107 protein-coding genes, 6 tRNA genes and 1 pseudogene (2 of these 114 running past the window's edge) are annotated in these 113,244 nt (G+C 63.0%); 60 read left to right on the top strand and 54 right to left on the bottom strand.

The window, feature by feature from the left end:
* The 5 genes from Clow_RS01060 to Clow_RS01040 form a co-directional block, all read right to left on the bottom strand.
* On the bottom strand, positions 1-1,461 hold the 5' portion of the coding sequence (locus Clow_RS01060) for an MMPL family transporter (RefSeq protein WP_055175090.1). 1,065 nt of this gene lie to the left of the window's left edge; the window shows 1,461 of its 2,526 coding nt (coding positions 1-1,461); its start codon is at positions 1,459-1,461; its stop codon lies beyond the left edge, outside the window.
* 478 nt (positions 1,462-1,939) lie between these two features.
* Positions 1,940-2,030, bottom strand: a tRNA-Ser gene (locus Clow_RS01055).
* Positions 2,031-2,078: 48 nt separating this feature from the next.
* A complete protein-coding gene (locus tag Clow_RS01050; protein WP_055175086.1) occupies positions 2,079-2,279 on the bottom strand; it encodes a CsbD family protein in 201 nt (66 codons plus the stop codon).
* Positions 2,280-2,511: 232 nt separating this feature from the next.
* A complete protein-coding gene (locus tag Clow_RS01045; protein ID WP_055176202.1) occupies positions 2,512-2,943 on the bottom strand; it encodes a nucleoside deaminase in 432 nt (143 codons plus the stop codon).
* 41 nt (positions 2,944-2,984) lie between these two features.
* Complete coding sequence (locus tag Clow_RS01040) at positions 2,985-3,470, bottom strand: tRNA adenosine deaminase-associated protein (protein ID WP_055175083.1); 486 nt, start codon at positions 3,468-3,470, stop codon at positions 2,985-2,987.
* A 38-nt stretch (positions 3,471-3,508) separates the two neighbouring features.
* Here Clow_RS01040 and Clow_RS01035 point away from each other — a divergent pair, with 38 nt between their 5' ends.
* A complete protein-coding gene (locus Clow_RS01035) occupies positions 3,509-4,519 on the top strand; it encodes a prephenate dehydrogenase (protein WP_055175081.1) in 1,011 nt (336 codons plus the stop codon).
* A gap of 211 nt (positions 4,520-4,730) precedes the next feature.
* Here the strand turns inward: Clow_RS01035 and Clow_RS01030 are convergent, their stop codons facing one another.
* The 6 genes from Clow_RS01030 to Clow_RS01005 all read right to left on the bottom strand — a co-directional run bounded on the left by Clow_RS01030 (position 4,731) and on the right by Clow_RS01005 (position 9,585).
* Positions 4,731-5,615 carry an arginase family protein gene (locus Clow_RS01030; RefSeq protein WP_055175078.1) on the bottom strand — a complete coding sequence of 295 codons (885 nt, stop codon included), beginning with the start codon at positions 5,613-5,615 and terminating at the stop codon, positions 4,731-4,733.
* Between the two features lie 78 nt (positions 5,616-5,693).
* Entirely contained in the window at positions 5,694-7,475 is a 1,782-nt protein-coding gene (locus Clow_RS01025) for a bifunctional metallophosphatase/5'-nucleotidase (protein ID WP_055175075.1), read from the bottom strand.
* 387 nt (positions 7,476-7,862) lie between these two features.
* Positions 7,863-7,935 (bottom strand) — tRNA-Arg (locus Clow_RS01020).
* 64 nt (positions 7,936-7,999) lie between these two features.
* Positions 8,000-9,337 (bottom strand): magnesium transporter, encoded by a 1,338-nt coding sequence (gene mgtE, locus Clow_RS01015; RefSeq protein ID WP_055175071.1) that lies wholly within the window; start codon positions 9,335-9,337, stop codon positions 8,000-8,002.
* A 79-nt stretch (positions 9,338-9,416) separates the two neighbouring features.
* Positions 9,417-9,492: transfer RNA gene (locus Clow_RS01010), tRNA-Arg, on the bottom strand.
* A 1-nt stretch (position 9,493) separates the two neighbouring features.
* Positions 9,494-9,585, bottom strand: a tRNA-Ser gene (locus Clow_RS01005).
* A 69-nt stretch (positions 9,586-9,654) separates the two neighbouring features.
* Between Clow_RS01005 and Clow_RS01000 the strand changes: the two genes are divergently transcribed.
* Positions 9,655-10,692 (top strand): pyridoxal phosphate-dependent aminotransferase, encoded by a 1,038-nt coding sequence (locus Clow_RS01000; protein ID WP_055175068.1) that lies wholly within the window; start codon positions 9,655-9,657, stop codon positions 10,690-10,692.
* A 159-nt stretch (positions 10,693-10,851) separates the two neighbouring features.
* Here the strand turns inward: Clow_RS01000 and Clow_RS00995 are convergent.
* A tRNA-Ser gene (locus Clow_RS00995) sits at positions 10,852-10,936 on the bottom strand.
* A gap of 61 nt (positions 10,937-10,997) precedes the next feature.
* Positions 10,998-12,197, bottom strand: coding sequence for an aminotransferase class V-fold PLP-dependent enzyme (locus Clow_RS00990; RefSeq protein ID WP_055175066.1), 1,200 nt, complete (start codon positions 12,195-12,197; stop codon positions 10,998-11,000).
* Between the two features lie 122 nt (positions 12,198-12,319).
* Here Clow_RS00990 and wzm point away from each other — a divergent pair, with 122 nt between their 5' ends.
* From wzm to glfT1, 4 genes are all read left to right on the top strand, one after another.
* On the top strand, positions 12,320-13,198 hold the full coding sequence (gene wzm, locus Clow_RS00985) for a galactan export ABC transporter permease subunit Wzm/RfbD (protein WP_055175064.1): 879 nt from the start codon (positions 12,320-12,322) through the stop codon (positions 13,196-13,198).
* Between the two features lie 25 nt (positions 13,199-13,223).
* On the top strand, positions 13,224-14,009 hold the full coding sequence (wzt, locus tag Clow_RS00980) for a galactan export ABC transporter ATP-binding subunit Wzt/RfbE (protein ID WP_055175062.1): 786 nt from the start codon (positions 13,224-13,226) through the stop codon (positions 14,007-14,009).
* Between the two features lie 359 nt (positions 14,010-14,368).
* On the top strand, positions 14,369-15,352 hold the full coding sequence (locus tag Clow_RS00975; RefSeq protein WP_082418440.1) for a type IV toxin-antitoxin system AbiEi family antitoxin domain-containing protein: 984 nt from the start codon (positions 14,369-14,371) through the stop codon (positions 15,350-15,352).
* On the top strand, positions 15,327-16,235 hold the full coding sequence (gene glfT1 / locus Clow_RS00970; protein ID WP_055175056.1) for a galactofuranosyltransferase GlfT1: 909 nt from the start codon (positions 15,327-15,329) through the stop codon (positions 16,233-16,235). The genes Clow_RS00975 and glfT1 overlap by 26 nt, the downstream gene beginning before the upstream one ends.
* Positions 16,236-16,351: 116 nt before the next feature.
* Here the strand turns inward: glfT1 and Clow_RS00965 are convergent, their stop codons facing one another.
* Genes Clow_RS00965 through Clow_RS00950 form a run of 4 tightly spaced genes read right to left on the bottom strand, consistent with a single transcriptional unit; the run spans position 16,352 to position 18,472 of the window.
* Positions 16,352-16,759, bottom strand: a complete 408-nt coding sequence (locus Clow_RS00965) for a GtrA family protein (RefSeq protein WP_055175053.1) — start codon at positions 16,757-16,759, stop codon at positions 16,352-16,354.
* 6 nt (positions 16,760-16,765) lie between these two features.
* On the bottom strand, positions 16,766-17,611 hold the full coding sequence (locus Clow_RS00960) for a hypothetical protein (RefSeq protein ID WP_055175051.1): 846 nt from the start codon (positions 17,609-17,611) through the stop codon (positions 16,766-16,768).
* The gene (locus Clow_RS00955) at positions 17,601-18,050 is read right to left on the bottom strand and encodes a hypothetical protein (RefSeq protein WP_055175049.1); all 450 of its coding nucleotides are present in this window, start codon (positions 18,048-18,050) and stop codon (positions 17,601-17,603) included. The genes Clow_RS00960 and Clow_RS00955 overlap by 11 nt, the downstream gene beginning before the upstream one ends.
* The gene (locus Clow_RS00950) at positions 18,047-18,472 is read right to left on the bottom strand and encodes a hypothetical protein (protein ID WP_156334513.1); all 426 of its coding nucleotides are present in this window, start codon (positions 18,470-18,472) and stop codon (positions 18,047-18,049) included. Before Clow_RS00950 ends, Clow_RS00955 begins: the two co-directional genes overlap by 4 nt.
* 29 nt (positions 18,473-18,501) lie before the next feature.
* Here Clow_RS00950 and Clow_RS00945 point away from each other — a divergent pair, with 29 nt between their 5' ends.
* From Clow_RS00945 to Clow_RS00925, 5 genes are all read left to right on the top strand, one after another.
* Complete coding sequence (locus tag Clow_RS00945; RefSeq protein ID WP_055175045.1) at positions 18,502-18,720, top strand: hypothetical protein; 219 nt, start codon at positions 18,502-18,504, stop codon at positions 18,718-18,720.
* 102 nt (positions 18,721-18,822) lie between these two features.
* Entirely contained in the window at positions 18,823-20,238 is a 1,416-nt protein-coding gene (dprE1, locus tag Clow_RS00940; protein ID WP_055175043.1) for a decaprenylphosphoryl-beta-D-ribose oxidase, read from the top strand.
* Positions 20,239-20,250: 12 nt separating this feature from the next.
* Positions 20,251-21,012, top strand: coding sequence for a decaprenylphospho-beta-D-erythro-pentofuranosid-2-ulose 2-reductase (gene dprE2 / locus Clow_RS00935; protein WP_055175040.1), 762 nt, complete (start codon positions 20,251-20,253; stop codon positions 21,010-21,012).
* Positions 21,013-21,402: 390 nt separating this feature from the next.
* Positions 21,403-23,364, top strand: coding sequence for a galactan 5-O-arabinofuranosyltransferase (locus Clow_RS00930; RefSeq protein ID WP_055175037.1), 1,962 nt, complete (start codon positions 21,403-21,405; stop codon positions 23,362-23,364).
* A 6-nt stretch (positions 23,365-23,370) separates the two neighbouring features.
* Complete coding sequence (locus Clow_RS00925) at positions 23,371-26,784, top strand: arabinosyltransferase domain-containing protein (RefSeq protein WP_082418438.1); 3,414 nt, start codon at positions 23,371-23,373, stop codon at positions 26,782-26,784.
* Positions 26,785-27,169: 385 nt separating this feature from the next.
* Here Clow_RS00925 and Clow_RS00920 read toward each other — a convergent pair whose 3' ends face one another.
* Complete coding sequence (locus tag Clow_RS00920; protein WP_055175034.1) at positions 27,170-28,102, bottom strand: MaoC family dehydratase; 933 nt, start codon at positions 28,100-28,102, stop codon at positions 27,170-27,172.
* A 2-nt stretch (positions 28,103-28,104) separates the two neighbouring features.
* Complete coding sequence (locus tag Clow_RS00915) at positions 28,105-29,487, bottom strand: 3-oxoacyl-ACP reductase (protein ID WP_169786556.1); 1,383 nt, start codon at positions 29,485-29,487, stop codon at positions 28,105-28,107.
* Between the two features lie 112 nt (positions 29,488-29,599).
* On the opposite strand from Clow_RS00915, the gene Clow_RS00910 reads away from it, so the two are divergent.
* From Clow_RS00910 to ybaK, 3 genes are all read left to right on the top strand, one after another.
* Positions 29,600-30,895, top strand: coding sequence for an acetyl-CoA C-acetyltransferase (locus tag Clow_RS00910; RefSeq protein ID WP_055175028.1), 1,296 nt, complete (start codon positions 29,600-29,602; stop codon positions 30,893-30,895).
* A gap of 24 nt (positions 30,896-30,919) precedes the next feature.
* Positions 30,920-32,977: an acyl-CoA dehydrogenase family protein gene (locus tag Clow_RS00905; RefSeq protein ID WP_055175025.1), complete on the top strand. Its 2,058-nt coding sequence runs from the start codon at positions 30,920-30,922 to the stop codon at positions 32,975-32,977.
* A 289-nt stretch (positions 32,978-33,266) separates the two neighbouring features.
* Positions 33,267-33,749 (top strand): Cys-tRNA(Pro) deacylase, encoded by a 483-nt coding sequence (gene ybaK / locus Clow_RS00900; RefSeq protein WP_055175022.1) that lies wholly within the window; start codon positions 33,267-33,269, stop codon positions 33,747-33,749.
* Here the strand turns inward: ybaK and Clow_RS00895 are convergent.
* The gene (locus Clow_RS00895; protein WP_069724544.1) at positions 33,709-34,581 is read right to left on the bottom strand and encodes a PrsW family intramembrane metalloprotease; all 873 of its coding nucleotides are present in this window, start codon (positions 34,579-34,581) and stop codon (positions 33,709-33,711) included. The two genes, ybaK and Clow_RS00895, sit on opposite strands and share 41 nt — an antisense overlap.
* Positions 34,578-35,084, bottom strand: a complete 507-nt coding sequence (locus Clow_RS00890) for a hypothetical protein (protein ID WP_156334511.1) — start codon at positions 35,082-35,084, stop codon at positions 34,578-34,580. Before Clow_RS00890 ends, Clow_RS00895 begins: the two co-directional genes overlap by 4 nt.
* A gap of 23 nt (positions 35,085-35,107) precedes the next feature.
* On the opposite strand from Clow_RS00890, the gene Clow_RS00885 reads away from it, so the two are divergent.
* Both Clow_RS00885 and Clow_RS00880 read left to right on the top strand, forming a co-directional pair.
* A complete protein-coding gene (locus tag Clow_RS00885; RefSeq protein ID WP_055176196.1) occupies positions 35,108-37,057 on the top strand; it encodes a M13 family metallopeptidase in 1,950 nt (649 codons plus the stop codon).
* A gap of 22 nt (positions 37,058-37,079) precedes the next feature.
* The gene (locus tag Clow_RS00880; RefSeq protein ID WP_055176193.1) at positions 37,080-37,973 is read left to right on the top strand and encodes an alpha/beta hydrolase; all 894 of its coding nucleotides are present in this window, start codon (positions 37,080-37,082) and stop codon (positions 37,971-37,973) included.
* A gap of 236 nt (positions 37,974-38,209) precedes the next feature.
* Here Clow_RS00880 and Clow_RS00875 read toward each other — a convergent pair whose 3' ends face one another.
* The 5 genes from Clow_RS00875 to Clow_RS00855 form a co-directional block, all read right to left on the bottom strand.
* On the bottom strand, positions 38,210-38,953 hold the full coding sequence (locus tag Clow_RS00875; RefSeq protein WP_211256905.1) for a hypothetical protein: 744 nt from the start codon (positions 38,951-38,953) through the stop codon (positions 38,210-38,212).
* Between the two features lie 175 nt (positions 38,954-39,128).
* Positions 39,129-39,947, bottom strand: a complete 819-nt coding sequence (locus Clow_RS00870) for a VOC family protein (protein ID WP_055175015.1) — start codon at positions 39,945-39,947, stop codon at positions 39,129-39,131.
* On the bottom strand, positions 39,947-40,240 hold the full coding sequence (locus tag Clow_RS00865) for an RNA-binding S4 domain-containing protein (RefSeq protein WP_082418494.1): 294 nt from the start codon (positions 40,238-40,240) through the stop codon (positions 39,947-39,949). The genes Clow_RS00870 and Clow_RS00865 overlap by 1 nt, the downstream gene beginning before the upstream one ends.
* Positions 40,241-40,531: 291 nt before the next feature.
* Complete coding sequence (locus tag Clow_RS00860; RefSeq protein ID WP_055175009.1) at positions 40,532-41,179, bottom strand: LysE family translocator; 648 nt, start codon at positions 41,177-41,179, stop codon at positions 40,532-40,534.
* Positions 41,176-41,925, bottom strand: a complete 750-nt coding sequence (locus Clow_RS00855) for an SDR family oxidoreductase (protein WP_055175007.1) — start codon at positions 41,923-41,925, stop codon at positions 41,176-41,178. Before Clow_RS00855 ends, Clow_RS00860 begins: the two co-directional genes overlap by 4 nt.
* A 33-nt stretch (positions 41,926-41,958) precedes the next feature.
* Here Clow_RS00855 and Clow_RS00850 point away from each other — a divergent pair, with 33 nt between their 5' ends.
* The gene (locus Clow_RS00850; protein ID WP_055175004.1) at positions 41,959-42,570 is read left to right on the top strand and encodes a sugar O-acetyltransferase; all 612 of its coding nucleotides are present in this window, start codon (positions 41,959-41,961) and stop codon (positions 42,568-42,570) included.
* Positions 42,567-44,924 (top strand): ATP-dependent RNA helicase, encoded by a 2,358-nt coding sequence (locus Clow_RS00845; RefSeq protein WP_055175002.1) that lies wholly within the window; start codon positions 42,567-42,569, stop codon positions 44,922-44,924. Before Clow_RS00850 ends, Clow_RS00845 begins: the two co-directional genes overlap by 4 nt.
* 6 nt (positions 44,925-44,930) lie before the next feature.
* Here Clow_RS00845 and Clow_RS00840 read toward each other — a convergent pair whose 3' ends face one another.
* Together Clow_RS00840 and Clow_RS00835 are read right to left on the bottom strand one after the other, a co-directional pair.
* Positions 44,931-45,227: a hypothetical protein gene (locus Clow_RS00840; RefSeq protein WP_055174999.1), complete on the bottom strand. Its 297-nt coding sequence runs from the start codon at positions 45,225-45,227 to the stop codon at positions 44,931-44,933.
* 31 nt (positions 45,228-45,258) lie between these two features.
* Entirely contained in the window at positions 45,259-46,041 is a 783-nt protein-coding gene (locus tag Clow_RS00835) for a TSUP family transporter (protein ID WP_055174995.1), read from the bottom strand.
* 25 nt (positions 46,042-46,066) lie between these two features.
* Here Clow_RS00835 and Clow_RS00830 point away from each other — a divergent pair, with 25 nt between their 5' ends.
* The gene (locus Clow_RS00830; RefSeq protein ID WP_055174993.1) at positions 46,067-47,143 is read left to right on the top strand and encodes an AbrB family transcriptional regulator; all 1,077 of its coding nucleotides are present in this window, start codon (positions 46,067-46,069) and stop codon (positions 47,141-47,143) included.
* 210 nt (positions 47,144-47,353) lie between these two features.
* Here Clow_RS00830 and Clow_RS00825 read toward each other — a convergent pair whose 3' ends face one another.
* Positions 47,354-49,039, bottom strand: a complete 1,686-nt coding sequence (locus Clow_RS00825) for a DUF885 domain-containing protein (protein ID WP_055174990.1) — start codon at positions 49,037-49,039, stop codon at positions 47,354-47,356.
* 111 nt (positions 49,040-49,150) lie between these two features.
* Positions 49,151-49,855: a C39 family peptidase gene (locus Clow_RS00820; RefSeq protein WP_055174987.1), complete on the bottom strand. Its 705-nt coding sequence runs from the start codon at positions 49,853-49,855 to the stop codon at positions 49,151-49,153.
* 151 nt (positions 49,856-50,006) lie between these two features.
* Between Clow_RS00820 and Clow_RS00815 the strand changes: the two genes are divergently transcribed.
* Positions 50,007-51,371, top strand: coding sequence for a CitMHS family transporter (locus Clow_RS00815; protein ID WP_055174984.1), 1,365 nt, complete (start codon positions 50,007-50,009; stop codon positions 51,369-51,371).
* 79 nt (positions 51,372-51,450) lie between these two features.
* Entirely contained in the window at positions 51,451-52,554 is a 1,104-nt protein-coding gene (locus tag Clow_RS00810; protein ID WP_055174981.1) for an ROK family transcriptional regulator, read from the top strand.
* On the opposite strand, the gene Clow_RS00805 is transcribed toward Clow_RS00810, so the two are convergent.
* On the bottom strand, positions 52,551-53,150 hold the full coding sequence (locus Clow_RS00805) for an HAD family hydrolase (protein ID WP_055174979.1): 600 nt from the start codon (positions 53,148-53,150) through the stop codon (positions 52,551-52,553). The genes Clow_RS00810 and Clow_RS00805 overlap by 4 nt on opposite strands.
* A gap of 192 nt (positions 53,151-53,342) precedes the next feature.
* Here Clow_RS00805 and Clow_RS00800 point away from each other — a divergent pair, with 192 nt between their 5' ends.
* The 7 genes from Clow_RS00800 (at position 53,343) to Clow_RS00770 (ending at position 59,599) form a co-directional block, all read left to right on the top strand.
* Positions 53,343-54,680, top strand: a complete 1,338-nt coding sequence (locus tag Clow_RS00800; protein ID WP_055174976.1) for a dicarboxylate/amino acid:cation symporter — start codon at positions 53,343-53,345, stop codon at positions 54,678-54,680.
* 10 nt (positions 54,681-54,690) lie between these two features.
* On the top strand, positions 54,691-55,224 hold the full coding sequence (locus Clow_RS00795; RefSeq protein WP_169786555.1) for a GNAT family N-acetyltransferase: 534 nt from the start codon (positions 54,691-54,693) through the stop codon (positions 55,222-55,224).
* Entirely contained in the window at positions 55,221-55,619 is a 399-nt protein-coding gene (locus Clow_RS00790; protein WP_055174972.1) for a phage holin family protein, read from the top strand. Before Clow_RS00795 ends, Clow_RS00790 begins: the two co-directional genes overlap by 4 nt.
* Positions 55,620-55,652: 33 nt before the next feature.
* The gene (locus Clow_RS00785) at positions 55,653-56,246 is read left to right on the top strand and encodes a DNA-3-methyladenine glycosylase (RefSeq protein WP_055174970.1); all 594 of its coding nucleotides are present in this window, start codon (positions 55,653-55,655) and stop codon (positions 56,244-56,246) included.
* Positions 56,247-56,738: 492 nt separating this feature from the next.
* Positions 56,739-58,037 carry an MFS transporter gene (locus Clow_RS00780; RefSeq protein WP_055174968.1) on the top strand — a complete coding sequence of 433 codons (1,299 nt, stop codon included), beginning with the start codon at positions 56,739-56,741 and terminating at the stop codon, positions 58,035-58,037.
* 14 nt (positions 58,038-58,051) lie between these two features.
* Complete coding sequence (locus Clow_RS00775) at positions 58,052-58,723, top strand: endonuclease III domain-containing protein (protein ID WP_055174965.1); 672 nt, start codon at positions 58,052-58,054, stop codon at positions 58,721-58,723.
* 45 nt (positions 58,724-58,768) lie between these two features.
* On the top strand, positions 58,769-59,599 hold the full coding sequence (locus Clow_RS00770; RefSeq protein ID WP_245625656.1) for a helix-turn-helix domain-containing protein: 831 nt from the start codon (positions 58,769-58,771) through the stop codon (positions 59,597-59,599).
* Here Clow_RS00770 and Clow_RS00765 read toward each other — a convergent pair.
* Both Clow_RS00765 and Clow_RS00755 read right to left on the bottom strand, forming a co-directional pair.
* Positions 59,585-60,784, bottom strand: a complete 1,200-nt coding sequence (locus Clow_RS00765) for a DUF4411 family protein (RefSeq protein WP_156334509.1) — start codon at positions 60,782-60,784, stop codon at positions 59,585-59,587. The two genes, Clow_RS00770 and Clow_RS00765, sit on opposite strands and share 15 nt — an antisense overlap.
* An 888-nt stretch (positions 60,785-61,672) precedes the next feature.
* On the bottom strand, positions 61,673-62,971 hold the full coding sequence (locus tag Clow_RS00755) for an MFS transporter (RefSeq protein ID WP_055174954.1): 1,299 nt from the start codon (positions 62,969-62,971) through the stop codon (positions 61,673-61,675).
* Positions 62,972-63,216: 245 nt separating this feature from the next.
* On the opposite strand from Clow_RS00755, the pseudogene Clow_RS12195 reads away from it, so the two are divergent.
* The 4 genes and pseudogenes from Clow_RS12195 to Clow_RS00740 form a co-directional block, all read left to right on the top strand.
* Positions 63,217-63,669 (top strand): annotated as a pseudogene (locus Clow_RS12195) (ATP-binding cassette domain-containing protein); the annotation flags it as partial.
* A 366-nt stretch (positions 63,670-64,035) separates the two neighbouring features.
* Positions 64,036-64,818, top strand: a complete 783-nt coding sequence (locus Clow_RS12190) for an ATP-binding cassette domain-containing protein (protein ID WP_425388403.1) — start codon at positions 64,036-64,038, stop codon at positions 64,816-64,818.
* 115 nt (positions 64,819-64,933) lie between these two features.
* Complete coding sequence (locus Clow_RS00745) at positions 64,934-65,266, top strand: hypothetical protein (protein WP_156334507.1); 333 nt, start codon at positions 64,934-64,936, stop codon at positions 65,264-65,266.
* Positions 65,263-65,649, top strand: a complete 387-nt coding sequence (locus Clow_RS00740) for a hypothetical protein (RefSeq protein ID WP_055174948.1) — start codon at positions 65,263-65,265, stop codon at positions 65,647-65,649. The genes Clow_RS00745 and Clow_RS00740 overlap by 4 nt, the downstream gene beginning before the upstream one ends.
* 7 nt (positions 65,650-65,656) lie before the next feature.
* Here Clow_RS00740 and Clow_RS00735 read toward each other — a convergent pair whose 3' ends face one another.
* Together Clow_RS00735 and Clow_RS00730 are read right to left on the bottom strand one after the other, a co-directional pair.
* Positions 65,657-66,748, bottom strand: a complete 1,092-nt coding sequence (locus tag Clow_RS00735) for a Fic family protein (RefSeq protein WP_055174946.1) — start codon at positions 66,746-66,748, stop codon at positions 65,657-65,659.
* 133 nt (positions 66,749-66,881) lie between these two features.
* A complete protein-coding gene (locus tag Clow_RS00730; protein WP_055174942.1) occupies positions 66,882-68,219 on the bottom strand; it encodes a M20 family metallopeptidase in 1,338 nt (445 codons plus the stop codon).
* Positions 68,220-68,451: 232 nt separating this feature from the next.
* On the opposite strand from Clow_RS00730, the gene Clow_RS00725 reads away from it, so the two are divergent.
* Genes Clow_RS00725 through Clow_RS00705 form a run of 5 tightly spaced genes read left to right on the top strand, consistent with a single transcriptional unit; the run spans position 68,452 to position 74,404 of the window.
* Complete coding sequence (locus Clow_RS00725) at positions 68,452-69,522, top strand: extracellular solute-binding protein (RefSeq protein ID WP_055174938.1); 1,071 nt, start codon at positions 68,452-68,454, stop codon at positions 69,520-69,522.
* Between the two features lie 21 nt (positions 69,523-69,543).
* Positions 69,544-70,605, top strand: a complete 1,062-nt coding sequence (locus tag Clow_RS00720) for an ABC transporter ATP-binding protein (protein ID WP_211256904.1) — start codon at positions 69,544-69,546, stop codon at positions 70,603-70,605.
* A gap of 12 nt (positions 70,606-70,617) precedes the next feature.
* Positions 70,618-72,378, top strand: coding sequence for an ABC transporter permease (locus tag Clow_RS00715; RefSeq protein ID WP_055174932.1), 1,761 nt, complete (start codon positions 70,618-70,620; stop codon positions 72,376-72,378).
* Positions 72,371-73,312 carry a glycerophosphodiester phosphodiesterase family protein gene (locus tag Clow_RS00710; RefSeq protein WP_055174929.1) on the top strand — a complete coding sequence of 314 codons (942 nt, stop codon included), beginning with the start codon at positions 72,371-72,373 and terminating at the stop codon, positions 73,310-73,312. Before Clow_RS00715 ends, Clow_RS00710 begins: the two co-directional genes overlap by 8 nt.
* 48 nt (positions 73,313-73,360) lie before the next feature.
* The gene (locus Clow_RS00705) at positions 73,361-74,404 is read left to right on the top strand and encodes a LacI family DNA-binding transcriptional regulator (RefSeq protein WP_055174926.1); all 1,044 of its coding nucleotides are present in this window, start codon (positions 73,361-73,363) and stop codon (positions 74,402-74,404) included.
* A 6-nt stretch (positions 74,405-74,410) separates the two neighbouring features.
* Here the strand turns inward: Clow_RS00705 and Clow_RS00700 are convergent, their stop codons facing one another.
* On the bottom strand, positions 74,411-76,030 hold the full coding sequence (locus Clow_RS00700; protein ID WP_082418434.1) for an AbgT family transporter: 1,620 nt from the start codon (positions 76,028-76,030) through the stop codon (positions 74,411-74,413).
* A gap of 108 nt (positions 76,031-76,138) precedes the next feature.
* Positions 76,139-76,912 (bottom strand): enoyl-CoA hydratase, encoded by a 774-nt coding sequence (locus Clow_RS00695; RefSeq protein WP_055174923.1) that lies wholly within the window; start codon positions 76,910-76,912, stop codon positions 76,139-76,141.
* A 365-nt stretch (positions 76,913-77,277) separates the two neighbouring features.
* Here Clow_RS00695 and Clow_RS00690 point away from each other — a divergent pair, with 365 nt between their 5' ends.
* Together Clow_RS00690 and Clow_RS11600 are read left to right on the top strand one after the other, a co-directional pair.
* Positions 77,278-77,664, top strand: a complete 387-nt coding sequence (locus tag Clow_RS00690) for a hypothetical protein (protein ID WP_156334505.1) — start codon at positions 77,278-77,280, stop codon at positions 77,662-77,664.
* A gap of 46 nt (positions 77,665-77,710) precedes the next feature.
* Complete coding sequence (locus Clow_RS11600; protein WP_156334503.1) at positions 77,711-77,887, top strand: hypothetical protein; 177 nt, start codon at positions 77,711-77,713, stop codon at positions 77,885-77,887.
* Positions 77,888-77,975: 88 nt separating this feature from the next.
* On the opposite strand, the gene amn is transcribed toward Clow_RS11600, so the two are convergent.
* Positions 77,976-79,370 carry an AMP nucleosidase gene (gene amn / locus Clow_RS00685; protein WP_055174915.1) on the bottom strand — a complete coding sequence of 465 codons (1,395 nt, stop codon included), beginning with the start codon at positions 79,368-79,370 and terminating at the stop codon, positions 77,976-77,978.
* 104 nt (positions 79,371-79,474) lie between these two features.
* Between amn and Clow_RS00680 the strand changes: the two genes are divergently transcribed.
* Positions 79,475-80,980, top strand: a complete 1,506-nt coding sequence (locus tag Clow_RS00680) for a peptide MFS transporter (protein WP_055174913.1) — start codon at positions 79,475-79,477, stop codon at positions 80,978-80,980.
* Here the strand turns inward: Clow_RS00680 and Clow_RS00675 are convergent.
* Entirely contained in the window at positions 80,977-81,423 is a 447-nt protein-coding gene (locus Clow_RS00675; protein ID WP_055174910.1) for a hypothetical protein, read from the bottom strand. The genes Clow_RS00680 and Clow_RS00675 overlap by 4 nt on opposite strands.
* Before the next feature lie 140 nt (positions 81,424-81,563).
* On the opposite strand from Clow_RS00675, the gene Clow_RS11595 reads away from it, so the two are divergent.
* Positions 81,564-81,941, top strand: a complete 378-nt coding sequence (locus tag Clow_RS11595; protein WP_156334501.1) for a hypothetical protein — start codon at positions 81,564-81,566, stop codon at positions 81,939-81,941.
* Here Clow_RS11595 and Clow_RS00670 read toward each other — a convergent pair.
* A complete protein-coding gene (locus Clow_RS00670) occupies positions 81,938-82,306 on the bottom strand; it encodes a PH domain-containing protein (protein ID WP_055174907.1) in 369 nt (122 codons plus the stop codon). The two genes, Clow_RS11595 and Clow_RS00670, sit on opposite strands and share 4 nt — an antisense overlap.
* A 68-nt stretch (positions 82,307-82,374) precedes the next feature.
* Between Clow_RS00670 and Clow_RS00665 the strand changes: the two genes are divergently transcribed.
* From Clow_RS00665 to Clow_RS00650, 4 genes are all read left to right on the top strand, one after another.
* Entirely contained in the window at positions 82,375-83,697 is a 1,323-nt protein-coding gene (locus Clow_RS00665; protein WP_211256903.1) for a M20/M25/M40 family metallo-hydrolase, read from the top strand.
* A 104-nt stretch (positions 83,698-83,801) separates the two neighbouring features.
* Positions 83,802-84,338 carry a hypothetical protein gene (locus Clow_RS00660; protein WP_055174902.1) on the top strand — a complete coding sequence of 179 codons (537 nt, stop codon included), beginning with the start codon at positions 83,802-83,804 and terminating at the stop codon, positions 84,336-84,338.
* A 70-nt stretch (positions 84,339-84,408) separates the two neighbouring features.
* The gene (locus Clow_RS00655) at positions 84,409-86,145 is read left to right on the top strand and encodes a DUF5635 domain-containing protein (RefSeq protein ID WP_055174899.1); all 1,737 of its coding nucleotides are present in this window, start codon (positions 84,409-84,411) and stop codon (positions 86,143-86,145) included.
* 9 nt (positions 86,146-86,154) lie between these two features.
* Positions 86,155-86,742, top strand: coding sequence for a GNAT family N-acetyltransferase (locus Clow_RS00650; RefSeq protein ID WP_055174897.1), 588 nt, complete (start codon positions 86,155-86,157; stop codon positions 86,740-86,742).
* Between the two features lie 35 nt (positions 86,743-86,777).
* Here the strand turns inward: Clow_RS00650 and Clow_RS11250 are convergent, their stop codons facing one another.
* The 3 genes from Clow_RS11250 to Clow_RS00640 all read right to left on the bottom strand — a co-directional run bounded on the left by Clow_RS11250 (position 86,778) and on the right by Clow_RS00640 (position 87,783).
* Positions 86,778-87,101, bottom strand: a complete 324-nt coding sequence (locus Clow_RS11250; RefSeq protein WP_307303293.1) for a CHY zinc finger protein — start codon at positions 87,099-87,101, stop codon at positions 86,778-86,780.
* On the bottom strand, positions 87,101-87,517 hold the full coding sequence (locus tag Clow_RS00645) for a hypothetical protein (RefSeq protein WP_055174894.1): 417 nt from the start codon (positions 87,515-87,517) through the stop codon (positions 87,101-87,103). The genes Clow_RS11250 and Clow_RS00645 overlap by 1 nt, the downstream gene beginning before the upstream one ends.
* A 181-nt stretch (positions 87,518-87,698) precedes the next feature.
* Positions 87,699-87,783: transfer RNA gene (locus Clow_RS00640), tRNA-Leu, on the bottom strand.
* 328 nt (positions 87,784-88,111) lie between these two features.
* Between Clow_RS00640 and Clow_RS00635 the strand changes: the two genes are divergently transcribed.
* The 8 genes from Clow_RS00635 (at position 88,112) to crgA (ending at position 97,951) form a co-directional block, all read left to right on the top strand.
* Positions 88,112-89,029 (top strand): FHA domain-containing protein, encoded by a 918-nt coding sequence (locus Clow_RS00635; RefSeq protein WP_370871896.1) that lies wholly within the window; start codon positions 88,112-88,114, stop codon positions 89,027-89,029.
* 19 nt (positions 89,030-89,048) lie between these two features.
* Entirely contained in the window at positions 89,049-89,510 is a 462-nt protein-coding gene (locus tag Clow_RS00630) for an FHA domain-containing protein FhaB/FipA (protein ID WP_055174890.1), read from the top strand.
* Positions 89,507-91,042: a PP2C family protein-serine/threonine phosphatase gene (locus Clow_RS00625; protein ID WP_055174887.1), complete on the top strand. Its 1,536-nt coding sequence runs from the start codon at positions 89,507-89,509 to the stop codon at positions 91,040-91,042. Before Clow_RS00630 ends, Clow_RS00625 begins: the two co-directional genes overlap by 4 nt.
* 76 nt (positions 91,043-91,118) lie before the next feature.
* Positions 91,119-92,453, top strand: coding sequence for an FtsW/RodA/SpoVE family cell cycle protein (locus tag Clow_RS00620; RefSeq protein ID WP_245625679.1), 1,335 nt, complete (start codon positions 91,119-91,121; stop codon positions 92,451-92,453).
* Entirely contained in the window at positions 92,454-93,890 is a 1,437-nt protein-coding gene (locus Clow_RS00615) for a penicillin-binding transpeptidase domain-containing protein (protein WP_055174881.1), read from the top strand.
* Positions 93,891-93,981: 91 nt separating this feature from the next.
* The gene (locus Clow_RS00610; RefSeq protein WP_082418492.1) at positions 93,982-95,538 is read left to right on the top strand and encodes a serine/threonine-protein kinase; all 1,557 of its coding nucleotides are present in this window, start codon (positions 93,982-93,984) and stop codon (positions 95,536-95,538) included.
* The gene (pknB, locus tag Clow_RS00605) at positions 95,535-97,568 is read left to right on the top strand and encodes a Stk1 family PASTA domain-containing Ser/Thr kinase (protein WP_055174875.1); all 2,034 of its coding nucleotides are present in this window, start codon (positions 95,535-95,537) and stop codon (positions 97,566-97,568) included. Before Clow_RS00610 ends, pknB begins: the two co-directional genes overlap by 4 nt.
* 110 nt (positions 97,569-97,678) lie before the next feature.
* Positions 97,679-97,951: a cell division protein CrgA gene (gene crgA, locus Clow_RS00600; protein ID WP_055174872.1), complete on the top strand. Its 273-nt coding sequence runs from the start codon at positions 97,679-97,681 to the stop codon at positions 97,949-97,951.
* Between the two features lie 500 nt (positions 97,952-98,451).
* On the opposite strand, the gene Clow_RS00595 is transcribed toward crgA, so the two are convergent.
* Positions 98,452-99,111 (bottom strand): rhomboid family intramembrane serine protease, encoded by a 660-nt coding sequence (locus Clow_RS00595; RefSeq protein WP_069724542.1) that lies wholly within the window; start codon positions 99,109-99,111, stop codon positions 98,452-98,454.
* Positions 99,112-99,188: 77 nt separating this feature from the next.
* Positions 99,189-99,713: a peptidylprolyl isomerase gene (locus Clow_RS00590; protein WP_055174867.1), complete on the bottom strand. Its 525-nt coding sequence runs from the start codon at positions 99,711-99,713 to the stop codon at positions 99,189-99,191.
* A gap of 59 nt (positions 99,714-99,772) precedes the next feature.
* On the opposite strand from Clow_RS00590, the gene Clow_RS00585 reads away from it, so the two are divergent.
* Positions 99,773-100,459 (top strand): hypothetical protein, encoded by a 687-nt coding sequence (locus Clow_RS00585; protein ID WP_055174864.1) that lies wholly within the window; start codon positions 99,773-99,775, stop codon positions 100,457-100,459.
* Here Clow_RS00585 and Clow_RS00580 read toward each other — a convergent pair.
* The 3 genes from Clow_RS00580 to Clow_RS00570 are packed head-to-tail and all read right to left on the bottom strand — an operon-like array spanning position 100,456 to position 103,273.
* The gene (locus Clow_RS00580; protein ID WP_055174861.1) at positions 100,456-101,187 is read right to left on the bottom strand and encodes an ATP-binding cassette domain-containing protein; all 732 of its coding nucleotides are present in this window, start codon (positions 101,185-101,187) and stop codon (positions 100,456-100,458) included. The two genes, Clow_RS00585 and Clow_RS00580, sit on opposite strands and share 4 nt — an antisense overlap.
* Positions 101,184-102,287: an ABC transporter permease gene (locus tag Clow_RS00575; protein ID WP_370871886.1), complete on the bottom strand. Its 1,104-nt coding sequence runs from the start codon at positions 102,285-102,287 to the stop codon at positions 101,184-101,186. Before Clow_RS00575 ends, Clow_RS00580 begins: the two co-directional genes overlap by 4 nt.
* Positions 102,284-103,273 (bottom strand): substrate-binding domain-containing protein, encoded by a 990-nt coding sequence (locus Clow_RS00570; RefSeq protein WP_370871897.1) that lies wholly within the window; start codon positions 103,271-103,273, stop codon positions 102,284-102,286. The genes Clow_RS00575 and Clow_RS00570 overlap by 4 nt, the downstream gene beginning before the upstream one ends.
* A 109-nt stretch (positions 103,274-103,382) precedes the next feature.
* On the opposite strand from Clow_RS00570, the gene Clow_RS00565 reads away from it, so the two are divergent.
* A complete protein-coding gene (locus tag Clow_RS00565; protein WP_055174856.1) occupies positions 103,383-103,967 on the top strand; it encodes a CPBP family intramembrane glutamic endopeptidase in 585 nt (194 codons plus the stop codon).
* 6 nt (positions 103,968-103,973) lie between these two features.
* Here the strand turns inward: Clow_RS00565 and Clow_RS00560 are convergent, their stop codons facing one another.
* The gene (locus Clow_RS00560) at positions 103,974-104,771 is read right to left on the bottom strand and encodes an SDR family oxidoreductase (protein ID WP_055174853.1); all 798 of its coding nucleotides are present in this window, start codon (positions 104,769-104,771) and stop codon (positions 103,974-103,976) included.
* An 81-nt stretch (positions 104,772-104,852) separates the two neighbouring features.
* Positions 104,853-105,389: a TetR/AcrR family transcriptional regulator gene (locus Clow_RS00555; RefSeq protein WP_169786554.1), complete on the bottom strand. Its 537-nt coding sequence runs from the start codon at positions 105,387-105,389 to the stop codon at positions 104,853-104,855.
* Positions 105,390-105,485: 96 nt separating this feature from the next.
* On the opposite strand from Clow_RS00555, the gene Clow_RS00550 reads away from it, so the two are divergent.
* On the top strand, positions 105,486-106,469 hold the full coding sequence (locus tag Clow_RS00550) for an ABC transporter permease (protein ID WP_055174848.1): 984 nt from the start codon (positions 105,486-105,488) through the stop codon (positions 106,467-106,469).
* 116 nt (positions 106,470-106,585) lie between these two features.
* On the top strand, positions 106,586-107,950 hold the full coding sequence (locus Clow_RS00545) for a DUF3500 domain-containing protein (protein ID WP_055174846.1): 1,365 nt from the start codon (positions 106,586-106,588) through the stop codon (positions 107,948-107,950).
* A gap of 29 nt (positions 107,951-107,979) precedes the next feature.
* Here the strand turns inward: Clow_RS00545 and Clow_RS00540 are convergent, their stop codons facing one another.
* From Clow_RS00540 to Clow_RS11590, 4 genes are all read right to left on the bottom strand, one after another.
* Complete coding sequence (locus tag Clow_RS00540) at positions 107,980-108,777, bottom strand: SDR family oxidoreductase (protein ID WP_055174843.1); 798 nt, start codon at positions 108,775-108,777, stop codon at positions 107,980-107,982.
* A gap of 1,849 nt (positions 108,778-110,626) precedes the next feature.
* Complete coding sequence (locus Clow_RS00535; protein ID WP_082418431.1) at positions 110,627-110,929, bottom strand: tyrosine-type recombinase/integrase; 303 nt, start codon at positions 110,927-110,929, stop codon at positions 110,627-110,629.
* 18 nt (positions 110,930-110,947) lie between these two features.
* Positions 110,948-111,814 (bottom strand): tyrosine-type recombinase/integrase, encoded by an 867-nt coding sequence (locus Clow_RS00530; RefSeq protein ID WP_055174835.1) that lies wholly within the window; start codon positions 111,812-111,814, stop codon positions 110,948-110,950.
* Complete coding sequence (locus Clow_RS11590) at positions 111,807-112,466, bottom strand: helix-turn-helix domain-containing protein (RefSeq protein WP_156334497.1); 660 nt, start codon at positions 112,464-112,466, stop codon at positions 111,807-111,809. Before Clow_RS11590 ends, Clow_RS00530 begins: the two co-directional genes overlap by 8 nt.
* Positions 112,467-112,579: 113 nt before the next feature.
* Here Clow_RS11590 and Clow_RS00525 point away from each other — a divergent pair, with 113 nt between their 5' ends.
* The 3 genes from Clow_RS00525 to Clow_RS00515 form a co-directional block, all read left to right on the top strand.
* A complete protein-coding gene (locus tag Clow_RS00525; RefSeq protein ID WP_055174832.1) occupies positions 112,580-112,786 on the top strand; it encodes a helix-turn-helix transcriptional regulator in 207 nt (68 codons plus the stop codon).
* A 94-nt stretch (positions 112,787-112,880) separates the two neighbouring features.
* On the top strand, positions 112,881-113,153 hold the full coding sequence (locus tag Clow_RS00520; RefSeq protein WP_055174828.1) for a hypothetical protein: 273 nt from the start codon (positions 112,881-112,883) through the stop codon (positions 113,151-113,153).
* A 39-nt stretch (positions 113,154-113,192) separates the two neighbouring features.
* Positions 113,193-113,244, top strand: partial view of a hypothetical protein gene (locus Clow_RS00515; RefSeq protein WP_156334495.1) — the 5' end (the start) only. Its footprint extends 119 nt past the window's final position; 52 of the gene's 171 nt are visible here — the first part of the coding sequence; it begins with the start codon at positions 113,193-113,195; the stop codon falls past the right edge of the window.

The raw sequence follows: 113,244 nt of genomic DNA, 5'->3' as shown, positions 1-113,244 counted from the left end.
CTCCAGATTCGAGGTGGAATCCGAGGGCAGGGCCATCTCCAACTGCGTCACCGGGTACGTCAGCGCGCCCAGGCCCAGCACCACCACGGCGATGGTCAGGCCCGGCACCTTGTGGACGAAACGAACCCAGCGGCGGCCGAGGGAGTTGGCTGTGTTTTCTGTTCTTTCTGCTTCCTCGGTGCGGAGGCGGTGGCGGCCCTGGCCGCTGGCTTCCGACGCTCCCGTGAGGGTGGGGTTTACTTGGCCGGCATCGACTTGGGCAGTATTGGCTTGGGCGGCGCGGCGTCGGCCGTGAGGGGTGCCAGTGCGGGCTCGTTTATTCCCCGCCACCCCCGGAATGGCACCCGCAAAGGCCTTGTTCCCCACGATTCCCAGAAGCGCGGGCACGAGGGTGAGCGCCACCAAGAGCGCGGCGAAAACGGTAAAGGCCGCCAGCAAGCCCATCGCCGTGAGGAAGCCGATATTGGCCACAGCCAGGGCGGCGAGCGCCACGATCACGGTCACCGCTGCGAACACCACCGCGGTTCCCGCCGTCCCCACGGCCATACCGGCGGCCTCCTCGGGTTCCAGGCGGGCGCGTTCCGCGCGGTAACGCGCCAAGATAAAGAGCGCATAATCAATGCCCACCGCCAGGCCGATCATCACCGCCAAGGTGGGGGTGATGTTATTGAGTTCCACAAAGCGCGTGGTCAGCAGGATTCCCAGCACGCCAATGCCCACGCCGATCACGGCGGTAATCAGGGGCAGCCCGGCCGCCACCAGGGAACCGAAGGTGAAGATCAGCACCACAAAGGCCACGATGAGGCCGATCATTTCGCTGGAGGTCTTAATAGCGATGGGATCGCCAAAGCCCGCGCCACCGGCCTCTACTTGGAGACCCGCGGCGCGGCCCTTCTCCATCGCGGCCGTCACGGCATCGCGCTGCTCCTGGGTGACGTCCATCGAGGTTTCCACGTCCAGGGCAAAGGTGGTGTAGCCGATTTTTTCATCGGCGGAGAGCAGACTCAGATTCTCGGCATCTTTTTGGGCGCTTTCCTCCGGCAGGCCGGAATCCACGGAGGTCTGAATCACCTGTTCTTCCAGCTCTTTTGTTTTGGTCACGGGGTTACCAAAACGCTGGGTATCGGTGATGAGGTCGCCCAGGCCCTCGTCCAGGGAGGCGATCACACCGTCGATGGCCTTGGTGTTCTGTGGATCGGTGAGCTTCTGCCCCTCCGGCGCCTTAAATACCACGTTGATGGAGGCCGCGGTCACCGGATTTCCCTGTTCAGGGAAGTTTTCCACCAGCATGCGCGTGGCCTCAATCGAGGGCGAATTATTAATGGAGAACTGATTAGTAAAAGGGCGCATGAAGGACAGCGCCGCACCCGCCATCGCCACCAACACCAGCAGCCACGTGCACAGCACCCACCACTTCTTGCGAAACGACCAGCGGCCCAGCGAGTACAACAGTTCAGCCACGAACCTACGTTCCCTCCATCGATTAAAAGACTCCCCAAGTGTACTGAAGGGGTGCCACTTCGGCCCCGCCCGGCTTATCGACGCCCCGGTGGCACCCCTTGGCGCTGGGGTCCATGCGGGGTTCGTGCGGAATGGGCTCTCTCTGGGTGGGTTCCGGTGGATATGAAGTAGCGGGGTTCCGCCCAGGGGGCTGGCGCGCCTCCATCGGCGCTCACCTCTCCTCACCACGCCCGCCCCAACCCTAAGGGGTGCCAGTGGGAGGGGAAGCGGCGTCGATAAGCGGGCAGTGGCACCCCTTGGCGCTGCGACGCACCACCCACTCGGCCTCCCCGGCCTCAAGGGGTGCCACCTCCCCCGCAGCGGCCCTTCCCACCCCGTCAATGTCACCCCTTAGCGCAGGCGGAAAACCCCAGAAAGCCCGGAAACACTAAGAAACCCGCCCCCACGCAATCGCTTGCACGGGGGCGGGTTTCTTTTTTGGCGGTGGCGGCGGGATTTGAACCCGCGGTTGGGGGTTACCCAACACTCGCTTTCGAGGCGAGCACCTTCGGCCGCTCGGACACGCCACCGCGAGATAGGTTATCCGAGGCGATGGGCTAGCCCCAAATCAGGAGGTCTTAGTCCTTCTTAAAGGAACCCAGAACCTCGTTGGCCTTATCCTTGATGGCCTCGCCAGCCTCGGTGACCTTTTCCTTGATGTCGGACTTCACCTGGTCGGCCTTGCCCTCGTTCTCAAGGTCCTTGTTATCGGTGACGTCGCCTACGGTCTCCTTGGCCTTGCCAGCCAGGTCCTCTGCCTTATCCTGAAAATCGCTCATTACTTCTGCTCCTCTACTTTGTCCTTGGCCTCGGAGGCTGCATCGGCAGCCTTATCCTTAGCCTCGTTCAGCTTGTCTTTAGCATCATCTAGAAAACCCATTGTTCTCTCCTTTCGCTCCCTACCGAGCATAGGAGCGAATCATCTCGCTTCGCCACCATTGTTATCACTTTGTGATGGAAATTTTATTCGGCGCAGCCGCGCTGCTCAGCGTCACGGCTCAGCATCTCTGCTCAGCGCTGCTCCTCAAAAAACCGCGCCAGCATCTCCGCACACTCCTCTTCCAAGACCCCGCCGCGCACCTCGGGATGGTGCAATATCCCCCGGTCACGCACCACATCGAACACGGAACCACAGGCCCCGGTCTTGGGTTCATAGGCGCCAAAGATTAAGCGGCCCACCCGAGCCCCCAGCAGCGCGCCCGCGCACATGGTGCAGGGCTCCAAAGTAACCACGAGGGTGCAGTCGGTGAGTCGCCAGCCGTCGCCAAGCAGGCCAGCGGCCTGGCGGATCGCCAGCACCTCGGCGTGGGCGGTGGGGTCCCCATCCGCCTCGCGGCGGTTGGTGGCGGTAGAAAGTTCGTGGCCGTCGGGTCCAAGGATCACCGCGCCCACGGGAACGTCGCCGGGCGGGGTCGAATGCGCCACATCAAGGGCGCGGCACATCGCTTCTTCGGCGCCCAGCACGCCCACCGGAACTGGGAGGATCAACCTTCGAGGTCCACGGCGTCGATAAGCTCCGAGTCAAAGTCCAGCTCTTCGGCGATGCGGATGAGTTGTTCGGAGGCCCAGGCCTCGTCGTCGTCCGCAATCACGCCCATGACCTGCTCGGAGAGGCCGAGGTCGGCAAGGATGTCAAAGTCGCCGTCGGCCCAGGCGTCATCCTCGGCGGCGTCGTAAGGGATTTCGGCATCCATCTCGTCGAGCACGGAGGCGGCGAAGTCATCCTCGGTGGCGGCCACGGCGTCGGAAATGAGCAATTTCACGCGCTGGGGGGTGGGGCGCACGATCACAAAGTAATCGTCCTCCACGCAGAGCAGCGCGAAGGCCGGCCCCTCGCTGCGCAGGGATCGCACGGCGGTCACGGCGGCTGAGATGGTTTCAAAGTCGTCGTCGTATTCGCGCACCTGCCACTGGCCGCCCATGCGGGTGACCGTCACAGCAAAGCTCTCGCCGTAATCCTCGGATTCCATACTCCGTAACGGTAGTCGGAATGTGCCACACTTGTCAGGTGACCTCCACCATAATTTCTCGTCCCGTCTGCATCCTCGGCATCGGCCTCATCGGGGGCTCCCTCCTGCGCGACCTCCACGCCGCCGGGCACCCCGTGTACGGCTATAACCGCTCCCCCTCCGGCGCGCGCACCGCCACCAAGGAGGGCTTCGACGTGAGCGCCAACCTCCTCGACACGCTGCACCGCGCCAACGAAGAAGGCGCGCTCATCGTGCTCGCCACGCCGCTGCCCTCCTTCGGGGAAATCCTCGACGCCCTCAACGCCCACGCCCCGCGCTGCGGCTTCACCGACGTCGCCTCCGTGAAGTCGCGGGTCTATGAAATGGTGCGCGACCGCGGCATGGAAAGCCGCTACGTGGGCGGGCACCCGATGGCCGGCACCGCCCAATCCGGCTGGAAGGCCTCCCACGAGGGACTTTTCCGCTCCGCCGCGTGGGTTATCACCTTCGATCACGCCTGCGACGCCACCCCCACCCCCGAATGGGTGGAACTGTGGACCGACGTGGCCCGCATGATCGCCGCCGTGGGCGCCGAGGCCATCCCCGCGCGCGTGAGCAGCCACGACGCCGCCGTGGGCCGCGCCACCATCTCCCGCGGCTCCTTGGCCACCCTGGCGATCACCGGCGATAACGGCGGCGCGCTCGCCCTCTCGCTCGCGGCGGGCAGCTTCCGCGACGGCACCCGCGTGGCCGGCACCGCCCCCTCCCTGGTGCGCGCCATGTGCGAGACGAACTCCGAGGCCCTGGTAGACGCCCTCGACGAGGCACTGACCCTCCTCAACGACGCCCGCGCCCAACTCACCGGCGCCCACCCTCACATCCAGGAGCTTACCGACGCCGGTCACCGCTCCCGCGTGCGCTTCGAGGCCCGCTCCGGAGCCCTCAAAGACTCCGTGAGCCCCATCCGCATCTCCGCCCGCCCGGTGCTGCGCGTGCACCCCGGCGGGCCGGATTGGGAGCGCCAACTCATCCAGGCCGAATCCCTCGGGGCGCGGATCGAGGTGTTCTGAGCTGCTGGGGTTGCTGCGGCTGTGGCTGCGCTAAGGGGTGCCAGTAGGGGCTTATCGACGCCCCCACACCCCGAGGTGGCACCTCTTGGGGTTGAGGTCGGCGCAGATTTTTACAGCCCCCTCACTCTGGGCAGGGCCGCATGGCTCCGAGCAACGCCAAAGGGTGCCAGCGGGGGCGTCGAGAAGCGACAACCCCGGCCAGTGGCACCCCTTAGCGCTGGGTCAGCTCCCCCACGAACTGCTGCACCTCCAGCACCTCGCGGGGAATGAACTCCGCGATGGTCAGGCCCACCACGTCGGCGTTTTCTTGGAGGTCTTGGATGATCCGGTTCACTTGGTCCTTGGTCAGCCCGTCGGGAACCCGGCCCAGGCCCCAGGCGGCCTCGCGGCTGTCTATCACGTCCACATCCAGGTGGATCGCCACTTTGGTCGCACCGGTATGCGCCAGCCACTCCAGTAACTGAGCCGAGGTCTCGCGCAGGTGCTCGGGAGAAAAGGCGCGCAACCCCCACCGCGCCACGTTCTCGTAGGCGTCCGGTTCCCAATCGTGGAGGCCCACCAGAGCCACCTTCTGCGCGTCCACGGTGGCCGGCAGCGATTCCGCGATGCTCGGATCGCCGTGGCCGGTGAGCATGGACACCGCCATCGCGTGATAGCCGTTGTAAGCGGTGTCCTGGGTATCGGTATCCGGGTGCGCGTCCAGCCACACCACGGCCAGGTCATCCCCGTAACGCTGAGCCAGGGCGGCAAAGGGTGCCACACTCACCGAGCATTCCCCGCCCAAGGTGAGCACCCGATCCACCGCGCCCGCGCGCAGCGGTTCCAGCTTCTCCACGGCGTCGGAAAGCGCCCGCGTGATCTCCGCGCGCGATTCCACCCCCTCCGTCACCCCGGATTCCTCGGCGCTGACGCTCACCGTCGCCGTCGGGCCTTGGTGTGGCGGGAGAATCGCCTCCAGAACCCGGCTGCCCACCGCGTAGCCGCGGCGCCCGTATTCCATCGGAATCTCCGGCAGCAGCGCCGCCACGTTGTCCCGGCCGGCGCCTTGCCATTGCGGATATATCAGTCGAAGGGTTCGCTCATCATGCAGACTCATGGCACCCCAGCATAAGGGGTGCCACTGGCCAGGGTGTGAGCTTATCGACGCCCCCACTGGCACCCCTTGGAGCCTGCGCTACAACGTCACCGGAAGAGAAATGCGCGTTCCTGCGTCGGTGGTGATGGTGAGGTGCTGCTCTCCACGGAGGTTGGCCGGGATGGAGAGCTCCACGGTGGCCTTGCCGGCCTCACCGAAGTCGGGGTGCCCGAAATCCGGGTCGATGGGCGCGGTGACCTGGGAATCCCCGAGTTGCGCGGTGACGGTGGTGGCGGTTTCACCCTGGGAATAAATGAGCGAGGCCAGATCCAAGGTGACGGTGCTTCCCGGCTTCCACTCCCCGCGCGGGGTGACGGCCACGTTGGATTGCCCGGCGCGCGGCTTCAATCCGGGGTGGCTGCGCAGGTACTCGATGAAGGATTCCACGTCGATATAGCCCGTGGGCGCGAGGTCGGTGCCGCGAGTGAGCGCTTCAAACCCATCTCCGCCGCCGAGCAAGAAGGTAGAGCCCGCCACCACGTAGTCGCGGGCGGGGTCCAGGGGCGCGCCGTCGATAGTGATGGAAGTGACGCGGTCGCCGATGGGGCGGGCAGGATCGTAGGTGTAGCTCACGTTATCGCTCAGACCCAGGGAGAGGGCCGGGCGGGATTCCTGGGTCTGCCACTGCTGTTCCAGGGCCTCCTTGAAGTCCGCGCCCTTGAGGGTGGTGTAGGTGTTTTCGTTGCCGAAGGGCTGCACGGCAAAGGCGTCCGCGTAGGTGACCTCGCCGGCCTCTAGGTCGGCGCGCACACCGCCCGCATTCATCACGCCGATGTCGGCGGTGACATCGGTGTTCTTGGTGATTCCCTCGCGGGCCACCTCGGCCAGGAGGTTGTTCAGCTGGGATTCCACCGCACGGTTTTTACCTCGGTAGAAGGCGGTATCCACGGTGCTCACCACCTCTTTACCTTCCTCTGCTGCTTGGAGCTCGGCGGCGGATACCGTGGCGGCGATCTCGGGATTCGGCTGGTCGCAGGCCCGGATGGCATCGCGGTCGAGGAGATTCACGGCGTCGATATGCACCTGCTTGGTGGCCCTGTTCACGCTGAGGTCCACGTCCACCAGGTTGCGCCCGTACTGCCCGGCCTGAACGATGAGCGGGCCTTCTGCCGGGTCGTTGGGTTCTACCACCTGGTGCGTGTGACCGGGGAACACGATGTCCACGTTCTTAGACCACTGCTCGCCACCCTGCACACCCTCGTGGAGGAGAGCCACCACCACATCGGCTTGGCCCTCGTTGACCAGGGTGTCGGCGGTGAGGTTCACGGCGGCCACGGGATCGGCAAAGCTCACCCCATCCACGCCGTCGCCCGCCACCAACTGCGGGGTATCGGCCGTGACGGCACCGATGAGCGCCACGCGCACGCCGTCGATCTCACGGATGAGGAAGGGATCGAGCTGCTTCTTGGGTTCCTCGGCAGTGACATTGGCGCCGAGCACGGCGAACTCAGCGTTGGGGATCACCCGATCGGTCAGGTCCGCGTAGCCCTTATCGAACTCGTGATTGCCCACGGCGGTGGCGTCCAGACCCATCTGGTTAAGCACCTCGATGGTGGGTTCATCGCGCAGAATCGCGGAATTAAAAGGAGAGCCGCCGATATTATCCCCGGAGGACGTGAGCACGCGCGCCCCTCCCTCCGCCGCCCTATCCAGGGCGCAGGAGAGACGAGCGGCCCCGGGATCGTCCTTGGTCTCGGAAAAGTGCCCGTGGAAATCAGTAATATTCTGCACACTCAATCGCACCGGCTCATCCGCCCAGGCCGGCACGACGGGTGCCACCATGAGCGTGGAGGCCACAACAGCCACGACTTTATTTTTCATGCCCTCACCCTAAGCCACAGTCCAGGCAGTACGCAGGCGTGCCGGGATAAATTAACCGGGGTTTTACCTTCTGTTCGCTTTAGGGGTGCCAGTTCCGGGTGGTTGCTTATCGACGCCCCGCCAGCGTCACCCTTTAGCGCCGCGGGGTGTTGTTGATGGCGGCGCACCACCCCAAGGGGGTGCCAGTAGAAGAGGAAGGGGCGTCGATAAGCGGGAAGTGGCACCCCAAAGCGCCGCCACCGTGCTGCACCAACCCCAAGGGGTGACACCTCCACACCACCAGGCCACACCAACCCAGCAGTGGCACCCCTAAGTGCTGTCGCGCCGCCACCCACCCCCGCGCAAAAACCGCCAGCCCCCCGAGGGGAACCGGCGGCTAATAAAAAGTGCGCCCGGAGGGATTCGAACCCCCAACCTTCTGATCCGTAGTCAGATGCTCTATCCGTTGAGCCACGGGCGCGCAAGCATTATCTGCTCTGCTCAGGAACAGTACTCCACCCCCACACCCCCAACAAATCACCTGGTCACAGGCCAAGAATGGCCTTGGCGATGCAGAAGTAAACGATGAGGCCGGTGGCGTCGCAGAAGGTGGAGATGAAGGGGTTGGAAAACACGGCGGGGTCGGCGCCCACGGCCTTGGCGATGATCGGCATGGCCCCGCCCACGGTGGCGGACATGGTGCACACCGCCAGCATGGTCAGGCCAATGACCATGCCGATATTGAGTCCATACGCCACGGTGGCCAGCGCAAAACCGAGAGAGCCCAGCAGCGCCCCCAATATGAGCCCCACGCGCAGTTCCCGCCACATCACCTGGGCGACGTCGCGCTTGCGCACGTCACCGAGCGCCAGGGAACGGGTAACCGTGGTGGCGGCCTGGTTGCCGGTATTGCCGCCGGTGCCGGTGAGCAGCGGAATGAAGAGGGAGAGCACCACTGCCTGCGAGAGCGTGGCCTCGAAGGTGTCAAGAACCTTCACGGTGAGCAACGCGGATACCGCAAGCACCAGGAGCCACACCACTCGGGAACGCACCAGCTTGAGCAGCGGGGTGGAAAGATAGGGCTGTTGGAGGGGTTCGGCGCCACCAGCGCGGGCGGAGTCCTCGGATTCGGCCTCCTCCGCGATGTCGGCGGCGTCGTCGAAGGTGAGGATACCCACCAGGCGGGTGGAATCGTCCACAATGGGAATGGCCAGGTAGTCCAGGGGGAGGAACCAGCGGGCGGTCTCCTCGGCGTCGTCGTGCGCATTGGCGTACACCGGCTCCACCATGATCTGCTCGATGCGCGTATCCGGGGCGGCGGTGAATACCTCGCGCAAGGTGCACACGCCCACGAGGGTGCGATCGTGGTTGGTAATGGGGATGAGGTAGATCGTCTCTACCTCATCAGCCTGGCGGCGCAGCTCGTCCAGGGCCTGCTCGGCGGTCATGTCCGCGTAGATGGTGGGCACCTCCGGGGACATACGACGCCCCACCGAGCGCTTCGGGTAGCCGAGCACCACGCCAGTGATGTCGCGCTCGGTCTTATCGAGATTGCGCAGAAGTTGCTCCGCGATCTCGGCGGGCAACTCGTCGAGGAGAGACACGCGATCGTCGGGGTCCATGTCCTCGAAGAACTCGTAGGTCTCCTTGCTCTGGAGAGCGCCGATGAGATCGGCCTGCTGCGCGGGGTCGAGGGCGTCAAAGACGTCGATAGCCCGGCTGCGGGAGAGCAACCGCAAAATGAGGGCGGCGCGGGCGGCGGAGCTGCGCTCCACCAGCTCGATGACCTCCTGGATGGGAGCCTCGGCTAATTCGTGGGCGAGCTGCGGGGCGCGAGCGGGATCGAGCTTTGAGCGGGTGAGGATCGTCTTTTCTGTGGCCATAGGAACTCCAGAATCGCCGTAGAAAGTTCAAAAAAGCCCTGTTTCCACCTAGTACCTAGCAGAAACAGGGCCTTCAACCTGGTGCGCCCGGAGGGATTCGAACCCCCAACCTTCTGATCCGTAGTCAGATGCTCTATCCGTTGAGCCACGGGCGCGTGGCGGAGACGAGAGGATTTGAACCTCCGGTCCCCCGTTAAGAGGACAACTCATTAGCAGTGAGCCCCATTCGGCCGCTCTGGCACGTCTCCAAAACCGTCTGAAATGCTACCCGGTGGAGCATTGTCATGACAAACCAGCACCAAGATAGACTAACCGCTATGATTCGCCCCGACCTCGATTCCATCCCTGTGTACATTCCCGGCGAGAACCTTGAGCAGGCCATCAAGATCTCCTCGAACGAACTCTCCACCCCGCCGCTGCCCTCCGTGGCCGAGGCCATGAGCCAGGCCGCCGCCGGGGCGAACCGCTACCCGGACATGGGCGTCAATTCCCTGCGCCGCGCCCTGGCCGCGCACCTCGACCTCCCCGTGGAGCAGGTGGCCGTGGGCTGCGGTTCCTCTGCCCTGTGCCAGCAGCTTGTGCAGATCACCAGCGGTCCCGAGGACGAGGTGATTTTCCCCTGGCGCAGCTTCGAGGCCTACCCCATCTTCGCGCTGGTGGTGGGCGCCAAGCCCGTGATGGTTCCCCTCGACGACCACGGCCGCCACGACCTCGACGCCATGATCGAGGCGATCACCGAGCGCACCACCCTCATCTTCCTCTGCAACCCCAATAACCCCACCGGCTCCACCATCACCCAGGCGGAGTTCGATTCCTTCATGGAGCGCGTACCCTCCCACGTCACCGTGGCCCTCGACGAAGCCTACTACGAGTTCAACCGCGCCGCCGACACCCCCGAGGGCACCGTGGAGGTGGGCCGCTGGCCCAACCTCGTGGCCCTGCGCACCTTCTCCAAGGCCTACGGGCTCGCCGGGGCTCGCGTGGGCTACGCCTTCGGCCCCGCCAACTACATCGAGGCGCTGAACAAGGTGTGTATCCCCTTCTCCATCTCCTCCGTGGCCCAGGCCGGCGCGCTAGCCTCCCTGGAAGCGCACGAGGAACTCCTAGAGCGCACCGAAGAAATCGTGGAGCAGCGCGATCGCCTGGCTCAGGAACTGGGCACGCTCCCCTCCGAGGGCAACTTCGTCTGGCTCCCCACGCCCGCCGACGATCCCGAGTACCCCACCCGCATCTCCGACGCCCTGGCCAGCCGCAATATCCTCGTGCGCGCCTTTCCCGACGGCGTGCGCATCAGCGTGACCACGCACAACGAGGTGGATCAGGTGCTCGCCGCCTGGCGCGAACTCGGGTTGTAGAACGCTGCGGAGGCCGCAACAGCGCTAAGGGGTGGCACTAGCCAGGCCGGCGGGGCCGCGGGGGTCGGGGCGTCGATAAGCCCCGGCGTTTGGGGTGCCACCGGGCGAGGTAGGCGCACCTCAACCCCCGAGATGGCACCCCAAAAAAGCGAAAAAGAGCGGAGACGAGGGGATTTGAACCCCTGGGGTTGTGACACCCGCCGGTTTTCAAGACCGGTGCATTCGGCCGCTCTGCCACGTCTCCTTGCCGCAATCGCGGCACCAAAGCACTCTACCCCACCGCCAAGGGGCACAGCGGCATCCCCCTAGCCCAAGGAAGCCACCACGCGGGTGAGGTGGTCAATGTCGTAGCCCTGGTTGAAGGGGGCCAACGATACGGTGATCGCGCCGCCGATCTCGGAGAGCCCCATCGTGTCCAGCAGCGGGGTGTGAGGGGTGAGAGTGGGATAGAGGTCGTTATCCACGAGGCGCTGGTACACCGTCCGGGCCGGAACATCGCACACGGCAAAGGAAATGCGCGGCACTCGGTCCACTCGGGCCTCGGCCGCGGCCTCGCCGGAAACACCAATGATGTGCACGCTGGGCAGGGAACCGAGGAAGAAAACGAGGTCGCGGCCCAGGTCACTGAGGTAATAGTCCAGGTGGTCCATGCTGTAGCGCAGGCGCTCGCGGCGATTGCCCGTGGCGCCCTCAACCAGGGAGGCGCAGTGGTCCACCAGGGCCGGAACGCCGCCCGCCAGGCCCGCGGAAATGGGGTCCTCCAAGGTTTCGGGGTGATCGAGGCGCTGCAACATGCGCTCATCGCGGAATATCAGGGCGCCCAGTTGCGGGCCGCCCAGGGCCGCGAGGTCGAGGGCGATGATGTCCGCATCCCACTCATTGACGTCAATGAGCCGGTAGGGGGCATAGGCCGAGGCATCTACCAAAACCCACAGCCGGGAGAGCTGGTGAGCCGTCTCCACGATCTCCTTGACCGGCGTGACCACACCCAGCAGGTCGTGCGCGGCGGGCACGGTGGCCAGCCTGGTGCTGCGATCCACGAGGTTGTTGTACTGGTACGCGGGCAGTTCACCCGTGGCGAGGTCGGGCTGTGCCCAGCGGACATCGGGGACGGCGTCGATAAGCACCTGGGAAAGCTCCGGGCGGTCCAGGCGCGAGGCCACCACCGAGGAACCATGGCGCAACATGGGCTTCATGCAACGCAGCAGGTTGCGGTAGAGGGTTTGCACGCTGCTGCCCAGCACCACCCGCTCGGGGGTAGCGCCCACGAGGTCGGCCACCGCCACCCGCGCGGCCTGAATGTGCAGGTCACCCTCAAGGCGGGCGGCGTGACCGTGTTTGGCTGAGGTATCGCCGGGGATCGGCGTGGGAGCGGTGCGGAAAGCCCGCGCCACACCGGCCATCACCCGCTCGGGGATCTGCGGTTGTTCGTGTGCATTGAGGTAGGTCCAACCGTCACCGAGCGCGCTGTACAGCCCCCGGACCCCCGCCACGTCGTAGCCCATATCCTCCTCTTTCTCACTACATCACCCCAGAGTGTATTGCTAACCCGTGGCGAACTGCTACATCTGCACGTCAGCGCCCTGATCGCCGCCGCACCACCCGCCCTCGATTAGGCTGGAGGACCATGCAATCCCTCAGAGCAGACATCGCCCGGATGACGGAGGCTACTGGCGACGCCGCCCCCGCCTCCCAGTCCCGGACCTTCCGGGCCGCCTGGGCTGACCTGGTGCGCGGATTCGGCCAGCGGGAACTGTGGCTGCAACTAGGCTGGCAGGACATCAAGCAACGCTATCGACGCTCCGTGCTCGGCCCCCTGTGGATCACGATAGCCACCGGCGTGATGGCCCTGGCCCTGGGCTTTTTGTATTCGGTGCTCTTTAAGATTCCGCTGGCGGAGTTTTTGCCGCACGTGACTGTGGGCCTGATTATCTGGGGATTCATCTCCGGCTGCATTAAAGAGGGCGCGGATATTTTCATTGACAACGAAGGCTTGATTAAACAACTCCCCTCCGCGCTTTCCGTCCACGTGTATCGCCTGGTGTGGAAACAGACCCTTTTCCTGGCTCATAACCTGGTGATCTGGGTAATCCTCATGCTGATTTTTCCCCGGAGTCTCGGCTGGGAAGTACTGCTGATGATCCCGGCCTTTGCGCTCCTTATTCTCAATGGCGTGTGGGTGGCAATGTTCTTCGGCATCATCGCCACCAGATACCGCGATGTATCCCCGCTTCTCGACGCCGGCACCCAACTGCTCTTCTACGTCACCCCTATCGTGTGGATGACCTCCACCCTGCGCGAAAACATCGACGGCGCCGATCACCGCGCCCAACTCGCCCAGCTCAATCCCCTGTACCACTACCTCGAAATCGTGCGCGCACCCATGATCGGGGCCCCGCTGCCCGCCTATCACTGGTGGATCGTGCTGGGTCTTACCGCCGGAGGGCTCTGCCTGGCTCTGCTGGCCATGCGCCAATGGCGCTTCCGCGTGAGTTACTGGGTCTAGGGCACCGGGTATAGAAAGGTTCATTATGGTCTCTATTGATACCCACAACGCCTGCGTGGACTTCCCCATCTTTGATGCCAAATCACGCTCCATGAAAAAGGCATTCCTGGGGGCCGCGGGCGGAGCCATCGGCCGCAATACCGAAAACACCGTAGTGGTTGAGGCCCTGCGCGACATCAACCTACACCTGCGCGAGGGCGATCGCGTGGGCCTCGTGGGCCACAATGGCGCCGGAAAGTCCACCCTTTTGCGCCTGCTCTCCGGCATTTATGAACCCACCCGAGGCTCCGCCGTGGTGCGCGGGCGCGTGGCCCCGGTTTTTGACCTCGGCGTGGGCATGGATCCCGAAATCTCCGGCTACGAAAACATCATCATCCGCGGTCTTTTCCTGGGACAAACCCGCCGCTCCATGCGCAAAAAAATGGATGATATTGCCGAGTTCTCCGAACTAGGCGAATACCTCAATATGCCGCTGCGCACCTATTCCACCGGCATGCGCGTGCGCCTGGCCCTGGGCGTGGTCACCTCCATCGAACCAGAGATCCTCCTCCTCGACGAAGGCATCGGAGCCGTAGACGCCGCCTTCATGGCCAAAGCCCGCGTGCGACTCCAAGAGATGGTCAAACGTTCCGGCATCCTGGTTTTTGCCTCCCACTCCAACGACTTTTTGGCCCAACTGTGCAACACCGCCCTCTGGGTGGATCACGGCACCATCCGCCAGGCCGGGCTGGTAGACGAGGTGGTGGAGGCCTACGAAGGGCCCGATGCCGCCAAGCGCATGCGCGAGATGATTAAGGAGTTTCAGGGGTAGGGGGTTGTTGAGGGTGGCTTGGGGTGTTGGGGGCGGCTTGGGGTGGTGACCGGCGCTTTGGGGTGCCATTGCGGGGGTTAGGGGGCGCTTTATCTCAGTGATGGCACCCCAAAGGGTTGCGGCCACCGCATCGGCGTTGGTGTTCCTCACCGCACCCCCTCCCAAGGGGTGCCACTAACCACCCCGCCCGCTTATCGACGCCCCCACTGGCACCCCTAAGCACCGACACCCCGCCACCAAGTTATCCACAGCCACCCTCCCGCTCAAAGAGTTATCCACAACCCTTCATCTTTTCGAACACGCTTGCCCCACCCCTCGTCTAGAGTCGTCCAAAACGAGAAAAATCACCACGAGGGGGAATGATGGTTCGAATGGGAATCGGTGGCATCTTGGTCACCTCCACCGCTGAATTAAAACGCACAGGAGAAACCCGCTACTCCATAGCGCGCAGGCTCAAAGAGGGCACCTTGCACCGCATCATGCGCGGCCTCTACTCCGATCAACACCTCACACCCATGCAGCTCTGCGAAACTTTTTCCCTGCTCAAACCACACCTCGCCTTCACAGGAGTCACGGCCATACAACTTTTTCTAGGCCAACCGGTTACCCTGCCGCTTCACGCCGTAGTGCCCCGCGGCAAATCGGATAAGGGCGGCAAATCTCTCCGCATTACGCGGCGTCGATGTATCCCCACTACACGGATTCATGGCATCACAGTTCTATGTGCCGCCGCAGTGGTACGCGATCTTTCTTTATTATCACCCCGAAATCTCGTCAATACCCTCAAACCCATTCGCCGCCGCCTGCGTGATAGCACCCAAGATGTCCTCACCCGCGTATTGGAACAGCATTACGCTCGAAGAACAGGCCCGGCCGCCCTAGAAAAGGACACTGCCAGGCTGGGAACCGCTTGCCGAACAGGACTCACCGCGCTACTAGGCCGCGCCTCCATCGGCGCGGATAGCGAAACGGAGCGCAAGGTTTTTCGCAAGCTCAAAATCAAGGGGTGGAAAATAAAACAAAACGTCAAGGTAGGCAGCCACTTCTGGGATGGCCTAGTGCAAGGGAAGAAAAAGGTCGTGGTGGATATTGATGGCACTGCTTTTCACAATAGTCACGCCGCATTCGTAAAAGACCGCTGGAAAAATAATGACGCAATAAGCCAGGGCTACTACGCACTGCGTTATACCTCGACCTGCGTGGATCATCACGTGGAGGAGGTGGTCAAGGATATTATCGAGATCGCCAGCGGGCAACGTTCCCCGTTTAGCGATTATCCCGTGTGGCGGTGGCATCGGGGCGTGGCAGAATGTAGGCATGATTCCGCCGCTGAACAGGTCTGATTCCGTTGCCGCCGTCATTGTTACCCACAAACGGGTGGAGCAACTTCGCGCCTCCCTAGAACAGGTATGCTCGCAGACCCGGCCCGTGGAATGGGTCATCGTGGTTGATAACGCAGCCGAGGATTCCGTCAAGGAACTCCTCCTAGAAGTCGCCGGTGAACGCGGCGTCTACCTTCCCAGCCGCACAAACTTAGGTGGGGCCGGCGGATTCGCCTACGGCTTCCTCACTGCCTTGGCCCTGGGTGCCCAGGCCGTGTGGTGCGCCGACGACGATGGCCGCCCCCGCGACCAGCACGTCCTGGCCACGCTTATCGACGCCGCCGAACGTCACCGCCTCCACGAGGTCTCCCCCGTGGTCTGCAATATAGATAGCCCCGACCACCTGGCTTTCCCGCTGCGTCAAGGATTGACGTGGAAGCGAACCCTCGCTGAATTAGAAGGGGATTTCATTCCAGGAATCGCCAGCCTCTTTAATGGTGCGCTCATTTCCTCCCGCGCTATGGAAATCATCGGGGTACCGGACTATCGCCTCTTTATTCGTGGCGATGAGGTGGAGTACCACCGCAGGTTGATGCGCTCGGGTCTGAGTTTCGGCACCGCTTTGACCACCGCGTATCTCCACCCCGATGGCTCGGAGGAGTTCAAACCCATTCTCGGTGGCAAGATGCACACCCAATACCCCAGCAGCGAGTCCAAGCGCTTTTTCACCTATCGCAATCGTGGCTACCTCATGAGCCAACCGGGTATGCGCAAACTCCTCCCCCAGGAATATGCGCGTTTTGCCTGGTTCTTCCTAGTACAACAACGTGATCCCGCGGGCTTCAAGGAATGGCTGACGTTGCACCGATTGGGGCGTCGAGAGCAATTTCAGCGCCCCTCCTGAGTATTCCTCAGCACTAAGGGGTGCCACTACGCCCCACGACATCCCGATCCACCCCGCAATGGCACCCCTTGGGGGCCAAAGCACAGCCCCCCCCCAAAAAAAAACACCCCCACACATCACCGCGCGCGGAAGATAAACACCCGCTGCATCACGAAGTTAATCACCGTGGCCGTGCCCTGGGAGAGGACGAAGGCCACGAGGAGGGCGAGGGTGTGGTTCCAGCCCCAGTCTTGGAAAAGTCGCTGGCAGAGGGTTTGGCCGCCCACGTTGATGCCGTAGGTCACGGCGTAGAGGGCCATCACGGCGATAAAGCGCCGCCAGGAGGGTTCGGCGCGGAAGGTCCAGCGGCGGTTAATCATGTAGGCCGTAAGGGTGCCAAAGATGAAGCCGATGGTGCGTGAGGCCGGGATTGTCCAGCCCAGCGCCACGTTGCATATCCAGGTCAGGCCCAGGTCCACCACGGCGGAGATACCGCCGCTAATCAGGAATCGGATGCCCTGGCTTTTCAACTGATCGTCGCGCACAAGGGGTTAGCCTACTTGAGCCGGAATCAGAACCGCGACGTTGCCGCGCAGTACCTCCCGGTAGATCTCCAGGCGGTCCACCGGGGGCAATTGTTCCGGCCCGTAACCGCCCACGGAGGCCAACACCGCGAGGGAATCCGCGCATAGGGCGCGCACCTGCGAACCACTCAATGAGCCATGCCCCAGGGCCGCCATCGCGGAGGTCACCACCTCATCGGTGAGGGTCTCCTCGGAGAAGCAGGCCAGCCCCAGCATCACGCACCAAAAGGCGTCCACTTGCACGGGGCTCTGCTCCACAGGAAGATCACCCAAAGCCGCCACCACGGAGCGCTCCAAAGAGGGCACAGCCGCGAGGTCAAGGGCCTGGAGGAGCGGCACGAAGTCAAAGAGCTCGGAGCGCTCAATAATGCTACGCGCTCCCGGGGCCACCTGTTGAAGCACAGCGCGAATGGTTACCTGCCCGGTGAGCGCGGTGTTAATGGCCGGCAGGTCAAAGGTGGTGTGGCGGAAACTCCCCGAGCCTCCCACGCACAGCGCCCACGGGGTGTGGGCATCGCGCGGAAAGGTTCCCACGGCGCTCAGGTCCACCTGCCACAGGCCCCAGTGGTAAGTCAGGTGATCGTCGATCACACTTAAAATGCGGTCGCCGGCGTCCACGTCCTCCCCACCCGCGCTGAAGTGCCAGGAGCGGGCGCTGGCGGGGTCGTCGATAAGCCCGAAGCAGGTGTCCAGCACGCGGTGCAGGTCTTTGAGGTGCAGGGAACCGTCGATGCCGATGTGCCGGTAAACCTCCACGTCGCCGTGCAGGCTGACGGCTTGGAGCAACACGGTAACCGGGTTCTCAGGGGGCATGGTGAATCAGCGGCAGCGGCCGAATCTCCTTCCCAAAAACTTCTTGGAGGTGCTTGCGGGAGCGGCGCTGCGTTTCCAGCGTGTGCCACTGCTGCACCAGCTGTGCCAGCGCGGTGGCCGTCACCCAGGCTCGCTGAGCCATCGGCTCGCCCTGGTAGGTATCTGCCAGAACGTCCAGGTCAGGCACCACGAGGGGGTCCAGGCGCAGGCCCTTGATCGCCTCGGAGGCGGCCTCGCGCACCCGCTCACGCTCGGCGGCGATCGCCTCGGCCAGCTCCTCCACGGCCTTAGGCCCGGGGCTCACCTGCACGGCGTCCACCAGCAGATCGGTGGGGTCCTCTACGATCCACGCCCCGGACATCACCGCCGTGTCCCCCACGGTGGTCTGCACGTGCCACACCACCGTGGCGTCGGATTGCTTATCGACGACCGCGATCATCGCCGCGCCTGCGCTTCGGAGAGACCGAAAACCACCACGGCGGCCGCCACCCCCAGGGCGGTGTGGGGGCGCTTGAGGCCGCGGCGTCGTAAGTGGCGCACGAGCCCGGCGCGCACCTTCTCCCCCATGCGCGCGGTGAGCACGCCGCCCAGCAGCCCACCGCCGAGGATCGCCCAGGTTTGCTTGGGGCTGAGATCCACCTCGCTGAGCAGGGCGCTGGGATGGTTGTTGGGGTCCTCGTCCACACTGTTGAGGTAGGCCACCAGGCTCACGCCGCCGCTGAGCAGCAGGGCCTTGAGGGCGCGGCGTGCCAGGGGTGAGGACACGTAATCCGGCAGGGCCTCCCAGATTCCCGCAAAGGCTGCCTGGGTGAGGCGCCCGGCGCGGGTGTCGTCCAGGCTGTAGTAATCCGTCTGCGTCATGCCCACCACCCTAGCTATCCTTGGGAGCCATGTTCGGAAGAAAAGGTCAACCGGAGCAACACGAGGCTGCTCAGCGCACCAATCTGCCCCTGGATGACTTCATGACTCGCCTCATGGCCCAGGAGCTTCCCCTGCTCGATTCCACCAGCCGGGTGCTGGTGTACGAGGAGCTGCGCGCCTACGACGGCCCGGTGATTACCTCGCAGGCGGAGTTGCCGGGGCGGATTCGGGAACTGATGGATCTCTAGGAGTTCTCTGTGATCCGCACCTCCGCGGGGTAGTGCGGACACGGGGTGCCGCTAAGGTGGGTGCAGTATCTAGTACGCCTTTTCGGAAAGATTCCTTACATCATGGCATTCCAGACCAAGGAACAGTCCCTCTACGGGTGGGGCCGCACCGCGCCGTCGACGGCCCACGTGCTCTCCACCCCGGACGTGGAAACCATCATCGAGGCCGTGGCCCAGGTGGCCGACGAAAACTCCTCGAAGCCCGAGTACGCCCGCCGCGGCGTGATCGCCCGCGGCATGGGCCGCTCCTATGGCGACCCCGCCCAAAACGGCGGCGGCCTGGTCATTGACATGCAGGCGCTCAACCGCATCCACTCCATCGACCCCGACACCGCCCTGGTGGACGTGGACGCCGGTGTGACCCTCGACCAACTGATGAAGGCCGCTCTGCCCTATGGCCTGTGGGTTCCGGTGCTGCCCGGCACTCGCCAGGTGACCATCGGCGGGGCCATCGGCCCGGATATTCACGGCAAGAATCACCACTCCGCCGGTTCCTTTGGCAACCACGTGGTGTCCATGGAACTCCTCGTGGCCGATGGCCGCGTGCTTCACCTCGAACCCGAGGGCAGCGCGGACGATCCCAACGGCGAACTCTTCTGGGCCACCGTGGGCGGCATGGGCCTGACCGGCATTATCCTGCGCGCCGTGATCCGCATGACCAAGACGGAAACCGCCTTCTTCATCGCGGATACCGACCGCACCGACACCCTCGAAGAGACCATCGAGTTCCACTCCGATGGCTCCGAGGTGAACTACACCTACTCCTCCGCGTGGTTCGACGCCATCTCGCCCGCCCCCAAACTGGGCCGCGCCACCATCTCCCGCGGCTCCCTGGCCACCCTGGACCAGCTCAAGGAACTGGCCCCCAAACTGGCCAAGGACCCGCTGAAGTTCCACGCCCCGCAGCTGATGACCGTCCCCGATGTATTCCCCTCCTGGACGCTCAACAAGCTCACCCTCTCCGCCGTGGGCCAGGCTTACTACATCATGGGGGCGCCCGCGCGGAACCAGGTGAAAAACCTCACGCAGTTCTACCAGCCCCTCGATCTCATCGGGGAGTGGAACCGCGGCTACGGCTCGCGCGGCTTCTTGCAGTATCAGTTCGTGGTTCCGGTGGAGGCGGTGGAGCCCTTCAAGGAGATCATCAAGCAGATCCAGGCCTCCGGCCACTACTCGGCGCTCAACGTGTTCAAGCTCTTCGGCCCCGGCAACAAAGCCCCGCTCTCCTACCCCATGCCGGGTTGGAACGTGTGCGTGGACTTCCCCATTCGCCCCGGCCTGGGCGCCCTCCTCGACGACCTCGACCGTCAGGTCATGGAGTTCGGTGGCCGCCTCTACCTGGCCAAGGAATCCCGCACCTCCGCCGAAAACTTCCACCAGATGTACCCCGGCCTGGAGGGGTGGCTGGCCACCCGCAACGCCATCGACCCCACCGGCGTATTCGCCTCCGATATGTCCCGCCGACTCGAACTGCACTAATAAGGAGCACACATGTTAAACGCAGTGGGCCAAGCCCAGAACATCCTTCTCCTCGGCGGCACCTCGGAAATCGGGCTCGCCATCGTCTCCGAGTTCCTCTCCCGCGGCCCCGCCCGCGTCACCCTGGCCGCCCGCGCCAACAGCCCGCGTATCGACGCCGCCGTGGCCCAACTAGAGCAGGCCGGTGCCAGCGTGGTGGAGGTGCTCGACTTCGACGCCACCGCCTTTGATACCCACCCCGAGGTCATTTCCCAGGCCTTCTCCGCCGGTGACGTGGACGTAGCCATCGTGGCCTTTGGCACCCTGGGCGACCAGGAAGAACTCTGGCAGAACCAGGCCGCCGCCGTGGCCTCTGCACAGGTCAATTACACCGGCCCCGTCTCCGTGGGCGTGCTGCTGAGCGAGCAGATGAAAAAGCAGGGCCACGGCACCATCGTGGCGCTTTCCTCCGTGGCCGGGGTGCGAGTACGACGCTCCAACTTCGTCTACGGCGCCGCCAAGGCCGGCCTGGACGGCTTCTACACCCAACTGGGCGAGGCCCTGCGCGGTTCCGGAGTGAACGTGCTGGTGGTACGGCCCGGCCAGGTGCGCACCAAGATGTCCGCCGGCGTGAAGGAGGCCCCCCTGACCGTATCCGCCGAGCACGTAGCCAAGGACACCGTGGAAGCCGTGGTGAATAAGAAGGACATCATCTTTGTCCACCCGGCCTTCCAGCTGGTGACCGCCGCCTTCAACTTCATTCCGCGGCAGATTTTCCGGCACCTGCCTTTCTAGGCTTGTGATTCCTTTGTGGCCCCTGCCCTGGTGGTGGGGGCTGTTTTTTTGTTGTGCGCCTCCTCGGCGCCTCTCCAACCCCAAGGGGTGCCATTGGAGAGGTTGGCCGCCCCACCAACCCCGTGCTGGCACCCCTTGGTGCTGGGGCGCGGGAGGGGAGGGAGGGGCGGCGTCGATAAGCGGGGCGGGCACCACTCGAAGGGGTGCCGTTAGCGCCTGGCGGCGACCCCCGCACCTCCCCAGTGGCACCCCTTGGTGCTAGGGGCCACCCCCACGCGGAGTAACCGGCACACCGCCAACACCAAGGGGTGCCATCTCACCCGAGAAACCCTCCCCACACCCCGCAGTGGCACCCCAAAGCGCGCACCCACCTATGGGAAACTAAGGCCCATGAGTTCTACAGATCGGTTGGGGCGGCGCGGCACCCTCGCGGCGATGGCGCTGGCCCCCGTAGCGGGAGCCGTTTTTACTCTGGTGTTTTGGTTCCTGGCCAAGCAGGTTTCGCTGCCTGCTTTTAGCACCTCGATGGTCACGCGGGCGCTCGCCACGGCGGGCAGTGCGGCGGTGCTTGTGGTGGTGGGCGTGTTGCTGGCCTGGTGGATGCGCGGGGGCGCGATTCCGCACTGGCGCCGCGCGCTCACCTATACCGCGGCGTACCTCTCCCCGGCGGCGCTGGTGTTTAGCACCACGGGCATGCCGCTTTCGGCCACGCGCCTCTACATTGATGGCCTCCAGGTGGATCAGGCTTTTCGCACGCAGTTCCTCAGCCGCATGGCGCAGACCACCTCGCTATCGGACATGAACTACATTGACATGCCCACCTATTACCCACCCACGTGGTTCTGGCTGGGCGGCCGTCTGGCCAATCTGCTGGGCATGCCGGGGTGGGAGGTGTATCAGCCGTGGGCGCTCGTTTCGATTTCTGCGGCCGCCTGCCTGCTGGTGCCGGTGTGGCAGCGCCTGCTCGGTTCCCTGCCCGCCGCCACGGCGATTGCTCTGGTGAGCACCTGTCTGATGCTGCAATTGGGGCCGCAGGAGCCCTATGCGATCATCGTGGCCCTGGGTGTACCCGCGGTGTCGGTGATCGCGCGCCGCGCGCTGGGCGGTTCGTGGTTTGCCACGGCGGGGGTGGCCATATTCCTGGGTGTTTCGGCCACGATATACACGCTGTTTACGGCCCTGGCGGCGGGTTCGGTGGTGGTGATGGCCCTGGTTCTGGCCGCCGCGAGCAAAAACTGGCGGCCCATCGCACACCTGGTGGCGGCGGGCACGGGTTCGGTGCTCATCGCCCTGATTACCTGGGGCCCGTATCTGTGGGCCACCGCCCAGAATCGGGAGCGTTCGGGGGCCACGGCCATGCACTATCTGCCCGGCGAGGGCGCGGAGTTCCCGGTGCCCTTCCTGGCGGCCTCCATCGTGGGAGTGTTGTGCATGGTGGGGCTGGTGTATCTGGTGATTCACTGGCGACGCCCCGCCGAGGGCGCCCTGCTGCTCGTGTTGCTGTGTCAGTATGCGTGGTGCCTGGCCTCGATGGTGTTCACCGTGGGGGGAGTCACGCTGCTGGGGTTCCGCATCGAGATGGTGGTGGCCCTGCAATTGGCCACGGCGGGCGTGATGGGTTTTGCCTGGATTCGCCGCGAGGGGCTGCGCACCCTATACCCGGATCGCTTTTCCGCCCGTGCCCAGCAGGCCGTCACGGTGGCTTTGGTGGTGGTGCTCTCCTTTGCCGGGGTGAAGTACGCGCAGGATATTCCCACCCATAATCAGGAAAACATCGACTACGCCTATTCGGATACCGATGGTTATGGCGAGCGCGCGGATCGCTTTGCCCCCAACGCCACCCAGTATTACGCGCAGATCGACCAGGAGATTCAACGCCACGGCCATAATCCCGCCGATACCGTGGTGCTGGCCGATGAGACGCGCTTTATGAGCTTCCACCCCTATTACGGATTCCAGGCCTTTACCAGCCATTATGCCAATCCCTTGGGTGAGTTTGATCGCCGCAATGCCGCCATCGAGGATTGGGCCACGCGCTCCTGGGATGAACTTGCGGACCCCACCACCTTCGACGCCGCCCTCCACGAACCGGCGTGGCGCGCCCCAGATGTGTTCATTTTCCGCGGGGATTTGGAGGCGGAGCGCGATGCCGCCACGGAGACCAAAACCGGCTTCAAGCTCCACCTGGCGGAAGATATTTATCCCAATCACCCCAACGTGCGCTTCAAGGGTGTGTTCTTCAATCCCGATTCCTTTGCCGATGAGAAGTTGTGGGATCTCACGCAGATCGGCCCCTTCGTGGTGGTCACGCGAGTCTCGGGGGAGGCCGGTCCCGGCCGTGTCGTAGACTAATGGCCTGTGTCTGTTACCTCCGAAGCGTCCCCCGCGCCACCACACGCTCCCACGCAGCAGGCCCCAGGTTGGCTGAAAAATCTGGCCATCGTCACCGGCTTGCTCGGCTTCCTGCTCTTTGTGGCCACTCCCTTCCTTCCGGTCAATCAGGTGCAATCCAGCCTGGATTGGCCGCAAAAGGGCAACGTGAACTCGGTCAATGCGCCCTTGATCTCGTATGCACCGCAGAAGATGGAGGCGCAGATTCCCGTCTCCGCCATCGCGGATCTGCGCGAGGGTGAGTCGTTGCTTCTGGGCACCTTGCCCGCCGATTCTACGGATGCAGCCCACCGCGGGCTCTTCGTGCGTTCTTACGACGGCGCGCTCAACGTCTCCGTGCGCGGCGAGGCCTTCTTTGATCTCAGCGCCGAGGAGGTCCGCGGCCTCCCCGACCAGGCCATGCTCTCCCTGGCTTCCACGGAGGAAGAAACCAAGGCCTGGGTCGAGGGCACCGGCTACTCCTCCACCCCCGACGCCACCTCCAAAGACGACGTGCGCCCGCAGGTCACCGGCCTCTACACCGAGCTAGAGGGCAATGCTGCGGCAAAGCTTATCGACGCCGGGCTCAACGTCCACGTAGAGATCAACTCTCGCTTCACTTCCTCGGCCACCGCCCTCAAACAAGGCGCGATCGTGCTCGGCCTCATCATGTTGGTGGCCTCTCTGTGGTGCCTGCGTCGCCTGGACTCCTTGGACAGCCAGGGCCACCTCTCCAGTCCCTTACCTGCCGGGTGGTGGAAACCCCGCCCGCTCGATGGTTTGGTGGTCTCCAGCCTCGCGCTGTGGCACGTCATAGGTGCCAATACCGCCGACGACGGTTATATCCTCTCGATGGCCCGTCTGGCCGAGGATTCCGGCTACATGGCCAACTATTACCGCTGGTTCGGTGTACCCGAAGCCCCCTTCGGCTGGCCCTATTACGACATTCTGGGCCTCATGACGCAGGTCTCCACCGCCTCGGTGTGGATGCGTCTGCCCGCCCTCCTTTCCGGGCTCATCATCTGGTTCACGCTCTCACGCTATCTACTGCCACGCCTGGGTGATAAGGTCGGTGGCCGCCGCCTGGCCCAGTGGACCGCCGCCCTGATTTTCCTGGCCTTCTGGCTGCCCTATAACAACGGCACACGCCCGGAGCCCATCATCGCTATGGGTTCCATTCTGGCCTGGGCCTCCTTCGAGCGTGCCATCGAAACCCGCCGCATCTTCCCCGGTGCCGTCGGCGTGCTGCTGGCCGCGCTTTCCTTGGCCACCGGGCCTACGGGTCTGATGGCGGTGGCCGCTCTCCTGGCCGCCCTTTCTCCCCTGCTGCGCCTGGTCTACGAGCGCCTGCCGCTGCTCGGTGGGGGCGAGAGGGCGTCGATAAGCGCCAACTTAGTGGCCGCCCTGGCGATGTTGGCTCCGGTGCTGGCCACGGGCACAGCGGTGCTGGTGGGTATGTTTGGGGATCAGACGCTAGCGAGCGTTCTAGAGGCCACCCGGGTGCGCTCGGAGATCGGCCCGGCGCTGCCCTGGCACGAGGAGTTCGCACGCTATCAATCGCTGTTTTCTACCTCCTCGGTGGACGGCTCCTTTACCCGCCGCTTCCCCATGTTCATGTTCTTCGCCTCGCTGGCCATCGTGGCCATCGCACTGCTGCGCAACAAGAAGATCGCGGGCGCGGCCTCCGGGCCCACCACGCGGCTCATCATCATCGTGATCGGCACCTTCTTCTTCCTCATGTTCACGCCTACCAAGTGGACCCACCACTTCGGCGCCAATGCCGGCACCGCCGCCGCGCTCGCCGCCGTGGCCGCCGTGGCGCTGAGCGCAATGGTGGTGCGCTCGGCGCGCGCCCGCGCCATGACCATCGGCGGCTTCCTGCTGCTCTTCGCCCTCGCTCTGGCCGGATGGAACGGCTGGTGGTACGTGTCCAGCTTCCACGTTCCGTGGTGGGATAAGCCCGTGCAGCTGCGCGGCATCGAGGCCTCCTCGGTGGTGCTCTACCTCGCCCTGGCGATCCTGGTGATCGGCGTGGTGCTCTCCTTCATCGGGGACATGCGCCGCACCCGCGCCGAGGCCCTGGGCACCCTCGATACCGTGCTCGCTCAACGACGCCGCGCCAACGCCTCCTCCCGCTGGGCGGGGCTGGCGGCCGCCCCCATCGCGGTACTCAGCGCGGTGGTGCTGGCCTTCTCCCTGCTCAGCTTCGGCAAGGCCTTCGCCAGCCAATACCCAGCCTACACCGTGGGCCTGGGCAACCTGCGCAACTTCGGCGGCAACAGCTGCGGCCTGGCCAGCGACGCCCTGGTGGAGACCAACACCAACGCCTCCTTCCTCACCCCCACCGATGGCATCTCTCTGAGCGAATCTCTGGAGGCCGGGGAAAACCGCGGCTTCGGCCCTAATAACCTACCCGGCAGCGTGGAGGACGACGCCTCCAGCACCTCTGGACCCGGCGCGACCATTGCCGACCAGGTGGACTCCGATAACGTCGACGGCTCCTCCGATTCCGGCCAGGACAACGGCAATTCCGGTGGCTCGCGCGGCTCCTCCCAAGAGGGCGTCAACGGCTCCACCCACGAGCTGCCCTTTGACCTCGATTACACCGTGGTACCCGTTTTGGGTTCCTACCAGGAGGACGAACAACTCCCCGCCAAGGTCACGACCGCCTGGTACGAGCTTCCCGACGCCCCCGACGCCGACGCCCCCCTCGTGGTGGTCTCCGCCTTTGGCAAGATCAACCACCACGACATCAACGGCGTGGAACAAGAAGGCCAAAAGCTGGTGCTCGAATACGGCACTCGCCAAGCCGATGGCTCCGTGAGCGATACCGGCTCCGTGGAGATGTACGATGCTGGACCCACCCCCAACTGGCGCAACCTGCGCTACCCCCTTGCCGACCTCCCCGAGGCCGCCAACGTGGTGCGCATTAAAGCCGAGGACATCAACCTCAATGAGGACGAATGGCTGGGAATCACCCCGCCGCGCGTGCCCACCCTGGACAGCCTGAACAACGTGATCGGCTCCGAACAACCCGGCCTGCTCGACTGGACCGTGCCACTGCAATTCCCCTGCCAGCGCACCTTCAACCACTACGTCGGTGTGACCGAGATTCCGCGCTACCGCATCTCCCCCGATTACCCCGGTAAATCCACCCTCACCCCGGTGCAGAACTACACCGGCGGCGGCCCGATGGGCACCGTGGAGGCCGTCAATGACTCTTACGAGCTGCCCAGTTACCTCCGCGACGACTGGGGCCGCGACTGGGGTTCCATAGAAATCTACGAGCCGCGCACCAACTCCGCCGGCCAATCCCCCGACACCGCCGAGATCACGGTGGAAGAAATCACGCGCTCCGGGCTGTGGAACCCAGGCGAAATGAACATCGACACCAAGAATTAATTGACGAAGGGATTGAATTCTTGGTGGGGTGGCTGGGCTAGGTATGCGGCGCTGACTGCTGCCTCCCCCTCTCCGACGCTAAGGGGTGCCACTGCGGCGGGTGGGTTCACTTTCCACCCCGCAGTGGCACCCCTTGGGGTTGGGGACCGGGGTTGTCACCGGGGCCGGTGCGAACTACTCGCTGAGGCCATCCGGCGGGCGCCCCAAACCCAACCCGTCACGCTCTCACGTTCCCCCATTCGATCACGCCCCACTCCCACGCCTCAAACACGCCGAAGGGGTGCCACTAGAGGCGGCATCTCCCTCGCCGCCCGCCTAGTGGCACCCCTTAGTGTCGCTGCTGCCGCAGCCACTACGTACTGACGCTAAGCACTCACGCTATAACTCAGATCTGCTCCAACCGCGCCACCGCGTGCAGCGTCGTGGGCTTGGAGGCCTTGCGCAGTTGGAGATCCCAACCCGCGCCGGACTCACCAGAGCCAGCCTCACCAACACCACCTTCACCACGGCGCTCGGCATAGAAGCCCACGCGCGTGGGCAGAACCACGGGCTTGGCAAACTCCACGCTGTAGCGTGCAGACTCGGGCACGTATCCCTCCACGCCCGCCAGCATGGCGGCGGCGGACCACATGCCGTGCGCAATCGTGGCGGGGAACCCGAAGGCCTTGGCCCCCAGGGAGGAGACGTGGATGGGGTTTTTATCACCAGAGGCCTGGGCATAGGCCTTGATCTCTGCCGGGGTCACCCGCCAGGAGGCGGTGGGCACACCCTCGGGGAGTGCGGGCTGTTCTTCAAAGAGCGAGCCGCTATCTTCCGGCGCAAAGGAGGTGCCAGACATCTTGGCGCCCTTGGCGAGGAATCCGGAGGTCTGCTTCCACACCAGTTCTCCGGCTATCTCGACCTCCGTCACCATGTCAATGAGCAGGCCCTTGCGGTGCGGCCGCAGATTTTCTGCGTGCACCTTAATATCCAGGGACTCGGTGATCTCGATGGCCCGATACTGCTCGATCACGTTGGTCAGGTGCACCGCCCCCACAGCGTTGAAGGGGAAGTCCGGGGCGCCCATCACCTTGATCGCCAGGGGGAAGGAGAGCACGTAGGGGTAGGTCACCGGCAACGTGCTACCCAGGCGCAGCCCGGTGGCCTGGGCATAGGCCGCCAGGTGGGCGGCGTCGATAGTCACCCCGCGCACGCCATAGGAGGTGCTGGGGTCACCGGTGGCACGCCGCTTGGTACCCACCACGGGGAGGAGATCACGCGCGGCGTTGCCGTATTCGCGCATGAGGTCGGGGATTGCGGGGAGTTCGTGGTGAGTCATGGTTAGGCTCCCAGGAGGTTCTGGCCGCATACGCGAACGGTGTTGCCGGTGACCGCGCCGGAGGCGTTACCGGCAAAGTACGCGATGGTTTCCGCGACGTCGATAGTTTGGCCGCCCTGGGACAGCGAGTTCAGGCGGCGTCCCACCTCGCGGGTGCCGAAGGGGATGGCGGCGGTCATGGCGGTCTCGATGAAGCCGGGGGCCACGGCGTTGACGGTGATGCCGCGGGAGGCCAGCTCCTCGGAGAAAGTGTCCACGAGGCCGATGACGCCTGCCTTGGTGGTGGCGTAGTTGGTCTGGCCGCGGTTACCCGCGATACCGGCCATAGAGGAAACGCCCACCACGCGGCCGCCGTCAGCCAGGCCGCCGTTAGCCAGCAGCCCCTCGGTGATGCGGATGGGAGCCACCAGGTTGATGTTTTGCACCATCGCCCACTGGCCCTCGTTCATGTTTGCAAAGAGCTTGTCCCTGGTCACACCGGCATTGTGGACGATGATGTCGATGGGTCCGCCGTGGCGGTCGGCGGCGTGCTTCTGGAGCTGATCGGCGGCGTCGGCGGCGGTGACGTCGAGAGGCAGTGCGGTGCCCTTGACGCGGTTGGCGGTCTTGGTCAGGCCCTCGCCAGCCTGGGGGATGTCCACGCAGATGACCTTCGCGCCGTCGCGGGCCAGCACCTCAGCGATGGTGGCTCCGATGCCGCGCGCGGCACCGGTGACCACGGCCACCTTACCGTCGAGGGGGCGCTCCCAATCGGCGGTGCCGGTGGCCTCGGCGGTCACGCGGATCACCTGGGCGTCCACGAAGGCGGACTTGCCGGAAAGCAGGAAGCGCAGGGTGGATTCGGCGGCCTTGAGCTCCGCCTCCGGGGCCACGTACACCAGCTGCGCGGTGGCTCCGCGGCGCAGCTCCTTAGCCAGGGAGCGGGTGAATCCCTCCAGGGCGCGCTGGCAGATGTGCTCGTCGCGGTCGGTCACCAGTTCCGGGGTGCTGCCCAGCACCACCACGCGGGCGCAGGGGGCCAGCTTGCGCATCTGGGGGTGGAGGAAGTCGTAGATCTCGTGAAGGTCCTCGGCGCGGGTGATGCCGGTGGCGTCAAAAACGATGGCGCCGCGCTTGGTGTCGGCCTCGGGGTTGAGGTACTGGTAGTCGCCGCCGAGGAGGTCCTTCAACCCGGAGGTGAAGCGGCTGCCGGAGGCGCCGCCGATGACCACGGGGGCGTCGAGAAGCGGCTCGCCGGGCTTGTAGCGGCGCAGCGGCTCACCCTGCGGCACCCCCGCTTTTCCGGCAAGCGGGGAGTTAATCAGTTGCTCTAGCAGGCCTTTTTTAGAGGAGGACAAGGGTTCTTCTCCTAACGTCGTGGGGATGGCGCTTTTCTTACGCCACATCTTTGTCTACCGTAGCAGGCGGATCAGTGATTCACATTATAGATTTTTGAACGCTATGCCTTGAATCACGTTAGACTGTCATGCAGAGATCACCGATTAGGACGGAGCACAGATGACTACCCCCCGCAAGGTCGCAATCCTCGGCGGAAACCGTATCCCCTTTGCACGCTCCAACAAGGAGTACGCAAACGCCTCTAACCAGGACATGCTCACCGCCGCCATCGACGGTGCCGTGGCCCGCTACGGGCTCCAGGACGAAACCCTGGGCCTCGTGGCCGCCGGCGCGGTGCTCAAGCATTCCCGCGACTTCAACCTCACCCGCGAGTGCGTGCTCGGCTCCGCGCTGGGCTCGCGCACCCCGGCCTTTGACCTCCAGCACGCCTGCGGCACGGGCCTGACCAGCGCCATCCAGGTGGCCGACGCCATCGCCCTGGAACGCATCGAGTCCGGCCTGGCCGGTGGCGTGGACACCACGTCCGACGCCCCCCTGGCCGTGGGCGATGACCTGCGCCGCACGCTCATCAAGCTCTCCACGGCGCGCACCGCCGCCGATCGCCTCAAGCTCATCGGTTCCATTCGCCCCGCTCAGCTGGCTCCCGAGCAGCCCCGCAACGGCGAACCACGCACCGGCCTTTCCATGGGCGAGCACGCGGCGATTACCGCCCGCGAATTCGGCATCAGCCGCGCCGACCAGGACGAGCTGGCCGTGAAGTCCCACCAGAACCTGGCCGCCGCCTACGAGGCCGGCTTCTTCTCCGACCTCATCACCCCCTTCCTGGGCGTGCAGCGCGATACCAACCTGCGCCCCGATTCCTCCCTGGAAAAGCTCGCCAAGCTCAAGCCCGTTTTTGGCAAGAAGGATGCCGAGCAGCACGGAGCCCAGGCCACCATGACCGCGGGCAACTCCACCCCGCTGACCGACGGCGCCTCCGTAGCCCTGCTCTCCTCCGAGGAATGGGCCGCCCAGCACAACATCCCCGTGCGCGCCTACCTGGTGGATTCCGAGACCGCCTCCGTGGACTTCGTGCACGGTGGCGACGGCCTGCTCATGGCCCCCACCTATGCGGTTCCGCGCCTGCTGGCCCGCAACGGTCTGAGCCTCCAGGACTTTGATTTCTACGAGATTCACGAGGCCTTCGCCTCCCAGGTTCTCGCCACGCTGGCCGCCTGGGAATCCGAGTCCTACTGCCGCGACCGCCTCGGCCTCGACGCCCCGCTGGGCGCCATCGACCGCAGCAAGCTCAACGTCAAGGGCTCCTCCCTTGCCGCTGGTCACCCCTTCGCCGCCACCGGCGGGCGCATCATCGCCACCGCAGCCAAGACCCTGGAAGAAAACGGCGGCGGACGCACCCTCGTGAGCATCTGCGCCGCAGGTGGTCAGGGCGTCGTCGCCATCATCGAGCGTTAATCACTTCAATAGGAGTTTCCCACCATGACTGACAAGAACCGCGCCACCCCGGAACCCGGTAGCCCGCGCACCCTCCCCACCACCCCCGACCCCACCGCAGCCAAGGATCTCCAGCTGCTTCTCGACGGTCGCTGGGCCAGCGCCCGCGAGACCTTCCGCGAGGCTTTCAGCAAGGCCGACTTGCTCCCCGACCCCTCCCAGACCCTGGAAGAGGCCCGCGAGTCCATGCTCGGCAACCTGGAGCAGATCCGCGCCACCGGCCTCCAGCGCGGCGTGTTCTCCTCTAAGAACGGCGGCAGCGGCGATCTCGGCTCCACGCTCACCGGCATGGAAATGCTCGGCTACGCCGACCTCTCCACGATGGTCAAGGGCGGCGTGCAGTGGGGCCTGTGGGGTGGCGCCGTGGACGCCCTGGGTACCGAGCGCCACCGCAAGTACATCGAGGACATCATCGAGCTGCGCCTCCTCGGATGCTTCGGCATGACCGAGCGCGGCCACGGTTCCGATGTGCAGCACCTCGAAACCACCGCCACCTACGACCCTGAGACCAAGGAGTTCGTGGTTCACTCCCCGAGCTTCTCGGCGCAGAAGGTTTACATCGGCAACGCCGCCCGCCACGGCCGCATGGCCGCGGTATTCGCGCAGCTCCACACCCCGGATTCCAAGGAATCCCACGGCGTGCACTGCCTGCTGGTACCCATCCGCGACGAAGAGGGCAACCCCATGCCCGGCGTGACCATCGGGGACCACGGCTACAAGGGCGGCCTGCGCGGCGTGGACAACGGCACCCTCCTCTTTGACAACGTGCGCGTGCCCCGCGAGGCCCTGCTCAACCGCTTTGGCGACGTCTCCGAGGACGGCACCTACACCTCACCCATCGACTCCCACAACCGCCGCTTCTTCACCATGCTGGGCACCCTGGTGCGCGGCCGCGTCTCCGTGGGCGCCGCCGGTGGCGCCGCTACCCGCGCCTCCCTGACCATCGCGCTGCGCTACGCCATGCGCCGCCGTCAGTTCGAGGGCCTGCCGGGCAAGGAGAAGCGCCTGATCGACCACCGCGCACACCGTCTGCGCCTGCTCCCCCGCCTGGCGCGTTCCTACGCCCTGGCGCTGCTGCAAAACCAGGTCATCGAGAACCTGCACGACCAAACCACCGCCATCGAGCGCGGCCAGTGGGACGTAGCCAAGCCCAATGACGAGCAACTGCGCAAGCAGCGCGAGATGGAATCCCGCGCCTCCGCCGTGAAGGTGGCCGCCACCGCGCACGCCACCGAGACCATCCAGGAGTGCCGCGAGGCCTGCGGAGGCGCCGGTTACATGACGGAAAACCGCCTGACCACCTTCAAGGCCGATTCCGATGTGTTCACCACCTTCGAGGGCGATAACACCGTGCTCGTACAGATGGTGGGCAAGGAACTCATCACCGCCTACGCCCGCGACCTCTCCGATCTCTCCCCCATCGACATGGTGAAGTTCGGTGTGGAAAGCATTGGCGACGCCCTGCGCCAGCGCACCGCCATTCCGCTGGCCGTTCAGAGCCTCATCGACCGCGTGAGCGACCGCGATGAGACCTCCCTCTTCGACGCAGGCTACCAGGTGAAGATCCTCCAAGAGCGCGAGCATAGCCTGCTGAAGTCCCTGGCTAACCGCCTCAAGGACGCCAAGAAGATGGAGCCCGCCGACGCCGTGGACCTCGTGGACAAGGCCCAGGACCACCTCATCGACCTCGCTTGGGCCCGCATCGACGCCATGCTCATCGAGGCCCTGGTGGAAGCCGAGGCCGAGCTGCCCGATGACTCCCCCGCCCACCCCGTGCTGGAGCAGATCCGCGATCTCTTCGCCCTCTCCACCATCCTGAAGCACGCTGGCTGGTACCAGGAGCAGAACATCCTCTCCGGCAACCGCACCAAGGCGGCCCGCGCGGCGGTCAACGACCTCGTGGATTCCATCGCGCCGTGGTCCGAGGTACTCGTGGATGCCTTCGGTATCCCGGACGCCCTGGTAGACGTGCCCATGCTCAACGATTCCGGTGTGGATCCCCTGCCCTCCGAGGAAGAGGAGAAGGAAAAGGAATCCGCTTAAAACGGGATTGCCACGTAACGGCTAAGTAAAAGGTGCCGGTGCTCGTAAGAAGCGCACCGGCACCTTTTTTGCGTTATGGGGCGGTGTGGCTTGTGCGGCTCGTATTGAGCCGCGCTTAGGGGTGCCAGTGGGGGCGTCGATAAGCGGGCGGCTTGGTCAGTGGCACCCCTAAGTGTTGGGCGCTCCCGCCGCACCCCCAAGGGGTGCCAGCACCGGGTGGAAAAGAGCCCCACCGCACGAGATGGCACCCCTAAGCGCGCAAAAGAACACCGCGCCTACACTGGCGGCCATGTCCAAGAAAGCCACTCCGGCCACCCTCGCCCTGGAAAAAGCGGGCCTGCCCTTTGAGGTGGTGGCCTTTGAGCATGATCCCTCGGTCCAGAATTACGGCGAGGAGGCGGCTGCGGCCCTGGATACTCCGGCGGAGCGGATCGCTAAGACGCTGCTCGTGGAGTCGGATAAGGGCCTGGCGGTAGGGGTGGTGCCGGTGACGGGCCTACTTAATCTCAAGGCGATGGCCGCAGCGCTGGGGGCCAAGAAGGCCACGATGTGTGATCCCAAGGTGGCGGAGCGGGTCACGGGTTACGTGGTGGGCGGGATTAGCCCCTTTGGGCAGAAAAAGCGCCTGCCCACGGTGGTGGATTCCTCGTTGGAAAGCCATGAGGACGTGCTGGTTTCCGGGGGCCGGCGCGGTTTTGATCTGCGAGTGAGCCCGCAGGTGTTGGTGCAGGCTACTGGGGCAGTTTTTGCGGAGATAGCTCGGCCACGCTGAGTAGCGGCTTGGGGGTCAGCGCGTAGGTGTCGTCCCGGCGCGCTTGGCGCCAGGCGCGCACAAGCAGCCAAACAAACGTGGGGTACATCACCAGTCCCACGCCGATCATGTTCAGGATTTGGGCCACGTCATTGCCCGGCGAGAGGTTCCAGCAGAAATGGAAGCAGAAGGCCACCAGGAACCAACCCAGCGCGCTCCCCACGCGCCGCCACGGGGACATTTCCGCAGTATAAAGCGCCACGCCTATCCCCCAACCGGCGATGGAGGTGAAAACGATGTGTAGGCAGGGGCCTACAATCAGGCGCAGCGCCCAGAGTTGGAGGGCGCCGATGGCATCGTCGTTGGGGTCGAGGATGGCCCCATTGATTCCGTAAAGCAGATTTTCCATCGTCTCGAAGCCCAGACCCACCACGGCTCCCGCGAGGAGGCCGTGCCAGGGGCGATTGAGGCGTCGGAAGCTGAGCAGGATTATCACCACGCCCAGGGCCTTGAGGAACTCCTCGGGGTAGGCGCCACCCAGGGAGGCCAGCACGAGGTCCCAACCCAGTTTCTCGGGAATGTCCATCACGGGGGTGGCGAGCACCCCCACGAGGCTCAGACACACGCCGCCGCCCCAGATCAAGGCGGGCAACACCCAGAGATACGCGCGCTGGGGCCACAGGGGAGTCAACCACAGCAAAAACACCACGATGACCACATACGCCGCACCGAGAAGCAGGCCGATGGCCAGGGCTTCCGGGCTGACGATGAGGCCGCCGGCCAGGTTAAAGAAGAGCGCAAAGAGGCCCGCCACGGTGGCGAGGCCGAGGGTGATGGGGAAAAGGCGGTTCATCGCTGCCGGGCCTCCTCGTCAAGGGCATCCAGGATTTTATCGAGTATTCCCTGTTGGGGGCCGTCGAGGACCACGCCGAGGTACTGGTCGTCCGGGCCCTCGTGCAGGAGGGCGAGGCGGGCGTCGTCGATAAGCATGGGGGTGCCCTCGTGCTCGGTGAAGCTGGCTTCCTCGCTGGGTTCCTCCAGCGCGGCGGCGTGGATGAGGCGGTGCAGCGTGCGCTCCGGGTCGTCTACGCCCTGCATGATGGTGGCGGTGACTAGGGTGTCGCCGCACACCCAGTCCTCGGTGAGCGAGAAGCCGCCGCTGCGGCAGTTCAAGCCTTCCACGGGGATTTCCCAGTCGCCGCTGGTGGCGCCGAATACCACCTCGTCGGCGGTGGCGGAGCGCTCGGGGATCGCGGCGTTGATCGCCGTGGGCGCGCCAAAGTACACGACCACGGCGGCGAGCAGCCCCCACCACAGGAGCACGGGTTTGCTCGGTTGGAGACGGTATTTTGGCATGCCACCACAGTACAGTGGGGCCCATGCAAAACCTCTACGAGTTTGTCAATGGTCCCTGGCTCGCCTCACACACTATCCCCGCCGATCGCGGGGTAGACGGCATCTTCCACGCGCTGCGCGACGCCGCCGAGGCCGACGTCCACCGCATCGTCCAGGCCGATACCGGCCGCGCCGGAGCCCTCTACGCCGCCTTCATGGACACCGAGGCGCTGACCGACGCCGGGGTGGAACCGCTGCGGCCCGAATTAGAGCGCGTCCGCGCCGCCCAGACGCCCGAGGAGCTGGCCCGCGTGCTCGGTGAACTCGACCGTGAGGGCGTGGGTGCCCCCGTGGGGTTCTGGGTGGCCAAGGATTCCGAGGGCGACAATAACGTGGCCTACCTGGTGCAATCCGGGCTGGGGCTGCCCGATGAGGCCTATTACCGCGCCGAGGAGCACGCGGAGACGTTGGCTGCGTACAAGGAGCACGTGGCGCGGATGTGGGGGTTCCTGGCTGCCGACACTGCCGACGCCCCCGCCGCCGGGCAGGACCCCCAGGAAGCCGCCGAGCGCGTCGTGGCCCTGGAAACCCGCCTCGCCCAGGGCCATTGGGACGTGGTAGCCAGCCGCGACGCTATCAAGACCAATAACCCCACCGAGTTCGCCGCCCTACCCACCATCGTGCAAACCCTACTGCGCGGCGCGCGGCTGCCGGAGCACCGCCTCATCGTGCGCGAACCCTCCTACGTGGAGCACCTGGCCGGCCTCCTCACCGAGGAGCACCTAGAGGATTGGAAGCTCTGGGCCACCTGGCACATCCTCAGCTCGCGCGCGGGCGTGCTCAGCCCCGAGATTTCCGCCGCGAACTTTGATTTCTTTGGCCGCCGCCTCTCCGGGGCCACCGAGCAGCGCGAGCGCTGGAAGCGCGCCGTGGGCCTGGCGGAGTCGCTGGTGGGCTTCGAGATCGGGCGGGCCTATGTGGAGCAGCACTTCCCGGCCAGCTCCAAGGAACAGATGCTCACGCTGGTGGATTACCTCACCGCCGCCTACCGCGAGCGCATCGAGGCCCTGGATTGGATGACGCAGACCACCAAGGAGCGCGCCCTGGAGAAGTTGAGCCTCTTCCAGGCCAAGATCGGCTACCCCGCCACCTGGCGTTCCTACGAGGGTCTTTCCTTTTCCTCCCAGGGCGCGGATTTGGTGGCCAATACCCGCGCGGGCTCGGCCTTCCTCCACGATTACGAGCTTTCCAAGGTGGGCCAGCCCACCGATCGCGCCGAGTGGGTGAGCACCCCGCAGACCGTGAACGCCTTTTATAACCCCACGGTCAATGACATCACCTTCCCCGCCGCCATCTTGCAGCCGCCCTTCTTTGACCCGCAGGCCGACGCCGCCGTGAACTTCGGCGCCATCGGCGCGGTGATCGGCCACGAAATCGGCCACGGCTTTGACGACCAGGGCTCGCAGTACGACGGCCACGGCAACCTGCACAGTTGGTGGAGCGAGGAGGACCGCGCGGCTTTTACCGAGCTCACCGCCAAACTGGTCACGCAATTCGACGGCCTGGTGCCCACCGTGCTGCGCGAGGCCGGCGTCGAGGGCGTGGGCGTGAATGGCTCCTTTACCCTGGGTGAAAACATCGGTGACCTGGGCGGCCTGGGCATCGCCGTGGTGGCCTATAAGAAGTGGCTGGCCGATCACGACCAGACCGGCGCCGAGACCGCTCCCTTTTCCGCGCCCGATACCTCGCCCGCACTAGCCGAGGGCGAGTTTACCGGCTTCCAGCGCCTCTTCCTCTCCTGGGCGCTGGTGTGGCGCACCGCGATCCGCCCGGAGATGGCCAGCCAGTACCTCGCCATCGACCCCCACTCCCCGGCCGAGTTCCGCTGCAACGTGATTGCCGCCAACGTGGCCGAGTTCTACGAGGCCTTCCCCGAGATCACCGCCGATTCCCCCATGTGGGTGGCCCCAGAGGATCGGGTGCGCATCTGGTAGAGCGCTGATTAACCTGGTGGGCATGACTGAGGATCGTGAACGCCAGGACTTCCAGATCGGCGGCGTGGACCGCGAGTTCACCGAAGAGCAGCAGTTAGAGCAACTGGGCACCTACATCGACGCCCACTATCCTCTGCCCGCCTTCACCCCGCCGTGGGCCGGGGGCGCGGGCGATCCGCTGCCCGCCGATCGGTGGTCCGCCCTCCTGCCCGACCGCCTCACCCACGCCGCCATGCTCATGCTCGGAGCGGGCCTCGATCACTCCATGCCCGGCGTGGCCTTCGGCGCGTCGGTTTCCGCCCGCGACGTGCCGGAGGTGGCGGGCCGCGTGTTTGAGCCGCCGCAGCCCACGGGTGCTTGGGCCATTTCGCTGCACTCGGGCGGCTGGTGGCGCGGTTCCGGCGACGCCCTAGAACACCAATGGCGCCCCGAGGTGGCCGCCGCCGCAGCCCTTTCCGGCACCACGATCCTCGACCTCGACTACCCCCTCGCCCCCGCCCACGCCCTCAGCGAAATCACCGAGGCCGTGCGGCGGGGCGCCGACTACGCCCGCAACCACGGAGCCACTCACCTCACGGGCTGGGGGTACTCCTCCGGTGGCGCGCTCGCGACACTCACCGCGTCGCTTTTCGACGCCCTTGTCCTCACCTTCCCCGACCTCAACTCCATCACCAACCTCCCGCCTGAGATTCGTGGAGAGGCCGCCCTGCCCCCGGCAACCCAATGGGCGCCGACCCTCGTGCAGATTGCCCGCCAAGACGAGATCGCCGCGCGCCCCGAGGGCATCTCTGGCCTGGAGCACGTGCGCGTGGAGGAGTTCACCGCCCGGCACCGCATCTCCACCCCCGAGGTGGCGCGGGCCAAGATTCGCAGCGTGGCGGAGTTCTTGCGGGGTGTGGCGGGGCGGCGGCGCTAAGGGGTGCCACTTCGGGGGTTTTGAGCTGTGGGCGGGGCGCGGTGGCACCCCTTAGGGTTGCGCTGCGGCCCCAAAGGGTGACACTAGGGGCTTATCGACGCCCCCATAGGTGCCGGCGGCACCCCTTGGGGTTGAAGCGGTAACAAGTAGGCCCCCACCACCCCACAACACGAAGGGGTGCCACCAGCGGGAGGGGCGGCGTCGAAAAGCAAGAAACGGCACCCCTTAGCGCTGTACTAGCAGCCCGGCAGTAGCCCCACGCAGAGAGCTGGCGCCGTGCTGGTTTCGGCGGGCGCGGTGGGAAGAGCATCGGGGATCACGGCACCTTGGACGTCCTCGGTAAGTTGGGAGGCCGGGCCGTAGGTGCTGGCCGCCACGCTGAAGCCGGGGCCGAAGGAGGCCGTGGCGTGCATGCTGTGGTCGTCGGCCCAGCCGAACTTGGTGCCCAGCACGCCGGGCAGCAGTGCGGTGCCGTAATCCTGGGCGTAACCATCGGCGGCCACCGGGGCGGCGGTGCGCATGCCCTCGAAGAGGGGCCGGGCCACGGGGTCGTTGCTGGTGGCGTTGAGGAAGGTGGTGACGTCGTTCGTGCTGGTGGTGGTGTTGCCCCAGAAGCCGTTGTAGTGGGTGCTCACCAGGTTGAATTGGGCGATAACCTCGGGGATTGCCTGCCGGTAACGGGCGTCCAGGGTAGAAGCCGTGTGATCCTCGGAGTAGCGGATCATGTTTTCCACCCGCGCGGCGTCCTCGGGCGCACCGTGGGCCAGCACCCAATACCCCAGGTAGAGCTTGGAAAGGGAGAGCGCCGGGCGCGATTCGGCGGCATTCGCGGTGGCAATGGTGGGGCCGCCCTGAATGTTCAGCGTCATTTGCGTGCGCTCGGGCACGAAGGCGGGGTCGATGGTCAGCGCTTGCGCCGTGGGCGCGAGCATGAGCACGGCGCCAGAGAAAGCCACGGCGCGGGAAAGAAAAGTACGCACATTTAAGTACTATCACCCCTCACACTGGGCATAGCGCCAAAGGGTGACACTAGGGGCTTATCGACGCCCCCACAGGTACAGGTGGCACCCCTTGGAGTTGGCCCCCACCACCCCACAACACGAAGGGGTGCCACTAGCGGGAGGGGCGGCGTCGAAAAGCAAGAAGTGGCACCCCTTAGCGCTGCTGCCCCAGCTGCGCCTCCACGGCGGCGAAAATATCGTCGCCCTCCTGAATATCAGGTTCGGTATAGGGATCTACCTGGCACAACGTGAGGGTGGCTCCGGTGGAATCCGCAATGATCGCCATGCGGCCAAAGGGGCTATCCCAGGGGGCGCGAATGACCTCGCCGGCCAATTCCGGGACCTGGGCCACGGCGGCATCAATATCGGCGACACCCAGGTAGCTCTGCCAGAAGCTCGGTACCTGGGCGGGGAACTGCCCCTGGGCGTCGGCCAAACCGGCGAAGGCCGCGCCGTCGGCAAGTACTGTGGTGTAGCCGTTCTCCGTGATGAGGTCCCAGCCCAAAAGACCCTGGTAGAACGCGGTGGCGGCGGCGTGGTTGGTGGCGGCGGTGAGTTCGTGCCACACGGGGGTACCCGGCTCGCCCGCCGCCACGAAGGCCTGGCCCGCCGGGGGTTCGATGAGGCCGAAGAGCGCCCCGGCGGCGTCCACCAGCACCGCCAGGCGCCCCACCTGCGCGGCGGTGGGCTCGGCCAGCACGCGGCCGCCGAGTTCCGGGGCCTGGGCCACCTGGGCGTCGAGGTCGCGAGCAAGAAAGGAGGTCACCCAGGTATCCGGCAGTGGGGAGTCGGGGGCTTGGGGGAGTAGCCCGGCCACCGGCAGGCCGTCCTTGCGGGCAATGCGCTGGCCGCCGCCCACCTCGGTGAACTCCCAGCCCAGGAGCTCGCCGTAAAAGTGTTCGCTGCGGCGCGGGTCGGAGGTGTTGAGGTCAATCCAGTACGGCATGCCCGGCTGGGCGTGAAAGGCGGGCATTACATGTTCCTCCACTTTTCGGGGTCGAAGTCATCGTCGGCGGTGGCTTCGTCGAAGTAGTCGTCCTCTTCTTCCGCCGCGCCCGCCACGCGCGCGCAAGCCTCCCCCACGCACACCACGTCGCCCAGGTGCAGCGCGGCGCCGCGCTGCTGCGTCACCTCACCGTTGATGGTCACCAACCCCTGCCCGATGGCCTCCTTGGCCTCCCCGCCCGTGGCCACCAGGCTGGCCAGCTTGATGAACTGCCCAACCTTGATGCTCTGCCCTTGAATCGCAACGTCGTGTACCTGCATGCGCACCAGTCTAAGGGGTGCCATTGGCGGGGCGATCGGGCCACGCGTGGTTGCGGTGGCACCCGTTGGGGTTGCTGCGCGTAGGGGTGCCGTTTCGTGCTTTTCGACGCCGTCCCTTCCGCTAGTGGCACCCCTTCGTGTTGTGGGGTGGTGGGGGCCTACTCCAAGGGGTGCCGCCTGTACCTGTGGGGGCGTCGATAAGCCCCTAGTGTCACCCCTTGGGCCACAGCGCAACCCTAAGGGGTGCCACCTCGCCCCGCCCACAACCCAAAACCCCCGCCACGGCACCCCTTAGAGCAACGTCCGCAGGCCTTCCACCACCATGAACGCGGCGAGCAGCAAAAACACGCCGCCAGTCACGATGTCGATGGTCGCGGCGCCCCGAGCGATCCGGGCCGAAAGGGCCTGAACGGCCAGGGCGAAGCCCACGAACCACGCCAGGCCCACCACGATGAGGGCCACAGCCACGAGCACGGCCCACTGCATACCCATGTCGGGACAGATGAACTGGGCAAAGACCGCTCCGAAGAACACCACGGCTTTGGGGTTGGCGAGGTTGGTGGCCAGGCCGCCTCGCCAGGCGGCGGCGTCGCTCAGCCTCCCGGTCACGGCACCCGCCTCCTCCAGCGGCCCCGAGCCCGAAGAACCCCGCGCCGCCAGTCCGCCGCGCAGCGCTTTCCACCCAAGAAAGCCCAGGTAGGACCCGCCGAGGAGTTGCAGCCAACCCAAAATGGCGGGGTAGGCCGTAATCAGGGCGGAGAGCCCGGCGAGTGAGGCGATGATCCACAGGGCGTTGCCGGTCATGATGCCCACGGCGCACCACACCCCGGCGCGGCGGCTGCGCGCACCCATACGGGTGATCTGCACGATGTCGGGGCCGGGGCTGACGATGGCGGCCACCCAGATGGCGAGCAGCGCGCCGAAGGAACTCAGGCTCATGCTTGGTCCCTCGGCATCATGTGGAGGTGGTCGATGTTCACGTGGGCAGGCAGCGAGGCCACCCAGCGCACGGATTCGGCCACGTCCTCGGCGGTGAGGCTGAGCACATCCTCGTACACGGCAGCGGCGCGCTCGGCGTCTCCGTCAAAGCGGTTGAGGGAAAACTCCTCGGTATGCACGCGGCCGGGGTCGATTTGGGTAACGCGCAGGTGAGCGCCCTCGGCGGCTTCTTCCAGGCGCTGCACGCGGGTGAGGGCGCGCAGTCCGAACTTGGCGGCGTTGTATCCGGCCCCGCCGGGGTAGGCGGTCATGGAGGCCATCGAGCCGATGTTGATGAGCAGGCCGCCGCATTCCAGCAGGTGAGGGCGCAGGGCATTGCTCACGCGCAGGGTGCCCAGCACGTTGACCTCGTACATCCAGCGCCACTTCTCCTCGTCGGCCTCGCGCACGGGTTCGAGGCCGCGGGCGCCACCAGCATTGTTCACCAGCACATCGACGCCCCCGAGTTCCGCCACGCGGGCCGCGAGGGCGTCCACGGAGTCCTGCTTGGTGACGTCCAGGCGCAGGGCCTCGCCGCCGATCTCCTCGGCCAGGGCGGCCACACGCTCGAAGCGACGGGCGGCGGCGATTACGTACCAACCGTCGCCTGCTAAGGCGCGGGCGCTGGCGGCGCCGATACCGGAGGAGGCACCGGTGACCACAGCTATCTTTCCAGGATGTGCAGTAGGTTGTGAGGTAGCACTCATGCCACCCCACTATATGCCCCCATAATGGAGTGCATGGATCAGCACCATACTTCTCTGGACCAGATGGCCTCGGGGCGCTGGCACATGCCGGGCAGCACCGAACTCACCGCCGAGCAGATGCGCAGCGCGCAGGTTCTGCGCCGCCTCAACGAGCTGGGCAATACGCAGCCCGACGCCGCCCGCGAGCTCGTCCGCGAACTCACCGGAGCCGAGCACGCGGAGGCCACCATCATCGCCCCCGCGATGGTGGAATACGGCCGCCACCTGCACCTGGGCGAAGGGGTGTTCATCAACGCCGGGGTAACCATTCTCAGCAGCGCGCACGTGCACATTGGGGACCACACCATGATCGGGCCGAATTGCCAGCTCCTCACGGTGGGCCACCCGGTCGATGACGTGGATATGCGCAGGGAGGGCTGGGAGAAGGCCGAATCCATCACCATCGGGCGCGATACGTGGATTGGGGCCGGGGTGGTGGTGTTGCCGGGAATCACCATTGGGGATCGGGTGACCATCGGGGCGGGTTCCCTAGTCACCCGCGATATTCCCAGCGATAGCGTGGCAGTGGGCCACCCGGCGCGGGTGGTGCGACAGCGCAGCCCGGAGCGCGCGGCCGCGGAACGAGCAGAACTGACTCAAGAGTGAACCGCCCCTTCGATCTCGCCCGCATCGGCCAAGGTCTCCCCTTCGCTGCGGCCCTGCCCGAGTTAGAAGCGGCCTGCCGCGAGCATGGCCGCGCCGTGGTGCAGGCCCCGCCGGGCACGGGTAAGACCACGCTGGTGCCCCCGGCGCTGGCCAACTGGCGCAACGAGCACCACACCAAAGTATTAGTGTGCGCCCCGCGCCGCGTGGCCGTGCGCTCGGCGGCGCAGCGCCTGGCGTCCCTCGACGGTTCCGCCCTGGGCGAGCGCGTGGGTCATCGCATGCGTGGTCATAGCCTGCGCGGCAGCGCGGTGGAGTTCGTGACCCCTGGGGTGCTGCTGCGCATGGTGTTGGCCGATCCTTCCTTGGACGGCATCGGCGCGGTGGTGGTGGACGAGGTTCACGAGCGCCACCTGGATACCGATGTGCTGCTGGGCATGCTCATCGAGGTAACCCAGTTGCGCGAGGATCTGGTGTTGGTGGCGATGTCCGCCACGGTGCAGGCCCAGCGCTACGCAGACCTCATGGGAGGGGCGCCCATCGTGGATAGCCCGGCCATCATTCACCCGCTCGCCGTCTCCTATTCCCCGCATCCCGGCCGCCTCACCGGCACTCCGGAGTTCTACGAGCACCTGGCTGATCTGGCGCGCAGGGACGTGCGCGAGCACGGTGAGTCCGCGCTAGTTTTTGTACCCGGCGTGCGCGAGGTGGAGCGGGTGGTAGGCCACCTGGGCGACCTCGGCGTGCCGCTGCACGGGCGGCTACCCACCCATAAGGCCGAGGCCGCCCTGCGTGCCACGGGCAAGCCGAGGGTGATCGTGGCGACGTCGATAGCCGAATCCTCGCTCACCGTGCCGGGGGTGCGCGCGGTGATTGATTCGGGGCTGTCCCGCGAACCCCGGCGCGACACCGCGCGTCAGATGAACGGCCTGGTCACGGTCTCGGAGGCGCGGGCCACCGCCGAGCAGCGCGCGGGGCGCGCCGGGCGTGAGGGGCCGGGCCGGGTGATTCGCGCCTTCAGCGAGCAGGAGTTTGCGCACCTCAACCCCACGATCACCCCGGAAATCGCGGTGAGCGACCTCACCCAGGCCGCCCTCTGGCTGGCCTGCTGGGGCACTCCGCGCGGGGAGGGCCTGCCGCTTATCGACGCCCCGCCAGCCCCCGCCCTGCGCGCCGCCGAGGAGACGCTGCGCGGCCTGGGTGCGGTGGACGAGAAGGGGGCCATCACCGAGGAAGGCCGGGCGCTGGCCGCTCTGCCTCTCGACCCGCGCCTGGGGCGCACGCTGCTGGTGCTTGGCCCCGCGGCCGCGGAGACCGTGGCGGTGCTGGCCGATTCCCCCAGCGGCGATATTGCCGCGCTCCAAGCACCCAAACGAGAAGTAGACCGGCTGCGAAGCCTGGCCCCTGCTGCCACCAACACGCGCACAGCAAGCCCCGGAGTGGTCACCGCCCTGGCCTATCCGAACCTGGTGGCGCGCCGGGAGGGGGAGGAATACCTGCTGGCCTCGGGCACGCGGGCGCACCTGCCCGCCGCGCTGAGCTCCACGCTCAAGGGAGCGCCGTGGTTGGCGGTGGCGGAGGTTTCGCGCGCAGGAAATCGCGCGGTGATTCGGGCGGCCGCCCGCCTGAACGAGGCCGAGGCCCTGGACGCCGTGGGGGTCACCGAAGAGTACCGCGCCGAGGTGCATGGCGGGCGGGTTCGTGGCCGCCTGTTGCGCCGCGCTGGGGCCATTGAGCTTTCCGCCACCCCGGTTCAGGTGCCCGCCGATCAGGCCACCACGGCGCTGGCCGCCACCGTGCGGGCCGAGGGCCTGGGGATATTCACCTTCTCCGAGGCCGCCCGGCACCTCTACGAGCGATTGGTCTTCCTGCGCGAACGGATAGGCGAGCCCTGGCCGGATATTGCCGCCGCCGACCCCGAGGTGTGGCTGCTCCCGGAATTGCGGCAACTCGCCACCGGAACCCCAGTGAATAAGATCGACCTCTCCCCCGCCTTACAGCGCCTACTGCCCTGGCCGGAGGCCGCCCGCATGGAGGAACTGGCCCCGGAGCGCCTGCCCGTGCCCAGCGGCTCGAAGCCCCGCGTGGACTACTCGGAGGGCCGCCCCGTGGTGCGGGTGAAACTCCAGGAGTGCTTTGGGTTGGCGGCCTCCCCCACCTGTGCTGGGGTGCCGGTGCAGTTCCGGTTGCTCTCGCCTGCGGGCCGCGACCTGGCGATTACCGAGGATCTCACTAGTTTCTGGGCCGGGCCCTACGCCCAGGTGCGCGCGGAGATGCGCGGGCGCTACCCCAAGCACCCCTGGCCGGAGGACCCGTGGAGCGCGCCCGCCACGGCCAAGACGAAGAAGCGGATGTAGAGGGGTTTACACCTCCACCAACCCCCGCACTCTGCCGAGGCGCAGGAGGAAGGGGGCGTCGATAAGCACGCTGTGTTGCTCTGTGAATACGGCGCAGGCGCCGCGCTGGCAGAGTTGGAAGCCGCTGGGGAGTTCGGCGCTATGGGCGGCGGCGTGAATGGCGAGGTCGGGGAGGTCATCGGCGGTAGCCACGAGGTGAATGTGCTCCATGCCCATCAGGTGAGCGGCGCGGCAGGCCCCGCGTATTAGGGCTTCTCCGTGCTCGTGCGCCCAGCCAGCGGGGATAGCAACGAGGAGGTTCATGCTGCCCAAGGCTAGGTCGGCAACCTTGTTTCTAGCTGCTAAGGAACTGCTGGTATCCCAGGTATGCGCTCATCACCACCACGAGCGCGAGCAGCGCGTAACGCACCAGCTGGGTGCCGCCGCCGAGCACGGTGCGCGCACCTATTTGCGCCCCGCAGATATTGGCGGCGGCCAGCGCCAGACCAAAGCCCCACCACACGTGCCCGCCCACGAGGAATACACACAGCGCACCGAGGTTGGTGGCGGTATTGACCACCTTGGACATCGCGGCGGATTCCAGGAAGTTGCGCCCCAGAATCGCGGTGAAGGCCATGATGAGGAACATTCCGGTGCCGGGGCCAAAGAAGCCGTCGTAGGCGGCAATGAGCCCCACCGCCGCGAGCACCGCCGCCGCGCGCCAACCCTTCCACGCCTTCGGTTGCACGGTGGACCCGAAGGAGGGGTTGAGCGCCACAAAAATCCCCACCGAGACCAGCAGCACGATGGTCACCGGCCTCATCACCGCGCTATCCAGGCTGGTAGCCAGCAGCGCGCCGCCGATCGCGCACAGCAGCGCCAGCGGCACCGCATAGATCAGCACCCGCACCGGGGGACGCACGCGGCGCGTCAAGGTAATAGCTGCCGACGCCGTCCCGCTTACCGAGGCCAGTTTGTTGCTGGCCAGCACGGTGGCGTAGGGAATCTGCGGCGCCCCCGAGAGCAACAGCGGAATGAGTATCAGCCCTCCCCCGCCGACCAGGGCGTCCACCCAGCCCGCCAGCGCCGCGCCGCCGAGGAAGAGCGCCCAGGTGCCGATACCGAGTTCCACAGTCATGGGGATCACACTACCCTGGTGTCACATGGTGAACTTTCCCGATCGCAGCACGTTGAGCACGTGGTCCGTGGTGGTTCCCCTCTCCGTGGCGTTGGGGGCGCTGCTGAGCCACTGGCAAGTTCCGGCGGCGTGGATCGTGGCGGCCATTGTGGTTTCGAGCACCTGCGCGCTGTGGCGCGGGCGGGAATTGCACGTGAACACGCATTATTACCGCTTTGGGCGCGGCATCATCGGGATTATGGCCGGACTGCCTTTGGTGGGCATCGCCCCGTCTACGCTGGCCTCCTACCTGGTTCCCGGAGTGCTCTTTGCCGTTATCACCCTGGGCTGCGGAGTGGCCGGGGGCATGGTGCTGGCGCGGGCTAGGAAGGAGATGAGCCGGGAGACCGCCGTGCTGGCCATGCTGCCAGGCGGGGCCTCCACCATGCCGATCATGGCGCAAGAGTTAGGCGCCGATTATCGCTTTGTGGCGCTGACCCAGTATCTGCGCCTGCTCATCGTCTCCATGACGCTACCGGTGGTGGCGCATCTTTTTACCCCGCCCGCCCCGGAGGCCGGGGCGCAGCAATCCTATGAGTTCCACCTGGGCGCTCTGCTGCTCACCCTCTTAGTGGCCCTGGGCGGGGATAAGGTGGGCAAGCTCTTGAGGCTCCCGGCCTCCGGGGTATTGGGGCCGCTGCTGCTCACCGTGCTGTGCGGGTTGATTCTGCCGCCGCAGTGGAGCCTAGAGCCGCCACCCGTGTTCGCCATCATGGCTTTTCTTTCTATCGGCTGGATTTGCGGCGGCGGGCTTTCCGTGCCCGCACTTAGGCTTTTTGCTCACCAGTTGCCCACCACGGTGGGCTTCATCGTGGGCCTCATGGTGCTGTGCGCCGGGGCCGGGTGGCTGTTGGCTCGGTGGGTGGGCGCCACGTACTTTGAGGGCTACCTAGCCACCACGCCGGGCGCCCTGGAAACGGTGCTGGCACTTTCCCACGAGGACGGCGCGGGGGCCGTCGTAGTGGCTATGCAGATGATTCGCCTGATAGCGGTGTTTATTCTGGCCGGTTGGCTGCCCGCGGCGTTGCAGGCGTGGGACCGCTGGCGCGGCGGCGCCGGATAAAACCGACACACAGCAGTACGACGCCCAGGAGAAGCACCAGCAGGGAAAGCCCGTGCCAGTAGAGAATCCACTCCGACGTAGGGCCCGGCATCGAACCCGCAGCTTCTGCCCTCCGGTATTCCAGACCCGAAGCCACGAGCGAGGCGATGAAGGAAAACAGCCCCAAGGCCAGGAGGTATCCTCCACCACGAATCAGCGCAATCATGCGCCTTAACTTAGTACCTCATCGCGCAAAATAGACATGGGAATGGAGCCCAATTTCAGCGCCTTGGCGTGGAAATCGCGCAGGCTCATGCCCTCGCCCAGGGCCTCATCGCGCACGCCCTCCCACATACGCTGGCCCAGGGCATAGGAGGGAGCCTGGCCCGGCCAGCCGAGGTAACGGTCAAGCTCGAAGGCGAGGTTAGCCTCGGACATCGCGGTGTTATCGCGCAGGAAGGCCTTGGCATAGGAGGCATCCCAGACGCCCGAGCCCTCGGGGACCTTCTTGCCCAGGTGTACGCCGATGTCCAGCACCACGCGGGCGGCCCGGAGGCGCTGGGCGTCGAGAAGCCCCATACGATAACCCGGATCGTCCTGGTAGCCGAGATCGGCCATGAGTTGTTCTGCGTAGAGAGCCCAGCCCTCGCCGTGGCCGGAGATCCAGCAGCAGGAGCGGCGCCACAGGTTGAGGGAATCGCCCTGGATCAGCGGGATGCTGCATTGGAGGTGATGGCCCGGCACGCCCTCGTGGAACACGGTGGTGCGTTCCTGCCAGGTGTAGAAGGTGTCCTGCCCCTTGGGCACGGACCACCACATTTGGCCGGGGCGGCTCAGATCGTCGGTGGGCGGGGTGTAGAAGATGCCGCCGGTGCCCGCGGGGTCGATGCGGCAATCCACGCGGCGCAGTTGCTCGGGGATGTCAAAGTGGGTATCCGCGAGGTCGCGCACGGCGGCATCGGCGGTCTCCTGCATCCAGGTTTGGAGATTATCGGTGCCGGTGATGAGGTAGCGCTCATCCTTGTTCAGGCGGTGAATCGCCTGACGCACCGTGATGTCCTCGCCGTAGAGCTGGCGGGCCACCACCTCTTGTTCGGCGGCGATGTCGCGCAGGCGCTCCAAGCCCCAGTGGTAGGCCTCGTCCAGGTCTACCTCGTCGCCCACGAACTCGTGGGAGAAGAGTTCGTAGCGCTCGCGGCCCACGGCGTCGCAGGGCGCGGCGGCGGGGACCATCTGCTCGCCCAGCCAATCGGCCATTTCCCCAAAGGCCTGCTTGGCGGCCTCCACCTCGGGGGACTCGGGTTCCACACCGAGGTTTTCCAGCATGGAACCGGAATCGGCCAGGTCCTCGCACTGGCCGATCACGGCGTCGATCTGGCGCAGCGGGGCGGTCTTGCCGCAGCCGGCAGCCAGGGAGAGGGATTCGCGGTAGCCCTGAAGGGCGGCCGGAACCTTGGAGAGCCGGGAGCGCAGGTTATCGCGCTGCTCCGGGGTATCCGCGCTCATTACCAAGAAGGTATCGCGGATAGTTTGAATGGGAGAGTCGATATTGTTGAGCCGACGAATGTCCTCGTGCTGGTGGTGTTTATCCAGCTCGATGCCCAGGCGGTCGCGCAGCGCGGCGGCGGTGACGTAATCGACGGAATCAAAGTCGTCCTCGTCGTCGCACTCGTCGGTGCCCTCGTCGAAGGCCACCACGTCCATGACCATCTCGCGGGTGCGCTCGGCTACGGCAGACCAGTATTCAGGGGAGAAATCCTGGAGTTCGCCGTCATAGCCCTCAATGCCCAGGTGGGTGGCATCGGTGGGAGAAAGTGCCGCCGTATCCCGCACGAAGGCCTCACAGGAGGCGTCGAGCAGGGAGGGCTGGCGCGTCGGTTGGGGTACCGCGGGGTTCACGGATTCCACTGAACTCATAGCCCGCTATCTTAACCACAGTTCTTGGCTGCGTGCCAGCCGCGGTACAGGGGTTTCAGAAACCTCGGCATCATAGCCTTTGGGCTGGCAATAACCCCTCAAACCAACCCCCTATATCACATAAGCCCAAGGGATATTGCCCTGCGCCGCCTGGGTGATAATCCCCTCCATTTCCTTCTCCGTGGCCTGGTGCGCCCGCTCGCTCTTCTTCAGCGGATCGTTCACGGTAAAGGTGCCGCGGGCGGCATCATAGTCCGAAACATACACAAAGTGGCCGTAGCCCGGTGCCCCCTTCTCATCGGGGATCACGCCGGTCTGCGTCAGCACAATGGCGGTCTTGCCGCCCTTGATTTCCTCGATGGCCTTGGTGGCGTCATCGCGCACGTAGGACTTCCCCTGCACACCGCGCTCGGTGAGAATGCTCTTCACATCCGAGGTCATCAGGTAGTTGTGTCGGTTTTTACCGCCGGTAGGCGCGGAGTTGCGTAGCTCCGTCATCGCGGCCGCCTGACTGTCATCGGAGTAGCTATCCGGCAGGGTTCCACCGTGGTGGAGCAGGGCCATGAGGATACTGGCGGGACCGCAATCGGACCACTGGTTTTCCTGCCCCTGGTCCTGCTTGATGTAGCGGAAGCGGTGCTCGCCCACCTGGCGTCCGCTTTCCGACGCCACCCCGGCCCCCGACGCCGCTACAGTCACCGCCCCAGACGTCGCAGGGGCAACCGCACCGGCGGGCGCCACCCCGACCAAGGAGCTGACCGCCGTCGCGGCGATGAGGGCACCGGCGGTGACCTTGCGCTTTACGTGAACGAGCATCGTTTTCTCCCCATTTTTATTTAGAAACACGAACTACCCCAAGGTAGACAGCCCAGCGTGGCCGGGTCAAAGGATATTCGCCATGTCCTTCTTCACAGTTAAAATGCACCTTTATCCTGTCCCACTCATACCTCTCACAGGAAGGCCGCTCATGCACTCTCCTCTGGGCCTCACCCTCTGTGGGTTAGCCATCATTGCGCTCACCGTGGGCTTGCTCATTCGGGGCAAAACCAGCCCCGTGGTAGCCATGACCCTGATTCCCAGCACGGGTGCCCTGCTCATGGGGTACAGCCTGGGGGAGATCGGGGAGTTCTTTGGCACGGGCTTGGATTCCGTGATGAACGTGGTGGTGATGTTCATTTTCGCCATCATTTACTTTGGCATTTTGCAGGACATCGGCCTGTTCAATCCGGTGGTCACCGCGCTGATTAAGGCCACGCGCGGCAATGTGGTGTTGGTGGCTTTGGGCACGGCGGCCATCGGCACGGTGGCGCATCTCGACGGCGCGGGGGCCACCACCTTCCTGCTCACCATTCCGGCGTTGTTGCCGCTATATCAGGCCATGCACATGAGCCGCTACGTGCTGCTGGCCATCGTGGCCCTGGCAGCCAGCGTGATGAATATGGTGCCCTGGGCCGGGCCGGTGGGGCGCACCTCCTCGGTTATAGACCTCTCCCCCACGGAGATTTGGCACCACTTGCTTCCCATTCAGGGCGTGGCCCTGGCCCTGGTGTTCCTCATCGCTCTGCTGCTGGGCCTCTCAGAGCGGCGTCGTATAGCAAAGCTGCGCCGCAGCCCGGAGTTTGTAGGGCGCGGCGAGGTGGATGTGCACGCCATCGCCCAGGAGTTCGTGGAGCGGCAGAAGGCCGAGCGTGCCGAGCAGGGCTATCACTACCGTGATGCCACCTGGGCCAGGGCGCTCACCGCCATCATCTCCCTGGCGCTGCTGGTGGTGCTGGTCACGGGGTGGCTGGAGCCCGCTCCGGCTTTCCTCATCGCCACCACCTTGGTGCTGCCGCTCAATTTCGATTCCCCCTCGGAGCAGACGGACGCCATGAAACGCCATGCTCCGTCCGCCCTGGCGATGGCCTCGGTGATTATCGCAGCGGCGATGTTCCTGGGCGTGCTGAACGGGGCGGGAATGCTCAAGCAGATCGCTCTTTCTCTCTTGGAGGTGCTGCCGGAATCGGCGGGGCCGTGGATTCACGTGGTGGTGGGTTATCTGGGCGTGCCCCTGGACTTGGCCACCTCCACGGATGCTTATTACTTCTCCGTGTTGCCCATCGTTCAGGAGACGGCGGGCACCTTTGAGGTTTCCTCCCTGGGTGCGGCCTCGGCTCTGATTATCGGCAATATCATCGGTACCTTCGTTTCTCCCTTCTCTCCGGCCCTGTGGCTGGCTATTGGTTTGGCTCGGGCAGATATGGGCCGCCACCTCCGCCTTGCCTTCCCCTTGGCTTGGGGCTTGGCCGCTCTCCTCGTCACGGTGGCTTTGGCGATGGGATTGTTGGCCTAAAACCACAGCCCAGACTGCTTAGTCTGGGAATAATGCGGGGCAACTAGACTATGCGGTTCATCATGCTTAATATGTGACCATGCCACACAGCACCACCTCCGCCCCCTTTGCCCGCCCCCTCACCCCCGCGGCTCAGTGTTTGCAGGTGATGCGCCAATCCACCACCGCCACCCGCCTCGATCTCATTGACGCCACCGGCTTCTCCCAGTCCACCGTCACCCGCGCGGTGGCGGGGCTTCTCGACGCCGGCTTCATCACCCGCCGCCCCGATCTCGCGGAAATAGGCCAGCGCGGCCGCCCCACCGTGCCCCTGGAACTCAATCCAGAGGACACGATGTTCGCGGGTATCGCCGTGGGCACCTCGGAGACCACCCTGGGCCTCTATGACCTGCGCGGGCATCTGCTGCGCCGCACCGCCGTGGCGGCGTCGGCAGCCTCGGTGAGCCAATACGACTTCCTTGAACACATCATCGCCGCCCTGCACCGGATCATTACTCCCATGACGCGGCGGCTCGTGAGCGTGGGCGTGACCGTTTCTGGGGAGGTCAGTCCCGAGGGCGTAGTGGAGGCCCCCAACCTCGGATGGCGGGGCACGGACATCGCGGCCGATCTGCGCTATTACTTCAGCGTGCCGGTGAGCGTTTCCGGCATCGCCCCAGCCATTTTGGCCGCCGAGCGCGATTCCGTCAGTTACTTCCCCTCCCGCCATTCCTCCCTAGCGATCTTTGCGGATGATTCGCTCAGTGCCGCCCTGGATACCCCCTCGGAGATCACCTCACTGAGTACCCCCGGCGCGCCGCTGACCACGAGTTGCCTGCTGCGCAAGGTGCGCGACCTCGGCGTAGAGGCCCCCACGCTGGCCGACGCCGTGGCGCACCCCGCCGCGCGCCCGCTTCTCGACGCCCGCGCCAAGGGCATCGCCCAGCTGGCCGTGGAACTGGTGCGCAGGCATCTCCCCCAGCACCTCATCATCGCGGGCAGCGCCTTTAGCGAGGACCCCCACGCTCCCCGGATCTTTGGCGCCACGGTGCGCCGGGCGCTCAGCGCCTTTGACTCGCCCAAACATAGCGTGGAGCTGCGCATGATTCCCACGCACACGGAGATCGTGCACGCGATCACCAGGGCGGCGGCCCTGGATCTGGTGTTGCGCGATCCGCTGCGGCTATCCCTGGTGAGCTCCTAAAGCCCACCCAGCTCCGCGCGCACGGCGTCAAGGCCGGTAAAGGCCAGCGCCTGCATGCCTGCCCGGCGCGCCCCTTCGAGGTTTTCGGCCCTGGCGCTGCACAAGACGGTGGTGGAGGGGTGTGCCCCCATCGCGTCGAGGGCCACGGCGTAGGCCTCCGGGTGGGGTGTTCTCACGCCAATATCGCAGGAGAACACCACGGCCGCGCAGCACTCTAACCACTCCGCGTGCCGGGCGCGCACCTCTTCGGCCAGATCATGCGGGATATTGGCCAGGATTCCCCAGCGCCATCCGTCATCACCGAGCCCCAAGAAGAACTCCACGGTCTCCCGTTGAGCTTCCGCGCAGCCCTGCCTATCGGCGCGCTGCGCCGCCGCGACGTCGAAGTACGGCAGGTTGGCGCGCAGCCGCACCTGGTTCCAATAATGCGCGGCGCTGACCTCCCCGGCTTCCAGAGGCGGGCGCAGATCGGCGTAGACCTCCCAGAACTCCGGGGCGCGCCTGCCCGCGCCCACCGTTTCTTCCAATCGCCTGCGCGCGGTGGGGTCGGGTTCACTCAATAATACCCCGTGGAGATCAACAATCAGGCCGCGCATGGCGCCTATCCCTCCTTCATAACAGGAAATTGCGCTGGCCAGTGTACTAACGCTACCCTCTGGTAGACCGATCTGTACGCATATCCCATACCGTCTTGTCACATTGCTCACAACCGCTGGGTTCTTGGCATAAGAACCCACCGCTGCGCGTTGAGCCGAGGGTACGCACAACGATTAAAAGAGGTAATCCCATTGAGCACCACCGATACCGCCCCCACCAACGAGGCCTACCGGCGTAAATTGCCCGCCTGGGCCACGAACTTTGGCGTCCAGGTGATCGCGGGCCTGGTGATAGGCCTGCTCCTGGGCCTTCTGGCCCGCAGCATGGCCGAGGATAATTGGCTCACCGCCACCTTAGATGCCCTGGGTTCCACCTATGTGCAATTGCTGAAGTTACTCATTCCGCCGCTGGTTTTTGCCGCCGTGGTCACCTCCGTGGCCAATCTGCGCAAGGTCACCAATGCCGCGCGGCTGGCGGTATCCACCCTGGTGTGGTTCGCCATCACGGCCTTCTTCTCGGTGCTCGCCGGTATCGCGGTGGCGCTGATTCTTAAACCCGGCGAGGGTACGGCCATTGATCCTTCCACCGCCGCCGACCCCTCCACCACGGGTAGTTGGCTGGGTTTTATTCAGTCCATCGTGCCGGCGAACTTCCTGGGCCTTTCCGCCGCGGAGTCCTCCTCCGGGGGAATCTCGCTGAGCTTTAATGTGCTGCAAATCCTGGTGATCTCCCTGCTCCTGGGCGTAGCGGCGGTGAAGGCTGGCAAGGCCGCCGAGCCTTTCTTGGCCTTTACCGAATCCTTCCTCAAAGTGATTCAGCAGGTGCTGTGGTGGATTATCCGCCTGGCTCCCATTGGTACCGCTGCGTTGATCGGCAACGCGGTGGCCAGCTACGGCTGGGAGGCCCTGGGTTCCCTAGGTAAGTTCGTGATCGCCATGTACATCGGCCTGGGCCTCGTGCTCGGCGTGGTCTACCCGCTGGTGCTGCGCTTTGCCGGGTTGCCCGTGGTGGGGTTCTATCGGCGCGTGTGGCCGGTGACCTCCCTAGGTTTTGTTACCCGTTCCTCGATGGGCGTGATGCCGGTAACCCAGCGGGTTTCCGAGGAAGCCCTGGGCGTTCCGCGCGAGTACGCCTCCTTTGCCATTCCGCTGGGGGCCACCACCAAGATGGATGGTTGCGCCGCCGTGTATCCGGCCGTGGCCGCGATCTTCGTGGCACAGTTCTACGGGGTGCCGCTGGACTTCACGCATTATCTGCTCATCATCTTTGTGTCCGTGATCGGCTCGGCGGCCACCGCCGGTACCACGGGTGCCACCGTGATGCTCACCCTCACGCTCTCCACGCTGGGGTTGCCCCTGGCGGGCGTCGGCCTGCTGCTGGCTATTGAGCCGATCGTGGATATGGGCCGCACCGCCGTGAACGTCACCGGCCAGGCTCTGGTGGCCGCGGTGGTCTCCAAGCGCGCAGGCATCATTGATGAGGAACCGTGGCGCGCGCCCGTGGCGGCCAAGGCGGCCGTTATTTCGTAGGATGAGCGGCATGGAACTGACCATCCGCCGGGAAACGGAAGCGGACATCACCACTATCCGTTCCCTCATTACCCGCGCCTTTGCCGATGATTACCACTCCTGGCATAACGAGCAGGAATTGGTGGAAAAGCTCCGCGACACCGATCAACTCGCCCTGTGCCTCGTGGCCGTCTCCGAACTCGACATCGTGGGCTTCGTGGGCGCCACGCACGTTCAGCTTTCCGATGGCACCTCGGACTGGTGTGCCCTCGGACCCCTGGCCATCGAGCCGGAGGCCCGGTATCGCGGAGTGGGCACCGCCCTCATCTCCCGCGCGCTAGAGGAACTGCGTGCGGCAGATATTCGCGGCGTGGCCGCGCTGGGTAACGCGGAGTTTTATCACAAGTTCGGCTTCCAACCCGCCCCCGAGATTCACCTGAGCATCGAGCGCAACGCCGGCCCCGAAGTGGAGGTGCTGGCCCTGCCCCTCCACGATTCCTCCGCGCCCCAGGGCACGATTCTGCTGCACCGGCACATTCACGTGGAGAAGGGTGAGCAAGCGTGAGCACCCTGTGGAACTTCTTTATCCGCGCCGTGGGTACCGCCGTGGGGCTGTGGGTGGTCACCTACTTCATCGGCGGGGTTTCCGTGTACGGGGTCACCGATGAGGAACGGCTGGTCTCCTTCCTCGGCTCCGCGGCGGTCATCGTGGTGCTCAACATGACGGTACGCCCGGTACTGCGCCTCCTCGGCCTGCCGCTGACCATCCTCACCCTGGGGCTCTTCGCACTGGTCATCAACGCCTTCGTGTTCCTGCTCGCCGGTTCCGTCTCCAGCGCGCTGGGCCTGGGTCTCACGGTGGCGAACTTCCGCGCGGCCTTCTTCGGGGCGATCGTCCTGGGCTTCGTCAACTGGGTGCTCGGCCCCTTCACCGGGGCGCTGCGGGCGCGGCGTCGATAGTGGGCGCGGGCCACAGCGCTAAGGGGTGCCACCGTGATTGATTTCTCCGCCACCGCGGACGTAGTGGCACCCCAACTGCTGGGCTGCACCCTGAGCCATGCCGGGGTGACGGTGCGGCTCACGGAGGTGGAGGCCTACCTTGGTGCCGAGGACGCCGCCGCGCACACCTACCGCGGCAAAACCGAACGCAACCAGGCGATGTTTGGCCCCGGCGGGCGCATGTACGTGTACCTCTCCTATGGGATTCACCGCGCGGGCAACATCGTGTGCGCCCCCGAGGGCACGGGGCAGGGTTGTCTGCTACGCGCGGGCGAGGTTATCGGCGGGACCGATATTGCTTATCGACGCCGCGGCAACGTCCCCCACTTTCGCCTCGCCCAAGGGCCGGGGAATCTGGGGGCGGCGCTCGGCCTTACCTTGGAACACAACGGGCAATCGGTGACCGGGCCAGAGTTTGTGCTCGGCGCGCGGGAGGAGGAACCCGAGTGGGTGTGTGGGCCGCGCATTGGTATCTCCAAGAACGCCGAGGCCCTGCTGCGCGTGTGGATACCGGGGGATAAAACGGTGAGCACGCCCCGAAGCCGGGCGCGGGGGTATGGGGCGCATGAGTATCTGCGATCCCTCTAAAGGATTGTCTGCCGCCAGAAACTGCCTCAACCCGATTCTGAACGGGAAATAACCCAAGCAACCTGGAATCCAGCCGATCAAACGTGGACAACAGAGACAGCCTCAGAATAACTAGCCAAGGCTTCAGCTCCGATGTGGTTGGGAGCGGTCGGGGCGGTTGAGCCCGATAGGACTTCAAACGATGATGAGCGCAGCAGCCCCAAGGGGTGCCACCACGAACGTAATGGCACCCTAAACGTTCGGGCGCAGTCACACCCAGGTGCCACGCCACCTAGGTGCAGTATTCGGCCTTATCGTGGGCACAGTAGGGCCCAACAGACGGGCCGGAGTTTATTCTCAGCGCACGCCTCGGAGCCGGGCGCGGGGGTATGGGGCGCATGAGTACCTTGGAGGAATCTGAGAGTAAGCGTTTTACCTGGGGTTTTACCAGTCCAATACGGAGTGAGATTCACGGGATGCCAGGCCCGGCAAAGGATACTTAGGCTCCTGACCATGCTCTCTCCCAAAACCACCGCCATCCTTCTCCTCCCCGCCCTGCTCCCCCTCCTTGATTCCAGCCTGGTCAATGTGCTGCTGCCGTCAATAGGCGCGGACCTCGGCGCCAGCGAGTCCCAGATGCAGCCCGCCATCTCGGGATTCATGCTCGCCGCCACGGCCGGAATCGTGCTTTCTACCACCTTCCTACGGCGCTTCGGCGCATACCGGGTGTGGGTGGCCGCGCTCGTGGTGTTCGCCCTTAGCTCCCTGGCGGTCGGCGCGAGCACCACCGTGCCGCTGCTCATCGCGGCGCGCGTGGTGCAGGGCGCGGCCTGCGGTTTCATCATGCCGGCGGTGCAGCAGATCGCAGCGGAGATCGTGGGCAGGGAGAATATGCGCGCGGCCCTGGCAACCATTGGCCTGCCCGCCGTCATCGCCCCGGCCTTCGGTCCGCTGCTCGGCGGCGTACTGGTGGATGTGGTGGGCTGGCGCAGCCTGTTTTATATCAACGTGCCGGTAGCTGCCCTGGCTCTCGCGCTTGCCGTGCGCACCCTGCCGCGCACTCCCGGCGTGCGGGTCCCGCTGGGAATCGGCCAGGCTATCCCTGCCCTGCTCGGCATGGTGGGTCTGCTGTGGGCGTTGATCTATCCGACGTCGCTAAGCTGGGGTATCGCTGCCGTTGCGGTGTGTGCGATTGCGGCGTTCTGCTTCATGGATCTGCGGGCCGAGGCTCCGCTGCTTCACGTTTCCCTGTACCGCAACGGCCTCTTTGCTGCGGTTATGGCGCTGTGCCTGATTGTGGGGGCGGTGTTCTACGGAACGCTGCTTTCCACCTCCCTGCATATCCAGCATGATCTCGGGCAAGCCGCCTGGGTTGCCGGTGTGGCCCTGGGGGTCCAAGGCGGCGGCGCGTGGGCGGTGCGCAGCCTGCTCAAGGGGCCGTGGAAGGAAGCCAATGCTTTCTTGCTCATCGCTGTGGGCCTCGCGGTGGCGGGGCTGGGCACGCTGGGAGTGCAATCGACGTCCTCCTGGCCGGTGATTCTGCTATGCTCCCTCATCCGTGGTCTCGGGCTGGGAGCCTGCACGCTGCTGGCGCTTTCCGCGGCCTATGAGGTGGTGGATGATTCCCAGACCTCCGCGGTGGGGGCGCATACCAGGCTCATGCTGCAACTGGGTGGAGCCTTTGGCACCGCACTCGTGGGTGTATGGGCGGGCTCGGCTCTAGGCCTGGGTATAGGAGTTGCCGGTGTGGCACTAGTGGCTGCTGTTGTGGCTGGGATGGTGCTTTTGAGGAGTTCTGAACGAGAAAAATAGTATAAAGGACTGCTATGACGCGAAACTCGGAGCAGATAGGCAACCAGACGCTGAACGCTCGGAGCATCTTAAACAAGCTGCACTCAATTTACGGAGAGCAGCACTGGTGGCCAGCAAATAGTGCATTCGAGATGATGTGCGGCGCCATCTTAGTCCAAAATACCCAATGGACCAACGTGGAACTCTCTATCAACAATTTATTCACCATCAAAGGAATAAAAACACCTGAACAACTACTCTCCCTCACCACAGAAGATCTAGAAAAAATCATCCAACCTTCCGGGTTCATGAAGTCCAAAGCTCGAACTTGCCAATCCCTATCAAAATGGATACTCGACAATGATGCCCTTTCGCAAGATTCAAAGGTGCAGCAATGGACGAACGATCAACTTCGAGAATCCCTCATCAACATCAGAGGGATAGGCCCGGAAACAGCAGATGTCGTTCGTCTATTTGCATACTCCAGGCCCACTTTCATCTGGAGCACCTACGCTAGACGCATGCTCAGCCTATTCAATGTTGGAGATTTAAATAAATTCTCATACGAGACTTGCAGAAAAAGATATAGCTCCATCATCAATACGGAAGGTTTTTCTGCCAACGAGGCTGGGGAACTGCACGCACTTATAGTCCGTAGCGGAAAAGACAATCACGAGAAAATATTATTGGAGATGGCCAGCAGATAATATCCCTCCATGATGCTTCACTATTGTTCCCTTATTATGTACCCCATGAACCCCGCCGCAACTTTCGGCCGCCGTCTGCACCATGCGAGGCTTGATCGCGGCCTCTCCCAATCCCATCTCGCGGCGGGCATCTGCTCCCCCAGCGCCATTTCCCGCTGGGAATCCGGCCAAAGCCTGCCCGATCACGAGGTCATCGCCCTCCTCGCTGAACGCCTGGACATAGACGTCTCCGTACTCACCGGCCAGGGCTTCGATTCCCGCATCGCCGCCTCCCCCGAGGGCTTCGGCGAAACGCTCCACGCCGCCTTCGGCTCCCCCACTATCGACGCCCACTCGCCCACCGCGCGCTGGATTGCCCGCGCCCGCCACGTACTCCGCCACGCCGACCCCTGGCTTGGCACCGGAGAACCCCGCCGCATCGTCGATGACCTCGCCGTCGATCCGCTCACTCCCACTACCCCGGCGGCCCTGGAAACCGTGGAACTGCTAGAGGCGATGGTACGCCTGCGCGAAAATCTCAGTGCCACCAGCGCCCAAGCCCTCACCGACACCCTGACCTTGGCTATCGACGCCCCCGCTGCCGTCCGCATGGCCGCCATCGAACGCGCCGTGGCCGCCTTTTCCCTCTCCGGCATGCCGCTGGCCGCGCGGGCCGTGATAGCTCGTACTGCACCGGAACAGGTCACTCTCAGCACCGCCATCATGCTGCGTGCGGCTGGTATGGAGGAGCCCCCTGCTGTTGCTGCCGAGCGCAGTGTTCGGGACGTCGGTATGCACCTGATTACTTTGGGTTTGGTGCCAGTGAGCGCGCTTGAAAGCGTATGTCCGGGTGATGAGTTGGTGCGGTTGTGGGCGGAGAAATCAATTCAGCTTTAGCCCCAGTTGGCGATATACGCGGAACGGATCAACGTATTCCACGCCGAGTGCGGCACAAGCATCGGGGATACTCACGCGCTTTCGCGCCTGCGGAGCCGGTTGTTCAAAGGTAACCACACGGTGCCCATCCCCATGCGCCTGAGCTACTAAGTAATAATCGGCCACACTGAGAAACTCATTGCGATCCTCCATGCGATAAAGCCTATCCGGGTGCATAACCCAACCAGATAGTCTTCTCATAGATTCTGTGGCGGCATCGCTGGGCTTCCTCCAAAAACTATGAGGGAGACCCTTCGCCCAGGACCATAAAAACCCTTCCTTCCCCGCGGCAATTTCCTTTTTTACTCTATCAATCGAGGCCACACTCCCCTTTTCATGTTCCTCTACCAACCAATCCCAAAATCGGGGCGCAATGTCATGCGAATAATAGAGACGAGCAGCATTGATAAGAACATTGGTGGAGTTAAAGCCCAACAGGCTCAGTGCCTCCGTCATGGGCGTATGTCCCGCAAGAGTTTCCCGCACAATAGCCGTTCCCAGCGTGGCCCCCACGCGAAAACGCTGGTTGGCATAAAAATTACCGCCAGAGCTGGTGCTGGCACCCACATGCTCCATGAGCCGATCCACCTCGGCTTGGTAGAGATCATCAAAACCTGCACGCGGGAGCAAGCCAATATCTCGGAGTCTTAATAGAATCACCAAGGTAGAGCAGCAATACACACGCGCAAGCCGCCCTAATTCCTGCACAAGTGGCACATCGGGAAGGAATCGGTGCCCAAGGTCCTCCACAGGCACCAACACTTCCGCCGCAACCTCATTGCACCACCGCTCCGCGTCATTATCGCTGTGCGCAAAATAATCTCCACCTGCGCTCACCCCGCCATTTCCTGCCCATACATGGGCAAACTCATGGAGAAGGGAAAAGACCTGTCCGGCATACGTATCGGCAGAGTTCACAAAGACTAAAGGAGCGGTAGAAGAATGAAGAGTAAAACCTCGAAACTCCTCTATATCAAGCGGCCGCGCAGTGTTATTACGCAGCATGGAAGAAAGCACCACCAGGCCACCAAGTTCTTCAAAAGCATCTATGAGGTACCCCCGCGCCGCTTCTGGCCCGGATAAAAGAGCACGATCTTCCACCTCAAAATCTAACGCCCTGCGCAGCGCTGCGGCGGCCGTCGCCACCGCGGCACCTGCCTGGCTCCCCACAAAAGAACGCGGTTCATCGGCCCCCAAGTTCACCAAATAATCCTCGTACCAACCCTGCCGCCGCTGATTATGATAAATGGTCTCAATGAGCTCTTGAGAAAACCACGGAGCGCCACCGCGCCCCGCGCGGAAATCAGGGATAGGCAACTCCTCCACCGGAGGCGCTTCCAAAAAGAGCGCACCAAAGGGGCGCCGCTAAATCCTCCAAACGCTTAATACTCGGTTGTTTCTCCCCGGAAAGCCATTCGTACCAGTCACGGAACTTCTTACGGATTGCACTTGGCGTTACGCCTCCCCGACGCCGCGCCCACTCCAACACCGCAGGTTGCACTGCTACACCCACCATCGCGTTGCTCCTCTCAGCCCTCCCGAAACTGCTTCATAGGTTAGCAGGAGGGTGGGACCGCATCGGGTAGTTCGGAAGAGCCGGCCCGACTGAGCGCAGAACCCCCATCAACGCCCCCGCTGCACCTGATCTGCGTCAATGATCTGCTTGAGCAACCCGGGAAAGGCTTTCTCCAAATCTGCGCGCCGCAATCGCGTCATGCGGCCGTTGCCTACATCGCGCTGCCAGATGAGACCCGCATTGCGGAGAACCCGAAAATGATGTGTCCGAGTCGAGGGAGCCCACGGGGTTTTGCATGCGCTGCAAAACTGCTCCACATCATCGGGCTCGGACGCTAGCTGGATAATAACGCGACGTCGGTTTTCATCAGACAGGGCGTGGAGAACCTTCGATAGGTCGTATTCATCAAGACTTGGGTGTCCATCTTGGTCCGGCACCGGTACGTGTTCCTTGCTCTAGGGGCCACTTCTACGTTCATAGTACCTACCACGTGGCTTAAGAAGTCCCAGTTAGCTCCTTCAATCCCTAACGGCACGGTTACGCCGAATTGCCAGAATTATGAGAGCGACAATGACCACCAAGAAAGCAAGAATGAACATGGTCGTAGCAAATGCACTTGTATAGACATCGGGGTGACCAGGTTGCCCCGCAGCCGTATCAGCGGCAGCGCTACCAGTGAGTTCTTGACCGATCAGCATTGACAACACAAACGCATAGCCAGCGACAAAAACGGCCTCGCTACCAATGCGGAAGAAATTAAGCAGCCCGGCGGCAGTGCCCGTTCGCTCGGGCGGGACTACGTGGAGAGCATGACCGTCCACCAAACCAACGGGAAGTCCAAAGCCGCAGCCAAGAAGAATCATGGGCAAGATAATCCATGCCACGGAGCGATCTTCGGTGAGCAGCGTGAGCCCAAGATTACCGAGGACCAGCGAAATCAAACTTGCATAGATAATAGTCCCCACCGTGACCGAGGGGACAGACTCAACGAGTTTGGCCACAATACTCGGGGCGATAACAACGGGCAGCGTCATAGCGAGCATGAGCAATCCGGCCTGTCCTGCGCTGACATCCTTAACGGCGCTGAGAGCAGAGGGCAGGTAGGTAAGCAGCGTGACAAAACCGATCGACCCCGCCACAGGCACCAAACACATGGCAAGGAACTCTCGGTTACGCAATAAGGACCAATCCAATAGTGGAGCCGCGTCTCCCAAAGCACCCGAGACTGCAGACCTGGGAAGTATCCGAGCGTTCAACACAACCACCGCAAGAATAAGGCCGTGAACAGTGAATACACCGCGCCAGCCCAAGCCGGTAATGAGTAGCCCAGAAATCGTCGGCCCCAATGCCAAACCGAGCCCATTGACCGTACCGAATAAAGCAAACGCTCGTGCACGAGCCGAGCCTTCAAAAGCATTGGACAACATCGAACTAGAGCCGGTAAGAACGGCAGCGGCACCCACACCTGCGATAGCGCGCAGACCGTCCAGCAAGAGCAGAGAAGAACTTATCGCGCTGAGCAGACTGGCGATTGCAAATAAACTCCCGCCGATTGCAAAAGTAGCCCGGTATCCAATGCGATCGCTAAGCGCTCCCCAGGCCAAAACCCCAAAAGCAAAGGCCACATTGAAGCCATTAACCACCCATTGCAATGCCGTGGGGTGCGCTCCGAGGTCCGCCGAGATTTTCGGGAGAGCAATGGCCGTCCCCGCAATGGACATGGGCGTAACGAATTGCGCGATGAGAACAAGCGGCAAGGTCCAGCGGCTTGGTGGTGGATCTTCGGGAGTATGCGCGGTCTCCGCGGTGGTCCCCATGAGGATCATCCTTTCAGTAGGTACGAATATATTAGTAGGTACCACTGATATAGTTGCTCCACAATAGATGCGCCCCCTTGCCCTCCCCGCCCCGCACCGCTAGGGTTAGAACAATGATTCGCTAACAAGCCCCAGGTCAATCCCCCTTTGAAGCTCTCTCACCCTCGTGGAGGTGCGGCGTGTTAGCCCTTTCTTTTTCTCACGTTTCCTTTTCTTATCCCTCCCAGCCCGTGCTGGAGGACGTCTCCTTCACCTGCGCCCCCGGGCAGCGCCTCTGCGTGGTCGGCCCCAACGGCGCGGGCAAATCTACCCTGTTGGCCCTGGCCACAGGTGCGCTCGCTCCGGAATCAGGCGAGGTCCGCGGCCCCGCAACCACCCCAGCAAACAGCAACGATCACGGCACCATCGCCCAGGCTATCGACGCCGCCAGCGCCCACATCACCGCGCTGCTGCACCGCTTCGAGGAGCTCAGCGCCAACCTGAGCGAGGAGAATTACGAGGAATACGATGCTCTGCTCGCCCGCCTCACTGCCCTGGACGCCTGGAATCTCCCGGCGCGCACCGCGAGGGTGCTGGCGGGGCTGGGGCTAGGGGGCGTCGATAAGCAACGCGCGGTGAACAGCCTTTCCCCTGGTCAGCGGGCGCGGCTGCGCCTGGGATTGCTCCTGGTGCAGCGCCCGGAGGCCCTGGTACTCGATGAGCCCACGAATCACCTGGACGCCGAGGCCATCGCCTTCCTCAAGCAGGAGGTGCGCGATTGGGCCGGGCCGGTGCTTTTTGCCAGCCATGACCGCGATTTCATCGAGGCCACGGCCACCGGCGTGCTTGACCTGGATATCACTGCGTGGGAGGCGCTGGCCACCGCCTCCGGTGGCGAGATTGCAGGCGGAGCGCACCTCACCAGCGGGCGCTACTCGGATTATTTGCATGCCAAGGAGCAGGCCCGCGCGCGACACCGGGAATTGCACGCTCAGCAGCAGGAACGCAAGCGCGAGATTCAACGCCACCAGCGCGATTCCGAGGTCGTCGGCCACGCCGATTTCACCCCGCGCACGGAAACCCGCATGGCGCAGAAGTTCTACGCAGACCGCGCCCAGGCCACCTCCACGCGGCGCATCACTAACGACGCCCGCAAGCTCGACGCCCTGCGCCAGCGCGAGGTGCGCAAGCCCCGCTACGAGTCCACCCAGATCGTGCTTGCCGACGCCGGGGTGCAGCGCGGAGACATTGCGCTCAGCCTGCGAGAGGCCAGCGTGCCGGGGCGGCTCGCCCCCGTTTCTGCGGAGCTCAGCGCCGGGGAGCGCCTGCTTATCACCGGGCCTAATGGTGCCGGGAAGTCCACGCTGCTGCGCTGGGTAGCGGGTGGTGATTCTGCTGCCGGTGGTAGCGGCGAGGTTCGGTTGAACGTGCCCGGTGCCGCCGTGGGTTTTGTGCCCCAGGAATTGCCAGGGCCAGATCACCCACACTGGTCCGAGCCTCTGGGGGAACGGGCCAAGGGGTTCTTGCACCCAAAGTTCTGGAACACACCTTTGAGTGCGCTTTCTGCTGGGAATCAGCGGCGGGCGCAGTTGGCTTTGGCGGTTGGTGTGGGTGGGGCTGTTGGCACTGTTGGCTCGGGGTCGGGCGAGCAGGTGCCGGAATTGCTCATCATCGACGAACCCACCAATTACCTGGACCTAGATACCATCGAATCTCTAGAGCGTGCTCTTATGGAGTGGAGCGGAACGCTCATTATTACCAGCCATGATGAGTGGCTCATTAGTAAGTGGTTGGAGCCTTGTGCGGAAGGAGAGGCTGTGCGGCGGCATGTGGTGTTGGGCGACTCTGTGGCGGGGTCTGCAACGTAGATAGCTGCGCAATGGACGCAGGTACGAAAGTATATTTGCCTTAAAAGTGCGCTCCGGCTGTGTAACAATGGACCGCATGAGGAAAAACACGTGGAGATTTCCCTTGATAGAACTCATGGTTCTACCCGTGGGGCTATTCGGCGCGTTCCTTTTCTCCTTAATCGGCATTACCGCACTGGCGGCGCTCAGTTGGGATGTGGCAGCCATCGCCTTCCTGAGTATCCTGCTCATTCCGCTGCTCTCCTGGCTGCCTCGGCGGGGTTATGTAGCTGCGCTCGCGGTGGGGCTTGTTGTGGGTGTCGGTGGGGTGGTTTATATGGGGGTTCACCCTGATGCGTTGAGTGAGGGTGGTACGGCTGTGCGGGCGGGGATAGCAGGGCTGAGCCTCGCGTTTTCTGCGGCGGGAACGTTGTTCACTTATCCCCGGAAACAATCGGAGAAGCCATGAATATCCTGCGCAAATACCAGTTCTGGAACATCGTTATCGGTCTGCTCATCTGCTTGATGGTTGTCCAGGACATCATCGCTCCTGGACTTTCAGAGTTCAGCGGAGCAAAACGAGCCGGGATCATTGGACTAGCCCTGGGTTTGCTCGCCCTAGCAGGGTGGGGTGTATACACCAGGGACAAGAAACCCAGTTCTTTTGTTCCTGCAATGTGGGGAATCGCCTGCATCATAACCGCTGGTGGAAAGGCTATAGAGGGTGAGTGGATCACCGTTCTCTTCATACCCTTTAGCGCTGCCATCATATATCTCATCTTTTCCAATGAAAGATTCGATAACCTTTTGCAGTATCCCACCGAAGGGCGTGAGGAAAAGTCCTCGGCTTAGTCTCAACTCACCCCTCCCCCGTCAGCGCCTCCAGCGCCTGGTGATTGATGAAGATCTTTTCTCTTCCTACCTTCACCTCACGCAGGAGGCCCAGTTCCACCAGGCTGACCAGCCAGGCAGAGGCGGTTTGCCGCTGTGCCAGCCCCTCGGCCACCACATCGCTAATGCGCACATAAGGGTTGCGCATGAGTATTTCCGCTAATTTCTCCGGCGAGGCCACACGCCCAGCTGCTCGAATGTCCTTGGCTAATCCTTCCTGAATTGCCCGCAAACGGTCGATGAGCTCCGTGGCTTCCCGCGCGGCGGCTTCCACGCCGCGCACCATGTACAGCAGCCACGGTTCCCATTCCTCGTGAGTGGTCACCCTACGCAGCGTGCGGTAATACTCGTCCTTGTTTCTCACGATGTACCCCGAGAGATACAGCACGGGCAGGCGGAGCGTGTTCTCCTGTATGAGTAGCAAGATATTCAATATGCGCCCGGTGCGTCCATTGCCGTCGTGGAAAGAGTGAATGGCCTCAAACTGATAATGTGCCACGGCCATGAGCACCAGAGGGTCAAGGTCATGCTCCGAATAAAGGAACCGCTCCCAGGCGGCAAGATGCCCCTCAATCACTTCCTTGCCTTCAGGCGGAGTGTACACGTGTTCCCTGGAAGAGGGCTTACCAATGTAAGTTCCCGGAAGAGAACGCACTCCCATCTCCACTCCGTGCAGCACGGAACATATTTCTGCGGCGAGTTTGGCTGATACCGGCCGCTCCTTCAGCAATGCAAGACCATGAAAAAGTGCATCGTTGTACCGCAGAGTCTCTTTAGTTTCCGCAGTAGGCTCCCCTTCCACTCGCCAGGCCGCCCGAAAGAGTTCATCGTTCGTGGTCACGATGTTTTCGATGCTGGACGAGGCTTGCGCCTCCCGCAAGGGAATAGTCGTGGTGATGATCTGCGGGTTCGGTATGAGTTCGCAGGCCTTATCAAGCGCCGCGAGCTGTCTTTGAGCAGAAATAACGGCCTTGAGCACTGGCACCGTTTCCAGCGACACCGCTGGGGGTAGAGGCGGGAGGTTGTTGTAGGGAACGCTCGGATCAAAAGAGGAGGTCACGCCCTTACCTTAGCCAGCCCTGGCCAAACATATCGATTTTCCCCACAATTTCGACACTTTCCCCTAACATGTACGCCCCATCGACATATGGGCAAAACGTGTCGATTTCAGGCTAAGATTTCGACACGTCCCCCTACTCCACCCTCACCACTCCCCCAGCCCCCTCAAACTCCTCCTTCGCCGCATGCAGCAGAGCAGGCTCCCGCAAGGCGTCGTGCGCCACCTGCGCCAACCCCACCGCCGCGTCCACAGCAGCGTCCACCGCCTCCTCGGTGCGCGCGTACTCCGCAAAGGCCTTGGTGTGCAGCGCCACCCCCTGCGGCGCGATCTTCAGCATGGGGTGCAGGCCAGGCACCAGGTTGGAAACGTTGCCGAAGTCCGTGGAGGCCGCCAGCGTATCGGGTACCACCCCGCCAGGCAGGGCGCGCCGCCCGCGTCGCTCCTGGGTATCGGCCCAGCGCAGCGCGAGCACGTGGTTGTTGCGCACCGGCAGGCTGGTGGGGTGCACGTCCCATTCCTTGCTCACCTCCACCCCGGCCATGAGCGCAGCGCCGTCGAGCACGGCGTCGATACGCTGGGAGAGGTCCTTGAGGGTCTGCGCCATCAGCGAGCGCACGTAGATGGACATGGTGGCGGTATCGGGGATCACGGAGGGGCGCTGGCCACCTTCGGTAATCACGGCGTGCAGCCGGTCTGAGGGCGGCATTTGTTGGCGCAGCAGCCCAAAGCCCTGGTAGGCGAGGGTGGCGGCGTCGAGGGCGTTACGCCCCATGAAGGGCTCGGAGGAGGCGTGCGCGGAGACGCCGTGGAACGTGGCGGTGAGCGTGCGGCGCCCCACCCAGGCGTGTTCCGCGAGGTCAAAGGAGAAGGGGTGCACCATAATCGCGGCGTCGATGCCCTCGAAAGCCCCGGCGCGAATCATGTATTCCTTGCCCGAGTGCCCCTCTTCTGCGGGCGTGCCCAGCAGCACAATCCTCCCGCGCGCCCCCTCCATACGCTGCGCCGCCGCGAGAAAGGCACCCACTGCCGACGCCGCGATGATGTTATGCCCGCAGCCGTGCCCGATGCCGGGCAGGGCGTCGTACTCGGCAAGGATCGCCACGGTGGGGTCGCGCTGGGGATCGAAGTCCGGGGAGACAGCCTCGGCGCGCAGGGCGGTTTCTAGGCCGCCCACGCCCACCTCTACCTCGTGGCCGTGATCGCGCAGCAGTTGGGCGATGATGGCCACGGCGTAGTGTTCTTGAAAGGCCTCCTCGGGGTGATCGTGGAGGTCAAAGGCCAGGTTGTGGAGGTCGCCGCGCAGGTCCTCGCCGAGAGCGGTGAGGTCGCGCCACACTCGTTCCTGGCCCTCGTAATCTTCCTCGGCCCCCCGCCCCCTGATGCGGGCGCGTGCCGCCTTAGCCGCACGTGCCCGGCGCTCAATCCCCTCCCTCATCGCGTCGAGATAGGCGGTGGAAGGCTGGGGGAGCATGGGAAATCCTTTCGCGGCAGGTTCCTTACTAGGCTACAGCCCCTTACAAGAAGATTCCCGCAGCGAGTTCCTTCCACCTAAGAAACAGCACTGTTGGTATTCACCGCCTCGTAGCAACCAATTCAAGAACAATTCACAAACTTGTCACTCCCCCGTAACGGGTAGCCGATACGCTAATGAAAGCGCGTTCATACAGGTGAGAGCGCCACATATCATCAACCGAGAGGTCCTCATGCAGCAGTCACACCACCCCCGTCGTATCCGCAAAGTTCTAGCCGCCGGGCTCAGCGCCGCCACTCTAAGCATCGGCCTGGTCGCCTGCGCTTCCACCGGCGATGGCCAAGGCGATTCCAGCACACTCACCGTTTACTCCAATTCGCTTTCCGACGGCCGCGGCGAATGGCTGGAAAGGCAAGCCCAGGCGGAAGGTTTTGATATTCAGCTCGTAGATCTCGGCGGCGCCGACCTTCAAAACCGTCTCGAAGCAGAAAAGGCTAACCCCATCGCAGACGTGGTTTTTGGTCTCAACAACATCTATTTTGAGAACCTCAAAAACCAGAACATCCTCGATTCCTTCACCCCTTCCTGGGCCTCTGACGTAGAACCTGGCCTGGGTGATGATGAGCAGTACTGGCCAATCGTCAAGGAGCCCATCATGCTCGTATACAACGATGCCGCTTACGCCCCCTCAGAAGCTCCCCAGGACTGGCCTGAACTCTGGCAGAAATCGCAGTATCACCAGCAGTACCAGGTGCCCACCTCAATGGGAGGTGCCACCACCCAGATGGTTTTGGCCGGAATCCTAGCCCGTTACCTGGACGATAACGGCGACCTCGGAGTATCGGAAAAGGGCTGGAAAGCCATTGAAGAGTACTTCAAGAACGGCCTCCCTGAAACCAAGGGCACCGATCTTTACGCTCGCATGGCCGCTAGCGAGCTCAACATGGGGCAGATGTGGCTCGCCGGGAAAGAGGCGCGCGAAAAGGAATATGGCATCTCTACCACTGCCGTGCACCCTGCCGTCGGTGTGCCGATGGCCACGCAGCATATTTCCGTAATTAAGGGCACCGATGCTACGGAAAAGGCCCAAGAGTTCATCAACTGGTTCGGTTCCCCGGAGCTTCAAGCGGCCTGGTCTCAGGAGTTCTTCACCGCACCCACCAATAAACAGGCCCTGAGTACCGCCAACCAAGAGGCCATCGAGCAAACCAATTCCTTCACCGCACAAGACATTGATTGGGAAACTGTGGCTCAATACCTCCCACAGTGGATTGAAAAGATTGAGCTGAATTACCTGCCTTAATAATCCCAGAAGGGTGCCACCATGCCAACAAAACCCATGATTGAATACCAGGACATCACCGTGTCCTACGATTCTTTCACCGCCTTGCCCAAGTTCAATCTCACGGTCACAGAAGGCGAGTTCTTCACGCTCCTAGGACCCTCCGGCTGCGGAAAATCTACCGCGCTGCGCACTCTCGCCGGGTTCATCAACCCGGCCTCGGGAAGGCTCCTCATCGACGGCGCCAACGTCACCCACGCTCCCAGCCACAAACGCGGCATCGGCATGGTGTTCCAAAACTACGCCCTCTTCCCCTCCATGCGAGTGGGGGAAAATATCGCCTACGGGTTAAAAACAGCCAAAGTTTCCAAAAGTGAGATCGTGGACAAGGTGGCGCAGATAGCTCACCAGGTGGGTCTGAGCCCCGAACAGCTTGATAAGAACATCGCCTCCCTCTCCGGCGGCCAGCAGCAGCGCGTGGCCATCGCCCGCGCCCTGGTCACCCAGCCAAAAATCCTTTTGCTTGACGAACCCCTCTCCAACCTGGACGCCAAGTTACGTCAGCGGCTCCGCGCACAATTAAAGGACCTCCAATACGAGTTTGGTATCACCACCATCTACGTCACACACGACCAAGGAGAAGCCCTGGCCTTAAGCGACCGCATGGCCGTACTCAACAAGGGACACATCGAACAGGTGGGCACCCCCGAGGAGCTTTATAGCAACTCCGCCACGGATTTTGTGTGCAACTTCTTGGGCGAGGTCAATAAGCTCAGCCCCACCCATATAACAGAACTCAATAAGCAAGGTCTGGACCTCAGCCCGGCTCATTCCCATTACATTCGCCCAGAGCGGTTGCGCATCGCGCGGCCCACTATCGACGCCGCCGAAGCCAAAAGGGTTTTTACCCTGCCCGCGACGGTGCAGAACTACACCTATTTAGGAATGCGCTCCACCATTGCCGTCGATTGCCTCGGCACCATCTTCAACATCGGAATCCTTGAGGATGGCCATGCACCCACCGCAGCAGCCCTGACACCGGGCAACCGCATCGAGATTCACCTCATCCCCGAACACATACGCAGTATCCCCTCCGCCAATTAAGGAGATACCACCATGAAACTCGCCTCCATCCGCGCTATGCTGCGCTCCCCACTCAATATCATCTTGCTCGTCGTGGTCGCATGGTTCCTGGTCACCTTCATGATACTGCCGAACTTCACGCTCTTATCCAGCGTATTCCGCCCCTCGGGATCATGGTCGCTCAATGCCTTTCCCCGGCTCTTTGAATCAGAACGCGCAATGAAGTCGCTGCGTAATTCCTTCCTGCTTGCGATCACACTCTCCATCACGGTGAATATCATCGGCGTATTTATCGTGCTGGTCACCCGCTACTTTGACATCAAGGGAGCCCGCATTCTCTTCCTGGGCTTCGCCACTGTACTTCTCTACGGCGGCGTGGTCATGGTGGCCGGATTCAATTTCATCTACGGCCCCCACGGCTTCCTCACCGGAGCCATGAAAGGCCTTTTCCCTCAGATGGATACCGAATGGTTTACCGGCTTCCTTGCCGTCACCATCGTCATGACAATTAACGGCACCGGCATGCACCTGCTGTTTCTCACCAACTCGCTCAACAAGATTGACTATCAAACCATCGAGGCCGCCCGCCAGCTAGGCGCAGGTTCCTGGGAGATTCTGCGGAAGATCGTTCTCCCCCTCTTACGCCCCATGCTCTTCTCCATCACCATCCTCACCTTCTTGAGTGGTCTGGGCGCTATGGCTGCGCCACTGATGATTGGAGGCAAGGACTTCCAAACCATCACCCCGATGATCCTCAGTTTCTCCCAGACTTCCCAGTCCCGCGACTTAGCAGCCACCCTGGCTCTGTTCCTCGGGATTGCCACCATTTTCGTCCTCTTCATTCTCAACAGGATCGAGCGCGGTGGAACCTACTTCTCTATATCCAAGGTTTCGGTAAAACTACCCAAGCAAAAAATATCCAATCCGATTTTCAACGTCGCTGTTCACACAGCGGCCTACGCGCTCTTCCTAATCTACGTCATACCACCCATCTTGATCGTTCTCTTTTCCTTTACCGACGCCGCCACCATCGCCAGCGGAAAATTACAGTTATCCTCTTTTACCTTGCAGAATTACCACCAGATTCTCACCGACCCCACCGCCTATCGCCCATTCCTCATCTCGGTGGGCTACTCCGGAGCAGCCGCGATCATCACGGTATCCATCATCCTGTTTGTAGCCAGAATCATTCAGCGCTACCGCAATTTCTTCACCATCTGTCTCGAATATCTCCTCCACTTACCGTGGATTCTTCCCTCCACGATGATTGCTCTTTCTCTCGTGCTCACTTTCAGCACGCCGCGCGCACTCATCCTCAATCAAGTGCTCATTGGAACCGTAATCCTGCTCGGCATCGGATATATCATCGAGAAGATTCCCTTTACCCTCCGCATGCTCAAGGCTAGTTTTTCCTCTATTCCCGATAACGTGGAAGAGGCCGCCTCTATCCTCGGTGCTAAAGATTTTCGCATCTTCCGCACGGTGTTACTCCCCGCCGTAGCACCCACGGCGACTGCTATCGCCGCCCTCAATTTCAATTCTCTACTGGATAACTACGACACCGCAGTATTCCTCTCTCACCCGCTCTTTCAACCTCTAGGCATCATCATCGAGAGCGCATCGCGGGGCGAGAATATGAGCGATAGTACCGCCATCGTCTTCGTCTATACCGTGCTCCTCATGGCTATTTCCGGTCTCATTCTCTACCTCGTGTACGGGCGTTCCGCCACGCGCCGCCGGACCAAGAAAACCAGTGCTTATCGTCTCCGCTTGCAAGAAATGCTCAATGCTTAATCCCCTCCACGCCACCCTCGACACCGCCCTCAACCGCAAAGAAACCATCACCATGCCCTTCGGCCACCCCATCCACGCAGAAAACAACCGTGCCTTTTCCCATTTAGCCGCTTCCACCAGGCCACTCATCATGGTGCACCGCGGCAGCAGCGGCGGGGCCATCGCAGAAAACACCCTGCCCGCTTTTCACGCCGCCCTCGCCCAGGGCGGGGACATCATCGAAACTGACGTAATCCGCTCCACCGACGGGGAGTACTTCTTATTCCACAACGGGTACGAGCAACTGCACTTCTCCGAGAGCCGCGATATTCGCAGCCTTTCCAGCACCGATATTCGCGCGCTCAACTACACCTGGCACCGCTCCCCCAAGGCTGGGCCTTATCCGGTTACCACTGCTCAAGAGTTATTTTCCAACATGGAAGATTCTTTTCTTACCATCGACCGCAGCTGGGATTATTGGCCTGACTTCCTGCACTACCTCGATACTCACGCCAATCCTCACTACGTTCTCCTCAAAGCACACCCCACCGAGGAAAATCTCACGCGGCTGGCTCACCACCCCACCAAGTACATGTTCATCCCCATAGTAAAAACACTGGGAGAACTAGAAGAGGTGATGAACACCCCTCAGATCAACACCATCGCAGTAGAAATCCTAGCCCGCGATGCTTCCTCTCCCCTGGGAAGTGCAGAGACCATCACAATGCTGCACGAACGCAACCTTCTTGTTCTTCTCAACGCCCTGAATCTAGCCAATGGTGTTCCGCTCTATCGGGAGTGGGACGATATAACCTCCCTCTTGACATCTCCCGATGCCGGGTGGGGGAAACTGATAACCCAGGGGGCCGATATTATCCAAACAGACTTTCCTGCCGCGCTGAGGTTTTATCGCGACTACGTACACAAGCTGCCGGGCTCAACCGAGCTAGGCTAAAAGAGTTCCCGGTGCCACTCTAATCATTTCAACCACCCTGGAGGATTCGTGGCCAATACCCCGCCCTCGCGCCACCGCATCCACGTGACTATGGACGATGTTGCCCGCACCACCAATCTCTCTCGGGCCACCGTCTCCCGCGCGCTCTCCGGCAATCCCAATGTGAGCCCCGAGACGCAGGCGAAAGTGCGCCGCGCTATTAAGGAATTAGGCTATATCCCCAATCGCGCTGCTCAATCCTTAGCCAGTGAGCGCCAGCGCAATATCCCGACCGTTGGTTTGCTCCTGCGCACCCCGGAGATACCCGCCTACGCAAAGCTCCACACGGAGTTGAATCGCCAAACAGACGATATGGGCATGCAGATGATTACTGCTATTCCCACTATCAGCGGCAACCGCGTCGATGAACCCGGCACCATCAAGCATCTTCTGCGCACCGGGGTCAATGCTATTTACCTGGCTACCGGCACCATCGACCCCGCCGAGATAGAGCGCAGCCTCGATACCGTTCCCATGATTACCGTGGGACGCCCAGAATTACACGATGCCGTTAGTTCCGTCTCCCACGATGAAGATGTCAATGGCCGCATTATTGCTGAAGCGGTAATTAATCATGGCCACACACATATCGGGGTGGCGGTGACCGACCCCCACGTTTCCGTACCGGAACATCATCGTTCGCAGTCCATCACCCGCTACCTGCGAGGATCGGGTGCAACGGTGCACGAAGTACCTATCCTCCCTTCCGCGCACCAAATGGAATCAATCAATCACATGTTTCACCTCTGCCGCGAAAATAAAATCACGGCAGCCATGTTCCCCTCCGATCACCGTGCCCTGGCCTTCATGAGTTTGTGCATGACCGCTGGTGTATCCATCCCCCGCGATATTTCCGTGACGGGGATAGATGCCATTTCCCCCGAACTCAAATACCTTGGCCTTTCCAGCGTGCGCATCGCCATCGAGGCCGTAGCCTCCCGAGCGGCCGCCCTTATGCAGCAGCGCCTCACCTATCCACAAACACCAGTACAGCACGAGGCCTTCCCTGGTGTGCTAGCCGATGGCCGCACATTGGGGGCACCGGCTTTCTAAATCTTCTTACAAGAAGATTCCCGCCCCCGGCCCCAGCGGCAGATCGGCGTAGAACCACAGGGCCAGCAGCAACACCCAGGTGAGCCCGAAGGGAATGACGAACACGAACATGCGAGACATCAGCGTGCCCAGCCCGGCCTGGGGCTCGTAGCGGCGCAGCATACCCAGAATCACGATCATGTAGGGATTCAGCGGGGTGATGATCTGCGTGGCGGAGTCGCCCACGCGGAAGGCCGCCTGCACAAAGCCGGGCTCGTAACCCAGCAGGGCGAACATGGGCACGAACACCGCCGCCATGAGCGTCCACATGGCGGAGCCGGAGATAATCAGCAGGTTCAGGCAGCTAGCCAGGATAATGAAGGCCAGCACCGCCGCAAAGCCGGTGAGACCCACGGCCTCCAGCGCGCTCGCACCCTTCACGGCGGTAAAGGTGCCAATGCCCGTCCAGTTAAAGAGCGCCACGAATTGCCCCAGAATGAAGGCCAGCACCAGGAACTCCAGCATCCCCTTGAGGGATTGCGTCATCATGTCCACAGCGTCATCCACCTTGCGGATCGTGCCTGCCACGATGCCGTAGGTAATGCCCATGACCAGGAAGAAGAGCATCACCAGGAACACGATGGAGTTCAGCAGCGGGGATTGCGGCAGGAAGCCACCGGTCTCGTTGCGCCAGGGGGAACTCGGCAGCAGAATCACTGCGGTCACGGCGACGGTGACCAGGAGCGTGGCCCACAGGGAGACTTTCAGGGCCTGCCATTCCTTCGGTTCCAGTTCCGCGGTGAGGCTGGGCGCACCGCTCTGCGAACCAGCAGAACCAGCAGCGTCTCCAGCACCAGCAGCGTCCTCCTCGTCCACGGTTTCCTCCGTGGGCACATTGTGGCGCACCATGCGCGGTTCCAGCACGCGGTCGATGAGGTAACCGGCAATGAGTCCCAGAAGAATCGCCGAGGCGATATTGAAGTAGTAGTTCGATACCGGATTCACTTCCTGCGCTTCCAGGCCCGGCAGCGCCTCCATCACGGAGTTAGTGATTCCGGCAAAGAGCGCATCCAGGCTGCTGGGCACCAGGGAGGTGGAATAACCCGCGCCCACGGCGGCAAAACCGCCGAGCAGGCCCGCCACGGGGTGCCGCCCGGCTGCTTTGAACACCATCGCCGCCAGGGGCGGAACAACGACGAAGGCGGCGTCGGCCATCACGGAGGCCGTCACGCCGGTCACGCCCACCGCATAGGGCAGCACCGTTTTATTCGCGGAGCCAAAGAGTTTGCGGATAAGCGCGGCGAGCATTCCCGAGCGCTCCGCGATACCCACCGCGAGCATGATGGGCAGCACCGTGACCAGCGGTGGGAAGCCGATGTAGTTGTCATCAATATTCTCGGTAAACCACACCAGCCCCTCGCTGGTAAAGAGCCCCTTGATATTGAGGGTTTCCTCCGAGCCCGGCACCGTTACCGACGCCCCCGACCACGCCATGAACGAGGAGATCACGGCGGTAATGAGAAAGAGAATAAGGAAAAGCAGGAAAGGCGTGGGCAGTTTATTACCCACGGTTTCTATGGCGCCGAGGAAACGGTCACCCCATTTCCCCAGGGTGCTGCGTGGTTCTGCGGTAGTCTCCGTGGACATGATGGGGCCTCCCGGTCACGTGGACGCTCTGTGCGATGTGGTACACGATACACAGTGCCCGGGACACGCACCCCACTACATGCTCAGCAGTAGCTTATCGACGCCCCGCTAACGGTGCTTGAACTCCGGCTTCCGCTTCTCCACGAAAGCCGCCATGCCCTCTTTCTGGTCCTCCGAGGCAAAGACGGAGTGGAAAAGGCGGTGCTCAAAAAGCAGGCCCTGGGCCAGATTCGCCTCGAAAGCCGTATTCACGGACTCCTTGACCATCGTGGCCGCCACCTTGGACTTCCCTGCGATAGTAGCGGCGGTGTCCAGGGCGGCGTCGACAAGCTCCTCATCGGGTACCACGCGGGCGACGAGCCCGGAGCGCTCGGCCTCGTGGGCGTCCATCATGCGGCCGGTGAGGCACATCTCCATCGCCTTGGCCTTGCCCACCGCGCGGGTGAGGCGCTGGGTGCCGCCCATGCCGGGCAGGATACCCAGGTTAATTTCCGGCTGGCCGAAGCGGGCGCTCTCGGAGGCGATGATGAAATCGCACATCATGGCCAATTCGCAGCCACCGCCCAGCGCGTAGCCGGAGACCGCCGCGATGATAGGGGTGCGGGCGCGGGTGAGTGCGTCCCAGCCGGAGAACCAATCAGCGTTGTACATCTCGGTGGCGCCCTTATCGGCCATCTCCTTGATGTCCGCCCCGGCGGCGAAGGCCTTGGCGGAGCCGGTGAGCACGATGGCCCCGATGTCCGGGTTCGTGTCCAGGCGCGTGACGGCCTCGGTGACCTCCTCCATGAGTTCGCTGTTCAGGGCGTTGAGGGCCTTGGGGCGGTTAAGGGTAATGAGGGCCACGCGGCCGCGGATTTCCTCGGTAATAGTGTTCTGGGTCATGTTTTCCTCCTTGGCTGCCAAGTGTAGGGGCTGCGGAGGTGTGGCGCGGGGAATTGTGGCGGGTTCGGGCTGCGGCTAGGGTTGACGGCAACAGTTCAGCCTGCCTCTGGCCTTACCGGAGTGCGGGCTGGATCTCTCTTAGGGTCACCATCAGTTCCAACCCTGATGAGTACCATTTTGGCGAGGGGAATTATCTTGTGAACCCCCTTCCACTGAGGTACCTTCTTAGCAAGGATACTTTTTAGGGGGAAGGTTCCATGCAAGGGTTTAGACTCTCCTGGTGGGCGTACGGGGCGATAATCACTCCACTTATTGCCATAGTAGCGGCGATATTTATATTTAATGTGGGGGATGTTCCTGATCGCATGAGGGTTTTGGTTGGTATTTTCACCATAGGGCCTGCAATATTAGCGTTCTGGTGGAAAATACTATCAGATAACCGCACAGAGTGGTGGAAACGCTTTGAATGGACAATAGAACAAGAAAGTAATGATAACCCAGATTGGTTGATGCTTGGCCGCATTTATCGCGGCCTCTTAGAGGAGCGGCGGTGGCTACGTGGTGACAAATATTTTCAACGATCGGTCATGGAACATCGCACGCGCTGCATACTAGAGCATCACGCTGAGAAGGGAAACCTTAAGAAGGCGCTCGAGGAGGCTCAGGGCGGGGAACGCAAGCGTCTGACCAGGATTGTTCGCCGCTACAAGATTAGCGACCGCACAGTACGGCAGCGAACACACCGTGAATGAAGAGTAGACTGTGGTGCAACAAGAATACCAAAGGAGGCGACAGGCTATGACATCAACTCCAGATATGGAAAATAATGATTCACTCACCCCACACGAGCTAGAAGAACTCGATAATCTGATGGCTATGTATGACGAGCTCGATCGTCAGGATAAACCCGGTTTTCTTTGGAGCGACATCTTTGGATTTAGCTTAAAAAAGAAAACTCGCCCTCGCACATCCTAAACTTAGGATTTAAGAGGCCAGCCCTGCAAGTAAGAAAAGTCCCCATTCACCCGTAGCCAGCCAGTAGCCAAGTAGCGCCACCTACCCCCTACCTCAACGGCACCTCCCCAATCGTGCGCCGCAGTTTGCGGGTGCGCAGCCGCTCGGGGTCCTGGGCCAGGTACTCCATCGCCCGCACCGCACACATCACGTGCGCCTCCTTGGAGGAGGAATAAAAGGCCTGCGCCTGAGCGGGTAACTTGGGCACGGCGTGCAGGGGTAGGTCGGAGACGCTGAGCAAGGTGCCATAGGGCACGCGGTAGCGGTAGCCGTTAGCCGCCAGGGTGCACGATTCCATGTCCACCGCCACGGCGGTGGAGCCGCGCAGCCAGTCCCAGAGTTCGCGGGTAGTGTGCCATTCCCAGTTGCGGTCATCGGTGGAGAGCACCGTGCCGGTGCGCATCAGCGAGTGATCGCCCCCGTAAATCTCATTCACGCTCGATTCGAGCGCGCGCTGCACCTCCGGCACGGCGGGAATGGGCACGTCGCGGGGGATGCACCCGTCCATCACGTGATCCTCGCGCTGGTAGGCGTTGCCCAGAATGAGGTCGCCCATGCGCATGCGCCCGTCCAGCCCGGCGCAATGGCCAATCATGATCCACGCCTCCGGGCGCAGCACGGCCAGGCAATCGGTAATGGTCTTGGCGTTGGAGGGGCCTACGCCAATATTAATCATGCTGATTCCATCGCCCACGGCGGTGCAGAGGTCATAGCGCGGCATCTGGTTCGCGGAGGTCTTATCCACCGTTTGCTCCGGGGACGTCGCCCGCTGCCCGTTGGGCAGCACCAGTTCCGTGTAGCGCGAGCCGGGCTGCCCCAGTTGCCGCAGGCCAAAATCCACGAACTCGCTGGTGTGCATGGGGTAATTGGTAAAAAGAATGTACTTTTGCAGGCTCTCCGGGGCAATGCCGGTGTAATGCTCAATGCGCGCGCAGGCGAGATCGCAGCGCTGCGGGCCAAAGTGAAAGAGCGGCTTCACCGGCGCGTGAAAGGCCTCCCAATTGCTATCGACGATCCCATCGTCCACCTCGTCGAGCGAAGGGCGCGGCACCGCGTCCCCCAGGTCGCCCGCCCGGCGCGCCTCGTCCACATTTTCCAGTCCACGTATGTACTCCGGCGGTATCCGCGTTTCCGACGCCCCCACATACACCTCGCAGGGATAGTTCTGCGTGAGGCTGCTCAGTTGCTCCACCAGGTATCCGCGCAAAAGGTGCGGCTTGGTCAGTTCCGCCCCATAGCGCCCGGCCTCGTCCACGTACCCGAAGGGCGCGCGGCGGTCGATGGGACGCCACTGTTTCACTTCCACCTCTAGGCGTGGGTACGTCACCTCCCGGTAGGCCTCGTAATCCCCCACCGCAAAGATTTCTGCTGCGCGCGCCGTGGCGGCGTCGTAAAGCTCTATGAGGCGTTCGACGGCGTGCTCCACTGAGGCCATGTGTTCCATATCTGCGAGGGTAGCGTGTTATCCCAGCGCAAAGCGCAGAGAGAAAGATCACATAATGCCCGGATAATTAGGGAACTCCCACGAACTCTCCCACAATAATCCCCATGAGCACTACGGCAGGCGGCGGCAAGACCCGCACTTTCTTTGGTCACCCCTGGGGCCTGGCCAACCTCTTTGGCATCGAGATGTGGGAGCGCTTTAGCTACTACGGCATGGTGACCATCCTGGGGTATTACCTGTATTACGCCGTTTCCGACGGCGGCCTGGGCATGGAGCGCGGCACCGCACTCTCCCTCGTGGGCGCCTACGGCGGCTTCGTGTACATCACCTCCGTGGCGGCGGCCTTCATCAGCGATAGGATCCTGGGGCCTGAACGCACCCTGCTCTTCTCCGCCATCCTGGTCATGGCGGGCCACATTCTCCTGGCCGTCATCCCCGGCTACGCCGGGCTCACCCTGGGACTCGTCTCTATTGCCGTGGGCTCCGGCGGCGTGAAAACCGCCTCCCAGGTGGTGCTAGGCGACCTCTACACCCGCCAGGACCCCAAGCGCGACGCCGGGTTCTCGCTGTTCTACATGGGCGTGAATATCGGCGCACTCTTTGGCCCCCTGCTCACCGGCGAAGCCCGCAGCATGGGCGGCTTCCACTGGGGCTTTGCGCTTGCGGCCATCGGCATGGCCCTGGGGCTCACCCAGTACATCGCCATGCGCAAGAGCACCCTGGCCGCCCGCAGCTCCGTGGTGCCCAACCCCCTGCCGCGCGAACAATACCTACGCTGGGGCCTGAGCGCCCTGGTGGGTATCGCAGCCGTGGTGGCACTCTTTGCCACCGGCATCGTCGGCCTGGATAAGCTCGCCCTGATTATCACGGCCACCGCCGGCATCATCGCCGTGGTGCTCATGGTGCAGATGTTCCTCTCCCCCTTGACCACGGCAGAGGAACGCTCCCGGCTCGTCGGCTACCTGCCCATTCTGCTGGGCTGCGTGATGTTCTTTGCCATCTTCCAATCGCAATTCACCATCCTCACGCTCTATACGGATACTAGGGTGAATCTCAGTGTGAACCTGGACTTTGGCCGGTTAGGAGCGTTGAGCTTCAATATAGAGCCCAACCAGGTGCAATCCATCAACCCCTTCTTCATCATCGTGTTCTCCGGCGTATTCGCCGCGATGTGGACAAAGCTGGGCTCCCGGCAGTGGTCCAGCTCCGTGAAGTTCGGCGTGGCCAACCTCATCATCGGCGCCTCGCTCTTCCTCTTCCTGCCCTATGCCGGAGGCGAGCCCAATTCCACCCCACTGCTCATCATCGTGGCGCTGCTCTTCCTCTTCACGATGGGCGAACTCCTGCTCTCCCCCGTGGGCAACTCCCTAGCCACCAAGGTGGCCCCGCAGGCCTTTAAGTCCCGCATGTTCGCCGTGTGGCTCATGGCCATAGCGATGGGCACCTCGCTCTCCGGGTCACTGGGGTCCCTCTATGAGTCCGCAATGGAGACGGGCGCGGAGGCCGAACGCACCTTCTTCCTCACCACGGCCGGAGTGGCCATCGCCCTCGGCGTGGTACTTATTGCGCTGCGCAAGTGGGTGGTGCGGAAGTTTATCGACGTGCGCTAGGACTTCCCGTAGTCCCCATCGGGCGGCCAGGGCACGCCGCCCTCGAAGAAAACATCGCGCTTCCAGCCGGGACGGAAGGGGAGGACGTACAGCGGGCGACGGCCTTGATTCGCCCACTGGCGTGCTTCTCTTTCATCTTTAGGGCGAGTTGCCCGTTCCGCATCCTGGTAGGTGCTGAAAATACCCTCACACAAGGGATCGCCCGCCCACGGATAAACCTCCGTGGTCGTTTTTACATCACCCATAAAGAGCCCATAGAGAACCTCTCCTGGAGGCGGCCCTTGGATGGGAAAGTCCTCCCAAAACCCATAGGTTCCCTCACCTTGGGCGCGAAGTTCCTGATCGAGTGCGCGCGCCTCATCCTCCGTTTCCACAAAGGCAGCCAGAGGCTCGCGCGTATCGGGAAAATGTGCGTACACGACGCAAATTATTCCGTCTGCCATGCTGAAAGCCTATACGCTCGGCAGGGTTCCTCACCGGGTTAAACAGAGCATACCCTAGTGATGCAACGCGATTATTTTCCTGCATGTGTCGCCCATATCCTCTATGGTGGGGGCAACTGACCCCTATCTATAAGGACAGCATGAAAACCCGCATGGCCCTCATCGGCACAACCCTCTGCACCCTCGCACTGGTGGGTTGCAGCAGCGACTCCGAAGAATCGCCAGCACCCACCTTCACGACGGCCCCGGAACTAGCAACGCCGAGCCCCGCGGCGTCGAGTAGCCCGGCGAACGAGCCTATAACTAGCCGCCCGCCACACGCTCCCGACGGCACCGATGCCACCGAGCCCGGGCAAGATGGCGGCGATGGTGCCGACGCCACGGAACCTGGGCAGAGCGGCGGAAGAGGCGGAGATTCCGTGTATGGCGATGGCGGGGACGGTGGCGCCGGCTACAGCCCCAACCCTGCAACAGAGGGGCCTAAACTTCCTCCCCTGCCGGAAGAGATGGCTACCTAACCCCCCAACACGCAGCGCGCGATGAGATTATCCAGGCGGCGCACGTCGAGCCCGCGCCCGATTTTAATTTTCACCTTCCCGGCGCGCGTCCACAGTTCCACCTCGGCGTTCATGTCCAGGGTGCCCGCGTTCTCTGTGGACCACATGTTGATGGAGCTATACGGCAGCGAGTAGACCTCCACCTTTTTGCCACGCAGACCCTGGGCATCGCGCACGATGAGCCGCTTGGTGGTGAAAATCGCGGCATCACGGAAGGTCGTGAAGGCCACCACAGCCTCCTCGCCCGGAACCAGAAGTTCCGTGACGTCCTGGGGAATGGGGGTCTCCGAGTGGAGGGTCCATTCAGTAATAGCGGACATTTCCATTGGCTCAATCCTTTCTTATTTTCACCATGAACATATAAACCTTACCCCTCTCCCCCATAATGGAACCCATGTCCCTCTACGATGACACCCTCGCCCTGCTCCAAGAACTGATCCGCAACGCCTGCGTCAATGACCTCACGGCGGACTCCGGCCAGGAGATTCGCAACGTGGAAAGCCTGGAGCGCTTCTTCGCCGGGAGCGGGGTGGCGGTGCGCCGCTTCGAGCCGCACCCTGGGAGGACGTCGATAGCTTTTAGCGTGGAGGGCAGCGATCCCGCAGCCGAACCGCTGACCCTGCTCGGCCACATTGACGTGGTGCCGGTGGATGAGCCGCAGTGGAGCGTGCCGCCCTTTGGGGCGGAGATTATCGACGGCAAGATTTACGGGCGCGGCGCGATGGACATGCTCTTTATCACCGCCACGATGGCGGCCGTGACCAGGGAGGTTGCCCGCGCGGGCGGGGCGCGCGGAACGCTGACCTTCGTGGCGCTAGCCGATGAGGAGGCCCGCGGCGGCCTGGGCGCGGGGTGGATTGCCCAGCACGAGCCGGAGGCTTTTAGCTGGCGCAACTGCCTTTCCGAAACGGGCGGTTCCCACCTGCCCACCGCCGATAGTTCCGACGCCGTGGTGATTAATGTGGGCGAGAAGGGCGCGGCGCAGCGCCGCCTGCACGTGACGGGCGACGCCGGGCACGGCTCCACCCCGCACGGCAAAGATTCCGCAATCGTGAAGATTGGCGAGGTAGCCCGCCGCATCGCCGCCGCCGAACCCCCAGTGACGGATAACGCGGTATGGCGCGGCTTCGTGCAGGCCTTCCGCTTTGACCCCGCCACCGAGCACGCGCTACTGGACGGCACGGGGAATTACGAGGTCTTTGGCGATCTTGCCGCCTATGCCCAGGCTTTCTCCCACAACACCTTCGCCCAGACAGCGCTACGAGCGGGCGGCCCCATCAACGTTCTGCCCTCCCACGCCTGGCTGGACATGGACATTCGCCCCCTGCCCGGCACCACCCAGGAGGCTATCGACGCCGTGCTGCGCGAGGCCCTGGGCGACCTCGCCGAGCAAGTGCGCATCGAACACCTCATCACCGAGCCCGCCACCGAATCGCCCGCGTCCGGGCCGCTGTGGGAGGCGATGGTGGAGACCATTCACGAGGAGTTTCCGCAGGCAGAGGTGGTGCCGGTGCTCGCCACCGGAGGTTCCGACCTCCGCTTTGCGCGCCGCCTGGGCGGGGTGGGCTACGGCTTTGCCCTCCACGCCCGCGAGCGCACCCTCGCGGAGGCCAATAAGCAGCTCCATTCCCACGATGAACACCTGCACCTGGAGGATTTGCGGCTCACCGTCCATGCTTATCGACGCCTCGTACGGCGCTTCTTAGGGGTTTTGTAGGGGTGGTGGTTGTGCCCTTTTCGTTGTTACTCAATGCCTTCCGATATAAGTGCGCACAATTACAGAGAAACCTCATTAATACTGAAATATCCTAAAGGCCCCACATGATTATCCTCGCCGCAGAAGCATTGTTCTGGATTCTGGTCATAGCTGGAATGGTCGCCCGCTATGTATTCCGCATGCCCACCGCAAGCAAGTTCCTCCTCTTAGCCGTACCAGTAGTAGATATTGCTTTGCTTATAGCGGTCATCATAGAACTCCGGTCGGGCCAGCCCGCAGGCATCGAGCATCAACTTGTGGGCCTGTACTTAGGTATTAGCATCATCCTCGGCCCAGGGTTAATCAGGTGGTGCGATGAAAAAGTCCGTAACTTGAGCTCTGGGAAGAAGAGAGTACCGAAAGTTCAAAAGCCCTTTGGTGCGAAGATGCGCGAGGAACTCATCTTTTTAGCAAAGTGGTCATTAGCCGTGGGCGCAGCCTTCCTCATTAACCAAGGGCTCATGCTCGTTGCTATCAACGATGCCCAACGAGAAGCCTTATCCCAAGCAAGCTCTATGCCGCTCACATCAATAGTGCTGGTAGCCCTGTTTGGCCCTGGCTGGGTCTTACTGTTCGAGGAGGGTAAAAAGAAATCTCGCTGAAACCCGGCCGACTCAGCATTGATAGATTAACCACCCCCTTAATCTATCAATCCCCTGCTACGCTGGCCCTATGACGCAACCACGCAGCACCTCCCTCCGCTCATCGCTAGAGCAACAGGTGGCTGCCCTCCTCTCCACGGCCTCACACGGGCGGCTCCACCGCACCACCGAGACCCAAGCAGTGGACTTCAAAGAAGAAGCCGGACGCCGCAATAGGGAGGGCACCATTGAGCCAGGCCATCCCACCAACCCCATCGCCGCCACCAAACTGGCCGATGAGGTGGCCTGCATGGCTAATTCCCCCGGTGGCGGAGCACTGATTGTGGGTGTGGAGGATAGAACCGGCCAAATCATCGGCACGGAACTCAGCATTGATTGGCTGCGCCAACGCATCTATTCCGCCATCACTATTGCACCGGACATCGTTGAAGCGAGCGTTGAGGGCCTGCGTCTCCTCATCATCTACGTGGCCGAGGCTCGCGAACCCGTGGAAAACACCGGCGGGCAATTGCGTTGGCGCGTGGGCGATTCTTGTAAACCAGTGGATCGCGCCCAGTGGTGGCAGCACCGCGACGCCGCCGCGCACACCGACCCTATGGCCCAAGCCATCGACCTGGGAGTTAAAGATGCCCGCCCCGGTGCCCTCTCTATCGCACGGCGCTGGCTAGAACGCGATGGCGTGGTATCCACCGACACGGAATTGCTGCGCCGCATTGGTGCCCTGCGCTCCGATGATTGCCTCACCCATGCCGGAGCATTACTCTTCTGTTCGCTCGGCCGCCCTGGGCTGGAAATTACGGCTTTCGACGTCCCCGGTGGCTCCGTGATTAATCGGGTGGTTCCACCTCCTGAGTTCTCGCTCCTCGAACAATTAGACCTCGTAGAGCGTTCTCTAGAGGCTCTTAACACCTTTATTACTTTGCGCACCGGTTTCCACCACGAGCATCTGCGCCGTATTCCAGAACAATCCATTCGTGAGGCTCTGCTCAACGGCATTATTCACCGGGATTGGTACCGCTCTGAACCCACCGATGTGCGGTGGACGGAACTCGATAGTTCCCTCACCGTGCGTAGTCCCGGCGCTTTTCCCGGCGCGATGAACCAGAGCAATATTCTCAGCAATAGGGAAGCCCGCTATCCCGCCCTGGCGGATCTCTTCCGCGCCATCGGGCTCGTCGATAAGCAAGGCGTGGGGGTAGACCGCATGTACCGGGACATGATTGTGCTCGGCCACCGCCCACCCTCGATTACGCAGGTAGAGGGGCCTTATGTGGAGTGTATTTTGCGGGGCGGGCAGCCAGTTTTTCCCGTTTTGGATTGCGTTCACGCCATCATGCCCGTGCAGCGGCAGCAGGATTATCGTGTGGCCATTATTCTCAATGCGCTATTACATGATCCTTTTATTACCGAGGATTCTCTTGCCCAGGCGCTCCAATCCGACCGCGAGGCTGCATTGACTGCCCTCGAAATAGCCCGGCAATCCACGGTGCACACGCGCCCTCTCATTCAGCGGCATAAAAACGTATGGATACTGGGCTCCACCGCCCGTAATCTAGTAAAAAGCGCCTACGACCCAGAAAGCGCCTATCCGCTCATCGCCTACCTCAGCACTGAGCAGGAACACCAAAGCGCCGCCGTACAGGCCTGGCTCGCGGTGGACGATTCCATCACCACCGGAGACCTCGCCATGCTCACCGGCAGCGCGCGCAATACCGCCAAACGCACTCTCGACGCCCTCGTGGAGCAAGGTGTACTCCAAGCCCGCGGCGCCGGGCGTTCCAGCCGCTACGAGAAGATACGCCATTAAGGAGACCCCATGACCGACTTCACCACCCTGCGCACCTGGGGCCAGGGCATACTACGCGGGGAGAAGGTTTCCCTCCGCCCCCTTCACTCCGATGATCTCCCCACACTGACTCAGTGGTGGCGCGATACCGGCGAGGCCATGCTCCAGCAAGATCGCCTGGCCCTGCGCCCCACCGACGCCATCGCGGAGATGTTCACCCAGTGGAGCAGCAACGATAGTCCCAGCGGCGCAGGCTATTCCATCATGGATGGTTCCGGCACCCTGGTGGGTCACCTCACGCTCTGGGGTATGGCACTGCCCACCCGCATCGCCACCCTCGCCATCATGATCGGCCCCGATCACCAGGAGCAGGGCTATGGGCGCGACGCCATGAAGGTGGCGCTTCGCCTCGCCTTCGAGGAGATGGGTGCGCACAAGGTGGAGCTGCAAACGCCGGAGTACAACACCCGCGCCCTGGGCCTGTACACTTCCCTGGGCTTTGTGGAAGAAGGTCGCCGTCGCGCGGCTATCTTCCACCAATCGCGCTTCTACGATCACGTGCAGCTGGGCATCTTGGCCGAGGAGTATGCGCTAATCCGTCAAGAATCCGCACAGTGAGCAAATGCTGATAGATTAGGCACCCCCTTAATCTATCAATGCCGCTCCGAACTGCGGAAATACAGATGAGAATGTGAGGCACACCCCGGATTGAAGGGGTGAGCACAGGCCGGGCAGGCCCGCGCCCCGTGGTATTCCGCGTACCCCATGAGGTGCCCGCAGGCTCCGCACAGCACCGCGTCCGACGCCTCCCTTCCCATGCGCCCAAAGGGGTGCTCGGCCATCTCCTCGTGGCAGCGGTGGCAGGCCCACCATTTCTCGCAGGTCGCGCAGCGATTGGCCACCACGTCCCAGCGTTGGCGATAGTGGGCGCAGCGGCCCTGGGCGTCGATAAGCACTCCGTGAATAGGTGTGCGCACTATGCCACCGGGATCACGCAGGTGCCGGCTTGGCCCACGCGGCCGTTGGCCGTCACGTGGATACCGCTGATGTCGCCGTTATAGAGGCCCGAGAGGGCGTGATGTCCGGTTTGCCGGGAGCTTAATTCAAAATCCGATTCCTCCAGAACCGTCACGCCATCATTGGCCACAAATTGCAGGGTAATAGCGTCTCCCGGCTGGCCGTGGTAAGTCACATATGGGGTATTGCGCTCGTGGTCGATGTCGATGACCTCGGGATCGCAATGGCCTTCCTCGCTCACCGCGCCCAGAATGGGGGCCTCGGGATCGCGGGGCTCAAAATCCACGGTGGTGGGCTCTGTGGTTTCTTCCGCGCTGGAACAAGCAGTAATAAAGGCCAAGCACAGAGCAGATGGAATCAAAAGTAAATAACGCATAGTAATCGCCCCTTCTCTCGCCGCGTTCATCATGCCACAGCCCAACCTCAAGTAACCCCACCTAGATGTTCCACGTGAAACATCGCCCAAACACTGCACCCGAGGAAACCACACAGCAAAACAAGGAACCCGCCCCACTCCTCCGAACTCAATCAAAGAAGCAGAGCGGGTTCCTATTCTGTGGGCGAAGGGGGACTTGAACCCCCACGTCCAAAAAGGACACTGGCACCTGAAGCCAGCGCGTCTGCCAATTCCGCCACTCGCCCATACAAGTGGCCGCGCTTGCGACTCACTAAACTCTATACGCAGCACCACAGACCTGACAAACACGCAGTTCAAAGCCCTAAAAAGCGCCCATCACCCTCATAATCCCATCGCTCATGCCTATCTATATCCCCGCCCTTACCCCTATACTGGGATGTACGTGTGCGCATCTCATGCAGATGTGCGGGGTCGCCCATGACCCTCCATACGTTCCAAGGCCCTCGCCGGATGGTTGCCAGCCACCCGGCAGTCGTAGCAGGCATTTTCCATGTCTACGGCCCGTGGGCAAGTGAGTGAAGGAGAACAAGAGGAGGTTAGCCCGTGTCGATCATGGCTCGTTTTGCCAAGTTCGATAGCGCAATGCAGCGCGGTCTCGATAACGGCTTTGCCCTCGTCTTTGGTGGGCGCGTGGTGCCTGCGGAGATTGAAGAACTCCTCAAGCAGGAGATTGAGGACAATGTTCAGGCGGTGGAGGGACGCCCGGAGGCTCCGAATGTGTTTCTGGTGGGGCTCTCCGATAATGACGTGCGCAATCTCGCGCAGCAGAGCCCGAACTTGCCCGAGGATTTTGCCGATCGCATGGGCCGCTATTGCCGCAACCAAGGCCTCGCCCTACCGGGACCGGTGATAGTACGCATTGCCGAGGAATCGGGCATGCGCACGGGCCAATTGCGGGTTTCCTCCTACGCCGATCCCTCCCCCGATCAAAGCAGCGGCTTCGATTGGATCGACGGCCCGCCTTCCTCACGCCGGGCTCAAAGCCCAGCGCAAGGCCAAGGCCGAGTTCAAAGCCAAGCCGCAAAAGCACAGCAACAAGCCCCCTCCACCCCCGTCAAGGAAAGAGGACAGATGAATCTCCCGCAACCTGGGCACGATTCCGCCGCCACCGAGTTCATTCCTCGCCAGGCGGCCCCGCAGGCACCACAGCAAATGTCTCAGCCAGACCGCCCCACGGTGAGCCTGCTGCTTCAGGATGGTTCCTCACGCACCTACCTGGTGCAGGAGGGATCGAATATCCTGGGCCGGTCCCACGACGCGGACTTCCGCCTCCCCGATACCGGGGTGTCGCGCAAGCACGCGGAGGTGACCTGGGATGGGCAGGACGCTGTGTTGGTAGACCTACAATCCACCAACGGCACAACGGTGAATGACACGCCTGTGGATAACTGGCTTCTCGCGGATGGGGACATCATCACCATCGGCCATTCCCATATTGAAGTGCGTGTAATCTGGCCCAACCAGAATTAAATACCCAAGGAGAACACTTATGGACTCACTCGTCCTCACCGGGCTCCGCATCGGGGTATTGGTGTTGCTGTGGCTGCTGATCCTCGTGGCGCTGCGCGCGATGCGCAAGGACACCGCCGTCGTCAGCGGCGCGCAATCCAACAAGCGGCCTCGGGGCAAGGCGACCTCAACCCCACGCAAGGCTGCCCCAGCCCAACGCATCACCATCGTGGAAGGCCCCTTGCAGGGCTCGTACATGGAGATTTCCTCGGTGGGCGAGGTGGTGATGGGCCGCAGCCCGGACTGTGACTTTGTGCTTGGCGACGACTTCGCTTCCGCACGTCACGCACGCCTGTTCCGGCGCGGCTCGGACTGGTTTGTGGAGGATTTGGATTCCCGTAACGGCACGTTCGTGGCTGGCACCCGCATTGACCAGCCGGAGCGAGTGGACACGGGGACGTCGATACGCGTGGGCCGCACGACGGTGAGGTTGGTGCCATGACTTTGCGTTTGAATTACACTGCGGCCTCTGATCGCGGCCTGGTACGCGGCAATAACGAGGATTCCGCCTATGCCGGGCCATACCTGCTGGCCCTGGCCGATGGCATGGGCGGCCATGCCGCGGGCGAGGTGGCCTCGCAGATCATGATTACCCACCTGGAGCACTTGGATAAGAGCACCGGGGATAATGACATGCTGGCCCTGCTGGCGGCCGGTGCCGACGAGGCCAACCGCGCCATCGCCGAGGAGGTGGGCACCCACCCGGAAACGCAGGGAATGGGTACCACGCTCACCGCCCTGGCCTTTAATGGCCGCGAGTTTGGGCTGTGCCACGTGGGCGATTCTCGCGGCTATCGCCTCCGCGAGGGCAAGCTGGAACAGCTCACCGTGGATGACACCTACGTGCAATCCCTGGTGGAGGAGGGCCGCCTTCTTCCCGAGGACGTCTCCACCCACCCCCAGCGCTCCCTCATTCTCAAGGCCTACACGGGCCGCGACGTAGAGCCCACGCTCAAGAGCCTGGACGCCCAGGCGGGCGACCGCATCTTGCTGTGCTCCGATGGGCTTTCCGATCCCGTCACCCACTCCACCATCGAGGAAACTCTGGGGCAGGGCACCCCCGCCGAGACCGCGCAACGCCTGGTGGAATTGGCCCTGCGCTCCGGCGGCCCGGATAACGTGACCGTGGTGGTGGCCGACGTCGTGGACGAGGACGCCCTGGATACCAAGGAACGCGAGGAATTACCCACCAAGCCCGCCACCGCCGGTGCTCTGTGCGGGGAAAACACCGAGGAATCCCACCCGGATACCGCCGCTGGCCGGGCTGCCGCCCTGCGCACCAAGGTCACCACCATTACCCCCGAGGGCACGCTGAGCGAACAACCCTTGAGCGGGATTCCCGATCCCCCCGAGGCCGCCGAGGACCCCGAGGACGAGGCGGAAGAAGGCTCCGGGCGCAATTCGGCTCTGCGCTGGGGCATGCTCATTCTCTCCCTGGTGCTGCTCATCGGCGTCATCATGGGGGGCTGGTGGATGTACCACTCCGCCAAGGATCGCTATTTTTTAGCTACTGACGACACCAAGGCGATCGTCGTTGAGCGCGGCCTGGACTCCTCCCCGCTGGGCAAGAAGTTGCACGAGACGTATCAGCACGCCTGCCTGAGCGCCGATGCCTCCATCCAGCTCATTGAGCCCGGCGATGATACCCAGGATTGCCACCGCTTCAACCTCAAGGATCTTTCCTCCTCCGCGCGTTCCTCCGTGAACTCCATGCCCGCGGGCACCTACGAGGAGGTCAATCAGCAATTGCGACGCCTCGCGGATCAGGCCCTGCCCGTCTGCGTGACCTTGCAGGCGGATAACCGGCCCGGCGATCGCGCAGAGAACGCAGAAAGCGACGCCGCACCCAGCGAGACGTCGGAGGCCCCCACGGCCCCCACCACTGCGAGCACCGAAAGCGCCGCTTCTTCCCAGGCCAGAACCCCCTCCGGGGAACTCACGGAGCCAGGAGTCAATTGCCGGGAGGTGAAGTAGTGTGAGTTTTTCCGCTCTCTTCTCCCGCCGCACGGAGCTGGGGCTGCTGCTTCTCTCCGCGGTTTTCGTCTCCACGATGCTCATTAACCTGGAACTTTCCCAGGGCAACACCCTCACCTCAGAGCTGTTCTGGGTGATCGGTGGCTTCGTGGTGATCTTCGCCGCCGCGCATTTTGCGCTGTGCCTCACCGCCCCGCACGCGGATCAGATCATGCTGCCGGTCACGGCCACGCTCAATGGCCTGGGCCTGGTGATGATCTATCGCATTGACGAGGCCAATGGCACCTCCCTGGTTACTCGCCAGGTGCAGTGGACCTTCGTGGGCGTCGTATTGCTGGTCCTCGTGCTGGTTTTCCTGCGCGAGCACCGCTCGCTCTCCCGCTATTCCTACCTGCTCGGCTTGGTCGGCCTGGCGCTTTTGGCGCTCCCCCTGGTCTGGCCGCAGCCCGCGGATGCCGAGGCTCGCATTTGGATCACCTTCGGCCCGTTTTCCCTGCAACCCGGCGAGTTCTCCAAGATTCTCCTGCTGCTCTTCTTTGCGCAGTTGTTGGTGAATAAGCGAGCGCTCTTCACGGTGGCGGGCTACCACTTCCTGGGGCTTTCCTTCCCCCGCCTGCGCGATCTCGCGCCGATCCTGGCGGTGTGGGCCATCGCCATCGTGATTATGGCCGGTACCAATGACTTCGGCCCGGCCCTGTTGCTCTTTGCCACGGTGCTGGGAATGTTGTACCTGGCCACGGGCAGGCTGTCCTGGCTATTCATCGGCGTGGTGCTGGTGGCCATCGGTGGCACCGGCGTGTACATGATCTCCTCCAAGATTCAAGCCCGCGTGAGCAATTTCCTGGACCCCTTTGCCGATTACAATGGCTCCGGCTTCCAGCTGGCTAACTCGCTGTTCGGCATGTCCTGGGGCGGGCTCACCGGCACGGGCATCGGCCAGGGCCACCCGGACATCATTCCGGTGGTGTGGACGGACTTCATCCTCGCCGCCGTGGGAGAGGAGATGGGCCTAGTTGGTCTTTCCGGCGTGCTCATTCTCTTTGCCCTGCTGGTCACGCGCGGTTTCCGCACGGCCCTGTTGGCCCGGGATTCCTACGGAAAATTGGTGGCCTCCGGCCTTTCCCTCACCATCGCCATCCAGGTGTTTGTGGTGGTGGCCGGAATCAGCGCGCTCATGCCCATGACGGGCCTGACCACCCCGTTTATGTCTGCGGGTGGTTCCTCCCTCATGGCTAATTACATGCTGCTGGGTATCCTGCTGCGCATCTCCGATTCCGCTCGCAGGCCCGCGGCGGCACCGGCCGAATCCACGGATGGTTCCTCCAAGATGGCGCCTATCGACGCCGCTGACGCCATCGGTTCCGAGGAAGAGGGCACCGGCTACATGCCCTCGGTGGGGAAGGTGAGCTAGATGAATCGCTCTATTCGCTTAGCGGCAGTCTTTTCGCTGCTGCTCATCCTGGTGCTGCTGATAAACCTCACGGTTATTCAGGTGTTCCGCCACGATAAGTACGCGGCTAATCCCTTGAACCAACGTAATTTCCTAGAAACCAAGTCCATCCCGCGCGGACAAATCACGGCGGGTGGGCAGGTGCTGGCCTCCTCCTATGCGGACGAGGACGGCCTCTACCACCGCAATTACGAGGCCGCCCCCGCCGCCTTTAGCCCCGTGGTGGGCTACCTCTCCGATGTATATGGTGCGGCGGGCATTGAGTCCTCCTATAACGGCGTGCTCAATGGCACCGACGCCACCCCCGGCCGAGTACTCGATCAGATCATCGGCGCCGACCCCACCGGCAATAACGTGGAACTCACCTTGAACCCCGAGGTGCAGCAGGTAGCCTATGACCAGTTGGTCAGCAATGGCTACGAGGGCTCCGTGGTGGCTATTCGCCCCTCCACGGGCGAGGTGCTGGCGATGGCATCGAGCCCCGGCTACGATCCCAATTCCATCGTGAATCCGGATACCGCCCAGGACGCCTGGGCGCAGCTCAACGCCGATCCCGGCGATCCCCTGCTCAATCACTCCACGCAGGAGACGCTGCCCCCCGGTTCGATCTTCAAGATCATCACCACGGCAGCGGGCCTGGAATCCGGCTACTCGGCCCAGAGCATGCTCACCGGCGCCCCGGAGATCACGCTGCCCAATACCGCCCAGACCCTCACCAACTACGCGGGCCAGGCCTGCGGTGGCGGCGGGGATGTGACCCTGCAAACGGCCTTCGCTCTTTCCTGCAACACCGCCTTCGTGCAAATGGGTATTGAGGTGGGCAGCGATGCCATGCGCGCAACCGCCGAGGCCTTCGGCGTGGGGCAAACCTATGACCTCGGCCTGGGCATGTCCCCCGGCAGCCTGGGAGACCTGCCCGACGATGCCTCCCTGGGGCAATCGGCCATCGGGCAGCGCGACGTCACCATGTCCGCTCTCCAAGCGGCCGTCATGGCCGCCACGGTGGCAAACGACGGCACCCGCATGGAGCCGCACGTGGTTTCCCGGATCACCGCTCCGGATCTGCGCGAGCTCGATAAGGTCGATGCCAAGCAGCTCAATCAGGCCATTAGCCCGGAGATCGCCGCCCAGCTCACCGAGCTCATGCGCGCCTCCGAGCGCTCCACGGTAGGGTATTCCGGCCAGGACATCGCCTCCAAGACCGGTACCGCCGAGCACGGCGATGGTGTGCCCCCGCACACCTGGTACGTGGCCTTCGCCCCCAGCGAGGACGCCGATGTGGCCGTAGGCGTGGTGGTAAAGAATGGCGGTAATCAAGGCCAAAGCGCTACGGGCGGAAAAGTGGCCTCGCCCATCGGACGTGCCGTACTCAATGCTGCATTGCAGGCAGCCCAGTGAGGAGGACTAGAAGGTGACTGAAGAAAACGCTTCCACCCCCCATCCAGGCTCGGGTCTCCCCCGTGACGATCAGCGCGAGCGCATCCAGGGGATGATCGGGCCGGATTATCGCCTCCAGTGGGTGATCGGCCACGGCGGCATGTCTACCGTATGGCTTGCCGACGACCTCGCGCACGACCGGGAGGTGGCCATCAAGGCCCTGCGCCCGGAGTTTTCCAACTCCCCGGAGTTCCTGGAACGCTTCCGCAACGAGGCCCAGACCGCCGAGCACATCAACTCCGATAATGTGGTGCGCACCTACGCCTACCGCGAGGTCACCGATTCTCACGGCACCATCTTCTGCTTCATCGTCATGGAGTACGTGCGCGGGGAATCCCTGGCTGATCTCATCTCCCGCGAGGGCTCCCTCCCCGAGGACATGGCCCTGGACGTGATGGAACAGGCCGCACATGGCCTGGCGGCCATTCACGCCCTCGGGATGGTGCACCGCGATATTAAACCGGGCAACCTCATGGTCACCCAGACCGGGCAGGTCAAGATCACGGACTTTGGCATCGCCAAGGCCGCCGAGGCCGTGCCGCTCACGCGCACCGGCATGGTGGTGGGCACCGCCCAGTACGTCTCGCCCGAACAAGCCCAGGGCAAGGACGTGCAGGCTACCTCCGACGTCTATTCCCTCGGCGTGCTGGGTTACGAGATTCTCAGCGGTAGGCGCCCCTTCACCGGAGATTCCTCGGTGTCGGTGGTCATGGCGCACATCAATCAGGCCCCGCCGCAGCTTTCCACCTCGATCAGCGCCCAAACGCGAGAACTCATCGGCATCGCCCTGCGCAAGAACCCGGCGCGCCGCTTTGCCAACGGCAACGAGATGGCGCTGGCAATTTCCCAGGTGCGCCTGGGACACCGGCCTCCGCAGCCTCGTTCCGCCGCGCTCACCGGCCCGGCGCCGGAACCCTCCCCCACGGCGGCCACGATTGCCCTGGGCGCGGTGGCTAATCCCACCACGGTGCAGCCTGCCCAGCAGGTTCCGCGCACCCAGGCGCAGGCCCAGCCCCGGCCCAAGCCGCAACCCGCTGCCAAACCTGCGGCTAAAAAGGGCGTCGCTAAGCAAAAGCAAAAGTCCAAGAGCGACGGGCTCGTCATTGGGCTAGCCATCGCGGCGGCCGTGGCCGTGTTGCTCTTTGTGGGATTTGCGCTGTACCGCATGGACTTCTTTGGCACCGGGGATTCCGCTACCTCCTCGTCTGCCGCTCCCGTGCAGGAAACGGTGCAAGAAAACGAGCAGGAGCAGGATTCTTCCACCCACACCGTGCGGCGGGTGAGCCCGGATCAGAACTCTGGCGAACAGAACTCCGGTGGCCAGGAGGCTGCGGAGCAGGGAGCCCAGCAGGGCAGCACTCCCACCTCCCGCGCCGCGCAACAGGAGGTTGAGGAGCAGCGCCAGGAGGAGAACCGCGTTACCCAAGCCCCGCAGCAAGGTACCGTGGTCGTGGAAACATACTACGAGGAGGAGCCGGAGGAGGCTCCCCAGCCCAGCAACACGCCGGATGCCCCGGCGCGGGTGAACGAAGATAACTCGGACGTGCGGTTGCTCACCTCCGATGCGTCAGGCAACCTCTCAAGGGACGCCGAGGGAGATGTGCAATGACCTTAATCGCGGACCGCTACGAACTCGGGGAGGTTATCGGCACCGGCGGCATGTCCGATGTGTACGCCGCCCAGGACACCCTCTTAGGCCGTGGGGTAGCGGTGAAGGTGCTGCGCATGGAGTTGGCGCGCGACGTCAACTTCCGTGAGCGCTTCCGCCGCGAGGCCCAAAACTCCGGGCGCCTGAATCACCCCGCCATCGTGGCGGTGTATGACACGGGCGAGACAATGATCGAAGGCATCAGCGTCCCCTATATCGTGATGGAGCGCGTGTTTGGCCGCACCCTGCGCGGAATCGTCCGCGAGGACGGCCCCATGCCCCCCACCGAGGCCGCCGCCACCCTCATCCCCGCTGCTCAGGCCCTCCAAGCCTCGCACGACGCCGGAATCATTCACCGGGACATCAAGCCCGCCAACATCATGATTACCAATACCGGCGCGGTGAAGGTGATGGACTTTGGCATCGCCCGAGCCCTGGACGATTCCACCTCCGCCATGACGCAGACCGCCGCCGTCATCGGCACCGCCCAGTACCTCTCCCCCGAGCAGGCGCGCGGCCGCCATGCCGACGCCCGCTCCGACGTCTACTCCCTGGGCTGCGTCCTCTACGAACTGCTCACCGCCACCCCGCCCTTCCAGGGCGAAACCCCCTTTGCCGTGGCCTACCAGCATGTTCAGGAGGAGGCCACCCCGCCCTCGCACTTCATCGCGGACCTCACGCCCACCGCAGCCGTGAACGTGGACTCCGTGGTGCTCACCGCGATGGCCAAGCACCCCGCGGATCGCTACCAATCCGCCGAGGCGATGGCGGCCGATCTGGAATTGCTCTCCCGCAACGCCGTCACCCAGGCCGCCCGCTCCCACGTGGCGGCCCAGCCTGCCGACGCCACCCCCACCGAGGTCGTTCCCTCCCCCACCGCTACCAGGGCTATCGACGCCGCTGAGGCACCGCACAGGGAGCAGACTGCGGCGCCGGCATCCGCGGCGGGGTCTGCGTCGGGGGCTACGGCGGATCGAGCCCCGCGCCGCCACCGCCGCGCCGCCAAAAAATCCCGCTGGCCCGCCTGGATCGCGGCGCTGCTGGGTCTCATCGTGCTCGGGGTGGGCGGGGCCTTTGCCTACGATCTCTTAAGTAACCGCTCTGAGGATTCCTCCGATGAGCCCGCACCCGTGATCGAGCAGCGCACGGCCACCATCCAGGTGCCCGACGTGGCAAATATGCCCCTGCAAGAAGCACGGGAGGCCTTGGAGAAGTTGGGCCTCCAGGTGGATACCAGCGAGGAACCGAGCCCGGAGGTGGCTCGCGGCTCGGTGATTCGCACCAGCCCTGCGGCGGGTTCCACGCTGCAAGAGGGGTCCTCGGTGCAACTCACCGTCTCCTCGGGCAAGGAGGTCACCGATGTGCCCAACCTCAGCAACATGACCCTGCAAGAGGCCTCCTCCACCCTTCAGGCCGCGGGCCTGGCACTGAACTCTCAGGCCACGGAGGAGGAATCCGATTCCGTGCCCGAGGGGCAGATCATCAGTCAAAACCCGGCTGCGGGCACGCAAATCTCCAAGGGCTCGCAGGTCAGCGTGACCGTTTCCTCCGGGCCTAAGCAGGTGCGTGTGCCGGACCTCACCGGCCTGCAACTCACCCAGGCTCAATCCACCCTGGATTCCCTGGAGCTGGAAAGCGAGATCACCTACGTGGACTCCCTGGAGCCCGAGGGCAAGATTCTCAGCGTTGAGGAGCAGGGCACGATGATGGACGCTGGTTCTTCCATCAAACTCACGGTGTCTAATGGGCAGCTCTTTGAGATGCCCGATCTCACCCGCTCCACCCAATCCGAGGCGCTGTCCAAGCTGCGCTCTGCGGGATGGACCGGGCCGGATTCCGCCCTGGTTGCCGGCTCCGAGGTCAAGACGGCCGTGATTACCGACCGCAGGCTCATCGCCGCCACGGAACCCACGGCCGGGCAGACGCTACGCAAGGATGCCTCCATCACGGTGCATTATTACGAGTTCAATCTCACCGCTCTTACCCCATAATCGCTGTTCCAGGGAGGGACACGCCCGCCTGCTAGACTGATCGGCAGCACAGGGCGCGCCCCCTCGGCCAGCGCCGTCTTACATTTGATAAAGAATCGCAGAGGTGACTGATGCCTAAGTCAAAGATCACGCCCCCCTCCAATATGGCCACGAGCACGCCGAGCACCGTGGATCGCACCCCGGTGAAAATCAATACCGGCGGCACCCCCACGTGGTACAAGGTGCTCATGTTCGGCTTTATGCTGCTGGGCCTGGCCTGGTTGGTGGTTAATTACCTGGCGGGCAACCACATTCCCCTCATGCTGGACCTGGGCGCCTGGAATTACCTGGTAGGATTCGGCCTCTTCATCGTGGGCCTACTCATGACGATGGGTTGGCGCTAGCACCTTTTAGTTCTTCTCCCCGGCTTGCTCCCCTTATGGAGCGGGCCGGGTTTTCTTATGTCCGCCGCAACGCTTAGGGGTGCCACTAAGGCCTGGGACGGGCTGGTTCGGCCGGCTAGTGGCACCCTTTACGGTTGGTCGCACTGGGCACAGCACCAAGGGGTGCCACTGGTGGCTTATCGACGCCCCGACGCCTCCCACTGGCACCCCTTGGGGTTGGTGGGAGCCGCACGCAACACTTAAGGGTGCCGCCTACGGGGCGTCGATAAGCGACGGCCCGGAACTGACACCCCTACGTGTTGCGCGAGCAATCCACCCCACAATCCCACAGCCTGTGGATAACTCTGTGCACTACATCCACAACCCGCCTGCTTGTTCGAGTACAAGCTCATTTCCCCAGGCACATCCGTCACATCAGTACTAAAAGGATCGCCCTGTTCGGTGAATTACAAGATCGTAACTATCCACATTGTGGATAACTCTTGTGGATAACCCCCGGCCTAAACCCCACCAGTTTCCACGTACCTCACCAGTAACCCCAGCACCACAATCCCCACCGCGACGGTGCCGCCATACCGCAATTTCTTGGAGTTCGGGAGCAATACCACCGCCAGCACCGCACCCGTGGCCAAACCGCCCAGGTGTCCCCACAGAGATACCCCTGTGGATAAAATGGTGTAGCCCAGATTCACCGCCAGCAGCGTCAGGGGCGCCATCACGTCGCCGCGCGTCTTGACGGCGGAGCCCACTAACACCGCCATGAGTCCGTAGAGCGCCCCGGAGGCGCCGGCGGTGGGCACCAGGGGATTCATCTCCACCACGGCATACGAGGCTCCCAGGCCACTGAGCACGTAGACCGCCAGGAAGAGCACGCTGCCCAGGTAGCGCTCTAATTCCCGGCCGATGAGCGCGATCATAAAGGTGTTCATCGCCATGTGTCCGAGGTCGAGGTGAATGAACATGTTGCTCAGCAGGCGCTGGGGTTCCCCATCAACCACGAGGGGCCCAAAGAGGAAGCCGTCGATGGTCAGGGGCGCTTCCCTAGTATTGATGGAGCCGCTTTGCAGCGCGGTAACCAGCCACACTCCCACGATGAGGAGGCAGAGCACGGCGGTCACGGGAGCGCCGCGGAAGAAGCGTCTAAGAATGCTTGTTTTCATGCCGTCTAGGGTATCCGCGCATAGAAAAACCCGCGCTCCCCATCACGGGGAAGGCGCGGGTGAGGGAAAAGCGGAACTTACTCCACGATCTCCACGGACTCGATCACCACGGGCTCGGTGGGGCGATCCATGCGGTCGGTGGCGGTGGAGGCGATGGCGTCCACGACCTGCTGGGAGGCGGCGTCGGTCACCTCACCGAAGATGGTGTGGGCGTTGTTCAGGTGCGGGGTGGGGGCAACGGTGATGAAGAACTGGGAGCCGTTGGTACCGGGGCCCGCATTCGCCATAGCCAGCAGGTAGGCGCGATCGAAGCGCAGCTCGGGGTGGAACTCATCGGCAAACATGTAGCCGGGGCCACCGCGGCCGGTGCCGGTGGGGTCGCCGCCCTGGATCATGAAGCGGTCAATCACGCGGTGGAATACCGCGCCGTCGTAGAAGGGACCTTCCGTGGTGCCGGAGGCGTTTTCGGTGCGGTACTCCTTGGTACCGCGAGCCAGGCCCACGAAGTTATCCACCGTCTCCGGGGCATGGTTGCCAAAGAGGTCGATGGAGATGTCCCCACGATTGGTGTGCAGAATCGCCGTAGCGGTCTTAATGCTCATGTGTATCAGTGTAACGCTTTTGCTACATGAAACGTCGAACACGATTATTCTTAGTTGCTATGAACACCACCGTGATGAAGATGGCCCTGTCCACCGGGCGTGATGCGTGGAGCCGCTACCGCGACTTCCGCGAGCGCAAGGCCACCGAAGCCTACGATGCGCTTGCCGACGCCGCCAGCACCTACGCCAACAACTACGAGGACGCCGCCGAAAACCTTAAGGAGAGTCCCGGTAAAGTGGCCGAACAAGCACGACGCCGCCTGAATAACGCAATGGAAACCCTGGAATCCAAGGGCAAGGACCTCTACGAGTCTGCCGCCGAGACGCAGAAGAAGAACGCCAAGGAAGCTAAGAAGATGAGCCGTCGCACCAAGCGCCGCGCGGAGAAGGCGGCCGCCAAGGCCACCGATAAGGCGCAGAAGAAGATTGACCGCAAGGAAAGCAAGAAGAAGGGTCCGGTGCGCCGTGCCTTCCGCCTGGTGCTCATCCTGAGCATCCTCGGCGGCGTGGCCGGTGCGCTGTACAACTACTTCCGTAAGCCCGCCAAGGTCGGCCCCATGCCCCCGCGCATCAATGAGTTTGCCTCCTCCCGCCCCACGCAGTCCGAGCTGCTGTATTCCTCCACCACGCCCACCCCGGAGGAGGAGAAGGAAAAGCAGGAGGAGCGCCAGGAGCTCGCCGCCGAGGGTGAGGACCTCATCGCCTCCCTCGACGAGCAGCTGGAGCGCCACCGCAAGGAGGATTAAACCCCTTCCCCTGACATAGCCAGGGTCAATTCATCCAGGCTCACCTCGCCGCGCTGGCAGGCGAGGATTTGCCGTCCCAACCCCAGGACCACGAAGGAGTCGCCCACGCGCTCCGCGTGCCTGGGGTTATGCGTAATAAATACCACTCCCACCCCACGGGCGCGGGTGGCTTCGATGAGGTCGAGCACCATCCCCGATTGGCGCACCCCCAGGGCCGCCGTGGGTTCGTCGAGAATAAGCACGCGCGCCCCGCTATACACGGCGCGTGCGATGGCTACCACCTGGCGCTGCCCACCGGAAAGGGAAGCGATGGGAACGTCGAGGTCAGGGATATTGACGCCGAGTTCTTCCAATGCCCGGCGCGCCTCCTGGCGCATGTACCCCGTGCGCAAGAAACCCCAGCGGTTAGTCACCTCCCGGCCCAGGAAGAAATTGCGCCACACGCTCATCTCCCCCACCACGGAGAGGTTTTGGTGCACGGTGGCGATACCCGCCTCTAGGGCCTGGCGGGGCGAGGAAAGGGTGACCGGGGTGGCGTCGATAAGCATGGTGCCCTCGGTGGGGCGATGCAGCCCGGAGAGGATACCGATGAGGGTGGACTTGCCCGCGCCGTTATCGCCCAGCACGCAGGTGACCTCGCCGGCGTTGATCCGCAGGCTCACTCCGCTCAGCGCGGGGGCGGCGTTGCCATAGGCCTTGCTCACATCGTCTAATTCGATAATGCTCATCGCGCGCTCCCCTTGGATACGGCGGTATTGGAGAGGACGGCAAGCAGCAGCATGCCACCCAAGAAGAACTTGAACCAATCCGGGTTCCAGCCCGCGTACACGATGCCCTGGTTAATCACCCCAAAGATGAGCGCGCCCAGGGCCGTGCCCACCGCGCTGCCGCGCCCGCCGGTGAGCGCGCAGCCGCCGATCACGGCGGCGATGATGTACAGGAAATCGTTGCCCACGCCCTGCCCGGCCTGTACGGAATCAAAGGCGAAGAGATTGTGCATGCCCATGAACCAGGCGGCAAAGCCCACCAGCATGAACAGCCCGATCTTCACCCCGCGCACCGGTACGCCGGAGGCGCGGGCGGCCTCCTCGTCTCCGCCCACCGCAAAGATCCAGTTGCCCCAACGGGTGCGCAGCAGCAACACGCTGGCCAGGGCCACGAAGAGCAGCCACCACAGGACGGTGATGCGCACCTGAACACCGGCGACGTCGATAGTGGAGGCAAAGACCGCGCGGGCGGAACCGAAGCCCTCCATGTCCGAGATGATCGGCGTGGCCACCTGCCCGGTCACCGCCTTGGTGAGCGCCAGGTTGAGGCCTTGGAGCATGAGGAAGCTGGCGAGGGTGATAAGGAAGGAGGGGATTCCCGTGCGGGTAACCAGATAACCATTCCACGCGCCGATGCCGAGGGCGAGCAACAAGCTCAGGCCCGCGCCCGCCCAGGAGTTCAGCCAGAAATTGTAATTGAGCATGGTGGCGGCCAGGGCGGTGCTGGTCACGGCCACGCCGGAGGAGAGATCGAACTCCCCGCCGACCATCAACAGCCCCACGGCCAGGGCCATGATGCCCATTGTGGAACTGGCGTAAAGCACCGTGGAGATGGCCTCGAAGGAGCGCATGGGCGGGACCAGGATAGCGAAGGCCACGATCACGAGTACCGCGCCCACGAGGCCTGCGAGTTCGGGGCGGCGTTGGAAGCGGTGGCTGAGGTGGGCCAAGGAACCCAGGCCGCTGCCTCGGCTGTTGCCACGGTTGCCGCGGCCGCCTCGGCCCACGCGGCCTGCCCTGTCCACCCGATCCGCACGGCTCTCAGACTGCGGCGCGCTCATCGCAACCCCTTCCCCGCGGCCTCCGCGATGACCTCGATGTTCGTGGCGTCCACGAAGCTCGGGCCGGTGTACACCGGCCTCCCGCCGCCCACGGTGGAGCCATTGCGGTGCGCCAGCCACAGCGCGTCCACCGCCATATAGCCCTGAAGGTAAGGCTGCTGATCCACGGCAAAGGCAATATCGCCCTCTCGGATGGCCCCCACCAGTTCCACATTGGTATCAAAGGTGGCGATCTTAGCCTGGGAACCGGCGGCCTGAGCTGCGTCCACGGCGGTGAGCGCCACGGGGGTTACCAAGCCCATGACCCAATCAATGTGCTGGTCGCGAGCTAGTTTTGCCTGCACTGTGGAGTGCACGCTGGTGAGGTCCATGCCGTTGACGTAGAGGGTTTCCACCTCCGCGCCCCGGCTGCCCTCTTTGAGCCCGGCGCAGCGTTCCTCCTGGGAGGAATTGCCCTGCTCGTGGATGATGCACAGCACGTGGCGCGCGCCTTCCGCGCTCAGGCGCTGCCCGGCCTGGGTTCCGGCGGCGCGTTCCTCCTGGCCGAAGAAGGCGGAAAGGCCGAAGTCCTGGTAGCGGCTCATGCCCGCGTTGAGCCCCACGGTGGGAATCCCCGCCTCCACGGCGGCTTGGGCGGCGGGTCCCAGGGCGTCGGGGTTGGGCATAGTCACCGCCAGGCCGTCCACGTGGGAATCAATGGCGGTGCGCACCAGATTTGCCTGGTTGGGGGCTTGAGGGTCGGCGCTGTAGCGCAGTTCGATGTTGTTCTTGCGCGCGGCGTCCTCGGCGCCTTTGCGCACGAGGTCCCAGAAAGTATCGCCCGGCGCGCCGTGGCTGACCATCGCCACCACCAGGCGCGGGGTGTCTACCGTGCCGGAGGCTCCCTCGGCGGTGTCGGTGCTGCGCGGGGCACCGCCCGTGGCGGAGCAGGCGGTCAGGAGAATACAGGCGAGCGCGGTGCCCAGGGCGCCGATGCCTCGCCTCAATGTTAAAGAGGTCACTATACACGTATTAGCAGCTCACGGTGCTCTTTACCCCATCGATGACGGCCTTGATCGTTACAGAAAGCCCGCGCGGGGGTGAATAATAGGGGCCATGCTCCCCCTGCTCAGCGCCAGCGCCCTCCTCTTCCTCGCGGGCCGCGTGGGCCTCGGCAGCGGGTGGTTCTACGCCGCCACCCTGGGCTCCGGACTCGCCCTTCTCCTCGGCTGGCGGTACTGCGCGCCCCGCACTCGCCTTTCGCTTGCCGACGCCCCCGTGGGCCTTCTCGCAGGCCTCCTCCTGCTGCTCCCCAGCGCGGTGGCCACAGTACTCATGGCCCGAATACCACTCTTTGCTCCCCTTTTCGAGCAGGTCACGGGCCTTCTCGGGGAAAGCGCGCTGCACCCGTGGCAGGCCGTGGCGCTATTCCTCGTGGTGCTGCTCAACGCCACGGCGGAGGAGTTATTCTTCCGCGAGGCCCTGCCCACCCGCCTTAGCCGATACCCCGCAGCGATCTCCGTACTCCTCTATGCGGCCATGACCACGGTGTTCGGTGTGGTGCTACTGCCGGTTGCTGCGGTGGTTCTGGCTACAGCCATGTACCTGCTGCGAACCCGCACGGGTGGCATCACGGCACCGATCGTGGCCCATATTGTGTGGACCAGCGGCATGATCGGCGTGGTGGCGGCGCTGGGTTAGGGGCCTTTAGGGCTTCACCGGCCTATTGGTGGTGAGCTTGGCGTTAATGAAGCGCGTGAGCCAGGCCGGGGAGAAGTGCGAGCCCGCGTACATGATCTTGGCCTGCAAGCCTACCGGCTGGTGTACCTGGGCGATCTTGCCGCGCTCGCGCTCCACCACATCGGCCACGGTCACCGCAATGTCCTCGGGCGTGAGGCGAATACCCATCTTCTCCGTGCCATTGGTGGATACTCCATCGAGCATCCCGGTCTTGGCATAGAGGGGCCACACGGCGGAGACGGTGATGTCATCCTGCTCCCATTCCAAGTTCAGGGCCTCAGTAAGTCCACGCACGGCGAACTTGGTGGTGGAGTACACCGCCATATCCGGGGTGCCGTAGATGGCGGCGGCCGAGGCGATATTCACCAGGCGGGCTCCCGCAGCCTTTTTCAGATACGGGTAGGCGGCGCGGGCACCGTTGAGGACGCCCTTGACGTTCACGTCCACCAGGGCGGCGTCGCGCTCGTAGCTGCCCTCCTCCATGAACGGTCCGGCGTAGAGGATTCCGGCGTTATTCACCACGGCATCGAGACGGCCGCCGGTGTGCGAGGTGAAATCCTCTAGGGCCTTGGTCCAGGATTCGGGATCGGTGACGTCGAGGTGGCCAGAGTGCACTGCCCCCGCACCGAGGTATTCCGTGGCGGTCCACTCGAAGTCATCTACCAGGTCATAGGCTCCCACGGTCCAGCCGCGGCGAGCGAGGTTGAGGGCGGTGGAGCGGCCGATTCCTCGGGCCGCCCCGGAAATAAATACTGAGCGAGGCATACCTTTTACCATAGGCTTATTACAAGGTACGGCATAGTACTTTTGTGGGAAAATAGCGGAAATTGCCCCTAAAAAGGGGTGCTAAGGGCGCAGGCTCTGCACGAAGTTTTCGCGGAGCCAATCCATCTCTTTCACAAATACCTCCGGCGCTCCCGCAGGCAGGGGGCGGGTGCACGCCATGAGGCCGAGCAAAAACCGAATAACGGTAATCTCCCCTCGGATTAATCCGGCCTCCCGCGCCAATCCCAGCACTCTTTCCAACTCTTCAAAGGCTCGGGCTCGATATTCCACCACCTCTCGCGGCTCTGGGTCTGGGCGCAGAGAGGAAAGCGCCGGAGCTAATTGCCCAAGCGAGATGTGGGACATGGCGTGGGAAAACTCCGCCCACTGTTCGGCAGAGGTAACGCCGCTGGTGAGGGCGATAACCTGCGAGAACTTCTCAATGGCGATGGCATTAACAAGGGCATCGCGGTCAGGAAAATGCCGATACAAGGTGCCGACCCCCACCCCTGCGGCCTCGGCAATGGATCGCATGGAGGTGGCCTCACCGTGGGAGATAAAGAGGGACGCCGCAGTATCCACAAGGAGGGCTCGATTTGCCTGCGCATCAGATCTCATAGGAGGAATCATCGCACATGTTGCGACCTCCCTGGAGGGGTGATAATCTCCGCTCTTATTCGGAGCATATCGCTCCGCTTATGGAAGGATAATAGAATGACCACGGAAAACGCCTCAACCGCCGAGGCGCAAAAAGACAACAAAACCACCCTCAAATTCATCGCCACCCTGCTGGGCGTCCCCCTCGTATTGCTCATCATGCTGTTGAGCTTTTTGCTGCCCTCGCTTAACTCCGGGGCCAAGGATCTCCCCCTCGCCGTCAGCGGCCCCGAGCCCGTCATTCAACAAATCACGGGCGGCCTAGAGCAAAAGCAGCCCGATGCCTTTGACGTCACCACCTATCAGAGTGCCGAGGAGGCCCGGGATTCCGTACTCAACCGGGATAACATCGGCGCCATCACCGTGGGAGATAACGGCATCACCATCATCACCGCCTCCGGCGCCGGTACCCCCTACGCATCTTTGCTGCAACAACTCGGCACCGGCCTGGAAAGCACCGAGCAGCAGGTGAGCTACGACGACGTCGCGCCCCTGACCGAGGACGATCCCACCGGCTCCTCCATCGCCACCCTCGGCCTGCCCCTGGTATTCGGCGGTAACGTTTCCGCCATCTTGCTCATCAGTCTGTTCAAAAACTCCCCGCGCCTGCGCGTACTCGGCGGCCTGGCCATCGCCATCATCGGCGGCTTCGCCGTCACCGCCGTGATGCAGTACTCCCTCCACGTGATCGACGGTAACTTCCTCCTCACCGCCGCCGTTCTCTCCCTGGGTATCGCCTCCATCTCCATGACCCTGCAAGGCCTGCACAACCTCGCGGGCATGGCCGGCATCGGCGTGGCCGGTGTGATCCTGCTCTTCTTCTCCAATCCGCTCTCCGGCCTGGCCACCGGAGCCGCGTGGCTACCTTCACCGTGGGGTCTCATCGGCCAGCTCATGCCCATTGGTGCGGCAGGCACAGCCATTCGCTCGGCCGCCTTTTTCGACGGCGCGGGCATGACCTTCTCCCTCACCGTGCTCATCGCATGGACGCTGGCGGGGTTCCTGCTTTCGGCCTTCATCACCAAGCGCCAAAGTAAGTAATTGAGAAAAGGCTGTGCGGAGAGCTCCGCGCAGCCTTTCTTATATCCAGAAACCCCTCCGATACCTCACAGGAAACGCTCGGGATATAAGGAGCTAAGCGCGGCATAGTAGTGGACATGACCGCAAAGAACCCGCGCTTCCAACGCCGCCTCCTGCCCCTCGTCTCCACTGCCCTCGTCGCTGGGCTCGCACTCACCGCCTGCTCCTCCGATTCTTCCGACTCCGCCGCCGCGGCAACGACAACCGCAAGCACCTCCACCGCCAACAGCACCGTGAGCAGCGCAAGTAGCACCACGGGGGCGTCGGCAAGCACCACTAAGCAAACAGTGAAGGATACTGCGGCCGCCGCGCAGGCCTTCCTGGACACGCTCTCCGAGGAACAGAAGTCCACGGTGGTGAAGGATTATGAGGACGATGATAAGTCCATCACCTGGTCTAACTTCCCCGTAACCTTCGTGGAGCGCGCCGGAATTAACCTCAAGGACCTCAACGATGAGCAGCGCGAAGCCGCCATGAACGTGCTCAAAGCCCTGCTTAACGACGACGCCTACGCCACCGTCACCGGCATCATGGGCGGCGACGAGTACCTGCTGGAAAACAGCAACTCCACCGAGGATTCCCTGGGCCAGTACTACATCGCCTTCTACGGCGACCCCAGCGACAGCAGCGCCTGGACCCTCCAATTTGGCGGGCACCACCTGGGCCTCAACGCCACGATGGACACCGACACGCTCACCTTCGCCCCCACCCACCTGGGCACACAGCCCGCCGAATACGTCAATGAGCAGGGCGAGACGATTCAAACGATGGACAAGACCTACACCACGGCCTTCGCCTTCTACAACAGCCTCAACGAGGAGCAGAAAACCAAGCTCTACCAGGGCGAACAGGTGGACACGATGGTCTGCGCCCCCGGCAGCACCTGCGACTACCCCACCGGCACCGGGCTCAAGGGCTCCGACCTCACCGACGAGCAAAAGGAATTGCTTATCGACGTCATCGCCAACTGGGTGGGCATGGCCGACGAGGAAACCACCAACGAAGAACTCGATGCCATCCGCGCCACCCTGGATGACACCTACGTGAATTGGTCCGGAGAGACGGTGTACGACATCAACAGCGGCGGCGACGGCATCTACTTCCAGATCAGCGGCCCCAAGGTATACATCGAGTTCGCCAACCAGCAGGGTTCCGCCGGTGCCGACGTGGAGGGCGTGGTGACCGCAGGTTGGGGCCACGTGCACACCATCTACCGCGACCCCAGCAACGACTACGCCGGTTCCGTGGAACAGCAGCAAAGCAGCGGCCCCGGTGGCGGAGCGCCGGGCGGGATGATGCCGGGCGACGGTGGACCTGGCGGTAACGGCGGTCCTGGTTCTTCCGGTGGGCCGGGTGGTACGGCTCCGGGTGCCGGGGGTACTGCTTCTAGTGGTGCTGCTCCTAGTGGTGCTGCTCCTAGTAACGCCGCTCCGGCCCAGTAGGCTCGGGCTCAGTAAGCCCCAACTGCTGGTTAGATTTTCAATTTCCGGTTGGTGGTGAGAATCCCGTTGCCAAAGCGCACCATCCAACTCGGGCACACCTGAGAAAGCCCGTAAAGCACCTTTGCCGGGAGCCCCACCGGCTGATGCACCTTGGCGATCTTGCCGCGTTCACGCTCCACCATATCGGCGGCGGCCTTGGCTACATCATCGGCCTTGAGGCGCACACCCAGGCGCTTGGTGCTGGTGGCGGAGAAATCATCGAGCAAGTTCGTCTTGACGAAGAGGGGCCACAGCGCACGCACCTTGATTCCCTCCGGCTCCCACTCCACATTCAGGGCCTCCGTGAGACCACGCACCGCGAACTTGCTGGCGGAATACACCGCTAGATCGGGGGTTCCATAAATCGCAGAAGCCGAGGCAAGGTTCAGAAGCGTGGAATCCGGGGTGGCCTTCAAATACGGATAGGCGGCACGAGCGCCATTGAACACTCCCTTGACGTTCACATCCACGAGGGCGGAATCCTTCTCATAGGAGCCGCCCTCTACGAAGGGGCCGCCGTGAAGCACGCCGGCGTTATTCACCAACGCGTCCAGGCGCCCCCCAGTGTGCGAGGTGAAATCCTCTAGGGCCTTGGTCCAGGATTCGGGATCGGTCACGTCGAGGTAACCGTGATGAATCGTGCCTGGGCCGAGGTTTTCCGTGGTGATCCAACCAAAATCATCAAGAATGTCATAGACACCCACGGTCCAACCTCGGCGGGCCAAGTGCAGTGCGGTGGAGCGGCCGATTCCTCGGGCCGCCCCGGAGATAAATACTGAGCGAGACATAGGAACACCCTAACGTGTTTCAGCTCACTTCATAGGTTTTCGAAAGAAAATTTCCGTGGACGCCCCCGTTTGGGGGTGGGGGGCGTGGAGGGGGTTTGGGGTTGGCACTCCCTATCCCCTCGATCCCACACCTGCGAAAAAGGAAGAGGTCCCAGCTGGGACCTCTTGCTTTTCTCATGTCTATGGGGGAGGCACTCAAGCCCGCTAGTCCCACAGCGCTCGTGTCAAGTATAACCTACAGTCATGCTTCCAACAACATTCCCCACCAAAACCACCCTCCAAAGCGTATTAAGCTCCCCACGCTTTGACACTTATCTACTCGCCTGTGACAACGACTCATATAAAGCATCACAGCTATACGCATGGAATGCCGCCGTCTCCGCTGCTTCTATGCTTCCCGCCCACTTTGCCGAAATATCAATTCGCAATGCAGCATCCTACGTATTAGAACGGGTTTATGGTTCACGTTGGCCCTGGGAAGAAACATTCCTTCGCAGTCTACCGGCACCGCGCGGACGGAAATATAATCCTCGCTCAGACCTTGAAATGGTGAGTCGTAGATATACAACCACTGGTAAGGTTATCGCAGAATTAAAACTCGCATTTTGGGCAAAACTTTTCACTGCACGGAACGATACCCGATTATGGGAACCAAATATCCTCAACGCACTCCCGGGTTCACAACACACCGATACACGCATTCTAAGAGCCCACGTATACACGCGCCTTAACGCCCTGCGCCGCTTACGCAATAGAATCGCACACCACGAACCTATTTTCACAAGAGAGCTGAACCAAGACCTAATAGGTATGAAAGAACTAATCCGCCTGCGCTCAACCAGCGTAAGCGAGTGGGTCTCACAACTAGAAACCGTGAGCCCACTCCTCCCCCTCAAATCTCAGTATCTACATAGAACATGCGGATACTAGAGAACAAAGTGCCGTCACTCTAAGCACTACCCCACCTGTTCAAATCACTTCTCAATGAAAAGGCAAACCCCGCAGTGGCAATAGAAATTACATACTGCACCGAGTGCGGAGTCTCTACAGCCACTACAAGAAAAGAAAGTGCCAGCAGTGATACTGAAACAAGATTAAGTACGATGAGAGAAAAAGAGCCTAGATCAAAGGAAGCAAGCAGCTTAGAACCTTTAAATAGAGAGACGAGCGCGAGCGATACTATACTAATCAGCGGAACTACCGTAAAATCTATCAGGTTTCCCCAGCAGAAACCCAGAGCAAGCACGATAGAAGCTAAGATCACGGTAAGAAACGGGAGGCGAGAAAAGAATCGCTACCCTTCCATTTTCCCCTTAATTAAAAATCACTCTTTCGGCTCAGGGGCGTTCAAACACAGTTTAAACTGAGCCACCATAACCTCATCGGCGCCTCGTAATCCAGAATCTTCCCACAAAGTTCCCTCACCACCTTAGCAATTTACGCATACCCCCTACAGCGGCACAGGCATAACCCTCAGAGCCGGTAGCCGGTACAAGCAGCCGACAGTCCCAAGGCACAAAGCGCAACCCACAAAGCCGTAGAGGAGAAGATAAAGCACAGAAACGCCTAAGACCGCACACCATCCCCCGCTGCCACCCAACTACGCCCCAAGCCCCCGCCAGCACCCCACAAAACGAAAAAATCCCCTCACCCATATCCCGGCGAGGGGTTCTGTGGAGCATAGGAGAATCGAACTCCTGACCTTCTGCTTGCAAATGGGCTTTTCTGGGAGTTTGCTAACGATAGCTGCGTTGGTAAACGATAGAAATACCTGGTAGTAGCGTTGATTGCGTTGGCTGATAACAGTACCGGCTAGGCGTGGTGCGAAACTGGTGCGAAACTGAGAGGCTCACCGCTCTTCCTCCAAGAGCCGATTCATGGCCTCAGCAACGCGGTCAAGATCATCGGGAAAAAGGTCGCTGTAGGTGTTCAGCGTCACCGCCGCGCTCGCGTGCCCAAGCATGTTTTGCACCACCTTCACGTTCGCACCAGACCGCACAGCAAGGCTCGCCGCCGTATGCCGCAAGTCGTGCAGCGTCACAGCGGGAAACGTCCCCTCTAGACGCTGCGCTGCTGATGCTTTTGCCGGAACGTACACCCGCTTGTGAAAGTTTGAAGGGTTCAGCACAGCCCCTTCTGTCGTGGTGAACAGTAGGCCTTCCTCCCCTACCTACCCCACCCTGGCTTTTAGTGCATCATGCAGCGCCTCCGGGTAAGCGATCATGCGGTTCTTATGCGTTTTGAGGTCTTTGATCTCTAGTTTCCCTCCGGGGCGTGAGGCAGCACGCCGGAGCCAGATACGCCGCCTATCAAGGAATACATCCTTGCCTCTAAGCGCGAATATCTCCCCCGAGCGCGGGCCACAATAGGCCAGCACGCGGATCATTAACCCATATCCGTGCCCGATGGAGTGAGCAAGGGCCTCTACCTGTTTCACAGTGAGGTAATGCCGATCATCTGGCTTCTCAGACGGGTAGGAGATGCCATGAGCAGGGTTCTTTAGTAGCCGTCCTTCATCGACGGCAAAGCCGAGGACAAGGCGTAGTACTCCCACCGCGTGCCTAATGGTGGCTACGCTGTATCCCTCTTCATGGAGTTCCGCCGCCCATAGTTGCACGTCGGTTTTAGTGATACGGCTTATTGGCACATCGCCCCAGCGTGGCCCGGTGCGCCCGATCCATGTTCGTTGCCTGTCGTAGCGGGTCTTTTTTGACCGGGTAGCCTGCGTGGGTTCCCAGCGCTGCCATACTTCTTGTGCGGTGACCCGCCCATGATCGCGGTCTATGTACTCGCCGCTGCGTATCTGCGCTTCAACGGCTTTGCGGTACTCGTCGGCATCTACCCGTCGTTTGAAGGTTCGGGACTTTTCCTTGCCGTTGAGGTCTACCCACTTCACCGCCCAGTTCTTGTACTCGCGTAGCTGAGTGGTGGTGTACTCCCTGGCCTTGACTTCCTTGTATTTTGCGCTTTCGGAGCCGTCCTTGTTCTTGAACAAGTCCACCACGCGGGCGTTACCCGGCTCCCTATGCTTAGCCATCGGCGTCACGCAGCTCTAATTCATCAATGCTTTTATTGAGCCGCGCTAATCGCTCTTCAATTTCTTTCTCAATTTCTTTCTGCATCTTCCTTGTATTTTCCCAAGTAGAAATATTTGGATCACGGCTATACATTGGAGCAAGGTGGCCATACCAACTTGCATCACCGCTGACAATCTCTAAAGCACGGATCGCACGATCAACGAAAGTAATCATCTCACCCACCCCTTTTACCAGTGTTTTCCTGTCTAACTTGGGTGGAAACCTCTCACCATCGTCTTTCATTCCTTCATGCAGTTCTGTTAGCAGGGGCACTAGTGCCCAGAAATCGTCCATCACATATTCTGCTTTATCTCCCAGGCTTGCAAATCTTCTAACACACTCATCCCAAAGATCATCTATTTTACGGGGCACGTATGCATCCATTAGCTCTTGGATTGGAAGCCTGGAGTAATTAGATATAGCAACAGCCTCTTCAAAGCTGAGTGCTCGCTGACCCGCTTCAACTTTAGAAACCGTCGTTTTTAACCAGTTTCCACCCGTATAGGAATTGACGGCATCAGCCAAGGTTTGCTGTGTAAAGCCAAGATCTTCCCTATGCTTCCTGATCGTCTGACCGAGGAGTTCCCGTGCGGTTTTTTCCGAGGTGCTCATGTAGTTGAGTATGCCACCCGACCTACCACCACCCAACGCAGTTGCGTTTATCGGAACTAGTTGCTACATTCGGTTCAGTACCGACAAGCGGTACAAGTACCTAGGAGGTCAAGATGGGTTTGCTTACCACCACTCAGGTAGCGGCCAAGACAGGCATAAGTGAATCAACGCTCCGCTACTTCCGGGCCAACGGAAAAGGCCCTGAGTGCGGGAAGATCGGGCGGCGCGTGATGTACCGCCCCGAGGACGTGGACGCTTGGATCGCCCAGCAAATGGAGTCCACCGCGCGCGGCGGCACCGAGGAAGAGGAAGCCGCATGATCGAGCACCCGGTAATCCTGCATCGTCCCCAAGGCCTGCATGAGCATTTCCAGGCCGAGGCCGACCAACACCTACTACCGAAGGAGGAGGCAGCATGATCCACGGCCCTTTCACTGAGGAACTCATCACCACCATGCTCAACGCCGCAGCCGATAGCTATGACGGCATTGCCCTCATTGCTGATGGTGCTATTGCCGCCGATGAACTCGACCCAGACGCCTACGACCTCGCAGGCTGGACTGAGGAGATCAACACCTTCATCGCGGCCCGTGGGATCACCCTTGACGAGTTTCACTACGATCACGCGAGCATGTTTTGGTCAATCGGGGCAAACTACTACAACCCGGAAGAGCCTCTAGCCGCATGAGCACCACTAGAATCAGGAGGCATGAAGGTGACGCCGGAGATGCACAAGGCCCTAGCCGACGTCGAAGCGGCCGCCGCCGCGCTCAACGACG

The sequence above is a fragment of the Corynebacterium lowii genome, from assembly GCF_001412085.1.
GTDB classification, from domain to species: Bacteria; Actinomycetota; Actinomycetes; order Mycobacteriales; family Mycobacteriaceae; genus Corynebacterium; species Corynebacterium lowii.
The sequence above is the reverse complement of the archived record's forward strand: the minus strand, read 5'-3'. Positions and strand labels throughout refer to the sequence as shown.

Coding starts and splice junctions, on each gene's coding strand:
- Clow_RS00645 (WP_055174894.1), bottom strand. CDS start 87,517: ATGCGTTATTTACTTTTGATTCCATCTGCTCTGTGCTTGGCCTTTATT.
- Clow_RS01045 (WP_055176202.1), bottom strand. CDS start 2,943: ATGTGCCGCGCCCTTGATGTGGCGCATTCGACCCCGCCCGGCGACGTT.
- Clow_RS00950 (WP_156334513.1), bottom strand. CDS start 18,472: ATGACGCAGACGGATTACTACAGCCTGGACGACACCCGCGCCGGGCGC.
- Clow_RS00580 (WP_055174861.1), bottom strand. CDS start 101,187: ATGAGCATTATCGAATTAGACGATGTGAGCAAGGCCTATGGCAACGCC.
- Clow_RS00820 (WP_055174987.1), bottom strand. CDS start 49,855: ATGCTCGTTCACGTAAAGCGCAAGGTCACCGCCGGTGCCCTCATCGCC.
- Clow_RS00690 (WP_156334505.1), top strand. CDS start 77,278: ATGAGGGTTTTGGTTGGTATTTTCACCATAGGGCCTGCAATATTAGCG.
- Clow_RS00815 (WP_055174984.1), top strand. CDS start 50,007: ATGCACTCTCCTCTGGGCCTCACCCTCTGTGGGTTAGCCATCATTGCG.
- Clow_RS00770 (WP_245625656.1), top strand. CDS start 58,769: ATGAACCCCGCCGCAACTTTCGGCCGCCGTCTGCACCATGCGAGGCTT.
- Clow_RS00730 (WP_055174942.1), bottom strand. CDS start 68,219: ATGCTCCCCCAGCCTTCCACCGCCTATCTCGACGCGATGAGGGAGGGG.
- Clow_RS00725 (WP_055174938.1), top strand. CDS start 68,452: ATGCAGCAGTCACACCACCCCCGTCGTATCCGCAAAGTTCTAGCCGCC.
- Clow_RS00630 (WP_055174890.1), top strand. CDS start 89,049: ATGGACTCACTCGTCCTCACCGGGCTCCGCATCGGGGTATTGGTGTTG.
- Clow_RS00880 (WP_055176193.1), top strand. CDS start 37,080: ATGACTGAGGATCGTGAACGCCAGGACTTCCAGATCGGCGGCGTGGAC.
- Clow_RS00960 (WP_055175051.1), bottom strand. CDS start 17,611: ATGCCCCCTGAGAACCCGGTTACCGTGTTGCTCCAAGCCGTCAGCCTG.
- Clow_RS00810 (WP_055174981.1), top strand. CDS start 51,451: ATGCCACACAGCACCACCTCCGCCCCCTTTGCCCGCCCCCTCACCCCC.
- dprE2 (WP_055175040.1), top strand. CDS start 20,251: ATGTTAAACGCAGTGGGCCAAGCCCAGAACATCCTTCTCCTCGGCGGC.
- Clow_RS00695 (WP_055174923.1), bottom strand. CDS start 76,912: ATGACCCAGAACACTATTACCGAGGAAATCCGCGGCCGCGTGGCCCTC.
- Clow_RS00915 (WP_169786556.1), bottom strand. CDS start 29,487: ATGTGGCGTAAGAAAAGCGCCATCCCCACGACGTTAGGAGAAGAACCC.
- Clow_RS00635 (WP_370871896.1), top strand. CDS start 88,112: ATGGCTCGTTTTGCCAAGTTCGATAGCGCAATGCAGCGCGGTCTCGAT.
- Clow_RS00870 (WP_055175015.1), bottom strand. CDS start 39,947: ATGCCCGCCTTTCACGCCCAGCCGGGCATGCCGTACTGGATTGACCTC.
- Clow_RS00700 (WP_082418434.1), bottom strand. CDS start 76,030: ATGTCCACGGAGACTACCGCAGAACCACGCAGCACCCTGGGGAAATGG.
- Clow_RS00795 (WP_169786555.1), top strand. CDS start 54,691: ATGGAACTGACCATCCGCCGGGAAACGGAAGCGGACATCACCACTATC.
- Clow_RS00885 (WP_055176196.1), top strand. CDS start 35,108: ATGCAAAACCTCTACGAGTTTGTCAATGGTCCCTGGCTCGCCTCACAC.
- Clow_RS00890 (WP_156334511.1), bottom strand. CDS start 35,084: ATGCCAAAATACCGTCTCCAACCGAGCAAACCCGTGCTCCTGTGGTGG.
- Clow_RS00895 (WP_069724544.1), bottom strand. CDS start 34,581: ATGAACCGCCTTTTCCCCATCACCCTCGGCCTCGCCACCGTGGCGGGC.
- Clow_RS00525 (WP_055174832.1), top strand. CDS start 112,580: ATGGGTTTGCTTACCACCACTCAGGTAGCGGCCAAGACAGGCATAAGT.
- Clow_RS11595 (WP_156334501.1), top strand. CDS start 81,564: ATGAAAACCCGCATGGCCCTCATCGGCACAACCCTCTGCACCCTCGCA.
- Clow_RS00590 (WP_055174867.1), bottom strand. CDS start 99,713: ATGAGCATTAAGACCGCTACGGCGATTCTGCACACCAATCGTGGGGAC.
- Clow_RS00780 (WP_055174968.1), top strand. CDS start 56,739: ATGCTCTCTCCCAAAACCACCGCCATCCTTCTCCTCCCCGCCCTGCTC.
- amn (WP_055174915.1), bottom strand. CDS start 79,370: ATGGAACACATGGCCTCAGTGGAGCACGCCGTCGAACGCCTCATAGAG.
- Clow_RS00560 (WP_055174853.1), bottom strand. CDS start 104,771: ATGCCTCGCTCAGTATTTATTTCCGGGGCGGCCCGAGGAATCGGCCGC.
- Clow_RS00825 (WP_055174990.1), bottom strand. CDS start 49,039: ATGAGTTCAGTGGAATCCGTGAACCCCGCGGTACCCCAACCGACGCGC.
- Clow_RS00610 (WP_082418492.1), top strand. CDS start 93,982: ATGATCGGGCCGGATTATCGCCTCCAGTGGGTGATCGGCCACGGCGGC.
- Clow_RS00660 (WP_055174902.1), top strand. CDS start 83,802: ATGATTATCCTCGCCGCAGAAGCATTGTTCTGGATTCTGGTCATAGCT.
- Clow_RS00975 (WP_082418440.1), top strand. CDS start 14,369: ATGATGGTTCGAATGGGAATCGGTGGCATCTTGGTCACCTCCACCGCT.
- Clow_RS00540 (WP_055174843.1), bottom strand. CDS start 108,777: ATGTCTCGCTCAGTATTTATCTCCGGGGCGGCCCGAGGAATCGGCCGC.
- Clow_RS00830 (WP_055174993.1), top strand. CDS start 46,067: ATGGTGAACTTTCCCGATCGCAGCACGTTGAGCACGTGGTCCGTGGTG.
- Clow_RS00530 (WP_055174835.1), bottom strand. CDS start 111,814: ATGGCTAAGCATAGGGAGCCGGGTAACGCCCGCGTGGTGGACTTGTTC.
- wzm (WP_055175064.1), top strand. CDS start 12,320: ATGCAATCCCTCAGAGCAGACATCGCCCGGATGACGGAGGCTACTGGC.
- Clow_RS00620 (WP_245625679.1), top strand. CDS start 91,119: ATGCTCATTAACCTGGAACTTTCCCAGGGCAACACCCTCACCTCAGAG.
- Clow_RS00625 (WP_055174887.1), top strand. CDS start 89,507: ATGACTTTGCGTTTGAATTACACTGCGGCCTCTGATCGCGGCCTGGTA.
- glfT1 (WP_055175056.1), top strand. CDS start 15,327: ATGATTCCGCCGCTGAACAGGTCTGATTCCGTTGCCGCCGTCATTGTT.
- mgtE (WP_055175071.1), bottom strand. CDS start 9,337: ATGGCCACAGAAAAGACGATCCTCACCCGCTCAAAGCTCGATCCCGCT.
- Clow_RS00520 (WP_055174828.1), top strand. CDS start 112,881: ATGATCCACGGCCCTTTCACTGAGGAACTCATCACCACCATGCTCAAC.
- Clow_RS00755 (WP_055174954.1), bottom strand. CDS start 62,971: ATGGGGACCACCGCGGAGACCGCGCATACTCCCGAAGATCCACCACCA.
- Clow_RS00945 (WP_055175045.1), top strand. CDS start 18,502: ATGTTCGGAAGAAAAGGTCAACCGGAGCAACACGAGGCTGCTCAGCGC.
- pknB (WP_055174875.1), top strand. CDS start 95,535: ATGACCTTAATCGCGGACCGCTACGAACTCGGGGAGGTTATCGGCACC.
- Clow_RS01040 (WP_055175083.1), bottom strand. CDS start 3,470: ATGGAATCCGAGGATTACGGCGAGAGCTTTGCTGTGACGGTCACCCGC.
- Clow_RS00745 (WP_156334507.1), top strand. CDS start 64,934: ATGGTTCTACCCGTGGGGCTATTCGGCGCGTTCCTTTTCTCCTTAATC.
- Clow_RS00840 (WP_055174999.1), bottom strand. CDS start 45,227: ATGAACCTCCTCGTTGCTATCCCCGCTGGCTGGGCGCACGAGCACGGA.
- Clow_RS00550 (WP_055174848.1), top strand. CDS start 105,486: ATGACCACGGAAAACGCCTCAACCGCCGAGGCGCAAAAAGACAACAAA.
- Clow_RS00585 (WP_055174864.1), top strand. CDS start 99,773: ATGAACACCACCGTGATGAAGATGGCCCTGTCCACCGGGCGTGATGCG.
- Clow_RS12190 (WP_425388403.1), top strand. CDS start 64,036: ATGGCGCAGAAGTTCTACGCAGACCGCGCCCAGGCCACCTCCACGCGG.
- Clow_RS00920 (WP_055175034.1), bottom strand. CDS start 28,102: ATGACTCACCACGAACTCCCCGCAATCCCCGACCTCATGCGCGAATAC.
- Clow_RS00740 (WP_055174948.1), top strand. CDS start 65,263: ATGAATATCCTGCGCAAATACCAGTTCTGGAACATCGTTATCGGTCTG.
- Clow_RS01025 (WP_055175075.1), bottom strand. CDS start 7,475: ATGAAAAATAAAGTCGTGGCTGTTGTGGCCTCCACGCTCATGGTGGCA.
- Clow_RS00565 (WP_055174856.1), top strand. CDS start 103,383: ATGCTCCCCCTGCTCAGCGCCAGCGCCCTCCTCTTCCTCGCGGGCCGC.
- Clow_RS00555 (WP_169786554.1), bottom strand. CDS start 105,389: ATGAGATCTGATGCGCAGGCAAATCGAGCCCTCCTTGTGGATACTGCG.
- Clow_RS00905 (WP_055175025.1), top strand. CDS start 30,920: ATGACTGACAAGAACCGCGCCACCCCGGAACCCGGTAGCCCGCGCACC.
- Clow_RS00595 (WP_069724542.1), bottom strand. CDS start 99,111: ATGAAAACAAGCATTCTTAGACGCTTCTTCCGCGGCGCTCCCGTGACC.
- Clow_RS00575 (WP_370871886.1), bottom strand. CDS start 102,287: ATGAGCGCGCCGCAGTCTGAGAGCCGTGCGGATCGGGTGGACAGGGCA.
- Clow_RS00775 (WP_055174965.1), top strand. CDS start 58,052: ATGACGCGAAACTCGGAGCAGATAGGCAACCAGACGCTGAACGCTCGG.
- Clow_RS01050 (WP_055175086.1), bottom strand. CDS start 2,279: ATGAGCGATTTTCAGGATAAGGCAGAGGACCTGGCTGGCAAGGCCAAG.
- Clow_RS00850 (WP_055175004.1), top strand. CDS start 41,959: ATGGATCAGCACCATACTTCTCTGGACCAGATGGCCTCGGGGCGCTGG.
- Clow_RS01000 (WP_055175068.1), top strand. CDS start 9,655: ATGATTCGCCCCGACCTCGATTCCATCCCTGTGTACATTCCCGGCGAG.
- wzt (WP_055175062.1), top strand. CDS start 13,224: ATGGTCTCTATTGATACCCACAACGCCTGCGTGGACTTCCCCATCTTT.
- ybaK (WP_055175022.1), top strand. CDS start 33,267: ATGTCCAAGAAAGCCACTCCGGCCACCCTCGCCCTGGAAAAAGCGGGC.
- Clow_RS00805 (WP_055174979.1), bottom strand. CDS start 53,150: ATGCGCGGCCTGATTGTTGATCTCCACGGGGTATTATTGAGTGAACCC.
- Clow_RS00680 (WP_055174913.1), top strand. CDS start 79,475: ATGAGCACTACGGCAGGCGGCGGCAAGACCCGCACTTTCTTTGGTCAC.
- Clow_RS00545 (WP_055174846.1), top strand. CDS start 106,586: ATGACCGCAAAGAACCCGCGCTTCCAACGCCGCCTCCTGCCCCTCGTC.
- Clow_RS00655 (WP_055174899.1), top strand. CDS start 84,409: ATGACGCAACCACGCAGCACCTCCCTCCGCTCATCGCTAGAGCAACAG.
- Clow_RS00670 (WP_055174907.1), bottom strand. CDS start 82,306: ATGGAAATGTCCGCTATTACTGAATGGACCCTCCACTCGGAGACCCCC.
- Clow_RS11600 (WP_156334503.1), top strand. CDS start 77,711: ATGACATCAACTCCAGATATGGAAAATAATGATTCACTCACCCCACAC.
- dprE1 (WP_055175043.1), top strand. CDS start 18,823: ATGGCATTCCAGACCAAGGAACAGTCCCTCTACGGGTGGGGCCGCACC.
- Clow_RS11590 (WP_156334497.1), bottom strand. CDS start 112,466: ATGAGCACCTCGGAAAAAACCGCACGGGAACTCCTCGGTCAGACGATC.
- Clow_RS00720 (WP_211256904.1), top strand. CDS start 69,544: ATGCCAACAAAACCCATGATTGAATACCAGGACATCACCGTGTCCTAC.
- Clow_RS00675 (WP_055174910.1), bottom strand. CDS start 81,423: ATGGCAGACGGAATAATTTGCGTCGTGTACGCACATTTTCCCGATACG.
- Clow_RS00990 (WP_055175066.1), bottom strand. CDS start 12,197: ATGGGCTACGACGTGGCGGGGGTCCGGGGGCTGTACAGCGCGCTCGGT.
- crgA (WP_055174872.1), top strand. CDS start 97,679: ATGCCTAAGTCAAAGATCACGCCCCCCTCCAATATGGCCACGAGCACG.
- Clow_RS00930 (WP_055175037.1), top strand. CDS start 21,403: ATGAGTTCTACAGATCGGTTGGGGCGGCGCGGCACCCTCGCGGCGATG.
- Clow_RS00710 (WP_055174929.1), top strand. CDS start 72,371: ATGCTTAATCCCCTCCACGCCACCCTCGACACCGCCCTCAACCGCAAA.
- Clow_RS00910 (WP_055175028.1), top strand. CDS start 29,600: ATGACTACCCCCCGCAAGGTCGCAATCCTCGGCGGAAACCGTATCCCC.
- Clow_RS00955 (WP_055175049.1), bottom strand. CDS start 18,050: ATGATCGCGGTCGTCGATAAGCAATCCGACGCCACGGTGGTGTGGCAC.
- Clow_RS00835 (WP_055174995.1), bottom strand. CDS start 46,041: ATGACTGTGGAACTCGGTATCGGCACCTGGGCGCTCTTCCTCGGCGGC.
- Clow_RS00650 (WP_055174897.1), top strand. CDS start 86,155: ATGACCGACTTCACCACCCTGCGCACCTGGGGCCAGGGCATACTACGC.
- Clow_RS00855 (WP_055175007.1), bottom strand. CDS start 41,925: ATGAGTGCTACCTCACAACCTACTGCACATCCTGGAAAGATAGCTGTG.
- Clow_RS00860 (WP_055175009.1), bottom strand. CDS start 41,179: ATGAGCCTGAGTTCCTTCGGCGCGCTGCTCGCCATCTGGGTGGCCGCC.
- Clow_RS00615 (WP_055174881.1), top strand. CDS start 92,454: ATGAATCGCTCTATTCGCTTAGCGGCAGTCTTTTCGCTGCTGCTCATC.
- Clow_RS00715 (WP_055174932.1), top strand. CDS start 70,618: ATGAAACTCGCCTCCATCCGCGCTATGCTGCGCTCCCCACTCAATATC.
- Clow_RS00665 (WP_211256903.1), top strand. CDS start 82,375: ATGTCCCTCTACGATGACACCCTCGCCCTGCTCCAAGAACTGATCCGC.
- Clow_RS00865 (WP_082418494.1), bottom strand. CDS start 40,240: ATGCAGGTACACGACGTTGCGATTCAAGGGCAGAGCATCAAGGTTGGG.
- Clow_RS01030 (WP_055175078.1), bottom strand. CDS start 5,615: ATGAGTCTGCATGATGAGCGAACCCTTCGACTGATATATCCGCAATGG.